101 protein-coding genes (2 of these 101 only partly in view) are annotated in these 113,875 nt (G+C 69.3%); 41 read left to right on the plus strand and 60 right to left on the minus strand.

Features of this window, described 5'->3' with window-relative positions; translation table 11 throughout:
* Nucleotides 1–379 carry the 3' end of a transglycosylase SLT domain-containing protein gene (locus KY661_RS07330; RefSeq protein WP_225409534.1) on the plus strand. It extends 1,754 nt beyond the left edge of the window, so the window shows 379 of its 2,133 coding nt (coding positions 1,755–2,133); its start codon lies off the left edge, out of view; the stop codon is at nt 377–379.
* 1 nt (nt 380) lies between these two features.
* Complete coding sequence (locus KY661_RS07335; RefSeq protein WP_225409535.1) at nt 381–917, plus strand: tetratricopeptide repeat protein; 537 nt, start codon at nt 381–383, stop codon at nt 915–917.
* 6 nt (nt 918–923) lie between these two features.
* Here the strand turns inward: KY661_RS07335 and cmk are convergent, their stop codons facing one another.
* On the minus strand, nt 924–1,616 hold the full coding sequence (gene cmk / locus KY661_RS07340) for a (d)CMP kinase (protein WP_225409536.1): 693 nt from the start codon (nt 1,614–1,616) through the stop codon (nt 924–926).
* A gap of 14 nt (nt 1,617–1,630) precedes the next feature.
* Nucleotides 1,631–2,599: an acetyl-CoA carboxylase carboxyltransferase subunit alpha gene (locus KY661_RS07345; protein ID WP_075005298.1), complete on the minus strand. Its 969-nt coding sequence runs from the start codon at nt 2,597–2,599 to the stop codon at nt 1,631–1,633.
* 113 nt (nt 2,600–2,712) lie between these two features.
* Between KY661_RS07345 and KY661_RS07350 the strand changes: the two genes are divergently transcribed.
* On the plus strand, nt 2,713–3,408 hold the full coding sequence (locus KY661_RS07350) for a tetratricopeptide repeat protein (RefSeq protein ID WP_225409537.1): 696 nt from the start codon (nt 2,713–2,715) through the stop codon (nt 3,406–3,408).
* On the opposite strand, the gene KY661_RS07355 is transcribed toward KY661_RS07350, so the two are convergent.
* The 7 genes from KY661_RS07355 to KY661_RS07385 all read right to left on the minus strand — a co-directional run bounded on the left by KY661_RS07355 (nt 3,405) and on the right by KY661_RS07385 (nt 12,081).
* Nucleotides 3,405–3,635, minus strand: coding sequence for a hypothetical protein (locus KY661_RS07355; RefSeq protein ID WP_225409538.1), 231 nt, complete (start codon nt 3,633–3,635; stop codon nt 3,405–3,407). The two genes, KY661_RS07350 and KY661_RS07355, sit on opposite strands and share 4 nt — an antisense overlap.
* 88 nt (nt 3,636–3,723) lie before the next feature.
* Nucleotides 3,724–5,676, minus strand: coding sequence for an ArsA family ATPase (locus KY661_RS07360; RefSeq protein WP_225409539.1), 1,953 nt, complete (start codon nt 5,674–5,676; stop codon nt 3,724–3,726).
* A 261-nt stretch (nt 5,677–5,937) separates the two neighbouring features.
* Entirely contained in the window at nt 5,938–7,374 is a 1,437-nt protein-coding gene (gene nla6 / locus KY661_RS07365) for an enhancer binding protein Nla6 (protein ID WP_225409540.1), read from the minus strand.
* A 74-nt stretch (nt 7,375–7,448) separates the two neighbouring features.
* A complete protein-coding gene (locus tag KY661_RS07370) occupies nt 7,449–8,126 on the minus strand; it encodes a histidine kinase dimerization/phospho-acceptor domain-containing protein (protein WP_225409541.1) in 678 nt (225 codons plus the stop codon).
* A gap of 183 nt (nt 8,127–8,309) precedes the next feature.
* The gene (locus KY661_RS07375) at nt 8,310–8,759 is read right to left on the minus strand and encodes a deoxycytidylate deaminase (RefSeq protein ID WP_075005293.1); all 450 of its coding nucleotides are present in this window, start codon (nt 8,757–8,759) and stop codon (nt 8,310–8,312) included.
* 71 nt (nt 8,760–8,830) lie between these two features.
* On the minus strand, nt 8,831–9,715 hold the full coding sequence (locus tag KY661_RS07380) for a S1 family peptidase (RefSeq protein ID WP_225409542.1): 885 nt from the start codon (nt 9,713–9,715) through the stop codon (nt 8,831–8,833).
* A 113-nt stretch (nt 9,716–9,828) separates the two neighbouring features.
* Nucleotides 9,829–12,081 carry a PrkA family serine protein kinase gene (locus KY661_RS07385; protein WP_075005291.1) on the minus strand — a complete coding sequence of 751 codons (2,253 nt, stop codon included), beginning with the start codon at nt 12,079–12,081 and terminating at the stop codon, nt 9,829–9,831.
* Nucleotides 12,082–12,268: 187 nt separating this feature from the next.
* On the opposite strand from KY661_RS07385, the gene KY661_RS07390 reads away from it, so the two are divergent.
* Nucleotides 12,269–13,792, plus strand: a complete 1,524-nt coding sequence (locus KY661_RS07390; protein ID WP_075005290.1) for an Hsp70 family protein — start codon at nt 12,269–12,271, stop codon at nt 13,790–13,792.
* A 75-nt stretch (nt 13,793–13,867) separates the two neighbouring features.
* Here KY661_RS07390 and clpX read toward each other — a convergent pair whose 3' ends face one another.
* The 3 genes from clpX to KY661_RS07405 all read right to left on the minus strand — a co-directional run bounded on the left by clpX (nt 13,868) and on the right by KY661_RS07405 (nt 16,938).
* On the minus strand, nt 13,868–15,148 hold the full coding sequence (gene clpX / locus KY661_RS07395) for an ATP-dependent Clp protease ATP-binding subunit ClpX (protein ID WP_225409543.1): 1,281 nt from the start codon (nt 15,146–15,148) through the stop codon (nt 13,868–13,870).
* A 197-nt stretch (nt 15,149–15,345) separates the two neighbouring features.
* Nucleotides 15,346–15,978: a hypothetical protein gene (locus KY661_RS07400; protein ID WP_075005288.1), complete on the minus strand. Its 633-nt coding sequence runs from the start codon at nt 15,976–15,978 to the stop codon at nt 15,346–15,348.
* A 45-nt stretch (nt 15,979–16,023) separates the two neighbouring features.
* Nucleotides 16,024–16,938 carry an AgmX/PglI C-terminal domain-containing protein gene (locus tag KY661_RS07405; protein ID WP_225409544.1) on the minus strand — a complete coding sequence of 305 codons (915 nt, stop codon included), beginning with the start codon at nt 16,936–16,938 and terminating at the stop codon, nt 16,024–16,026.
* A gap of 37 nt (nt 16,939–16,975) precedes the next feature.
* On the opposite strand from KY661_RS07405, the gene KY661_RS07410 reads away from it, so the two are divergent.
* Nucleotides 16,976–17,848, plus strand: coding sequence for a tRNA pseudouridine synthase A (locus tag KY661_RS07410; protein WP_225409792.1), 873 nt, complete (start codon nt 16,976–16,978; stop codon nt 17,846–17,848).
* A 7-nt stretch (nt 17,849–17,855) separates the two neighbouring features.
* On the opposite strand, the gene KY661_RS07415 is transcribed toward KY661_RS07410, so the two are convergent.
* The 6 genes from KY661_RS07415 to KY661_RS07440 all read right to left on the minus strand — a co-directional run bounded on the left by KY661_RS07415 (nt 17,856) and on the right by KY661_RS07440 (nt 21,219).
* Nucleotides 17,856–18,020, minus strand: coding sequence for a ribbon-helix-helix domain-containing protein (locus KY661_RS07415; RefSeq protein ID WP_075005285.1), 165 nt, complete (start codon nt 18,018–18,020; stop codon nt 17,856–17,858).
* Between the two features lie 61 nt (nt 18,021–18,081).
* On the minus strand, nt 18,082–18,570 hold the full coding sequence (locus KY661_RS07420; RefSeq protein ID WP_225409545.1) for a hypothetical protein: 489 nt from the start codon (nt 18,568–18,570) through the stop codon (nt 18,082–18,084).
* 23 nt (nt 18,571–18,593) lie between these two features.
* Nucleotides 18,594–19,475, minus strand: coding sequence for an ATP-dependent sacrificial sulfur transferase LarE (gene larE / locus KY661_RS07425; protein WP_075005284.1), 882 nt, complete (start codon nt 19,473–19,475; stop codon nt 18,594–18,596).
* Between the two features lie 102 nt (nt 19,476–19,577).
* Entirely contained in the window at nt 19,578–20,291 is a 714-nt protein-coding gene (gene cysC / locus KY661_RS07430; protein WP_075005283.1) for an adenylyl-sulfate kinase, read from the minus strand.
* A 180-nt stretch (nt 20,292–20,471) separates the two neighbouring features.
* The gene (locus KY661_RS07435) at nt 20,472–20,927 is read right to left on the minus strand and encodes a Mov34/MPN/PAD-1 family protein (protein WP_225409546.1); all 456 of its coding nucleotides are present in this window, start codon (nt 20,925–20,927) and stop codon (nt 20,472–20,474) included.
* Nucleotides 20,928–20,946: 19 nt separating this feature from the next.
* Nucleotides 20,947–21,219, minus strand: coding sequence for a MoaD/ThiS family protein (locus tag KY661_RS07440; protein ID WP_225409547.1), 273 nt, complete (start codon nt 21,217–21,219; stop codon nt 20,947–20,949).
* Between the two features lie 61 nt (nt 21,220–21,280).
* Between KY661_RS07440 and KY661_RS07445 the strand changes: the two genes are divergently transcribed.
* The 6 genes from KY661_RS07445 (at nt 21,281) to KY661_RS07470 (ending at nt 29,481) form a co-directional block, all read left to right on the plus strand.
* Nucleotides 21,281–21,679, plus strand: a complete 399-nt coding sequence (locus tag KY661_RS07445; RefSeq protein ID WP_225409548.1) for a hypothetical protein — start codon at nt 21,281–21,283, stop codon at nt 21,677–21,679.
* A gap of 80 nt (nt 21,680–21,759) precedes the next feature.
* Entirely contained in the window at nt 21,760–23,043 is a 1,284-nt protein-coding gene (locus tag KY661_RS07450; protein WP_075005279.1) for a sensor histidine kinase, read from the plus strand.
* A gap of 15 nt (nt 23,044–23,058) precedes the next feature.
* Nucleotides 23,059–23,793 (plus strand): response regulator, encoded by a 735-nt coding sequence (locus tag KY661_RS07455; RefSeq protein WP_225409549.1) that lies wholly within the window; start codon nt 23,059–23,061, stop codon nt 23,791–23,793.
* Nucleotides 23,794–23,882: 89 nt separating this feature from the next.
* On the plus strand, nt 23,883–26,738 hold the full coding sequence (gene ptsP, locus KY661_RS07460) for a phosphoenolpyruvate--protein phosphotransferase (RefSeq protein WP_225409550.1): 2,856 nt from the start codon (nt 23,883–23,885) through the stop codon (nt 26,736–26,738).
* A complete protein-coding gene (pfkB, locus tag KY661_RS07465) occupies nt 26,738–27,691 on the plus strand; it encodes a 1-phosphofructokinase (protein WP_225409551.1) in 954 nt (317 codons plus the stop codon). Before ptsP ends, pfkB begins: the two co-directional genes overlap by 1 nt.
* A complete protein-coding gene (locus tag KY661_RS07470; RefSeq protein ID WP_225409552.1) occupies nt 27,688–29,481 on the plus strand; it encodes a PTS fructose-like transporter subunit IIB in 1,794 nt (597 codons plus the stop codon). Before pfkB ends, KY661_RS07470 begins: the two co-directional genes overlap by 4 nt.
* Before the next feature lie 67 nt (nt 29,482–29,548).
* Here the strand turns inward: KY661_RS07470 and KY661_RS07475 are convergent, their stop codons facing one another.
* From KY661_RS07475 to KY661_RS07490, 4 genes are all read right to left on the minus strand, one after another.
* Entirely contained in the window at nt 29,549–31,171 is a 1,623-nt protein-coding gene (locus KY661_RS07475) for a golvesin C-terminal-like domain-containing protein (RefSeq protein WP_225409553.1), read from the minus strand.
* Nucleotides 31,172–31,516: 345 nt separating this feature from the next.
* Nucleotides 31,517–32,389: an acyl-CoA thioesterase gene (locus KY661_RS07480; RefSeq protein ID WP_075005273.1), complete on the minus strand. Its 873-nt coding sequence runs from the start codon at nt 32,387–32,389 to the stop codon at nt 31,517–31,519.
* A 14-nt stretch (nt 32,390–32,403) separates the two neighbouring features.
* Nucleotides 32,404–33,381 carry a carbohydrate binding domain-containing protein gene (locus KY661_RS07485; protein ID WP_225409554.1) on the minus strand — a complete coding sequence of 326 codons (978 nt, stop codon included), beginning with the start codon at nt 33,379–33,381 and terminating at the stop codon, nt 32,404–32,406.
* 29 nt (nt 33,382–33,410) lie between these two features.
* Entirely contained in the window at nt 33,411–33,770 is a 360-nt protein-coding gene (locus tag KY661_RS07490; RefSeq protein WP_225409555.1) for a hypothetical protein, read from the minus strand.
* 239 nt (nt 33,771–34,009) lie between these two features.
* On the opposite strand from KY661_RS07490, the gene KY661_RS07495 reads away from it, so the two are divergent.
* Genes KY661_RS07495 through KY661_RS07505 form a run of 3 tightly spaced genes read left to right on the plus strand, consistent with a single transcriptional unit; the run spans nt 34,010 to nt 37,297 of the window.
* Nucleotides 34,010–35,461, plus strand: coding sequence for a sensor histidine kinase (locus KY661_RS07495; protein ID WP_225409556.1), 1,452 nt, complete (start codon nt 34,010–34,012; stop codon nt 35,459–35,461).
* Nucleotides 35,461–36,831 (plus strand): sigma-54-dependent transcriptional regulator, encoded by a 1,371-nt coding sequence (locus KY661_RS07500; RefSeq protein WP_225409557.1) that lies wholly within the window; start codon nt 35,461–35,463, stop codon nt 36,829–36,831. Before KY661_RS07495 ends, KY661_RS07500 begins: the two co-directional genes overlap by 1 nt.
* Before the next feature lie 34 nt (nt 36,832–36,865).
* Nucleotides 36,866–37,297 carry a response regulator gene (locus KY661_RS07505; protein WP_225409558.1) on the plus strand — a complete coding sequence of 144 codons (432 nt, stop codon included), beginning with the start codon at nt 36,866–36,868 and terminating at the stop codon, nt 37,295–37,297.
* Here KY661_RS07505 and KY661_RS07510 read toward each other — a convergent pair.
* From KY661_RS07510 to KY661_RS07530, 5 genes are all read right to left on the minus strand, one after another.
* Nucleotides 37,294–37,857: a hypothetical protein gene (locus KY661_RS07510; RefSeq protein WP_225409559.1), complete on the minus strand. Its 564-nt coding sequence runs from the start codon at nt 37,855–37,857 to the stop codon at nt 37,294–37,296. The genes KY661_RS07505 and KY661_RS07510 overlap by 4 nt on opposite strands.
* Nucleotides 37,858–37,924: 67 nt before the next feature.
* On the minus strand, nt 37,925–38,953 hold the full coding sequence (locus KY661_RS07515; protein ID WP_225409560.1) for a proton-conducting transporter transmembrane domain-containing protein: 1,029 nt from the start codon (nt 38,951–38,953) through the stop codon (nt 37,925–37,927).
* A gap of 35 nt (nt 38,954–38,988) precedes the next feature.
* Entirely contained in the window at nt 38,989–40,287 is a 1,299-nt protein-coding gene (locus tag KY661_RS07520; protein WP_225409561.1) for a proton-conducting transporter transmembrane domain-containing protein, read from the minus strand.
* A complete protein-coding gene (locus tag KY661_RS07525; protein ID WP_225409562.1) occupies nt 40,284–42,812 on the minus strand; it encodes a DUF2309 domain-containing protein in 2,529 nt (842 codons plus the stop codon). Before KY661_RS07525 ends, KY661_RS07520 begins: the two co-directional genes overlap by 4 nt.
* Nucleotides 42,813–42,836: 24 nt before the next feature.
* Entirely contained in the window at nt 42,837–44,312 is a 1,476-nt protein-coding gene (locus KY661_RS07530; protein WP_225409563.1) for a SulP family inorganic anion transporter, read from the minus strand.
* A gap of 335 nt (nt 44,313–44,647) precedes the next feature.
* Between KY661_RS07530 and KY661_RS07535 the strand changes: the two genes are divergently transcribed.
* The 3 genes from KY661_RS07535 to KY661_RS07545 all read left to right on the plus strand — a co-directional run bounded on the left by KY661_RS07535 (nt 44,648) and on the right by KY661_RS07545 (nt 46,475).
* A complete protein-coding gene (locus KY661_RS07535) occupies nt 44,648–45,412 on the plus strand; it encodes a tetratricopeptide repeat protein (protein WP_317987230.1) in 765 nt (254 codons plus the stop codon).
* Between the two features lie 101 nt (nt 45,413–45,513).
* Nucleotides 45,514–45,744 (plus strand): hypothetical protein, encoded by a 231-nt coding sequence (locus tag KY661_RS07540; RefSeq protein ID WP_075005262.1) that lies wholly within the window; start codon nt 45,514–45,516, stop codon nt 45,742–45,744.
* Between the two features lie 71 nt (nt 45,745–45,815).
* Nucleotides 45,816–46,475, plus strand: coding sequence for a class I SAM-dependent methyltransferase (locus tag KY661_RS07545; protein WP_225409565.1), 660 nt, complete (start codon nt 45,816–45,818; stop codon nt 46,473–46,475).
* 3 nt (nt 46,476–46,478) lie between these two features.
* Here the strand turns inward: KY661_RS07545 and KY661_RS07550 are convergent, their stop codons facing one another.
* Nucleotides 46,479–47,639: a hypothetical protein gene (locus KY661_RS07550; protein WP_225409566.1), complete on the minus strand. Its 1,161-nt coding sequence runs from the start codon at nt 47,637–47,639 to the stop codon at nt 46,479–46,481.
* 254 nt (nt 47,640–47,893) lie between these two features.
* Between KY661_RS07550 and KY661_RS07555 the strand changes: the two genes are divergently transcribed.
* A complete protein-coding gene (locus KY661_RS07555; RefSeq protein WP_225409567.1) occupies nt 47,894–48,757 on the plus strand; it encodes a GspE/PulE/PilB domain-containing protein in 864 nt (287 codons plus the stop codon).
* A gap of 156 nt (nt 48,758–48,913) precedes the next feature.
* On the opposite strand, the gene KY661_RS37530 is transcribed toward KY661_RS07555, so the two are convergent.
* Nucleotides 48,914–49,042 carry a hypothetical protein gene (locus KY661_RS37530; protein WP_317987231.1) on the minus strand — a complete coding sequence of 43 codons (129 nt, stop codon included), beginning with the start codon at nt 49,040–49,042 and terminating at the stop codon, nt 48,914–48,916.
* Here KY661_RS37530 and KY661_RS07560 point away from each other — a divergent pair.
* Nucleotides 49,035–49,982, plus strand: a complete 948-nt coding sequence (locus KY661_RS07560; protein WP_225409568.1) for a GTP-binding protein — start codon at nt 49,035–49,037, stop codon at nt 49,980–49,982. The genes KY661_RS37530 and KY661_RS07560 overlap by 8 nt on opposite strands.
* A 9-nt stretch (nt 49,983–49,991) precedes the next feature.
* On the opposite strand, the gene KY661_RS07565 is transcribed toward KY661_RS07560, so the two are convergent.
* Nucleotides 49,992–51,320 carry a sensor histidine kinase gene (locus KY661_RS07565; protein WP_225409569.1) on the minus strand — a complete coding sequence of 443 codons (1,329 nt, stop codon included), beginning with the start codon at nt 51,318–51,320 and terminating at the stop codon, nt 49,992–49,994.
* 140 nt (nt 51,321–51,460) lie between these two features.
* Here KY661_RS07565 and KY661_RS07570 point away from each other — a divergent pair, with 140 nt between their 5' ends.
* Nucleotides 51,461–52,774, plus strand: coding sequence for a chitosanase (locus KY661_RS07570; protein WP_225409570.1), 1,314 nt, complete (start codon nt 51,461–51,463; stop codon nt 52,772–52,774).
* Nucleotides 52,775–52,833: 59 nt separating this feature from the next.
* Here the strand turns inward: KY661_RS07570 and KY661_RS07575 are convergent, their stop codons facing one another.
* A complete protein-coding gene (locus KY661_RS07575) occupies nt 52,834–54,498 on the minus strand; it encodes a hypothetical protein (RefSeq protein WP_225409571.1) in 1,665 nt (554 codons plus the stop codon).
* 34 nt (nt 54,499–54,532) lie between these two features.
* Entirely contained in the window at nt 54,533–55,609 is a 1,077-nt protein-coding gene (locus tag KY661_RS07580; RefSeq protein ID WP_225409572.1) for an AI-2E family transporter, read from the minus strand.
* Nucleotides 55,610–55,711: 102 nt separating this feature from the next.
* On the opposite strand from KY661_RS07580, the gene KY661_RS07585 reads away from it, so the two are divergent.
* Complete coding sequence (locus KY661_RS07585) at nt 55,712–56,167, plus strand: hypothetical protein (RefSeq protein WP_075005257.1); 456 nt, start codon at nt 55,712–55,714, stop codon at nt 56,165–56,167.
* A gap of 28 nt (nt 56,168–56,195) precedes the next feature.
* Here the strand turns inward: KY661_RS07585 and KY661_RS07590 are convergent, their stop codons facing one another.
* Together KY661_RS07590 and KY661_RS07595 are read right to left on the minus strand one after the other, a co-directional pair.
* Nucleotides 56,196–56,315, minus strand: coding sequence for an aminopeptidase (locus KY661_RS07590; RefSeq protein ID WP_225409573.1), 120 nt, complete (start codon nt 56,313–56,315; stop codon nt 56,196–56,198).
* 30 nt (nt 56,316–56,345) lie between these two features.
* Complete coding sequence (locus KY661_RS07595; protein ID WP_225409574.1) at nt 56,346–57,683, minus strand: DmpA family aminopeptidase; 1,338 nt, start codon at nt 57,681–57,683, stop codon at nt 56,346–56,348.
* A 393-nt stretch (nt 57,684–58,076) separates the two neighbouring features.
* Here KY661_RS07595 and KY661_RS07600 point away from each other — a divergent pair, with 393 nt between their 5' ends.
* The 6 genes from KY661_RS07600 to KY661_RS07625 all read left to right on the plus strand — a co-directional run bounded on the left by KY661_RS07600 (nt 58,077) and on the right by KY661_RS07625 (nt 71,392).
* Nucleotides 58,077–59,198, plus strand: a complete 1,122-nt coding sequence (locus KY661_RS07600) for an efflux RND transporter periplasmic adaptor subunit (protein ID WP_225409575.1) — start codon at nt 58,077–58,079, stop codon at nt 59,196–59,198.
* Nucleotides 59,199–59,236: 38 nt separating this feature from the next.
* Nucleotides 59,237–62,377: an efflux RND transporter permease subunit gene (locus KY661_RS07605; RefSeq protein WP_225409576.1), complete on the plus strand. Its 3,141-nt coding sequence runs from the start codon at nt 59,237–59,239 to the stop codon at nt 62,375–62,377.
* A complete protein-coding gene (locus KY661_RS07610; protein ID WP_075005253.1) occupies nt 62,374–62,919 on the plus strand; it encodes a MarR family winged helix-turn-helix transcriptional regulator in 546 nt (181 codons plus the stop codon). The genes KY661_RS07605 and KY661_RS07610 overlap by 4 nt, the downstream gene beginning before the upstream one ends.
* Before the next feature lie 102 nt (nt 62,920–63,021).
* Complete coding sequence (locus KY661_RS07615; protein WP_225409577.1) at nt 63,022–64,467, plus strand: TolC family protein; 1,446 nt, start codon at nt 63,022–63,024, stop codon at nt 64,465–64,467.
* Between the two features lie 48 nt (nt 64,468–64,515).
* Nucleotides 64,516–65,841, plus strand: a complete 1,326-nt coding sequence (locus KY661_RS07620; RefSeq protein ID WP_225409578.1) for a BamA/TamA family outer membrane protein — start codon at nt 64,516–64,518, stop codon at nt 65,839–65,841.
* Nucleotides 65,842–65,926: 85 nt separating this feature from the next.
* Complete coding sequence (locus KY661_RS07625) at nt 65,927–71,392, plus strand: trifunctional serine/threonine-protein kinase/ATP-binding protein/sensor histidine kinase (RefSeq protein ID WP_225409579.1); 5,466 nt, start codon at nt 65,927–65,929, stop codon at nt 71,390–71,392.
* Between the two features lie 14 nt (nt 71,393–71,406).
* Here KY661_RS07625 and KY661_RS07630 read toward each other — a convergent pair whose 3' ends face one another.
* The 5 genes from KY661_RS07630 to KY661_RS07650 form a co-directional block, all read right to left on the minus strand.
* A complete protein-coding gene (locus tag KY661_RS07630; protein WP_225409580.1) occupies nt 71,407–73,572 on the minus strand; it encodes an FAD-dependent oxidoreductase in 2,166 nt (721 codons plus the stop codon).
* Entirely contained in the window at nt 73,569–75,740 is a 2,172-nt protein-coding gene (locus tag KY661_RS07635; RefSeq protein WP_225409581.1) for an NAD(P)-binding protein, read from the minus strand. Before KY661_RS07635 ends, KY661_RS07630 begins: the two co-directional genes overlap by 4 nt.
* Nucleotides 75,737–76,747, minus strand: a complete 1,011-nt coding sequence (locus KY661_RS07640; RefSeq protein WP_225409582.1) for an acetoacetate decarboxylase family protein — start codon at nt 76,745–76,747, stop codon at nt 75,737–75,739. The genes KY661_RS07635 and KY661_RS07640 overlap by 4 nt, the downstream gene beginning before the upstream one ends.
* A complete protein-coding gene (locus KY661_RS07645) occupies nt 76,744–77,550 on the minus strand; it encodes an acetoacetate decarboxylase family protein (RefSeq protein WP_225409583.1) in 807 nt (268 codons plus the stop codon). The genes KY661_RS07640 and KY661_RS07645 overlap by 4 nt, the downstream gene beginning before the upstream one ends.
* Before the next feature lie 81 nt (nt 77,551–77,631).
* Complete coding sequence (locus tag KY661_RS07650; protein ID WP_225409584.1) at nt 77,632–79,587, minus strand: protein kinase domain-containing protein; 1,956 nt, start codon at nt 79,585–79,587, stop codon at nt 77,632–77,634.
* 179 nt (nt 79,588–79,766) lie between these two features.
* Here KY661_RS07650 and KY661_RS07655 point away from each other — a divergent pair, with 179 nt between their 5' ends.
* The gene (locus tag KY661_RS07655; RefSeq protein ID WP_225409585.1) at nt 79,767–80,831 is read left to right on the plus strand and encodes an MBL fold metallo-hydrolase; all 1,065 of its coding nucleotides are present in this window, start codon (nt 79,767–79,769) and stop codon (nt 80,829–80,831) included.
* Here KY661_RS07655 and KY661_RS07660 read toward each other — a convergent pair whose 3' ends face one another.
* The 5 genes from KY661_RS07660 to KY661_RS07680 form a co-directional block, all read right to left on the minus strand.
* Nucleotides 80,832–83,012 (minus strand): D-alanine--D-alanine ligase family protein, encoded by a 2,181-nt coding sequence (locus KY661_RS07660; RefSeq protein ID WP_225409586.1) that lies wholly within the window; start codon nt 83,010–83,012, stop codon nt 80,832–80,834.
* The gene (locus KY661_RS07665) at nt 82,997–83,614 is read right to left on the minus strand and encodes an RDD family protein (RefSeq protein WP_225409793.1); all 618 of its coding nucleotides are present in this window, start codon (nt 83,612–83,614) and stop codon (nt 82,997–82,999) included. The genes KY661_RS07660 and KY661_RS07665 overlap by 16 nt, the downstream gene beginning before the upstream one ends.
* Nucleotides 83,615–83,637: 23 nt before the next feature.
* Nucleotides 83,638–84,147 carry a hypothetical protein gene (locus KY661_RS07670; RefSeq protein WP_075005241.1) on the minus strand — a complete coding sequence of 170 codons (510 nt, stop codon included), beginning with the start codon at nt 84,145–84,147 and terminating at the stop codon, nt 83,638–83,640.
* Nucleotides 84,148–84,226: 79 nt separating this feature from the next.
* Nucleotides 84,227–85,195: a porphobilinogen synthase gene (gene hemB, locus KY661_RS07675; protein ID WP_225409587.1), complete on the minus strand. Its 969-nt coding sequence runs from the start codon at nt 85,193–85,195 to the stop codon at nt 84,227–84,229.
* Between the two features lie 89 nt (nt 85,196–85,284).
* Nucleotides 85,285–85,653, minus strand: coding sequence for a response regulator (locus tag KY661_RS07680; protein WP_225409588.1), 369 nt, complete (start codon nt 85,651–85,653; stop codon nt 85,285–85,287).
* Between the two features lie 162 nt (nt 85,654–85,815).
* On the opposite strand from KY661_RS07680, the gene KY661_RS07685 reads away from it, so the two are divergent.
* On the plus strand, nt 85,816–86,232 hold the full coding sequence (locus KY661_RS07685) for a response regulator (protein ID WP_225409589.1): 417 nt from the start codon (nt 85,816–85,818) through the stop codon (nt 86,230–86,232).
* 1 nt (nt 86,233) lies between these two features.
* Here the strand turns inward: KY661_RS07685 and KY661_RS07690 are convergent, their stop codons facing one another.
* The gene (locus KY661_RS07690; protein WP_075005238.1) at nt 86,234–86,425 is read right to left on the minus strand and encodes a hypothetical protein; all 192 of its coding nucleotides are present in this window, start codon (nt 86,423–86,425) and stop codon (nt 86,234–86,236) included.
* A 210-nt stretch (nt 86,426–86,635) separates the two neighbouring features.
* Here KY661_RS07690 and KY661_RS07695 point away from each other — a divergent pair, with 210 nt between their 5' ends.
* From KY661_RS07695 to KY661_RS07715, 5 genes are all read left to right on the plus strand, one after another.
* Nucleotides 86,636–87,544: an ABC transporter ATP-binding protein gene (locus tag KY661_RS07695; protein WP_225409590.1), complete on the plus strand. Its 909-nt coding sequence runs from the start codon at nt 86,636–86,638 to the stop codon at nt 87,542–87,544.
* Nucleotides 87,541–88,377 carry a hypothetical protein gene (locus KY661_RS07700; protein ID WP_225409591.1) on the plus strand — a complete coding sequence of 279 codons (837 nt, stop codon included), beginning with the start codon at nt 87,541–87,543 and terminating at the stop codon, nt 88,375–88,377. The genes KY661_RS07695 and KY661_RS07700 overlap by 4 nt, the downstream gene beginning before the upstream one ends.
* Nucleotides 88,377–89,495: a hypothetical protein gene (locus KY661_RS07705; protein WP_225409592.1), complete on the plus strand. Its 1,119-nt coding sequence runs from the start codon at nt 88,377–88,379 to the stop codon at nt 89,493–89,495. The genes KY661_RS07700 and KY661_RS07705 overlap by 1 nt, the downstream gene beginning before the upstream one ends.
* Nucleotides 89,492–89,977: a YkgJ family cysteine cluster protein gene (locus KY661_RS07710; RefSeq protein WP_225409593.1), complete on the plus strand. Its 486-nt coding sequence runs from the start codon at nt 89,492–89,494 to the stop codon at nt 89,975–89,977. Before KY661_RS07705 ends, KY661_RS07710 begins: the two co-directional genes overlap by 4 nt.
* A gap of 144 nt (nt 89,978–90,121) precedes the next feature.
* Nucleotides 90,122–91,036, plus strand: coding sequence for a YeiH family protein (locus KY661_RS07715; protein ID WP_225409594.1), 915 nt, complete (start codon nt 90,122–90,124; stop codon nt 91,034–91,036).
* Here the strand turns inward: KY661_RS07715 and KY661_RS07720 are convergent.
* Nucleotides 91,033–91,938 carry a LysR family transcriptional regulator gene (locus KY661_RS07720; RefSeq protein WP_225409794.1) on the minus strand — a complete coding sequence of 302 codons (906 nt, stop codon included), beginning with the start codon at nt 91,936–91,938 and terminating at the stop codon, nt 91,033–91,035. The genes KY661_RS07715 and KY661_RS07720 overlap by 4 nt on opposite strands.
* 85 nt (nt 91,939–92,023) lie before the next feature.
* Between KY661_RS07720 and KY661_RS07725 the strand changes: the two genes are divergently transcribed.
* Nucleotides 92,024–92,533: a hypothetical protein gene (locus KY661_RS07725; RefSeq protein WP_225409595.1), complete on the plus strand. Its 510-nt coding sequence runs from the start codon at nt 92,024–92,026 to the stop codon at nt 92,531–92,533.
* Here the strand turns inward: KY661_RS07725 and KY661_RS07730 are convergent.
* From KY661_RS07730 to KY661_RS07740, 3 genes are all read right to left on the minus strand, one after another.
* Nucleotides 92,502–93,254, minus strand: coding sequence for a tRNA1(Val) (adenine(37)-N6)-methyltransferase (locus tag KY661_RS07730; protein ID WP_225409596.1), 753 nt, complete (start codon nt 93,252–93,254; stop codon nt 92,502–92,504). The two genes, KY661_RS07725 and KY661_RS07730, sit on opposite strands and share 32 nt — an antisense overlap.
* 54 nt (nt 93,255–93,308) lie before the next feature.
* Nucleotides 93,309–94,448, minus strand: coding sequence for a DUF1015 family protein (locus KY661_RS07735; protein ID WP_225409597.1), 1,140 nt, complete (start codon nt 94,446–94,448; stop codon nt 93,309–93,311).
* Between the two features lie 67 nt (nt 94,449–94,515).
* Nucleotides 94,516–95,658 (minus strand): alanine and proline-rich secreted protein Apa, encoded by a 1,143-nt coding sequence (locus KY661_RS07740; protein WP_225409598.1) that lies wholly within the window; start codon nt 95,656–95,658, stop codon nt 94,516–94,518.
* A gap of 212 nt (nt 95,659–95,870) precedes the next feature.
* Between KY661_RS07740 and KY661_RS07745 the strand changes: the two genes are divergently transcribed.
* Nucleotides 95,871–96,191 (plus strand): polyhydroxyalkanoic acid system family protein, encoded by a 321-nt coding sequence (locus KY661_RS07745; RefSeq protein ID WP_075005230.1) that lies wholly within the window; start codon nt 95,871–95,873, stop codon nt 96,189–96,191.
* On the opposite strand, the gene KY661_RS07750 is transcribed toward KY661_RS07745, so the two are convergent.
* The 6 genes from KY661_RS07750 to KY661_RS07775 form a co-directional block, all read right to left on the minus strand.
* The gene (locus tag KY661_RS07750) at nt 96,188–97,867 is read right to left on the minus strand and encodes a CheR family methyltransferase (RefSeq protein ID WP_225409599.1); all 1,680 of its coding nucleotides are present in this window, start codon (nt 97,865–97,867) and stop codon (nt 96,188–96,190) included. The genes KY661_RS07745 and KY661_RS07750 overlap by 4 nt on opposite strands.
* Nucleotides 97,861–98,847, minus strand: a complete 987-nt coding sequence (locus tag KY661_RS07755) for a chemotaxis protein CheB (RefSeq protein WP_225409600.1) — start codon at nt 98,845–98,847, stop codon at nt 97,861–97,863. The genes KY661_RS07750 and KY661_RS07755 overlap by 7 nt, the downstream gene beginning before the upstream one ends.
* 40 nt (nt 98,848–98,887) lie before the next feature.
* A complete protein-coding gene (locus KY661_RS07760) occupies nt 98,888–101,191 on the minus strand; it encodes a hybrid sensor histidine kinase/response regulator (RefSeq protein WP_225409601.1) in 2,304 nt (767 codons plus the stop codon).
* Nucleotides 101,192–101,254: 63 nt separating this feature from the next.
* Complete coding sequence (locus KY661_RS07765) at nt 101,255–102,499, minus strand: methyl-accepting chemotaxis protein (protein ID WP_075005226.1); 1,245 nt, start codon at nt 102,497–102,499, stop codon at nt 101,255–101,257.
* 5 nt (nt 102,500–102,504) lie between these two features.
* Complete coding sequence (locus KY661_RS07770) at nt 102,505–102,885, minus strand: CheW domain-containing protein (RefSeq protein WP_225409602.1); 381 nt, start codon at nt 102,883–102,885, stop codon at nt 102,505–102,507.
* The gene (locus tag KY661_RS07775) at nt 102,882–103,364 is read right to left on the minus strand and encodes a chemotaxis protein CheW (protein WP_075005571.1); all 483 of its coding nucleotides are present in this window, start codon (nt 103,362–103,364) and stop codon (nt 102,882–102,884) included. The genes KY661_RS07770 and KY661_RS07775 overlap by 4 nt, the downstream gene beginning before the upstream one ends.
* A gap of 163 nt (nt 103,365–103,527) precedes the next feature.
* Between KY661_RS07775 and KY661_RS07780 the strand changes: the two genes are divergently transcribed.
* The gene (locus tag KY661_RS07780) at nt 103,528–104,421 is read left to right on the plus strand and encodes a response regulator (RefSeq protein WP_225409603.1); all 894 of its coding nucleotides are present in this window, start codon (nt 103,528–103,530) and stop codon (nt 104,419–104,421) included.
* Between the two features lie 17 nt (nt 104,422–104,438).
* On the opposite strand, the gene KY661_RS07785 is transcribed toward KY661_RS07780, so the two are convergent.
* The gene (locus tag KY661_RS07785) at nt 104,439–105,743 is read right to left on the minus strand and encodes a radical SAM protein (RefSeq protein ID WP_075005224.1); all 1,305 of its coding nucleotides are present in this window, start codon (nt 105,741–105,743) and stop codon (nt 104,439–104,441) included.
* A gap of 126 nt (nt 105,744–105,869) precedes the next feature.
* Between KY661_RS07785 and ald the strand changes: the two genes are divergently transcribed.
* The 4 genes from ald (at nt 105,870) to KY661_RS07805 (ending at nt 110,757) form a co-directional block, all read left to right on the plus strand.
* On the plus strand, nt 105,870–107,003 hold the full coding sequence (gene ald / locus KY661_RS07790; RefSeq protein WP_225409604.1) for an alanine dehydrogenase: 1,134 nt from the start codon (nt 105,870–105,872) through the stop codon (nt 107,001–107,003).
* Between the two features lie 222 nt (nt 107,004–107,225).
* On the plus strand, nt 107,226–107,867 hold the full coding sequence (locus tag KY661_RS07795) for a sigma-70 family RNA polymerase sigma factor (protein ID WP_075005222.1): 642 nt from the start codon (nt 107,226–107,228) through the stop codon (nt 107,865–107,867).
* Nucleotides 107,868–107,938: 71 nt separating this feature from the next.
* Nucleotides 107,939–108,766, plus strand: coding sequence for an anti-sigma factor family protein (locus KY661_RS07800; protein ID WP_225409605.1), 828 nt, complete (start codon nt 107,939–107,941; stop codon nt 108,764–108,766).
* Between the two features lie 197 nt (nt 108,767–108,963).
* Nucleotides 108,964–110,757 (plus strand): response regulator, encoded by a 1,794-nt coding sequence (locus KY661_RS07805; protein ID WP_225409606.1) that lies wholly within the window; start codon nt 108,964–108,966, stop codon nt 110,755–110,757.
* Nucleotides 110,758–110,784: 27 nt separating this feature from the next.
* Here KY661_RS07805 and coaA read toward each other — a convergent pair whose 3' ends face one another.
* The 4 genes in view from coaA to KY661_RS07825 are tightly spaced (at most 42 nt apart) and all read right to left on the minus strand, a layout consistent with a single transcriptional unit that may run on beyond the window.
* Nucleotides 110,785–111,735, minus strand: coding sequence for a type I pantothenate kinase (coaA, locus tag KY661_RS07810; RefSeq protein ID WP_225409607.1), 951 nt, complete (start codon nt 111,733–111,735; stop codon nt 110,785–110,787).
* A 4-nt stretch (nt 111,736–111,739) separates the two neighbouring features.
* A complete protein-coding gene (locus tag KY661_RS07815; protein WP_225409608.1) occupies nt 111,740–112,873 on the minus strand; it encodes a hypothetical protein in 1,134 nt (377 codons plus the stop codon).
* The gene (locus KY661_RS07820) at nt 112,870–113,640 is read right to left on the minus strand and encodes a type III pantothenate kinase (RefSeq protein ID WP_225409795.1); all 771 of its coding nucleotides are present in this window, start codon (nt 113,638–113,640) and stop codon (nt 112,870–112,872) included. The genes KY661_RS07815 and KY661_RS07820 overlap by 4 nt, the downstream gene beginning before the upstream one ends.
* Before the next feature lie 42 nt (nt 113,641–113,682).
* Nucleotides 113,683–113,875, minus strand: partial view of a biotin--[acetyl-CoA-carboxylase] ligase gene (locus KY661_RS07825; RefSeq protein ID WP_225409609.1) — the 3' portion only. Its footprint extends 818 nt past the window's final position; 193 of the gene's 1,011 nt are visible here — the last part of the coding sequence; its start codon lies off the right edge, out of view; it ends in the stop codon at nt 113,683–113,685.

The raw sequence follows: 113,875 nt of genomic DNA on the forward strand, positions 1-113,875 counted from the left end.
GCTCATTCCCCCCACCGGCACCGCCATCGCCCAGCACCTGTCCGAGCCCACGCCCAACCCGGCGGACCTCTTCGCCCCGGACCTCAACATCCGCTACGGCGCCTGGTACCTCGCGCAGCTCATGAAGCGCTTCTCCCACCCCGTGCTCGCCGCGGCGGCCTACAACGCGGGCCCCAAGGCGGCCATCAAATGGGCCCAGGAGAAGGGCAGCCTGCCCCTGGATCTCTTCATCGAGGAGATTCCCTTCCGGGAGACGCGGGGCTACGTGAAGCAGGTGCTGGCGGACCTGTACCTGTACCGCACGTTCTACGGACAGGGCGCGCTGCCGCCGCTGACGATGACGGTGCCCGCTCCGGCCGTGGAGGGCGTAGGCTTCTGACATGTCCTCTGCTTCCTCCCGGAACGCCGATGCGCTGCTGCGACAGGCCGATGAGACCGAGGAGGCAGGCGACATCAACGGGGCCGAAGCGCTCCTGACAGAGGCCCTCGCCCGGAAGCCCGACTTCGAGCGCGCGTGGTACCAGCGCGGCCTGTTGCGGCTGTTCGAGCGGGAGGCCCCCGCGGAGGCGCTCGCGGACCTCTGCGCCGCCGAGGAGCTGGGCGTGGCGCGCCAGGGCTCCATCCCCCCCTCGCGGCTCCACTATGCGATTGGCGAGTGCCTGTTTGGCCTGGGCCGGTTCGCCGAGGCCGATGCCCGGCTCCACCGGGGCCTCTCCGGCGAGACGGACGCGGTGATGCTGGCGGAGCTCCACTACCGCCGGGCCGAATGCGCCGACAAGCTCGGCCGGACCGACGCCCTGCGCGAGGCGCTCACCCGCTTCCTCTCGCACGAGGCGGCGTTCCTGGAGGCAGGCGGCGAAGCGGACCAGCTGGAGTGGGCCCGGACGCGGTTCGCCGGGCTCTCCCACGCGCGGTAAGCGGGCTCAGCCGCGCAGCGCGAGCCGCCGCTGGATTTCGTTCTCCAGCTGGTGCACCACCTCGGACAGCGGCAGGACGCTGGAGTCCACCCGCACGGCATCCTCGGCGGCCTTGAGCGGCGCCACGGCGCGGGTCGAGTCGTCCCGGTCCCGCTGGATCTGATCGGCCAGCACGTCTTCGAGGCTGCGCTCGACGCCCTTCTGGAACAGCTCCTCGTAGCGGCGGCGGGCGCGGATCTCCGACGAGGCCTCCAGGAAGAACTTGGCGTCCGCGTCCGGGAACACCACGGTGCCAATGTCCCGGCCCTCCAGGATGGCGCCCTTCTCCGCCTCCAGCGCCAACCGGCGCTGCAGCGCCAGCAGCCCCGTGCGGACCACCGGGCGGCTGGAGACCTGGGAGGCGTTCATGGAGACCTCGGGCGCGCGAATCTCCGAGGACACGTCCTGCCCGTCCAGGAAGACGTGGTTCTCCTCGCCCACCACCTGGAAGTGGATGTGGATGCGCCCCAGCAGGGCCTCCAGCTGGGCGTCGTCGTCGAAGGCGATGCCCTCGCGCTGGGCCATCAGCGCCACGCAGCGGTAGATGGCGCCCGTGTCCACCAGCGCGAAGCCGAGCCGGCGCGCCAGCAGCTTGGAGACCGTGGACTTGCCGGCCCCCGCCGGGCCGTCGATGGCGACGATGAAAGGCCGTGAGTTCACGCGCGTTGGCCCTCTCAACGGCCCGTGAAGGCGCCCAGGGCGCGGAACTTGTCGTACCGGTCCTTCACCAGCTCGTCCGGCGAGAGCTTCTCCAGCTCGGAGAGGTGCTTGCGCAGCACCTTGCCCAGCCCCTCGGCGGCCTTGACCGGATCGCGGTGCGCGCCGCCCGCGGGCTCGGGAATGACTTCGTCGATGATCTTCATGCCCAGGAGGTCCTTCGCGGTGAGCTTGAGCGCATCGGCGGCCTTGCTCGCCTGGGAGGCATCCCGGAAGAGAATGGAGGCGCAGCCCTCGGGGGTGATGACCGAGTAGACGCTGTTCTGCATCATCAGCACGCGGTTGCCCACGCCGATGGCCAGCGCGCCGCCCGAGCCCCCCTCGCCGATGACGGTGGAGAGGATGGGGACCCGGAGCCGGCTCATGACCTCCAGGTTGACGGCGATGGCCTCCGCCTGGCCGCGCTCCTCGGCGCCCATGCCCGGGTAGGCCCCCGGGGTGTCCACGAAGGTGAGGATGGGCTTCTCCAGCCGCTCGGCCAGCTCCATGAGCCGCAGCGCCTTGCGGTAGCCTTCCGGGCGCGGCATGCCGAAGTTGCGCGCCATGTTCTCCTTGGTGCTGCGCCCCTTCTGATGGCCAATCAACATGACGGGCTTGCCATCCAGCCGCGCGAAGCCGCCCACGATGGAGGGGTCCTCGCCGAAGCGGCGATCCCCGCACAGCTCGAAGAAGTCCGTGAAGAGGAACTGCACGTAGTCGAGGAAGTAGGGCCGCGCGCTGTGGCGCGACAGCTGCACCACCTGCCAGCGGGACAGATCGCTGAAGATCTCCGTCTGCAGCTTCTTGGCCTTCTTCTCCAGCCGGGAAATCTCCGAGGAGAAGTCCACGGAGCCACTCCCGGAGAGCACCTTCAGCTCTTCGATTTTCTTTTCCAGCTCAATGAGGGGGCGTTCGAAGTCGAGTGCGTAACCAGTACCGGTCGCCATGGCGCCGACCTAGCACCTGCCCCCATGGATTTTCAACGCGCAAGCCGCTACGCGCCCGGCGTTACGCGCTGCGTAGTAAATGTGCCAGCCCCGCCCCCGTCGAAGGAGAGATGATGCGCCCCACCCCGTTGCTGCTCCTCGTTCTGGTGGCCTCCACGGCCCTGGGCCAGCCCGCCAAGGCCCGGACGCTCAACACCGAGGGCTTCCGCCTCTACCAGGCAGGCCAGTTCCCCGAGGCCCTGGAGCGCTTCCAGGCCGCCGCCCAGGCCAACCCCCAGTATGCGCTGGCCCACTACAACGTGGCCGCCACGCTCGGGGTGCTGCGCAAGCAGCGGAAGGTGTGCGAGTACCAGGCCTTTCCGGAAACCATCCTCCAGCACCTCACCCGGGCCGTGGAGCTGGACCCCCGGCGCCTGAAGCGCGCCCAGGAGGACGCGGACCTGGAGCCGATCCGGAACACCGTGGGGTGGCACCGGCTGCTGGGGCGCTCTCCCGCCCGCGCCGCGGACGTGCCCGCCCTCCTCCAGGCCGTGGACTGGTACGGCCCCGGGGTGGGCGTCTACGGAACGCTGGTGCGCCTGGACTTCCAGGCGGGGGGAAAGGTGGTACTGAACCGGAAAGTCCCCCAGGACGAGGGTGCGCCCCGGGAGGAGGCCGTTACCGGGAGCTACCGGGTGAAGCGGAGCACGGTGACGGTGACGCTGCCAGGCCATGCCAAGCCCCTCACCGGCTCCCTCAGCCCCACGGGGCTCCTGAAGCTCCAGGAGCTGGGCGCCTTCACCGACGCCCCCTCCGAGTGTGAGGCCTAGGTGTCGTCCTCGGAGGGACCGCCCGCGGCCTCCGCTTCGAGGGCGAAGGAGTCCTCCGCCCCATCCTGCTGGCCAGTCCACGTGGTGTGCCCGCCCGCGAACCCCTCCAGGGGACGCGGACCGCGGTGCGTCTCCACGTCGTGATCCTTGAGCTCCTGCTCCCGCAGCCGTTGCCGCTCCTGCTCCCGCTGTTGCTGGTGCAGCCTCTCCATGGGCTCGATGGCCATCTGGCACCTCCCTTTGAAGAAGGTGCAGACGGCCGGCGCTCCTGTCATCCGCCCGTTGCCGCCTGCCTGCCAGGCGGCAAGGCGGACATCAGGCGGCTTTGATCTTCACCGGCGCCGACAGGGCGTACCACGCGGTGCGGAACGCCTTCAGCTCGCGCAGGCCCGCCGGGTGGCGGCCCAGCGCGGGCGCCATGGTGACGGGCAGGCCGATCTTCTTCTCGATGGCCTTGGCGGCGTTCAACTCCAGCTTGCGGCGGTTCTCGCACTTGGGACAGGTGGACTTGGGTCCCACGCGGTTGACGAGCACCCGCTCCACCTGAAGCTTGCGCTCCTTGAGGTACTCCACCAACCGCTCGGTGCGCGAGGCCGCCAGGTCCTCGCCCCGGGTGACGACCACGAAGCGCGACTCGTTGGGCGAGGCCAGCGCCTCCTCGAAGCGCTTCACGTGCTTGAGCAGCGCGGCCACGTCATCGGCCAGCTCGCCCAGCCCCTTGGCGCGGTGCTTGGACAGCACGCCGTGCAGCGTGCTCAGCCAGCCCTTCGCCGTGTCGGCCAGCTCCACCACGCGCATGGCGGTGACCATGGGCGCCGGGTCCACGACGATGCGCTTGAAGCGCTCCTGTACCAGCGCGTCCGTGAGGCAGCTGAGCGCCGCCAGCTCGTCGATGCCCGGGGGCGCGCAGTCCAGCAGGTTGCGCAGGGCGGCCAGGTCCGGCGGCACGTCGTTGCCCGTCTTGGGCGCGCCCTCGAAGGCTTTCTCCGCCTTCTCCTTGAGGCGCTTGCGCAGGGCGTTGAACCAGCCGGCCACGTCCAGCTCGCGCGCGTAGAGCCCCTTGGTGCCCTTCACCTGGGTCTCGGTGTCCGTGAGGCGGCTCTGGAGCACGTCCGACAGCGAGTGCGCCGGATCCGTGGAGATGAGGAGCACGGGCCCCTCCTTCTCGGTCAGCGTCACCGCGGCGGCGGCGGCACAGGAGCTCTTGCCCACCCCACCCTGCCCCACGAAGAAGATGAGGCGCGTGGGCGGCAGCGGGGGCGCGGCGATGGGGGGCATCGACGGGGCGCGCACCAGGGCCGGAGGCCCCTCGGCCGCGGAGAACTCCAGCGGCTTGGTCTCCTTGCCGCCCGTCCACTCCTTGGAGAACTCCTTGAGCCCGTCCAGCCCCCGGGGCGCCAGCTCGCGCTTGGCCACCAGGTTCACCGGCACGGTCTTGTCCAGCGCCTGGAACTTGCGCACGTGGGGGGCCTGCAGGCCCCGGCGGCCGTGGCACGCCGGACAGCCGTCCTTGGCCTCCACCTGGTTGACGAGGATTTCCGTCACCGGGATGCTCCGCTCCCGGAGCTGCGCGAACATCATGCGCGTCTGCGCCTCGGGCACCGGCTCGGCCAGCGCCACGAGGTGGAAGGCCGTCCGGACAGGATCCTTGATCAGCGCGAGCAGCCGCTCCGCGCGGGCCCCCGTCTCCTCCAGGAAGCCGCCTTCGGCCACCGGCTCCTTCTTGCTCTTGGAGCCCGAGGGCTTCTCCGCCCCGGTCTTCACGATGCCCAGGAACTTGCGCAGCCCCTGCGGCAGGTCGAACAGGCGCAGCGTGTGGCTGGTGGGCGAGGCATCCACGACGATCCGGTCGAACTCCTGCTCCTCCAGCAGCTCCTGGAGGTGGAACAGCCCCACGAGCTCCTCCAGCCCCGGCACCGCCTGGGCGAAGAGCTTGCCGAGATCCTCGTCGGACAGGTGCGTGCCCTTGCCGGAGGCCTTCTCCAGCGCGGGGACGTACTTGGCGGCGAACGGCTTGAGCAACGCCGCGGGCTCCAGCTCCGCCGCGTACAGCCCGCCCTCGCCCTTGCCCGCCACCAGCTTGGTGGGCTTGGCGGGCAGCTTCTTCTTCACCAGATCGGAGAGCGACCGCGTGGCGTCCAGGGAGACCAGCAGCACCTTCTCCTTGGGGGCATCCTCCGAGAGCATCAACGCATAGGACGCCGCGAGCGTGGTCTTTCCAACCCCGCCCTTACCGCCGAAGAAGTGGAGTACTCGCGCATCGCTCATTGCGTCGTGGCCTTCCTAAACGCCCCCTCGCCGGTCCCCAGATCGTTTATTCGTAGACAGCCGCGAAGAAGGCGGAGAAGTCCCCGGTCAGGTGCTGACCCTTACGGGAACTCCGTATGTTGGGAGACCCTAAGGATCGTCTGTTCAGAGGGTAAAAGTCAAGAAGTGACGCGGGGTTTGCCGGTCGGGTGCCCCCCTGGAAGCCCTCCGGTAAAGGGCTCCAAGGTCGCGAAATCCGGGCTGGAATTCCAACCCGGAGGGTCAGCGAATGGGCGCCACACCAGGCTCGAGATCCCCATCACCGGCGGGCTTGAGCAACCCCCCTGCCGGTGTCTGTCCTTGCTGCCGGGCCTCGGCTGCGTACCGGTTCAGCTTGTTATAGAGGGTCTTTTCCGACACCCCGAGGACTTCCGCTGTACGGGCCTTGTTGTTCCCGTTCCGCTGGAGGCTGCCGAGGATGTACTCGCGCTCCACGGCGTCCAGCGACAGCCCAAAGGGCAGCCGGAACGAGTGGCGCTCGGGGCTCTTGCCCGCCATGTCGGGGGGCAGGTGCTCGCGGGTGATGAGCTCCCCGTCGCAGAGGATCACCGCACGCTCCACGGCGTTGCGCAGCTCGCGGATGTTGCCCGGCCAGTCGTGGCCCTTGAGGACTTCCATGGCCTCCGGGTGCACGCCGGTGACGCGCTTGGCCGAGTCTCCGCGGAACTTCTCCACGAAGTGCTGCACCAGGATGGGGATGTCCTCCCGGCGCTCGCGCAGGGGCGGCAGGTGGATCTGGAAGACGTTGAGGCGGAAGTACAAGTCCTCGCGGAAGCGCTGGTTCTTGATCTCCTGCTTGAGGTCGCGGTTCGTGGCGCACAGCACGCGCACGTCCACTTCGATCTCCACCTTGCCGCCGAGCCGCCGCAGCCGCCCCTCTTCGAGCACGCGAAGCAGCTTGGCCTGCAGCTCGATGGGAATCTCACCGAGTTCGTCCAGGAACAGCGTGCCGCCGTGGGCCAGCTCGAACACGCCGGGCCGGCGCTGATCGGCGCCCGTGAAGGCACCGCGCTCGTGGCCGAAGATTTCGGACTCGATGAGCGTGGCGGGGATGGAGGCGCAGTTGATGGCGATGAAGGGCTTCTCGCGGCGCAGCGAGAGGTTGTGGATGGCGCGCGACACCACCTCCTTGCCCGTGCCGGACTCGCCCGAGATGGCCACGCTGGCCTTGGAGGGCGCCACCTTCTCGATGAGCTCCACCACCTTCCGCATGGACGCCGACTGGGCGATCATGTCGGACTGGCCGAGCTGCTTGAGGCGCCGGCGCAGCGTCTGCACCTCGCGCAGCGTCTCCTTCTTCTCGAGCGCCCGCTCGATGCAGACCTTCAGCCGGGCGACGTTCAGCGGCTTCTCGATGAAGTCATAGGCGCCTTCCTTGATGGCGCCCACCGCCGCATCGATGGTGCCCCGGCCGGTGAGGAACACCACCGGGCAGTCCGGCAGCTCCTCCCGGAGCTGGCGCAACAGCCAGAGCCCGTCCGTCTCGGGCATCGCCAAGTCGGACAGGACGACGTCCGGGCGGAACTCGCCCGCCTTCCGCAGGGCATCGTGCCCGTCGAACGCGACCTCGACCTTATGGCCCCAAGCGCCGAGCATTTCTGCCAGCGCCTCGCAGGTCGCTCGTTCGTCATCCACGGCCAGAATTCGTGCGCTGCCCACGTGAAAACCTCCCGACTGCTGCTCTGTACATCACGGAAAAAAAGAGAACGTCAGAATGCGTCCCGCACATCCGCTCAGGCGCGTTTGAATGCCAGGCAGCAGACACCCGCCCGGATCTGAAAGCCGATTCCCAACTGAGCACAGCGCAGCTCCAGGGCCGCCACGGTGTCGAGCGACTGCTCGGGCGCGTTGCCCGCCGAGTCCGTCACCTCCAGGAGCGCCTGCCCCTCCTCGGCCCGGATGGTGATGCTCACCTCGCCGCCCGCCTCGGAGCGGCCGAACGCGCGCAGCATCGTCTGGATCAGAAAGAAGCTCAGCTCCCCGGCATCCGGCAGCACCACGCGCAGATCGGGCTCGATGGCCGTCTGGATCTTGATGCGGCGCCGGCGGCTCTCATGGGCCAACACATCCAGGGAGCGCTTGGCCGTCTCGGACAGCGGGACTTCGCCGGCCGCCCCGCCCCGGAAGACGATGAAGTCGGAGAACTGGCGGAGGATGCCGTCCACGCGCTGGATCTGATCGCGCATGGCCTTGATGTTCTTCTCCTGGGACGCGGGCACCTGGCCCGTCTCCCCCTTGAGCTTCTCGGAGAGAACCTCCAGGTTGATGGACAGGGCGTTGAGCGGATTGCGCACGTCGTGCAGGAGGCTGTCCATCAGGGTGGGCACCACGCTGTAACGCGCGGCTCCAACCACCTGATCCGACCCTTCCTGGACTTCGGGCACACTGGTAACAGCCGTGGAGGTAACCACCGGTAACTCCTAAGAAATTGCAACCCACTCGCCGCCCCGCCTACAGGCCCGAGGATTTAGGGTCCGCCGATTCAATCGGCAACCCCAGGCCGGTAATTCTTGCCGGACCTCGCAAATTCCCCTGTCAAAACGATAGATTGCCCGGCCCCGGGAGTGTTCACGGGCCGACACGCACGGTAAGTCCTACCTGGGTTCGGGCGGGCGGGCCGCGTCCCCGAGCCCGGTCAACTCCAGCCCCAGCCGGGCTGCGTACTCGAAGATGCGAGGATCACGGTAGAACTCGCCGAAGACGATGCGCGCGCAGCCGCTGTTGGCGATCAGCTTGAAGCACGGCCAGCACGGGCTGGCGGTGGTGTAGATGGTCGCCCCGTCGATGCTCACGCCGTTCTTGGCCGCCTGGATGATGGCGTTGGCCTCGGCATGGACGGTGGCCACGCAATGGCCGTTCTCCATCAGGTGGCCCACGTCATCACAGTGCGGCAGGCCCCGGATGGAGCCGTTGTAGCCCGTCGACAGGATGGTGCGGTCCCTCACCAGCAGGGCCCCCACGTGCTTGCGGTCACACGTGGCGCGCGAGGCCACCTGCCTCGCGATGTCCATGAAGTACTGATCCCAGGAGCTGCGCTCGGCCATGGCCTGGGTGTAGCCCGGCGCGTCCACCCGTCCACTTCCTGGCCGGGCCCTGTCCGCCAGCGGACGGCCCCCTAGCGCTGCGCGGTCTGGCCGGAGAGTCCCTCGGCGGGGCGCGACAACAGGCGGCCAAAGCCCTTGGCCTCCAGGAAGCCGCGGACCTTCGAAGTCGGGGCGGCGAACGTCTCGCCCGGCATCGGCACATCGAAGCTGTAGTCCTTGTCGGCCACCGCGAAGCCCACCTTCGCCGTCCGGTAGCCCTCGACGATGGCCAGCAGCTTGCCCGTCTCCAGGCTGAAGATGCCGCCCCCGGAGGCCCCGTAGCCGATGGGCGCGTCCGTCTTCACCATCCGCGGCAGGCGGCTCTCGGGGTCCCACTCCACCTGCGACAGCATGCCGCCCGACAGGGACAGGGACTTGCCGTACGGGCACGCGGCCACCACCACGTCCTCGCCCAGCTCCAGCTCCGCGTCCTCCGCCAGCTGCGCCGAGGACAGCTCCACCCCCGGCACGCGCAGGAGCGCCAGGTCCATCTCCGGCACCTTTCCCGTGGCCACCACCTCGGCCGGGAACTCGGTGACCTCCGCCCGGTTCTCCAGGTGGACCACCATGCGCGGCGCCTTCAGCCCGCTCAAGTCCACCGCGTGCGCGTTGGTGATGACGTAGCTGACGTCGCCCTGCTCCGTCTGCTCGGTGCCGATCACCACGCCCGAGGCGCTCCGCCGGGTCTTCCCGTCCTCGCTCACCACCAGCCGGACGTTGTGCGGAAGGATCTGCCGCACCACCTGCTTGCGCGTGGGCCTCGCCTCCGGCGCCCTCCCCTCGGAGACCGCCACCACCCGCTGGAGCGCCGACGCGGCCGGTGCGAGGCGCACTTCGGCCGCGGGCTGCGAGGGTCCCGCGCTGGCGCAGGACAGGAGGGTGAAAAGGGCGGGCGCCCCGAGCAGAAGCCGGTTCATCAACACTCCTGGAAGGAGGGAGGGGACCACAACGTGTTTGTAGCCCCCATCTTCCTGTGCCTGTCCCGCCCGCGAAAGCAGCCGGCCAGACACCCCTCCCCTGCCCGCCTGCCTCAGCCGTAGCGCTTCTTCATCAGGAACAGGATGGCGTCCTTGGCGCAGTGCTCGCAGTAGCCGAAGCGGTCCGCCATGGTCTTGAGCGTGCTCTCCACCTGGGACTGCTCCCGGGGGGTGAGCGCGCCGCGCTCCTCGGAGAGGTACTTGAGGATGTTCTCCTTGTTCTTGCGCAGCACCCGCTTGCGCTCCTCGAAGTAGTGGTCCCTCAGGCGCTTGAACATGTCCGGGAAGATGCGCGGGTAGTCCATCTGCGCGTCCGGGTTGTCCAGCCGGTGCGCGCCGATGCTGGAGATGAGGCCCCGGCGGAACTCCCCCGGATCCTCGCCCTTGGGCATGATGATGCCCTCCATCTCCGCCATCCGGCCCTCGTCCGGCCGCTCCATCTCTCCGGTGACGCGGTTGCGCATCTTCTCGCCCCGCACCCAGTGGCTCACGTTCTGGAGGTAGCGCTCCACCAGGTCCCGGTACTGGTCCTCGGAGACCAGGCCCATGGAGTCCCGCACCTCCGAGTCCACCCGGTCGAGGTACTCGCCCTCCACGGCCCGCACGAACTCCGCGTGATCGTGGTAGCGGTCCACCACCTCCTGCTGGAGGAACTCGTACACGCTCTTGTCCCGGCAGATGGCGTCGAGCTCCTCGAGCACCGCCAGGGCGTTGAGGCACTTGTAGTCCGGGCTCTGCGCGGCGTTGAACAGCGCCGTCTTGATCTCCCGCGCGCTGGCGCCCGAGCGGCCCTCGTAGTTCGGATAGGTGTCCGACTCCTCGTAGAGCTCCGTGCGCAGCCGCTTCAGCTCCTTGTTGTTGGCCGAGGTCAGCCGCTGGGGCGCCCTGCCCTCCGTGTAGAGGTGCATCTTCTCCAGCGGGGTGATCTGGTCGACCAGCTCCTTCACGTCGGCCGCGTAGCGCTCGGGGATGGGCTTCTTGAGCCGGGTGAGCACCGCCCACATGGCGGCCACCTCGGTGGCGTGCGGCGCCACGTGCTTGCCCACCGAGGTGGAGGTGATCTGCGCGTCGTAGATCTCCTGCTCCTGCTTGTAGTGGCGCAGGTAGGGCACCCGCACCAGCTCGATGCGCCCCTTGAAGGACGCGAAGTCCGGCAGTTCCTTGAAGGCGCCCAGGTGCTTCTCGTTGGCGGAGGCGATCAGCACCTCGTCGAGCTGGAGCACGAACGGCTCCAGCGGCACCTGGGACGTCTCGCTGAAGCCCAGCAGGTACTTGAAGGCCTCCAGCGGGCGCTTGAGCAGGTCCGAGTACTCGATGAGGCCCCGGTTGGCGTGCACCAGCGGACCGTGCGGCTCGAAGAGCGCCACGCCGTGCAGCGCCGGGGGCAGGTTGAGCTGGGTGCGGTCCGCGGTGATCTGCTGGACGATGGCGTCCACGCTCATCTGCGGCTCCACGGTGACGGTGCCCTCCTGGTAGCGGCGCGAGACGTAGAAGCGCTCGATCTGCACGTGGCGCAGCACCTTGAGGTAGTCGCCCGCGTACGCGTTGAGCAGCGCGGTGAAGATGCGCCGGCACTTGTGGCACATCTCCCCGTCGCGGATGTAGTTGGAGAGGATGAAGTCCCCCGAGGCCCCATCCCCATTGCCCAGCCCCTTCTTCTTCAGCGCCGCCTCCAGCATCTTGCGGCGCTCGGCGGGGGGGACGATGAACAGGGGGTGGTCCCTCAGCTCGCACGGCATGCGGACGTCGATGGACTCCGCCTCCAGGTGCGCGAACGTCGTGGCCACGTCCGTCTCCGGGGTGGGCACCCGCTCGCCAAAGCCGATGGAGCCCTTGATGAGCTTCTCGGAGGGGAACACCCACGCCAGCCGGTACAGCGCGCCGAAGGGCTGGTTCGAGTAGTCCTCCATGCCCGCCTTGAGCGCGTTGACCAGGGTGGACTTGGCGCTGCCGTTGGGGCCGTGCAGGAGGATGAGCTTGTTGATGCGGCCGGTGCGCACGAAGTTGCCCAGCAGCCGGTAGATGGCGTTCTGCACCTCTTCCTGGCCCGCCACCCGCCCGTCCCGGTCCATGCCCGGAATGTCGAAGACCTTGAAGCGCCGGATGGTGCCCGTGGGGTGCGGTACCTGCTCGGAGCCATAGTGGTCCATCACGTCGCGCAGGTACTGGGCCGCGTTGCGCGCCTGGGACCGGGGATCGTTGAAGAAGAGCGAGACGTACTCCTCGAAGGACAGGATGGACCTGTTCTTGACGAAGTCGGCGGACACGTGGGCCCCGATGTCCTGCAGGTAGCGCTTGGCTTCCACGTCGGTTCTCCTCTGGGGTGAAGGGAGCTGAAGGAAAGCACCTTTCCTCCGGGGCCGGGGGAAGTCCAGGGCCCGGGAGTCCATCTGTTGGCCGGAAGGCCCCTGGTTCCCCTTCCTCCCCCTGCTCGCGGTCGGATATGAAGAGCGTCCGCGGCCGTTCCCGGCTCACCCTTGGAGTTCACGCACGATGCAAACGAAGGAGCCCATCATCGGCATCGACCTCGGCACGACGAACTCGTGTGCGGCGTATGTCGACGAGAGCGGGAACGTGAAGCTCATCCCCTACAAGGGCGGCGACTACACCATCCCCTCCATCTTCGCCATCGATGACAAGGGCAACGAGCTGATCGGCTTCGAGGCCAAGCGCCAGTGGCAGCTCAACCCGCGCAACACCATCTACGGCGCCAAGCGCCTGGTGGGCCGCGGGTACAAGAGCGACATCGTCGAGACGATGAAGAAGGTCGTCGCGTACTCGATGCGCCCCGGCAAGAAGAACGACGTCGTCCTGGACGTGGGCAAGAAGGAGTTCACCCTCCAGGAGGTCAGCGCGAAGATCCTCAACAAGATCCGCGACGTGGCCGCCAACCACCTGAAGGTCCCCGTGAAGCGCGCGGTGGTGACGGTGCCCGCGTACTTCAACGACCGGCAGCGCCAGTCGGTGAAGGATGCCGGCAAGCTCATCGACCTGGAGGTGGTGCGCATCATCAACGAGCCCACCGCCGCGGCGCTCGCCTACGGCGTGGGCAAGGGGCTGAAGGAGAAGGTCGTCGTCTACGACTTGGGCGGCGGCACCTTCGACGTGTCCATCATCGAGATCCGCGACCGCGTCTTCGAGGTGAAGGCCACCGGCGGCGACATCTTCCTGGGCGGCATCGACTTCGACAACGCCATCATCCACCACGTCCTGAAGGACTTCGCGTCGAAGACGGGCATCGACCTGGCCACGGACCCGGTGGCCATGCAGCGCATCAAGGACCTGGCCGAGCGCACGAAGATCGACTTGTCGGCGCGCGAGGAGGTGCCCTTCAACATCCCCTTCATCACGATGACCTCCCAGGGCCAGCCCCTGAACATCGAGATGAAGTTCACGCGCCGGATGCTGGAGCAGCTCACCAACCAGCACATCGACCGCTCGCTCCAGATCGTCGCCCGCGTGCTGGTGGACTCGGGGCTGTCCACCAAGGACATCGACCAGGTGCTGCTGGTGGGCGGGCAGACGCGCATGCCCATCGTGCAGGACCGGCTGACGAAGTTCTTCGGCAAGCCGCCCAGCAAGGGCGTGCACCCGGACGAGGCGGTGGCCATCGGGGCTGCGCTCTACGCGAACTCGCTGGAGGACAACAGCAACCTGCGCATCCAGCTGCTGGACGTGATTCCCATGGCCATCGGCCTGGAGAAGGCGGGCGGCGCGTTCCACACGGTGTTCCCGCGCAACGCGGCCATCCCCAACGCCAAGCAGCTCCTGGCCACCACGAGCATGGACAACCAGACGGAGCTGGCCATGCGCATCTTCCAGGGCGACCACGAGATGGTGGCCCAGAACGACATGCTCGGGGAGTTCACCTTCTCGGGCATCCGCGCCGACAAGGCGGGCCGCGTCCAGGTGGAGATCACCTTCGACGTGAGCGTGGAGGGCATCCTCACCATGCGCGCGAGGGATCCGGCCACCGGCCGCGAGATGCGGACCACCGTCCGCGTCAGCCAGTCCTGAGCCCAGAAACACGAAGACCCCGCTCCTGAGTGAGAGCGGGGTCCGTGGCACCACCGGAGGAGACGGGAAGCGGCCTTAGGCCGTCTTCTTCTCCATCTTCTCCATGATGATCTGCGGCGGCTCGTGCTTGGTGATGACGTTCTCGCCGATCTTGCACTCCTTGACGCCCTCGCGGAACGGGACGTCGTACATCACCTCGAGCATCGCATCCTCCATGATGGCGCGCAGGCCGCGCGCGCCGGCGTTGCGGCGCATCGCCTCGCGGGCGATGGCCCGCAGGGACTCCTTGGAGAACGTCAGCTTCACCTTCTCGATCTCGAAGAGCTTCTGGTACTGCTTCACCAGCGCGTTCTTCGGCTGGGTGAGGATGGTGACCAGGTCATCCTCCTTGAGATCGTTGAGCGTGGCGACCATGGGCAGACGGCCGATGAACTCGGGGATCATCCCGAACTTCATCAGGTCCTCCGGCTCCGCCATGGCGAGCAGCTCGCCCACGCTGCGCTCCTCGCGGTGGGTGATGCGGGCGCCGAAGCCCAGGCCCTTCTCGCCCACGCGGCGCTTGATGATGCCGTCGATGCCGTGGAAGGCGCCGCCGCAGATGAACAGGACGTTCGTCGTGTCGACCTGGACGTACTCCTGCTGGTTGTACTTCTTGCCCCCGCGCGGCGTGACGTTGGCCCGGGTGCCCTCGATGATCTTCAGGAGGGCCTGCTGCACGCCCTCGCCGCCCACGTCGCGGGTGGCGCTCGGCGTGTCACCCTTGCGGGCGATCTTGTCGATCTCGTCGATGTAGACGATGCCCCGGGCGGCCTTCTCCACGTCGTAGTCGGCGTTGTGGAGCAGGTTCTGGATGATGTTCTCCACGTCCTCACCCACGTAGCCGGCCTCGGTGAGGCTGGTGGCATCCGCGATGGTGAACGGGACGTTGAGGAAGCGCGCCAGGGACTGCGCCAGCAGCGTCTTGCCGCTGCCCGTGGGGCCGATGAGCAGGATGTTGCTCTTCTGGAGCTCCACATCCTCGCTGCCCTGGGCCTTCACCCCGGGACGCGGCCGCGCAGCCGGCTTCTTCTGGTAGATGCGCTTGTAGTGGTTGTACACCGCGACCGAGAGGACCTTCTTCGCCTGGTCCTGGCCGATGACGTAGTCGTCGAGGAACGCCTTGATCTCCGTGGGCGTCGGCAAGCTGACCTGCGGCTTGCCCTCCTCGCGCTCGTTCTCGTCCGCGATGATGTCGTTACACAGCTTGATGCATTCGTCGCAGATGTAGACCGTGGGGCCCGCGATGAGCTTGCGGACCTCGCGCTGCGACTTGCCGCAGAACGAACAGGACAGATTGACGTGGTGCTCCTTCTTCACTGCTGCCTCCGAGTTCGCCGGGCCCCGAAAGTTCGGAGCCTACATCACCGCCCACACCCACTCGACAGGCTGCCCACGTCTCGAACAACCAGTCTCGACAAAATATAGGCTCCCGCCCGACGCGCAGGAAGCCCGTCGAGGCCCCCCACCGTCATGCCTACATACTCCGGATGGGCTCAGCGTTCGATAACAGTCGCTCAGGCGTTCGTCACGCCCGCAGACAGCTCCTCCATGTCGTCCGCCAACGCGGAGGCCCGCTCTGCGATGGCGGAGGGTACCCGCCGGCAGCCCGACAGCTCACTGGCGAGCTTGCGCGTCATCTGCGCCAGCTTGCGCACCTGGAGGCTCTCGGGCGGCGGCTCGGGAGGGGGGCGCGGGAAGCGCTCGGTGAACTCGCGCTTCAGCTCGTTGGCCGGCTTCTCCTCGTTCCAGATGCTGTCGCGGAGTGAACGGTACTCGGAAGGCGACAGCTGCCCCCGGTCGGCGGCGTCCGCCAGCACTTCCACCACCTCGAAGGGAGGGGCCTTCTGGGGGAACTCCTGGGCCTCCAGCTCCTCGGGGGGCTCGTGCTTGGCCAGGAAGCTGAACGAGCGCGTCAGCTTCAGCGCCGTCTGCTTCTTGATGTGCAGCTCCTTGAGGCAGTACGCCTCGAAGGAGGGGTAGCCCCACTGCTCGAACTGCGCCTCGTCCCGGACCTGGACGAGCAGCTTGCCCAGCTCGGCCCAGGTGGATTTGAACCGCTTGGCCGCCAGCAGCACGGTGTGTCGGAAAGTACCCGGGGGGACGGACTGCGCCTTCTTCTGGATGTCGGATTCGGCGACGGAGAGCATGTAGCACGTATCGCTCAGGCTCCCGGACCGGGCAAAAAACCGGCCCTACCCCTTCTTGCCGACTGTGAACGACAAGCCAACGGAGGCCAGCGAGCCCTTGTACGGCCTGAAGGGCCAGCGCTGCAGCTCACCCAGGAGGCATTTGTGCAGTGCGCCATCCTTGAGCTGGGGGTGATCCACCCAGAGCTTGTTCACCCGGCCGTCGTTGCCGATGACGAACTCGATCGGGACCTTGGCGGCGAAGCCCGGGCGGCGCTCGGCCTCCTCCTTGAAGCACCGGAAGAGCGTGCGCTGGTTGGTGGCCACCACCTTGTTGATGGCCCCCTGATCAAAGGAGATGCCCATGTCGAGCCCGTCCGGCTCGCTGGACACGCTGCCCTGGCGGGGGGGCGCGGGCTTCTTGGCCGCCACCGCCGAGGCGGGCGTGGCCGAGGGCTTCGGGGCGCTCGGTCCGGGCGCCTTGTCCGGCGGGCGGCCCGGGCCGCCCTGGGTGGGATAGGCGATGAGATCCTCGTCCTCGCGCGGCGCCTGGGCCAGGGTGATGGTGGGCATCTCCACGGAGATGTCCGCGTACTCGTCCTCGGTCCCGCCCGGGCCGTGGACGGCGAACTGGCGCCCGGCCCACACGGCCAGGCCCACCAGCACGAGCGTCATCACCCCCAGCGTGCCGCCGAGGACGGCGCGCTTGCGGCGCTTGCGCTCGTTCACCCCGCGCATCTCCGCGTCCACGCGCATCTTCGCCGCGGCGCGCGCCACGTGGACCTGGAAGCCGTCGATGCTGTCGATGCGCTGGAAGTCCCGCACGCCGGGGGGCGCCACCAGGGTGGCCCCCGTCAGCTCCCCCGTGTAGAGCTTCTCCACGAGTTTCTGCCCAGACAGTGGCCCCAGGACGAGATCGCCCTGACGGAATAGCCACTGCTCTTCACTCAGTCCCGCCTCAAGCTCATGTCCGGCCGCCATGCAGCGCGCAGTATCCTTGTCCCTTCGCGCCGCCGCAATGCCGGCCCTGCCCCCCGGTGAAATCCCCGTGAAGCGAACTCCCACCACCCTGTGGCTCTGGTACCGGGGCGGAAGCTTCCATGGCTTCCAGCGCCAGCCTGGGACGGACACCGTGCAGTCCACCCTGGAGGCGGTGCTTCGCTCGACGGGCGTACCGGCGACGGTGATGCCCGCGGGGCGCACCGACCGGGGCGTGCATGCCCGGATGCAGGTGGTGAGCCTCCGGCTGGAGGCTGGGGACTCGCCCGAGGCCCTCGCGGCCCGGCTCCCCGCCCTGCTGCCGCCGGAGCTCGGGGTGTGTGCCGTCCGGCAACCCCACCCCTCCTTCCATGCGCAGTGGAGCGCCGAGGGAAAGACGTACTGCTACCGCGTCCAGCTGGGAGGCCGGGTGGCGGAGGCCTGGCGCCCCTATGTCCTGGAGGCCTTGGAGGAGCCCCGTCTGGCGCAGCGCGCCATCGCCCCCGAGCGGCTGGCGGAGCGGCTCCAGGCGGCGGTGGGCGCGAGGGACTTCTGGGCGTTCCATGAGAACTCCAGCCCCCGGAAGGTGCGGACGCTGGAGTCCGCCACGGTGCAGGAGCTGGGGGGAGGACTGTTCGAGGTGCGGCTGCGCGGGGACTCCTTCGCGCGCTACCAGGTGCGCTACCTCGTGGGCTCCGCGCTGCTCACCGCCGCGGGTCAGCTCCCGGAGGAGCAGTGGCGGGCCGCGCTGGAGCGGGCGGACCCCATCCCGGGACTCCGGGCCGCCGCCTCGGGGCTGATCCTCTGGGAGGTCCGCTATCCGAAGGGCGTGGATCCCTTCACGCCGGAGGAGCGCAGCACCCCGGCCGGACTGCCTCGCGCCCCACCCTTCGTGGATGCGTCCGGCGCATGAGGCCGCTTCAGTCGACGACGCGGTCCTCGTACTTCGACAGCAGGTCCGAGATCGCCTCCCGGAGGTACTCGCTCTGACGGATCCGCGTGGTGCGGGACAGGTCCTTCAACGTGTCCAGCTTCTCGCGGGAGAGACGGAAGACCACCGAGGTGAGGCGAGGCGTGTTGTCCATGTGTGCAACCTCCTACAGGTGCGCACAACTTCTCACAGGCGCTTCGGATCACAAGAAAACATCACCGCTTGCTGATCCGAAATTGCCACTGCAGCCCGGTGAATGCCTCGGCGTCCCAGCGCAGTCCTGATCCGAAGCCGAGCGACAGCCCGAACCCTCCATAGATGGAGAGCTGATCCGACAGAGTGCGGCGCGCGCCGAACCCTAGGCGAGGCCCCACGTACGTCCCAGAAAACAGCCTCACGGCGGCGCCGAGATCCACGAAGCTCTGCCACTCCTCGTCGCCGAAGAGGTTGCGGTAGCCGCCGTGCAGCACCGCCTCCCCGCCCGAAGGCCCGAGCACGCCGCGGGTCATCAGGAACACCTCGTCGAGATCATCGCCCACGGTGAGGCTGCCGCCGAACTCCAGGAATCCGCCCACGCCCGTGTCGCCCCGCTGCGAGCGGATCACGTCGCTGTAGCCCAGCCCCGTGCCCCCGAGCAGGCTCATCGATTGGCGGGATTCGTAGTACTGGGCCGAGGCCGGGGACGCCGCGATCAGCAGGCCCAAGCCCAGCCACCACACGGGGCGGATCAGCTCACCACGGGGAGCGGAAAGCCCTGCGCGGGCTTGCCCACCCCCGCGGCCTCGTTCATGCGGCCCGAGCGGAACGGCTCGAGATCCAACGCCACGAACTGGAAGCCCAGCGCCTTGAGCGCGCGGTTGATCTCCAGCCGCATGCTGGCCTCCAGGAACCGGCCGTACTCCTCCTCCGCCAGCTCCAGCCGCGCCACCTGCTCGTGGTAGCGGACGCGGAACTGGCGGAAGCCCAGCCGGCGCAGCTCGGACTCCGCGCGGGCAATCTGAAACAGGCGCTCGCGCGTCACCGAGGTGCCATACGGAATGCGCGAGGCGAGGCACGCCATCTGCGGCTTGTCCCAGGTGGGCAGCCCCAGGTGGTGGCTCCACGCGCGGATCTCATCCTTGGTCAGCCCCGCCTTCGCCAGGGGAGACTGCACGTGGTGCTCCTGGGCGGCCTTGTGCCCGGGGCGGTGATCCTTGAAGTCGTCCGCGTTGAAGCCGTCCAGCACCACCGCGTAGCCGAGCGCCTGGCGCCGGGCCTCGCACAAGTCGTACAGCTCCGTCTTGCAGAAGTAGCAGCGGTTGGTGGGGTTGGCGGCGTACTGGGGGTTGGCCAGCTCGTTGCTCGTCAGCACCTCGTGGCGGGCGCCGAACCGGGCGGCCAGCTCCCGGGCCTCCTGCTCCTCCTCAGGGGCCACCGAGGCGGACAGCGCCGTCACGGCCAGGGCCTGCTCGCCCAGCTGCTCTACGGCGATCTTCAGGACGAACGTGGAGTCCACCCCGCCGGAGAACGCCACCAGCGCCGTTCCGTGGGCGCGGATCGCCGCGCGCATGGCCTCCAGCTTGGGGCGGGAAGCGTCGCACAAGGCCTGGATCCGTTCGGGGCTCAGCATGGGCGATCTCCTATAAGGAAAGGGCCCTCGATTGCACGCGCAACCCGAGGGCCCCCCAATCTTCTGTCCTCCCCTGCTCCGGGGAAGACCTGTGCGCGAGGACTACTTGCGCTTCGCGCCCTTCTTGGTGCTCGTGGGCTTGGCCACGCGGGCCGCGCGGGTGGCCGGCCGGGCCTTGGTGCCCTTGCCCGGCTTGTCGGCCTTGGCGGGCTCGACGCGCCGCGCCTTCTTCGGCACGGGGTTGGCCTTCATCTTCTTGCCGGTGATGATCTTCAGCTCCTCGGACGTCATGTAGCCAAGGTCCAGCAGGGACTGGAAGATCTTCGCGGCGCCGTCCTCCACGCTCTCGGTGTCCGAGTGCACCGTCACCTCGGGGGAGGTGGGCGGTTCGTACGGCTCGGTGATGCCGATGAAGTTGGGGATCTCCCCGCTCAGGGCCTTCTTGTACTTGCCCGTGGTGTCGCGCTCGATCAGCGTCTCGGTGGGGCAGTCGACGTAGACCTCGACATAGCGGCCGATGGTCCGGCGGTTCTCCTCACGGACGCTCTTGTAGGGGCTCACGCACGGCACGAGCACCGCCACGTTGTTGCGCGCCAGCAGCTGGGCCACATAGCCCACGCGGCGCACGATGGTGGAGCGCTCTTCCTTGCTGTCCCCCAGGCCCTGCCAGAGCTCCTGGCCAATCTCACCCTCGTCGAGCGTCTCCACCTGGCGGCCCACCTGACGCAGCCGCGCGGCGATGTAGGCGGCGATCGTGGTCTTGCCGGTGCCATGCATGCCGGTCAGCCAAAGCGTGAAACCAGTAGTGCTGGGCATAGAATGTTCACTCCCTGCGCGCGAACCGGAGGCTCGCTCCATCAGTGCGCGGCGGATCAAAAAGACGCGCGCGTTATAGACGAAAACCCACCCCTTTGACAACCCGTGCCCACCTTTCCGCAGGTGGGGGAGGCAGCCAGCCAAGTGCTTGCCCCCATTGGGTTTTTCGCCCCAATCCTTCTACAGCGGAACCTTCCGATCCTGAAATTCTCCCCCGGCCCACCGGTATTCTCGGGCCTCGGTCGCCTGCCCGCACGCCACGTTGACTACAAGGTAGGATACGCCGGGGAGCAGGGGGATTCCCCCCGGGGCGGCCGCGTGGCGGTCCTCGGCGGACAGGCGCGCCACCCCCTCCACATGGGAGTGGAAGAGGCAGGCCACCTGCTCGTTCCGGGCATCCGCCTCGCGGTTCACCGCCAGCCATTCCTGGGGCTCGAAAAGGAACGCGGTGCGGGCCGAGCGGGGAAAACGCCCCGGATCCGCCGCGTGGTATCGATCATAGGCGTTGAAGAGAGGCCGGACGCGCCAGCCCCCGGCCTCCGTGCGCAGGAGCACCCCACAGCCCTCGAGCGGGTAGCAGGCTTCCAGGTGCCGGAGGACTTCGGACAGGTCCTTGGGCAGCGCGTCGCCGGGCATGCCGCGCTGCGCCACGGCACTACCCGCCGGCCATGGCGGTGAGGAGGGTGAGCCGGTCCGAGGCCTTCACGGGCGTCTCCAGCTCCTGGAGGCCCCGGATGTCCTCGTCATTGTGGAAGATGTTCACGTAGCGGCGGACCGCGCCCTGGGCGTCGAGCAACCGCGGGCCCAGGCCGGGAAAGCGCCGCTCCAAATCCTTCAGCACCTCGCCCACGGTGGCCCCCGAGGCTTGGACCTCGGCCTGGTTCCGGGTGAAGCCCCGAAGGGGCGTGGGAATGTGGACCTTCGCCATGCTCCACTCCTATTCTGCCGCGCCGCGACATCCCACCTCTGCTGCTCCCCTGACAGGACCTATGACAAAGCTGACCGGCGTGCTCGCCCTTTCGTTCTCCCTCCTCGTTGGTTGCCGCAGCTCGGGAGATTCCTCGGTCCGGCCCGATGCCTCCACCACCCCTACCACCGGTACGTCCCAGGACGCCCTCACGGGGGACGCGGGCGCGCCGGATGCGTCCACCCCCGCGGCCATGTCCGAGGCCGAGCGCCAGGCGAAGGAGTCCTGCGTGGACCAGTGGCTGAAGGAGAAGAAGCTCGACCCCTACGGCAGCCCCGAGGGCACCATGTACATGGGCGGCTCCCCGCTTTTCAATGAGGCCACGGGCGAGTCGACGGACCGGCTGGTGTTCGTCTTCCAGAAGCAGCCCGAGGCGAAGAAGGCCTGCCTCCAGGCAGGCGTGGACGCCCCCACGAAGTAGGCCCTCCGGTGGGGCGAGGGAGCGAACGCCCAGCCCGGGATTCCCGGAAGCCCGGCCGCTCCCTTAAGCTCCCGGACGTGATGGATACCGGCCTCGCCTCAGACGAGGAAAAACCCGCCAACGATCTGCGCGCCCGCGTGCGCGCGGTGCTGGAGCGGCGCAAGCTCACGGACAGCATCTCCGCCGAACAGGCCTCCGCCTCCTGGGAGCAGGACCGGTTCGTGGCCCGCGCCCGGGCGCTCTTCTACGCGCGGATGATGTTCCTGACCCTGGGCCTGCTCATCCTGGCGGTGCCCGAGTGGTCCGGGTACTTCGGGCTCACGGGCCCGCTGGCCTTTGGCGGCTACTTCACGATGCTGCTCTACAGCGTCGCGAACTTCCTCGTCATCGATCACCCCAAGGCGGGCCGGTGGGTGACGTACTTCACGCTCTGCTTCGACCTCACCATCATGGTCGTGCTGATCGTCAAACCGCAGGTGAACGGCGGCCTCCAGAGCCCGCTGCTGGCCACGCAGCTCTTGTTCACCACGCTGTTCGCCATCCTCTACCCCAAGCCGCTGGCCATCCTGCCGCCGCTCCTGGCGCTGCCCATCACCACCCGGCTGGACCTGCTGCTCAACCGCTCCGTCACCGCCATCGAGCTGCTGACGCTGCTCTGGTACTCGGCGCTCAACTTCATCATCGTCTACGTGGTGGTGTACCTGAACGAGCGCGAGGCCGCCGCCCACCGCGAGGTGGTGGAGCTCCAGGGAGACCTCAAGGAGCTGGCCATCGTGGAGGAGCGCAACCGGCTGGCGCGAGAGATCCACGACGGGCTGGGTGCCTCGCTCTCGTCGATGATCATCCAGTCCGAGTACATCCTGAGCCTGGAGAAGGACGGCTCGCTGCGCGCCGAGATCGGCGAGCTGAAGGCCACCGCCGAGGAGTCCATCGAGGAGCTGCGCCGCAACCTGCGGATGATGCGCGAGGACTTCGAGCTGGCACAGGGCCTGGAGGACTACATCAAGACGTTCCGCGATCGCACGCAGCTCGACATCCGCTTCGAGCGCACGGGGGTGGCGCGCAAGCTGTCCCCGGACGCGCAGCTCGCCCTGTTCCGCATCCTCCAGGAGGGCCTGTCCAACACCGCCAAGCATGCCCAGGCCCAGGTGGTCCACGTGAGGCTCGACTTCACCGAAGGCCGGGTCCACCTGACGGTGCGCGACGATGGCAAGGGCTTCGATCCGAAGAAGACTCCCCGCGGCCATTATGGTCTGCTGAACATGCGTGAACGCGCGATGAAGCTTGGCGGGGAGATCATCGTGGACTCGGCTCCTGGGGCCGGTGCACTCGTCTCCTTTTCCATTCCCTGCAATCCCCTGTAACCGCCCGGAGCCTCCGTGGACGCCCCCCCGATGCCGGCCGCAGCGCCCATCCGTGTCTTCGTCGTCGAGGACCAGACGAAGATCCTCAAGAACCAACTGCGCCTGCTGGAGGGCCACCCGGACATCGAGATCATCGGCACGGCGCTGTCCGGCGAGGCCGCGCTCGAGGAGGTCGCCAAGACCGTCCCGGACGTCATCCTCCTGGACCTGGGCCTGCCGCGCATGAGCGGCATCGACGTGACGCGCGCGGTGAAGGCCACCCACCCCAAGGTGGAGATCCTCATCTTCACCATCTTCGACGAGGAGGACAAAGTCCTGGAGGCCGTGAAGGCGGGCGCCTCGGGCTACCTGCTCAAGGGCGCGCCGGTGGACAAGATCATCGAGGCCATCAAGGAAGTGCGCGCCGGGGGCACGGTGATTCAGCCGAACCTCGCCCGCAGGCTGCTGCGCCACTTCCGCGTGGATCCAGACAGCGGTCTGGTGCCCACCAGCGCCGCGTCCCCGGAGCGCGCGCCCGCGCCGGAGGCCCCTGCCGCCCCGGATGCGCTGCTCCGGCCGCTGTCGGACCGGGAGCAGGAGATCCTCCAGCTCATCGCCAAGGGCATCTCCAACAGCGAGGCCGCCAAGATGCTCAACCTGAGCAAGGCCACCATCCGCACGCACCTGGAGCACATCTACCGCAAGCTCGAGGTGACCAACCGCGTGGAGGCCGTCACCGAGGGCATCCGCAAGGGCCTCATCTCCGTCTGATTTCGGAACTCTCCCGGCGAACCTTCCCGCGCCGGGTTCGCATTGGTGCACGCTGCCTCGGGTTTCACACTTGAGGGAGACCGCACCCCATGCTCACGCTGAATCGGGACGATGTCCGCTTGGGCTGCCGCGCCACGGACTGGCGCGAGGCCCTGGCGCAAGCCGCCCAGTCCCTGACCGAAGCGCACCGCGTGTCGGCGGAGTACCGCGAGGGGCTCCTGGCCCGCGAGGCCCAGTCCTCCACCTATCTCGGCAACGGCATCGCCATTCCGCACGGCACCCCGGAGAGCCGGCGCTACGTGCGCTCCACCGGGGTGCGGGTGCTCCAGTTTCCAGAGGGGCTCACCTGGCACGATGGCCACCGGGTCCACCTGCTGGTGACCATCGCCGCGCAGTCGGATGAGCACCTCGACATCCTGCGGCAGCTCACCCACGTGCTGGAACGGGAGGGGGTCTCCGAGGCGCTGGCCCGGGCCACGAACGCCGAGGAAGTCATCTCCCTGCTGTCGCGCGCGCCCGTCACGGCGAAGCTCGATGCGGAGACCCTGTGCCTCGGGCTGCCGGTGCGGGACCGTCTGGAGCTGGCGCTGTTCGCCGCCGCCCGGCTGCGCCATGCCGGATGTGTGGACGCGGGCTTCGTGGCCGCCATCGCCGGGCAGACGCCCGTGTCCCTGGGCCAGGGGCTCTGGCTCGTGTACGGCACCTCGGGCGTCACCGCCCCGGGCCTGGCGCTGGCCACCCCCGAGCGGCGGCTCCAGGATGACTCCGGGGACACCACCGGGGTTTTTTGTCTGGCGGCCCAGGGGGATGCCCACCGCTCGCTCCTGGAGCGCCTCGACGGAATGCTCGCGCGGGGGGATGGGGCGCAGCTCGCCAGTCTGCCCGCGGAGCAGATCCTCTCGCGCCTCGCGGGCGAGTCCGCCCAGGCCCAGACCGCCCGGGTACGCCTGCTCAACGCGCACGGCCTGCATGCGAGGCCCGCCAAGGAGCTGGTGCAGGTGGCCCGCACCCAGCCCATGCCCGTCCGGGTGCGCCTCCTGGAGGGCAGCGGCGAGGCGGTCTCCGCCGCCAGCCTGACCAAGGTCATTGGCTTGGGCGCGCGCCGGGGACAGACGCTCGTGTTCTCCGCGGAGGGCGAAGGGGCCGCGCAAGCCGTCTCGGCCCTGGCGGAGGCGGTGCGCGGCGGACTGGGAGAGCCCGTGACGCCGTTCCAGGAGACGCGGGAGGAGGCCCCTGCCCGCGCCGCCGTCCAGGAGCCCGTGGTCCCACCGGGCGCCGATGAGCCCCTGACGGCGATCCCCGCCTCGCCTGGAATCGCGATCGCGCCCGCCTACGTGATGCGGCTCCCCACGTTCCACTACCCGGAGCGGGCAGACAATGCCGCGAAGGAGCGCCAGCGGCTCGAGAAGGCCCTCCAGGAGGCCCACCTCCAGCTCGCGGCGCTGGTGAAGCGCACGGCTGGGGGCGAGGTCGCTCAGATCCTTTCGATCCACTCGGAGATGCTGGAGGACCCCGCGCTGAGGGAGTCCGCGCTCGAAGCCATCGGCGAAGGGCTGTCGGCGGAAGCGGGCTGGTGGCGGGCCATCGACACGGCGGCCCGGGCCCAGGAGGCCCTCACGGACCGGCTGCTCGCCGAGCGCGCGGCGGATCTCCGGGACGTGGGCCGCCGGGTGCTGGGCCTGCTCTGTGGCGTCGAGATGCCGGCGCCGCCGGACCAGCCCTACATCCTGGTGGCCGATGACGTGGGACCGTCCGATGTGGCCCGGCTCGACACTGCGAAGGTCCGGGGGCTCGTCACGGCCCGGGGCGGCGCCACCTCCCACAGCGCCATTCTCGCCCGTGCGCTCGGCATCGCGGCGGCGGTGGGCGCGGGCGAGCGCGTGCTCGCGTTGACCACGGGCGTCGAGCTGATCGTCGACGGGGAGCATGGACGCATCGTCGCCTCCCCTACCCCCGAGCGCCGCCAGCGCAGCGAGCGCCGCCTCCAGGAGCAGCAGGAACTTCAGCGGGCGGCCTATGGCCAGCGCCACGAGGAGGCCCGCACGCGCGATGGCCACCGCGTCGAGGTGGGCGCGAACCTCGGGGACACGGCGCACGCGGCGGACGCCGTCGAGCGAGGCGCCGAGGGCGTGGGCCTGCTGCGCACCGAGTTCGTGTTCATGGCCCACCCCCAGATGCCGGACCTGGCAACCCAGATCGCCGAGTACGGGGAGGCCTTCGATGCGCTGGCGGGCAGGCCCCTCGTCGCGCGCACCCTGGATGTCGGCGGGGACAAGCCGCTCGCGTACTGGCCCATGCCCAAGGAGGACAACCCCTTCCTCGGCGTGCGCGGCATCCGCCTCACGCTGACGCGGCCCGAGGTCTTCGAGATGCAGCTCCGCGCGCTGCTCACCGCCGCGAAGAGCCGCCCGGTGCGCATCATGTTCCCCATGGTGAAGGACATCGAGGAGTTCCGGGCGGGCAAAGCCCTCTTCGACCGTGTCCAGGCCGAGGTGAAGGCCCCCGACGTCCAGCTCGGGGTGATGATCGAAGTGCCGTCCTGCGCGCTGCTCGCCCCCACGCTCGCCAAGGAGGTCGACTTCTTCTCCATCGGCACGAACGATCTCACCCAGTACACGCTCGCCATCGACCGCGGCCACCCGATGCTGTCCGCGCAGTCCGATGCCCTCCACCCCTCGGTGCTCCAGCTCATCCGGATGACAGTGGAGGCGGCCCACGCCGAGGGCCGCTGGGTAGGCGTCTGCGGCGAGCTCGGCTCGGACCCGCTGGCCATCCCCGTGCTGGTGGGGCTGGGGGTGGACGAGCTGTCCGTCAGCAGCCGCAGCGTGCCCATGGTGAAGGCGCGGATCCGGGGGCTGACGCTGACGCAGGCCCGCGAGCTGGCCGCGCTCGCGCTGCGCCAGCCCACCGCCGCCGCCGTGCGCGAAGCCCTGGAGGCCGTCTGATGGCGCGCGTCCTGACCCTGACCTTGAATCCCGCCCTGGACCTCGCGATCCGCCTGGACACGCTCCAGCCCGGCGAGGTCAACCGCGCCGAGAGCACCCGGCTCGACGCGGGGGGCAAGGGCATCAACGTGGCGCGGGTCCTCACGGGCCTGGGGCACGACGTCACCGTCTCGGGCCTGCTCGGCGCGGACAACGAGGCGCCCTTCGTCAGGGCCTTCGCCGAGCTCGGCCTGCGGGACGCCTTCATCCGGGTGCCGGGAGAGACCCGCATCAACGCGAAGGTCTCCGAGGCCGGGGGGCGCGTCACGGACCTGAATGGGCCCGGCCTGCGCATCCCCGAGCACGCACTGGAGGCGCTGAAGGCGCGGCTGGGCACGCTCGCTCCTGGACAGGAGGCGGTGGTGATCGCCGGCAGCCTGCCGCCCAACGTTTCCCCGGCCCAGCTCGCGGGCCTCATCACGGCGCTCCGGGAGCACGGCCTTCCCGTCTGGCTCGACACCAGTGGCCCCGCGCTGACCTCGGGCCTCGCCGCGCGCCCCACCGGCATCAAACCCAATGAGACCGAGCTGGAGGGCTGGGCCGGGCGCCCCTTGGAGACCGCCGAAGCCCGGCTCCAGGCGGCCTTGCGGCTCAATGCCGAGGGCATCGAGGACGTGCTGGTCTCCGCGGGGGCCGGGAGCGTGCTCTGGGCCCAACGGGGCACGGCCCTGGAGGCCATCCCTCCCCGGGTCACCGTGCTCAGCACCGTCGGCGCGGGCGATACGCTGCTCGCGGGAGCCTTGCACGGCCTCCTGTCCGGCTGGCCCCGGGAGCGCACCTTGCGCTTCGCGACGGCCCTGGCCGCCGAATGCGTGCGCCACGTGGGCGTGGGCGATCCCAAGGCCGTGGATTTCGAAGCCCTTCAGCACCAAACCGTTGTCCGCAATCCAAGCACCGGGGAGACACTCGGATGAATGTCATCATCGTCACGGCCTGCCCCAGCGGCGTGGCCACGGTCTTCCTGGCGGCCCGGGCCCTGGAGCGTGCCGCCCGGAAGCGCGGCTGGACCCCCTCGGTGGAGATGCACAGCCAACTGGAGCCGCTTGTGCCGCTCGGCCCGGAGAAGGTGGGCGCCGCGGACCTGGTCATCGTGGCCACGGGCACGGAAGTGGATCTCTCGCGGTTCGTGGGCAAGCGCGTCTACCAGGCGCCCATCGCCCAGGCGCTCCCGGATCCCGACGGCTTCCTGAGCCGTGCCGAGAACGAGGCGAAGCCCCTGGCCGCGCTCCCCCCGAAGCGCCCCCTGGCGGCTCCCGCAGCCGCGGCCCCTTCCCGGGACAAGAAGATCGTGGCCGTGACGGCCTGTCCGACCGGCGTGGCCCACACCTTCATGGCAGCCGAGGCCCTCGCCCAGGCCGCCCGGGGGCTGGGCCACCCCATCCGGGTGGAGACGCAAGGCTCCGTGGGCGCGCAGAACAAGCTGACCCCGGAAGAGATTCAAGAGGCGGAGGTCGTGATCCTCGCCTGTGACATCGAGGTCGATCAGTCCCGGTTCGCCGGGAAGCGTGTCTGGCGGACCTCCACCGGCGCCGCGCTGAAGAAATCGAACCAGACGATCCAGGAGGCCTTGGACAAGGCCCAGCCCCTGGGGGGCGAGGCCCACCGTCCCACGGCGCAGCCCGGCGGCGGGGGCAAGGCCAGCGCCAGCGGCAAGCGCGGGCCCTACCGGCACCTGCTCACCGGCGTGTCCTTCATGCTGCCCATGGTCGTCGCGGGCGGCCTGCTCATCGCCCTGTCCTTCGTGTTCGGCATCGATGCCTTCAAGCAGGAGGGCACGCTCGCCGCGGCGCTCATGCGCATCGGCGGAGGAGCGGCCTTCAAGCTGATGGTGCCCTTGCTCGCGGGCTACATCGCGTACTCGATCGCCGACCGGCCCGGCATCGCGCCCGGGATGATCGGCGGCTATCTGGCCAGCGATCTGGGCGCGGGCTTCCTGGGCGGAATCGTCGCGGGCTTTCTCGCCGGTTACACGGCCCAGGCCATGAGCCGCTACCTCAAGCTCCCCCGCAGTGTGGAGGCGCTCAAGCCCATCCTGCTCATTCCCCTGGGGGCGGGACTCGTCACGGGCCTGGTGATGATCTACGTCATCGGCACGCCCGTGGCCGCCGTCATGTCGGCGATGACCACGTTCCTGACCCACATGGGCTCCGGCAACGCCGTGCTGCTGGGGCTGCTGCTGGGCGCGATGATGTGCTTCGACCTGGGCGGTCCGGTCAACAAGGCGGCCTACACCTTCGGGGTGGGCCTGCTCTCGGCGGGAGGCCCCGGCGCCTACGGCCCCATGGCGGCGATCATGGCCTCGGGCATGGTGCCCCCGCTCGGCATCGGGCTGTCGAGCCTCCTGGCCCGCTCCAAGTTCTCCGAGTCCGAGCGCGAGGCGGGACGGGCCTCGCTGGCGCTGGGCCTGTGCTTCATCTCCGAGGGGGCGATTCCCTTCATGGCGAAGGATCCCCTGCGCGTCATCCCGGTCTGCATGGTGGGCGGGGCCATCACCGGGGCGCTGTCCATGTTCTTCAGCGTGCAGCTCATGGCCCCCCACGGAGGCCTGTTCGTGCTGCTCATCCCCAACGCGGTCAACCACGTGCTGCTCTACCTGGTGGCGATCCTCGTGGGCTCCCTGGTGGTCTGCGCCGGCTACGCGCTGCTCAAGCCTGGCAAGACCGAGATGCCCGGGACGGAGTCCAGCGGGAGCGGGGCCGCGTAAACGCAAGCCCCCTCCCCTCCGGCGAGGAAGAAGCCCCGCGAGGGCGGGGCCTCTTCACCCGTGCCGGTTAGCGGACGCGGATGGCGTCCGCGACGACGACGAAGCCTTCCGGGGCCCAGCGGCTGAGCTTCACCGTGTTCCACCCCGCCGAGAAGTTCCAGGTGCCCAGGGCGTTGAACTTGCTGCCATTCACCTGCTGGTTCACGGCCACCCGGCCCAGCTCGGTGCCCGCTGCGTTGGAGATGATGAAGGGCGCGGCCGTGGAGCGGTTGGTGCCCGCGACCCAGTACGCATCAATGGTCCGCGCGCCTGCGGCCGACAGGTAGAACGAGAACGTCACCGTGTCGGAGATCGGCTGGGTGGCGGCGTAGGTGTAGTTCGAGCCGTAGTAACCCGGCGAGGCAGACGAGGTGGCCCAGCTGGCGGAGCCCGTGAACTTGGCCACCGCCGCGTTGTTGTTGGCGTTGTCGGAGTCCACGGTGATGGCGGTGGGCGACGGCGTCGTGCCCCCACCCTCGCCGCACTCGGCCTTCACCTTGTCGATGTAGCTGCCCCACGGCCAGTTGGGACCCGGGTCCGTGCGGTTGTTGGGCTGGAGCCGGCCGTGCGCCACGATGTGGTAGCTGTCCCGGACGACGCCCTGGCTCTTGGAGATGTCGCACGTGAGCTTGGCCGAAGCGGTGATCTGCCCCGCGGGGAAGCTCGACTGGCTGGCGTAGCCGCCGTGCTCGATGCCCACCGAGAAGTGGTTCGTCGACAAGCCGTTCAGACCGCAGTCCTTGCTGCCGTTGAGGCTGCAGCTATAGGAGGCCGCCACGTGCCAGGCGCGGTTGGCCTCGGTCACGAGCTGGGTGATCTCGCTGCCGCTCTCGTTCACCACGTAGTGGGCGGAGGCGCCCGCGGACGAGTTCGCCAGCCAGCTCCAGCAGCCCGAGTAGCCGCCCTCGCAGGTGTGGATGACGATCATCGAGATGTCAGTGCCCGCGGGGCGCGCGTTGAAGTTGGGGGACGCGCGCCAGATGGCAGGACCGTAGTCCGCGGACTGGGTGCGCAGCGCGGGCAGCGCGAACTTCGCCTGCACCTCGGTGGGCATGATGGAGGCAGTCACCGTGCCCTCCGCCTCGGCCACCACGCCCTGGCGCAGCGTGGCGAACACCTCGTTGTGTACGTACTCGGCCTGCGCGTCCGTGTGGGTAATTCCACTGAGGCGCACCACGGCCGGGGCCCAGTCGCCCAGGTCCGCCCGGTTCACCTTCAGCGCGTCGGCCTCGGCCGACAGCAGGGCCGCGCCCGCGCGGATGTTGGCCAGCACGTCCGTGCGCGCCGCTTCGGCGGACACGCCCGCCAGGGCCGCGCCGCGCTCCAGCCGCTCACCGCGCAGCGCCATCACGCCGAAGGCCGGGGCCATTCCTTCGAACTCCTCCTCGCCGCGCACCATCTGCCAGCGCGTCTCGGTGAAGGAGATGGACTTGAGCAGGTCCGCCGGGACGTTGAATTCGCGGGCAGCCTTCTCGAACAGCGGATCCAGCCCTTCCTGTGCGCCCTTCCCCGCGGCATCACGCGCCGCGTCGGCGACGGCGTTGCTGGCGGGAGACTGCGCGGGCTCCTGGCCCTCCGGGGTCTGGGGCCCACAGGCGCTCAGGGCCAGGGCCAGGGCGGCCGCCGCGAGCGGGTTGCGCAACGAATCCATGAATGCTCCTTCAAATGAGTGGATGGGGGACTTCCGCGGCTCCACCCTCGATCCCGAGGGAGCCGGCAGCCTCCATAGAGCACGCCCTGTGCCAAGCCCCCGCCCCTCGGGGCGCGCCGGCCGGGTGGTGCATGCATGCTCCACTCGCCTGGGCCCCCCTGAGCGTCCGGAGGCGCCCCGCCCATTTGCAACCCCTGAGAATTCAAGAAGGAAGCCCCACATCATCGAGGCCTGAGAGGGGGTGAGTCTTCCGGTGGAGGGCAGATGTCTCGGTTGTCCAATTTTTGGACAATTTCCGGGTTCGCCCTGCTCTCCGGATGAAGGGAAAGGTGCGAGGAAGAGGCCTCAGCCCGGGGTGGCCTCGCGCAGGCGCATCAACCCTTCCTGGGAGACGGAGGCCACCAACCGGCCCTCGCGGGTGAAGACGCGGCCCATGGCCAGGCCGCGCGCGTTGCCCGTCCAGGGGCTGTCCATGGCGTACAGCAGCCAGTCGCTCATGCTCAGGTCCCCATGGAACCACAGGGCATGGTCCAGGCTGGCCAGCTGGAGCCGGGGGTTCAGGATGCTCATGCCGTGGGCCTGCATCGCGGTGCCCAGCAGGTTGAAGTCCGAGGCGTAGGCCAGCAGGTACCGGTGGACCTGGGGATCCTCCGGCATCGGCCCGTTGGCGCGGAACCACACGGACCAGCGGGGCTCCCGGGGCTGGGGCGAGAAGGGATCCACATAGGGGACCGGCCGCATCTCGATGGGCTTGGGGCCGAGGAACTTGTCGCGCAGGCGCTCGGGGATGCGGTCCGCCTGGGCGCGCATCTGCTCCACGTCCGTGAGGCACTCCTCCGGTGCGGGCACCTGGGGCATCTGCACCTGGTGGGAGAAGCCGGGCTCCATGCCCTGGAAGGACGCCATCCCCGTGAAGATGGGCTGCCCCTTCTGGATGGCCACCACGCGCCGGGTGGTGAAGCTGCCACCATCCCGCACCCGGTCCACGGTGTAGACCACCGGCATGGAGGCATCCCCCGGGCGCAGGAAGTAGCCATGGAGCGAGTGCACCTGGCGCTCGGGGGGGACCGTCCGGCTGGCGGCCGACAGGGACTGGCCGAGCACCTGGCCACCGAACAGCTGCCGGAAGCCCAGGTCCTGGCTGGGCCCGCGAAACAGGTTCTCCTCAATGGGCTCCAGCTTGAGGAGCGCCAGCAAATCCTCCAGAACACGGCTCATCGGGACGTCTCACCTCAAGAGTTGACGCGAACCACTATCACGTCATCCACCTGGACGGTGCCCTCCCCGAACAGCGACAGCACGAGCCCCAGACGCTGATCATCAAGGGGCTCCTCGATGGTCACCTTCCCGGAGACGTGGACCCACTTGGACGCCGCAGTGAAGGGCAGACAGGGCCCATCCCACGGCTCCTCGTTGATTTGAAGGCAGAGCGACACCGTCTCGCCCCCCAGGGCCCCTCGCACGTGCGCCTCCACGCGATACACGTCTCCGGCCCGCACGGGCTCCGGAAGCGCTTGTTTCACGGAGGCACCGCCCCCCTCCCCGCCCAGGCTCAGCACGAGGCCCGCATAGCCCGAGTGGCGCGCATCGAACGAGGTGCTGCCCTGGCCATCCGAGCCGGACCAGAAGCTCCACATCCCCAGCCCACTCTCGAAGGAGCCGTTGTGCATCAGGTTGTCCCGGTGCTTGTCCGCCTCGCCCTGCGCCACCTGTGTGGGCGCGAAGGCCACGTCATCCACGTACACGGTGGAGTGGTCCGTGGTGTTGGCGATCATGGCGCTGAAGTCCTTGCTGTCCCCGGGCAGGTACACGAGCCGCTCCACGGTCCGCCACTGCTTCCCGGCCTCCACCTCGAAGCCCTGGCCGTGGAAGCTGATGCTGACGCGCTCGCCGCCCGCCTTGCCCCGGATGCGCGCGTGGACGTGATACGTCTGCCCCGCGGTATGAGGCGCGGTGTCCTGGCCAACGACGATTCCCCAGCCCCCGGCTCCCTTGGTGAGCGCCAGGCCCAGGGCCCCCGTGTCGGCGGCCTCCGGGAGCACCTCGACGGTGCCATCCTCGACATCCGCGTTGGACCACCAGCCGCTGAGCTTGAGCTCGAAGGAGCCGTTCGTCACCTGGTTGGTGCCAATCTGGGGCGCTTGCGGCTCCTCCCCACAGCCGGCGGCCAGGACCAGCGCCAGCCATGCCCCCCCATTGCGATGAAACACCACGGCTCCCTCCCGGTTTTCAACACCTCCTACTGACTATAGGTGACAGCGTTCGTCGCCGAGAACGGAACCGACTTCGCCGAGGGCTGAGAGAGAATGGCCGACGCGTTGGTCCACAGCCACGTGCCGCGCGCATACGGAACGCTGAGCACATACGTACACGTGCTGCTGTCAACACACGTCTTCGAGCCCGAGCGATCCTGGCGCGGGCCGTCCACGGACGCGTTGACGGTGATGGCGTTCACCACAGCATCGCACGTGGTGGTGAAATGGAAATACATCAACCCGGTGCCCAGCCCGAACGTGGGGCCCTCGGCGGTGGCCTGACACGTGGGAACAGCTGCGCCTGAAACATCCGCCGTGACGAGATGAAGTGAAGCCAAACCCATAAGCAACAATCCCGTCATGACCGCTCTCCCTCGTGGAGCAGAGGCGCGCACAGCGCTTCCGCGTCTAAAAAGATCATCCCGGATATTTTCGAGTTTCTGCTTTCACTTACGCGCCAAACTTCACGACGTGTTCTGATTGTTTATGAAATCAGTGAAACTCAGAGACCCCTGTTGTACGCCGCACACAGTGGTAGCACCCTTTTGCGCGGATACCGGATACATGGTTTGTCGAAGCCTCCGTGAAACTCGCGCGCAAAATCACCCTCGCCCTCACGCTGCTGGCCATCGCCGTCATGACGGTGCTGGAGACGCTGGAAGTCCGCCGGGAGCTGGACCGTTCCGCCATTGACATGCGGCACGACCACCGGCTGCTGGGCCACACCCTGGCGGGCTCCATCGCCCGGGCCTGGCAGGAGGAAGGCGAAGCCGAGGCGCTCACGCTGCTGGAGCAGGCCAACCGCTTCCAGGCCCAGGTGTACCTGCGCTGGGTGTGGCTGGATGGGGCCCAGGGCCACGTGCCCCCGGCCCTCCCCGCCCCGCTGCTGGGCACGCTCCGCGCCGGGCAGGATGGCTCGCGGGTGGACAACAGCGCGGGCGCCGGGATGCTGCGCTCCTACACCCCGGTCTTCATCAACACGCACCTGGGGGCCATTGAAATCTCCGAGTCCCTGGGCGAGGAGCACCAGCACGTGCGCAACACGGTGCAGAACGCGGCCATCGCCACCTGCGCCATCGCCGGGGCGTTCCTGCTGGTGGCCATGGCGATGGGCCGCCGCCTCGTCGGCAAGCCCGTCAATCAGCTCGTGCGGCTGGCGCACCGCATCGGCGAGGGCCACCTGCAGGAGCGCGTCTACCTGAGCCAGAACGACGAGCTGCGCACGCTCGCCGTGGCGATGAACCGCATGGCGGAGCTGCTCCTGGCGGCCCGGGAGAAGATCGCCCAGGAGACCACCGCGCACCTGTCCACGCTCGAGCGGCTGCGGCATGCGGACCGGCTCACCACCGTGGGCAAGCTGGCCTCGGGCGTGGCGCACGAGCTGGGCACCCCGCTCAACGTGGTGCTCGGCCGCGCGAAGATGATCTCCTCCGGCGAGGCGGTGGGCGAGGAGGTGGCCGAGTGCGCGCAGATCATCTCCCAGCAGGCCCAGCACATGACGCGCATCATCCGCCAGCTCCTGGACTTCGCCCGCCGCCGCGCGCCCCGCCGGGCCCCGGAGAACATCGCCCAGCTCGTCACGCACACCCTGGCGCTGCTGCGGCCCCTGGCCAGCAAGCGCAGCGTCACCCTGGTCTCCGAGGTGCCCGAGTCCCTGGTCCTGGAGGTGGACAACGGCCAGCTTCAGCAGGTGCTCACCAACCTGGTGATGAACGGCATCCATGCCATGAAGCGCCCCGGTACCCTGCGCGTGCGCGCCGGGCCTGCCCGCGCGGCCGTCCCCAGCGAGCCGGGCGCCCCGGAGACGGAGTGGATCCGCCTGGACGTGGAGGACGAGGGCGAGGGCATCCAGCCGGAGGACCTGCCCCACATCTTCGATCCGTTCTTCACCACCAAGGACGTGGGCGAGGGCACGGGCCTGGGGCTGTCCGTCTCCCATGGGCTCGTGCAGGACCATGGCGGCTGGATTGCCGTGCACAGCGAGCCCGGCCGTGGCAGTTGCTTCTCCGTGTATCTTCCCCCCGGAGGCCCCTGATGCCAGGCCGGATCCTGATCGTCGAGGACGAGCGCGAGATGCGCGCCCTGCTGGAAAAAGGGCTCACCCGCCGGGGCTTCACGCCCGTGGGGCTCGCGTCCGCGGACGAGGCCCTGGCGCTCTCCTCCCAGGAGGACTTCGACACGGTCCTCACGGACTTGCAGATGCCGGGGCTCAACGGCCTGGAGCTGTGCGAGCGCATCGCGCTCAACCGGCCGGACATTCCCGTGGTGGTGGTGACGGCCTTCGGCAGCCTGGAGACGGCGGTGGGCGCCATGCGCGCCGGGGCCTACGACTTCGTCACCAAACCGGTGGACCTGGACGCGTTGGTGTTCGTCCTGGAGCGGGCGGTACAGCACCGCGCGCTGCGCGAGGAGGTGCGGCGGCTGCGGCACGTGCTCGGCCAGGAGGCCGGGACGCGGGAGTTGCTGGGCAAGAGCCCGGTGATGGCCCAGGCCCAGGCGCTCATCGAGCGTGTGGCCGAGGTGGACACCACCGTGCTCATCACCGGCGAGAGCGGCACGGGCAAGGAAGTCACCGCCCGGGCCCTGCACACCCAGAGCCGCCGCCGGGACGGGCCCTTCGTGGCCATCAACTGCGCGGCCATGCCCGAGCACCTGCTGGAGAGCGAGCTGTTCGGCCACGCGAAGGGTGCCTTCACCGGAGCCCAGACGGCGCGCACGGGCCTGTTCCTCCAGGCCAACGGCGGCACGCTCTTGCTGGACGAGGTGGGCGAGATGCCCCTGGGGCTCCAGCCCAAGCTGCTGCGGGCGATCCAGGAGCGCAAGGTGCGCCCCCTGGGCAGCAACACGGAGGTGGAGTTCGACGCGCGCATCCTCGCGGCCACCAACCGGGACCTGGAGCTGGCGGTGCAGGAGAACCGCTTCCGCGAGGACCTGTACTACCGGCTCAACGTCATCAACATCGAGCTGCCCCCGCTGCGCGCCCGCGGCAATGACGTGCTGTTGCTGTCCCAGCGCTTCATCGAGCAGTACGCCACGCGCAACGCCAAGCGCGTGGTGGGGCTCTCCCCCGCCGCCGCCCAGCGGCTGCTGGCCTACGGCTGGCCCGGCAACGTGCGGGAGCTGCAGAACTGCATCGAGCGCGCCGTGGCGCTCACCACCTTCGAGCAGCTCACCGTGGAGGATCTGCCCGAGCGCATCCGCAACTACAGCGCCCCCCGGGTGCTCCCCGAGGTGACGGACGTGTCGGAGCTGGTGACGCTGGAGGAGGTGGAGCGCCGCTACATTCACCGCGTGGTGGAGGCCGTGGGCGGCAGCCGCACCCTGGCCGCGCGCATCCTCGGCGTGGACCGCAAGACGCTCTACCGCAAGCTGGAGCGCCGCGAGGAGCCTCCCGACAAGCCCTGAGGTGGCACGGGAAATGCTGGTTTGGAGCGGCAGGATGAAGCACTCGCCACCGCGTACCGAGGGAATGCCCGCCGATGCCACGCCCCGCCTGCTGCTGGCGGAGGATGACACGGAGCTGCGGTGCTTGCTGTCGCGGGCCTTGCGGCGTTCGGGGTTCGACGTCACCGAACTCCGGGATGGGCGGGAGACGCTGAGCCTGCTGGTGCACTGCGCGACGCAGGCCCCCGAGCAGCTGCCCCACCTGCTCATCAGCGATGTGCGGATGCCGGGCTGCACGGGGCTGGAGGTGCTGGCCCAGCTGCGGCGCGTGCACGCGGGGCTCCCGGTCATCCTCATCACCAGCTTCGGGGACGAGGAGACCCATGAGGAGGCCCGGCGGCTCGGCGCGGCCCAGGTCATCGACAAGCCGTTCGACGTGGACGAGCTGTGTGCCGCGGCCTGGACGCTGGTGCCCTCGCTGCCCTAATCCTGCTTCCGGATCGTATAGCCGCTGAGGGTGACGGGCTTGCCCTCCTTCTGGCGGGCCTCGCGCGTCTTCTGGGCCGCGGCCTGGACGAGATCCAGGTACTGGGAGTCGTTCTTCAGGCCGGTGAGCAGGTGCTTCGCGTTCTCACCGTTCACCATGGTCGACTTGGTGTTGCCGAGGATGCTCACCTGCGCCATCACCGGCAGCGAGCAGGCCCCGTTCTCCTTGAACACCGCCGGGTGCATCCGGATGAAGTCGTCGTAGACATGGTCCGCGCCCTGCTCCTTGAGCAGCTTGGTGGCCGCGCGGTGCAGCGTCTCGCGGTTGGACTCGCTGTAGGTCCGCGCTTCCGGGTGGCGGTACGAGGGCTCGGCGTCCTTGAACTGCTTCTGGACCTCCACCATCTCCTTCCACTTGCCGGCGTTGGCCGGATCGGCCTCGGCCATCTTCTTGTAGAAGTCGTCCTGGCCGATGGAGGCCTTCAGGTCCTTATAGGCCGGCTTGGAAGAGGGATAGGAAGGAGGGGTCTGGGGAGCAGATCCAAAGATTCGCTTGAACATGTTTGGCTCTCCTGTGTGTGTGTCTTGCCTAGATTGTCGGCAGGAGGCGCCAAACGTTGCGCCCCCGTTACACGAAGAGCGCGGGAACGAAACCTCCCAGGATGACGAGCCCCGTCACCGCCGTCAGCAGCGCCACGCGCCAGCGGCGGGAGGCCACGCGGGAGGGAAGGTCTCTCAGCTCGGGGCGCGTGGGCCCGCAGAAGAGGCTCGCGTAGACCCGGTAGAACACGATGCCGTTCAGCGCCGTGGCGGCCAGGAAACCGATCGTGGCCGTGAGGGAGTGCTCCAGGAGCGCGTGGAAGAGCAGGTCCTCCGCGAAGAAGGCCAGGCCTCCCGGGAGCCCGACGAAGAGCCACCCCATGGCGATGAAGAGCCGGTGCAAGTCCGGCGCCACCTCGGCCAGCCCGTTGTCCGGCGCCAGCCGTTCGATGCCATAGGTGTCCTTGATCAGGCCGGTGATGGTCATCAGCACGAAGCTGCCCGCCACGGTGGAGATGAGGAGCACCCGGGCCGACTCCCAGCCGATGTGTCCGGCGAAGGCGCCCGCCATCAGCAGCCAGGACTGCGAGAAGGTGATGGCCGAGAGCGCCCGCGTGGGCTCCTTGCGCACCAGCCCGAGGCCAGACTGCACGAGGGCGCTCGCCACGAAGAGGATCAGCACCACGGTGCCCCGCGAGCCGCTGAGCGCGGTGGGGTCCTCCCCCACGGCGCGGTGGAGCCAGGCCACCCCCGGCTGGCAAAGCAGGAGCAGGAGGAACTCCTGCCACTGGAGCCGCCGGCGCAGGTCCTCCACCCACAGGTGGAACGGCAGGAGCCCTCCGGCCACGGCGGCCCCCAGCGCGGCAAGCGGCTGCGCCGGCGTGGTCCAGATCGCCAGCACCGTGGTCACCAGCCCCGCCACCATCGGCAGGAGGGGGATGCGGCCGGAGCGCCCCGGGCCTCCCACGCTGGCCCGCACGCACAGCCACACGAAGAAGGCCGCCCACGCCACGGCGAACAGCGGACGCGTCGGGGCCAGCCAGATGCCCAGCGCGGCGGCACCGCCCACCCCCAAGGACCACCAGCCCGTGGCACGGGCGGGAATGGCTGCGGCCATCTGTCCTTCACCGAGATTCAAGGATGCTTCGGCCATCAGCTGTTCCGCTGGCGCGGGGAGCCCCCGAGCAGACGGTCCTCAAGGGTGGCAAGCCACGTAAAGAACCCCAGGAAGGGCTGCGCGATGAAGCGCCACTGGATGCTGTCCAGCCAGAACAGCCGCGAGGCCGCCAGGTACAGCGACTGGCGGGCCCCCACGGGCAGCAGCAGCTCCCAGCGGGCACGCCGCCGCAGGCGGACCTCCGTCCCCACGAGCGGGTTGTCCTGAAAGTCCTGGATGAGCGAGGAGGAGCGCAGGAACTGCCACGATCTCAGGCCGGCATGCGCGCACAGGTGGACGAGCGCGAGCGTGTGCAGCCCGAGGCTGATCTCCACGTACAGCAGCCCGAGCTGCGCCATCGTCGCATAGGCCAGCGACGTCTTCGCATCGGGGCGCGTGTGGCCCACGAGCGTGGCGAACACCGCCGTCAGCAGGCCCACCGCCGCCATGGCCACGCGCACCCCCGGGTGCGGCATCCACAGCGCGCTCGTGCGCAGGAGCAGCAAGGGCCCCAGGTGGACGGACAGCGCGCCATAGAAGATGGCGCTCGAGGACGCCGGACCCTCCATGGCGCGGTGGAGCCAGGGCGACATGGGAAACTGGGCGGACTTCGCCAGCGTGGCGAACAGCAGCACCAGGGCCACCCCCGCCGCCGTGGGCACCGAGGCGTTCTCCGCGAAGTGGGAGAAGTCCGCGGTGGGCAGCGCGTGGTGGATCCACATGGCCGCGCCGAGCAGCCCCAGATCGCACACGCGGTAGTAGACGAGCGCGCGCAGGCTGTTCTGGTAGCTGCGTGGGTTGCGCCGGAAGAAGGCGATCAGCATCACCGACGAGACGCCCACCAGCTCCCAGCCCAGGTAGAGCACGTCGATGTTGCCCGCGAGCGACACGGACGTGAGCGCGAAGGCCAGCAGCGTCACGAGGAACCAGTAGCGCTGGGAGCCCGGCTCCCGGTGGAACGATGGCCGGGAGAAGCGCACGATGACTGGGTAGATGAGCGCCACCAGGGCCATGTACGTGACGGAGAGCCGGTCGATGAGCAGCACCACCCGCCACTCGTAGCCGTGCGTCACGAGCAGGGGCGGCGTCGCCACCTCCACGAGGCGCTCGGGCGTCTGGACGAAGAGGACCCCCAGGACCAGGGCCGCGGCCAGCAACCCCGAGGCATGCGCCACGGCGAGCCGCTGGGTGAGCCGCTCCGGAAGCCGGAGGCCGCACAGCTGGGCGATCCCGAGCACGGCGGGAATGAGCGCCGCCCAGGCCACGGCCAGCAGGGAGAAGTTCTGGAGGTTCACGCGTACACCTCGGCGGACCGGTCGTGGCGAAGATCGAGGATGGCGGGCAAGGCGGGCGGCTTCACCTCACGGAACTCCGGCCACAGCGCACGCCAGGGCACGAAGTTCTGGCCCTCCCAGAGTTCGATGGCGCGGGTGGAGGGATCGATCCGCACCAGCCGCATCCACTCTCCCCGCACCATGCGGCGCATGCGCGGATGGGTGTCGATCAGGTGCCGCAGATCCTTCTCGGTGGCCTCCACGGCCACGAGGATGCGCATGGGCTCGTGCAGCTCCACCATCTGCTGGGCCAGGCCGATGCGCAGGTCGCTCTTGGAGCCGGTGAGCACACCCAGCAGGGACACGACGTTCAGCGGCAGCTTGGAGCCCGCGCCGAACCCCTCGTTGTCCACGCGCGAGAAGTAGTAGTCCATGGCGATGTTCACCGCCACGGGCACCGTGCCGAGGATGGCCGAGCGCATGTTCGCCCCACCCTGGTCCTGCGTCGGATCGTACGACACGAGGAAGGAGCGGCGATCGAGGAACGTCTGCGCCGTCAGCTCCCGCCGTCCGACAATGCAGGCCGCGACGCGGTTGTGGCCGTACTCGGGCCGGGGCTGGGAGAGATCATGGCCCCGGTCGAGCACGTGCTGCGCCGCCGCCTCCAAGCCCACCTTGGGCCCCTGGCTGAACCGCTGGCACCGCTCCAGGGCGTTCATCCGGCACGCCCGGCCCATGCGCGCCTCCAGCTCCGCCACCTCCGCCAGGCGCTCCGCCGGGAGCCGGTCCCGGTCGAGCACCTCCACGGTGTCCACGCTGGTGTCGTGGTAGCAGGCCACGAAGAGCGTGGTGGCCGGGATGTTCAGCCCCCGCGCGGCCAGACGCTCACGGATCTCGGGGCGGTTGGCCATCAGCGTGAAGGCCCGGGCGTTGGGCTCGCCCGGGTTGCCCGAGCACGCGCCGCAGCCGTACGCCTGCCGGAACGGGTTGTTCGTGTTCGTCGAGCCGTGGGCCACCACCGCCACCATCGGGGCGAACTGACGCGTCAGCCCGATGGTCTTCAGGGCGCCTTCAACGATGTTCGCCTGCTCATCCAGCGAGTACCCGCCCTGCGCATCCAGCGCCAGGGCCGTGCGCGGGTGCGGGAAGGCCTTGCGCTGCACGGCGCGGCGCAGCCGGGTCATCCGGCTGGGCATCAGCACCTTCAGCACCAGCGGCAGGAAGCTCAACAGCCCCAGCGCCAGCGAGACGAAGAAGCCGCGGATCAACGTCCGCGAGTGGTAGAAGCTGAAGAGCTGCGCCCTGCCCCCGGCCCGGCCCGCGCTGCGCGCCCGCGCCAGCCGCTCGGCCTCTCCGTCGAGGGGCACTTCCTTGATGGTGCGCGAGGGCTCGACGACGGGGGGACACTGGCGGGTGGCGCGGCTGGCGCCCACGGCCTCGAAGCGCATGTCCACGTTGAAGAAGCCCACGTAGCCCCAGGTCTCGATGCCGCACGCCTTCGACTCGAGCGCGCGCCGCATGGACTCTTCCCGGTCATCCATGCACATCAAGGCCTGGAAGCGCGGCGCGGCGCTCACCACCCCGGGCGTGTCCGGACGAAGCCCCTTCTCGATGTGGGCCAGGAAGTCGCCCGCGAAGGACCGCTCGTAGGCCTCCTGCCACAGGTGCAGCCGGCCCAGGGACACCGTCTCGGGGGCCACCGCGGGCCGGGCCAGCACTTCCGCCCGGCGGGTGCCGTGCCGTTCCATCAGCCACGCATCCAGCGCGTGCGTGGAGACGAGCATCACCGCCAGCCAGTCCTTGAGCGAGGCCTGCGGCGCCTCCACCGGGGCGAGCGCGGGCTCGGCCTCCAGGCGCATGACCATGCCCGACCAGCCCTTGAGCGCGAAGAGCGTCTCCAGGCAGTACGCGGCCTCCTGTCCCTCGGGGGCCGCCTCGCGCACCTCGGCTTCGATGATCTCGTCCACCGTGCGCCCTGCCCGTTCGTGGGCCTCCTGCCTCGCCTTGAGCGGGCCCGCCCAGTCGAACCCCCAGCCCGGCGCGGCGTGAACGCTCGCCTGGAAGTACCCCCAGAGCGCCCCCTCGTTGAAGGGGTTGGCCCAGGCCGCCATGCCCTGGTCGAGGAACGAAGCGATGAGCGGCACGACGAAGTCCTGCAGCATCCGGTCGTAGGAGGCGTGGTACGCGGCGTCCAGGCGCGGGGCGGCGCGCAGCAACGGCACCGGCGCCACGCTGTTGCCGAACGACGGCTCGGCCAGGAACCGCTCCACCCGGTCCGGCCCGCTGCCGGGCAGGGCCTGGGCGAGCACCGCGTCCAGGCTCTCCCGCCGGATGCGGCCCCGCTGGAGCTCCGAGCGGTAGAAGTCCTCGGTCTCGTAGGGCCGCGCCCGGTAGAGCGCCGCCGCCTCGCGGACCACCTCCCGGAACGGCCGGTCCTCCAGGTTGAGCAGGATGTTGTTGTGGATGAAAGCCCAAAGAGGGTTCTGGATCGGCAGCTTGGGGCGGCACTCGGAGAGCCAGCCGTCCACGCGAGAGGGGGTATCCATGGGCTTCACCTGTCCGGGTCTGCTTTAGGCGGCGGTGCTGAGCGAACGGGGTAGAAGCTCCCGCCAGAGCACGTCCAGCGGCTCCTTCACGACCTTGCCGCCGGCGTTCTGGTACCCCACGCGCCAGGCGCGGATGGCCTCGATGGCCGCGTGATCGATCTGGTCCACCTCGAACCGCATGTGCACCGTGCGGGCGGGCGGGATGGAGCGCAGCTGCGACGTCACCGCGGGCACCGACAGGAAGCTCAGGTGGCCCCGGAGCGTCACGTGGATCTCCTCGCCGCGCGTCTCCGTGGAGAGGTTCACCTTGGCCGTGCGGCGCAGCAGCAGCACCAGCGCCAGGGCGAAGCCGATGCCAATGCCCCAGAGCAGGTTGATGAAGACGACGCCCGTCAGGGTGACCGCGTAGACGATGACCTCGTTGAACTCGGCGATCTTGCGGATCTCCTTGATCTTCACCAGGTTCACGCCGACGTGCACGAGCAGCGCCGCGAGCGCCGCCATGGGCACGCGCGCCAGCACGCCGGAGAACATCAGCACGAACACCAGCATCCACACGCCGTGGAGGATGGCCGACAGGCGCGTCTTCGCGTCGGCGGCGATGTTCGTGGAGCTGCGCACGATGACGCCCGTGACGGGCAGGCCTCCCACGAGGCCCGAGAGCGTATTGCCCACGCCCTGGGCGAACAGCTCGCGGTTCAGGTTCGCCCGGGGCCCGGAGTGGAGCTGATCGGTGGCCACGGCGCACAGCAGCGACTCGGCGCTGGCCACCACGAAGAGCGCCAGGGCCGCCAGCACCAGGTCTCCAATGGGATGGCCGCCCAGGGTGGGCAGGTGAAACTCCTGGAAGACGCCAGCCCCAATGGACACGCGGGGGATTTCCCCCGGCACGAAGAACGACATGAGGGTGCCCACCACGACGGCGATCAGCGAGCCGGGGATGAGGCGCACGCGCTTGGCCACGAAGCGGTTCCACGCGAGGAGGACGAGCAGCGTCGAGCCGCCGACGATGAGCGCGCTGACGTTCACATGGGGCACGGAGTCCGCCAGCCCCAGGATGTTGTTGAGCGCCGAGCCCTTGGGCGTGTGGCCCAGCAACACGTGCATCTGGCCCAGCGCGATGAGGATGCCGATACCGGCCAGCATCGCCTGCAGCACCGCCGGGGAGATGGCGAGCGCGGCCTGCGCGATGCCCGCCGAGCCCGCGGCGATCTGAAGGATGCCGGCCATGGCGGCGACGACGCACGTGGTCTCGAAGCCGAACTTCTGCACGAAGCCATAGACCATGACGGACAGGCCCGCCGCGGGACCGCTCACCTGCAACGGCGCTCCGCCCAGCACGCCCACGACGATGCCCCCGACGATGGCGGCGATGAGGCCCGCCTGGACTGGGGCTCCCGACGCCACGGCGATGCCCAGCGACAGCGGCAGCGCGACCAGGAAGACCACCAAGGACGCGGGGACGTCCTTGATCAGCGAGGATGAAAGGCTCGAACTCATGAAGCTTTCCTTATGGGTACTGGGCGAAAACGGGAGCACGGACAGGGGACGAGCAAGCGCCCTCGGGTACTTACTGCCCTAAGCAAAGGGTGCGCCACGTCCCGGAGGGCCGCTGTCAGGAGGCGAAATGCCGCTGCGCGGCATGGGGCTGGGGCAGGCTGCCCCGCGGGATGAGGACATGGGGCACTCTGCCCCACGGCCCCCTCCCTCCGAGGGGGGCCCAGGGGGCGGCCAGACGACCTGCTGGGAAGGGTGGCCGGGAAGAATTCGGCTATGCTCCGGCGCACGCAACGCTTGAAAGGCTGTGCATGAACCGATTGGGAAGACTGGGGTGGATGCTCGGAGTGCTCACGCTGACGGCGGCCACCGGCTGTGAAGAGAAGCCGGAGCCCGCCAAGATCCACCGCGTGAAGGGCAGCGACCACCTCAGCAAGAAGGAATGGAAGGAAGCCGCCGCGGCGTACGAGCTGTCGCTCCAGGCGGACCCCAAGCAGGACAAGGTCTGGGAGAAGAAGGCCTACGCCCACATGCAGATGGGCGAGACGGACAAGGCCGTCGAGTCCTTGCTGAAGCTCATGGAGTTCAAGACCGAGCCCGCGCAGAAGGCGGAGCTGTACCGCGGCCTGGCGAGCCTCCACATGACGGGCGGCCAGAGCGACAAGGCCGAGCAGTACTTCAACGAGGCGCTGAAGCTCGAGCCCAAGGACGAGGCGTCCCTCGGGTGGCTGGCGGAGATCTACTCGCAGCGCGGCGGCGCGCGCTCCATGGCGGCCGCGCCGGTCGAGGCGGACCTGCAGAAGTCGCTCGAGTATTACGACAAGGTGATCGCGCTCAACCCGAACTCGGCCAACACGTACCTCAACAAGCGCATCGTGATGGCCAAGTACATGGAGTACGAGAAGCAGCAGAAGGACGTGGCGGAGCTGGAGGCGAAGGAGAACGCCAAGGACGCCGCCAAGGCCGCCGAGGCGCGGGCGCGGGCCGAGCAGCACCAGGCGCGCATGGAGGAGTTCAAGAAGCAGTTCGATGAGCTCAGCCAGAAGTTCTCCGCGGCCACGAAGGCCGCCAAGGCCGCTCAGGCGGGCGCCGCCACCAAGTAGTCCAGGCGGCAACACTCGCGAAGGCCTGGGACCGGTGCCGGTTCCAGGCCTTTTGCCTTTTGTGGTCCCCGCACGGGGACGGGTGCTAGGGTGGCCGCGCCATGGCCAAGTCCCCCTGCCCCGTGTCGCTGTCGCAGTTCCAAGAGAAGGCCGAGCCCCTCAAGGTGGTGATCAACGGCCAGGAGCACATCGCCGAGGTCAAGGCGTTCTCGACCGGCTCCTTCGGCTGGTACATCAACGGCAAGACGACCGTGACCATCGATGGCAAGCCGGTCTCGGTGCAGATCGGCATGAACCTGACCGTCGTCGGCTCGAAGGAAGCCGAGCGCTGAGCCAGGCGGCTCCGCCTCCCAAGGATGACCTGGAGGAGTTCGATCTTCCCCTCCTCCAGCGCTTCGTCCTCATGGTGTCGGTGCTGCTCATCGGCATCCTCACCCGCTTCACCGACCTGGTGTTGTTGCTCGTCCGTCCCCGGCTGTTGAGGCCCTATGGGAGCCTCTGGCGGGAGGAATTCCGTCATACGCCCTACCGGGCGCGGCGCACCTTCGAGGTGATTCGTGCCTTGAAGGCCAGCGGCCAGCGCTTCCGGGAGCTCATCTACGGCGAGACGCCGCTGCTCACGGCGATCCTGGCGTTCCGCCGGGCGGGCGTGGGCCGGGGCAGCCGGTTGGTGGATCTCGGCGCGGGCCGGGGCCGGGTGCTGCTGGCGGCACGGTGGCTGGGCGCCGAGGCCCGTGGCATCGAGCTGATCGCGGACCACGTGACGCGGGTGGAAGCACCGCTGGCGCGCGTGGGGGCCCGCCTGCAGGTGGGCGATGCCACCCAGGCGGACCTGGAGGACCCCACCCACGTCTTCACCAACTGGCTGGCGCTCGAACCCGAGACGAAGGCGCGGCTCATCGAGCGGTTCCGGACGTGCCGTCCCGGAACCCGCTTCATCACCGTGACGCGGCCCATCGAAGCCCCGGACTTCGTGCGGCACTCCCGGAGGTGGATGCTCTTCACGTGGGGCATCGAATCCGTGTGGATTCACGAATACCAACCCACGGAACCTCCTCCGTAGGCATCAGGCAAAGAAGTTGGCGATGTCCTTCACCACGTCGGGGGCGGCCTCGGTCTCGCCCAGCGCACCGGCGTAGGCGCCCAGCGCGAGGGTCGCAGGGTTGACCTTGCCCGTCGTCACGGCGCTCAGCACGCCCTCGGCGGCTCCCTTCCAGGTGTTGAGCACGCCCTCCGCGCCTCCCTTGAGGACGCCGCCCAGCCCACCCTCCGACTCACCGATCCCCGTCAGCACGTTGCTGAGCCCCGGGATGAACCACGTGTGCTTGCCCACCTCGCCGGCGAACCACTGGAAGTTGTCCTTGTTGCTCCCGTCCGCCTTGACGTGGGTGTCCGACGTGGTCGGCAGCTGGTGCTCCGCGCCCAGGGAGCTGTAGCCCTTCTCGGCGAAGTCCTTCACCATGCCGGCTTCCGTCCCGTGCCGGGCGTCGCCGTCCTTGGTGATGCCCTCGATGTTGCCGTCGCCCTGCCCGTCCTTCACCTTGTTCGACCGGTCACCGCCGGTGGAGCTCTTGGCGCTGTCGATGTGCTCCAGCACCTTGGCCAGCCGGTACACGGCGTCCGGGTTCTGCTTGGCATCCTTCAGGGAGAGCTTGGGGTCGACGCCGGTCTGCTTGCACAAGTCGTTGAACTTGATGTCCTTCTGGCGGCCCAGCTTGGCCAGGACGGGCGTGTCGTTGACGATGTCCTCCGCCGACCGGTTGTCCCCCTTCGGCCGCTTCTGCGTGGCGCTCAGGCCCTCGGACTCCGGGGCCTCCGGAGCCTCCGGGGCCTGCTGCGCGATGGGAGCCTCGAGCTCAATGGGCGCCTCGAACTCAATGGGCGCCTCGAACACATCCCGGGTCGGAAGATAGGCAGGGCTCATCCGGGACTCATGGGCGCCGAAGCCACCGGCCCCGAACGCATCCACCGGGACGCGGGGCTCCCGCGCCACCCCGCCCACGCGGAGCTGCGCCAGCGGGCTGTCCAGGTGCGGCGTGCGCGAGGGACCCGGCATGGCAGGCCGGGCCTCCAGGGCGCGGGGCTCCCGCACCACCCCGCCCACGCGGAGCTGTGCCAGCGGGCTGTCCAGGTGCGGCGTGCGCGAGCGCTCCGTGGGACCGGGCGTGGCAGTGCGGGGCTGCTGAGCAACGGAGGGAAACCGGTTCGACGAGTTGATCGTGTTCATGTGTTTTCACCGTTCAGGACCGCGAGGGAGCGTGCCTGGGCCTACTGCAGCGCACATGCCACATGTCGGGCGGTGGAAGTCCTTGATTTTACAGGGCATGTTTCCCACAGAGGCGGTGACTGGAGTCAGGGGTTGATGACTTCAGTCACCAGGGCGCGACACCATCCAGCCCGCCAGGCCCTCCCCCTCCTGCCCATCGTCTTTGGGGGCGCGGGTGGCCATGAACCACCTATATGGAACCAGGCACCCGACGCATGCTGGGCGAGATCCTTCTGGAGCAAGGCGTGGTCAACCGCGCGCAGCTCCGGCTGGGGCTGGTGCACCACCACGAGGTTCGCGTTCCGTTGGGCCGGGCCCTCGTGCGGGAAGGGATCTGCACCGAATCCCAGGTGCTTCAGGCCCTCTCGGACCAGCTCGGCATTGACGCCGTGGCCCTGGAAAAGGAGCGGCTCGAGCCCAAGCTCGCCCGGCTCATCCCCACCCGGATCGCCCAGCAATACCGCATCGTGCCCCTGCGGCTGGAGCAGCGCGATCGCGAGGTGCTGCACGTCGCCCTGCCTGCCCCTGCGTCCATCGAAGCTCTGGACGCTGTCCGCGCCATCTCGGGAAAGCCCCGGGTCGAGCCCCATCTGGCCTCCGACACCGCCCTCACCCGGGCGCTCGCGGTGCTGTATGGCATCCGGGAGCCCGCCCGGGAGCCTCTGGAGGCCGCCCCCTCGCCCTCCGACGAGGCAGCCCTGCTGCTCTATGGCTGGCCGCCCGTCACCTCGGTGCTGATGACCCGGGTGCTCGCGCGGCATGGCTATGAGACGCGCGTGGTGACGCCCCTGGAGGTCTTCCACGCGGGCCCCGCCGACATCGTCCTCGCGCCCATGCAGGCCATGGAGGGGCTCCTCATGGGCGAAGCCCGGCTCAACAGCGCGCTCATCATCCATGGGGACTCGGATGGTGAGGGCTTCGAGCGGGCCCAGGCCCTGGGCGCGCGGGGGTTCCTCGCCAACCCCCTGGACGAGGAGCTGTTGCTCCGGGCCATCCACCGGCTGCGGCCTCCCGCCTCACGGGACGTGCGGCCGGCGATTCCCCGCAGCGCCCCCGCCCCGGATCTCTTGCCCGGTTGAGACAGGGCAGACGAGGGGGCAGCCTCCCGCCGTCTCCTTCGTACCTCCCCTGCCGCCCATTCCGATCGCACCTTCTGGGGGTTCCACTGGCCCCTAAATGGAGTGAACGGTGATGAAACTTTCCGCACCGCCTCGGGTGGTTGCTGTCGTGGGTGTTCAGGGAGAGGGGAAGACGGCCTTCTGGGATTCACTGATGTGGCTGGCCCGCACGAGCGCCATGCCCTGCCCCCAGAGCCCCGGGGCCCCGGCGGGACGGAGCCCACCCCAGGAGCTCTCCGTGGCCACCGTCGATCTCCAGGGCAAGCGGTGGACCTTCATCGACTGTCCCAGTGCCCCCGAGGCCTTCCAGGAGACCCAGCACGCCCTGATGATCAGCGATGCGGCCCTGGTGGTGTGTGACGCGCGGGAGGACTGCGCGCGAGCCCTGGCCCCCGTGCTGCGCTTTCTCGACTCGCGCCGCATTCCGCACTTCTTCTTCCTCAATGCCCTCAACGAGAGCGGCGCCTCGGTGCGCGCGCTGCTGAGCTCCCTCCAGGTCGTCTCCGCCCACCCCCTGGTGCTCCGGGAGTTTCCCCTCCGGGAAGGCCAGCGCACGGTGGGCGTCGTGGACCTCGTGAGCGAACTCTCCTGGGGAGTGACCGCCGCGAGCGATGCCCCGCCGATGGTGGTCCCCGCCTCCCAGCGGCCCATCGAGCAGGCCGCCCGGCGCCAGATGCTGGAGCGGCTGGCGGATCAGGACGACGAGCTGCTCGAGGCACTCGTCGAGGACTCGGTGCCGCCGCCCGAGATGCTCCACGAGCAGATGGCCCGGGCCCTGAAGGACAACCGGCTCGTGCCCGTCTTCATCGGCTCGGCCGAGCAGGGCTGGGGCCTGGCCCAGCTGCTCGAAGGGCTGCGCCACGAGGCGCCCACGGTCGAGGAGACCCGCGTGCGCCTGCACCTCACCGCCGAGGGAGGCCCCCTGGCCCAGTGCTTCAAGACGTACCATCTGCCCCAGGAGGGCAAGCAGTGCCTGATGCGCCTGTGGCGGGGACAGGTGGAGGACGGGAGCACCCTGGGCGGCATGCGCATCGAGGGCGTGCTGCGCCCCCACGGCGCGGCGCGGCACTCCATCGGTACCGCGCTGATGGGCGAGGTCATGGCCATCCGGCGCCTGGATCAGGTCCACACGGGGGATCTGGTGGGCGCCGACGGCGTCAGCCGCCCCAACGACTGGCCCCAGTAGCGCGGCCGCTCAGGCCAGGGGGCGGGGGCGGGTGGGCACTTCTCCCAACGAGAGGATGAGGCGGGCGCCGCCCTCGGGGCGGTTCTCCGCGCAGAGCGTTCCCCCCACCCGGGCCACGTACTCGCGGCACAGCGCCAGCCCCAGCCCCGTGCCCTTGCCGGGCGGCTTCGTGGTGAAGAAGGGATCGAAGAGCCGGGGCATCACGTCCTGGGGAATGCCCGTCCCGTTGTCCTCCACCTCCAGCCGGACCCCCTCCCGCGTTCTCCGGGCCCGCATGAGGATGCGGGGGGGCCTGGGCGGCACCACCCCCTCCACCGAGTCCGCCGCGTTCAAGAGCAGGTTCAGCAGCACCTGCACCAGGTAGCGCTGCCCCAGCCGGACCGGGGGCAACTCCGGGGGCACCTCCAGCACCACCTCTCCCTGCCCGTGCAGGCGCATGGCCGCCATCCGCTGGGCCTCTTCCATGGCCTCCTGCGGGTGGCCCTGCTCCTCGGGCTCCAGCGTGGGGCGCGCGAAGCGCCGCAGATCCATGACGATCTGCTGGATGCGCAGCACCCCTTGCCGGGTCTCGTTCAGCAGCTCTCGCAGCTCCGTCTTCTCCGGCGACAGCGTGCCCGACAGCTCCCGGTCGAGGTAGTGCAGGTTGGACTTCACGAAGGCCAGCGGGTTGTTCACCTCGTGCGCCACGCCCGAGGCGAGCTGGCCCACGAGCACCAGCCGCTCCACCTCCGAGCGCTGGGCCTCGGCCTGCCGCCGGACGCGCTCACTCTCCGCCAGCTGCTCCAGCGCCTTCAGGCGCTCTTCCTGGGCCCGCCGCTCCGCCGCCGCCAGCTTCTGGTAGGTCCTTCCCCCGTACAGCCCGATGCTTCCAATGAGGAGATAGACCACGGCCTGCCGCAGGAACTCCTCCCACGGCACCCCCGCCCTCGCGTCGAGCACCCCCACCGCCCCCACCATCGCCCCCAGGCCCACCAGCGTGGACACCGAGGAGTCCGGGGTGAACATGGCCAGCAGGAGCGGCACGGAGATGAGCGTCACGAAATAGGGGCTCGCCGGCCCCCCGGTGTAGTCGATGATCACCGTCAGCGGGACGATGCACACCAGGCCGGACAGGGGGCTCGCCAGCGCGTGCGCCAGCCACCCCAGGCGCACGCCCAGCCCCAGCGCCATGAAGCTGCCGACCCAGAACAACTGGGCCCACAGCAGCGCGGCCGGTGGCACCCCGAAGAGCAGGCACTGAAGCCCCAGGCTCGCCAGCATCATGCCCGCCGAGACCACGAAGGTCCGTCCCTTCATCCGGCGCAGGGCATGGGGATCGGCGGTATGGGCGGCACTCATTACCCTGGAAGATTGCCTTTCCACGGGAAGCCGTCGTGGCCTCTTCAGCCCGGCATCCGCTTTAGAACAAGAAGCCTTCCAGCTCTTCCAAAAAGGCGTACTATACACGGATTTCCATTTAAACACACAAAGGAGGGCTGATGCACCAGCGTCATCACCGGACACGCGGCCAGCACTGGGTACTCATGGGAGCCGCCGCCACGCTCATCTCCTGTGGCGGAGCGGTAGGCGAAGCCGAGGCCGTTCCGGAGACGGTGGCGCAGGCCTTGGCGGCCTGTTCGCACACGGTCACCACCAACACCTACGTGGGCTCCGAGTGGTGGGGCACCCTGGTGTTCAAGAACACGGGCACGGGCACCATCACGAGCCCTCAGGTCATCTTCAATGTGCCCAGCGGCGTGACGTGTGATCACGACGAGCCCGGCTGGACGCACACCCAGAGCGGCGTGACGTGCACGTACTCCAGCTCCAGCGTGACGATCGGCGCGAACGCGTCGTACACCTTCTATTACTCCACCAACTCCAACAGCTCGTTCACCGCCACGAACGTGCAGCTCACCTCGGCCAGCTGCGGCACGGGCGGTGAGAACCCTGGCGGCACCGAGGGGATGACCGCCCACCAGAAGAAGGTGGCCGAGGGGCTCACCAGCATCTGGGAGAACGACACGCCGGTCATCGACTACGCGTACGCGGAGAACATCCACGACGGCCGCGGGTACACGAATGGGCGGGCGGGCTTCTGCACCGGCACGGGCGACGCCATCCTGGTCGTCCAGTGCTACAAGAACCTGCGCTCCGAGGCCAACGGCAACCGGCTGGCCAAGTACATGCCGGGGCTCACCACCATCAACAACCGCTTCCTGTCCACGGGCCAGTCCCAGGCCTCCACGGCGGAGCTCGACAGCGTGGGCAACTGGGTGTCCGACTGGGCCGCCAGCTACACCAACACCACCACCCGGGCGGACTTCAAGAGCTGCCAGGACAAGATCAGCGATCAGCTCTATTACACGCCCGCCATGAACGCGGCCAAGAAGTGGGGCCTCGTCAAGGCGCTGTCGAAGGCGGCGCTCTACGACGCGTTCATCAACCACGGCGAATGGGGCGCGCTGCAGCTCATCAAGGCCGCCAACACCGCGCTCGGCAACTCCGGCCAGGTGGCGCCCGCCGTGGGCTACAACGGCATCACCGAGACCGCCTTCCTGCAGAAGTTCCTGGAGAAGCGCCGGGACACGCTCGCCTCGGACTCGACCTGGGCCAGCGCCGTGGACCGGGTGGCTGCCTACGAGAAGGCGCGCCGGCGCAACAACATGGACCTGGCCACCGAGGTGCTGAACGACGTGCGCGCCCGCGACTGCTGGGGCTCGAGCTACCCGGCCAGCGGCTACACCGTCTACCGGCTCAGCCCGGATGGGAGCTGGAGCAAGGCCAGCGCCTACACGTACTCGTGTAACTGAGGCCCTGGGCCCTTCCCGGAAGCTTCTCGACGCAGTGGGGGCTTCCGGGGACGCCTCCTTTAGAAGGAGGCGGTGACGCCCCACTCGATGTCGATGTGCCGCTCGCGGGACACGCCGCCCTTGTCCCAGCCGAAGCGAGCCCCGCGGCCCGTGAAGGTGTCCTTCACCTGCGAGAACCGGCCGCGCACGCGGTACCCGACCGGGCCCCACACCTCCCCGGCCACGCCCAGCTCCGCGGACCAGCCCGAGCTGGACACCTCGGTGCCGAAATCCCTCACCTCCAGCTCGCGCTCGTCCTCGTCCGACAGGATGCCCTGGCCTGCCTTGGGGGAGATGAAGAACAGGCCCCCCGCCTCGGCGCGCAGCCACGGCTTGAGGGGAATGGAGACCTCCAGGCCCGCGGTGGGAAACAGCCGGTGCGAGCCCGTGAGCGGCACGCGCGCCTGCTCATCCACATCGAAGACGCGGCTCATCGCACCGCCGCGCACGCCCACGTAGGCCAGCTGCAACCAGGGATCCGCGAGCAGGCTGAAGGAGTAGCGGTACAGGAGCAGCGCGGAGAGCACCGTGTCCGTGGCCACCACGGTCCGCTCGGGGGTCTCTCCCGTGGAGGTGGTGATGGTCACCTGCGTCTCCGAGTAGCCCCGCGAGGCGCCCAGCTGGAGTCCCCAGCCGCGCACCCACGACGCCGAGCGCGCCAGGGGCATCAGCTCGAGCTGGCCCGACAGGCCCAGGTAGGGCGTCCCCGACTTGAAGTCGATGGTGTCGCCCACGCGCTGCGCCTCGGGCTTCGAATCGAACTCGCCGCAGGAGCCAACGCCCGGCCGCGCGCAGTAGTTGCGGAACGTCGAGATGCCCCCCAGGAAGACCCGCACCACCGGCAGGCGGCGCTCGGGCTTCGCGGCGGGCCCAGACGCGGGCGCGGCCCGGGGCCGTAGGGTGGGCTCCCGGTACACCACCCGGGTGGTGGTATGGGACTCGTCATCCTGGCGCGGCAGCTCCACCGCCACCACCGGCTCCTCGGGGGGCGCCGGGGGCTCGGCCGGAGCCGGTGCCGCGGGGGCCTGCGCCACGGGAGCCGGGGCCACGGGGGCCACCTCCTTCGCCCCCTCGGCCGGGGCCGGTTTCGCGGCCGGAGCCGCCTCGGGCGTCAGGGGCGCGGGCGCAACGGGCGCGGCTTCCGGCGGGGGCTCGGCAACGGGCGCCTGGGCCACGGCCCCCGGCGGGGGCGTGGTGGCCAGGGTGGCGATCCCGGCGGCCAACCTCCGGACCTCGCTGGCCGGCAACCGGCCCCGCGGGAGCTTCACCTGCTTGTTCCACAGCTCCAGGCCGCTGGCGCTCAGCACCCGCACGTCGAGGGACTTGGCCGCCGTGGCCGTCACTACCGCATCCAGCTTGAGGCCGGGGGCCAGGCGCGCCACCGCCTCGGGGGTGCGCGCATGGGCCCCGCGCAGCTTCGCCTGGGTGGCGGCGGCCGTGTACTGCTTGAGGGGGACGAGCTGGACCTGGCCGCCCTTGCGCAGCGCCGCCTCCACCTGCTTGCGCAGCGCGTCGCGCTTGTCGCCGTCGAAGTCGAGCACCACCACCCGCGGCTTCGCGGGGCGGTCGGCCTTCTTCTTCTGCGCCAGCGCCGCCGGCGAGACCAGCACCCAAACCAGGGCGAGCAGCGCGCTCCACCCACTCATCCAGCGTCGCGAGACCATCATCCGGAGGGTGAGGTTCACCCACCCTGCCAGCGATTGTCCACAACCACCCGCATCAGGTCTCCGCGGAGGATGCCTGGAGTGCGGGCGGGGCGACCCCGAGGAAGTCGCGCCGGTAGATGCGCACCATGGCCATGAAGATGGCGGCGATGAGCGGGCCCACCAAGAGCCCCATCATCCCGAACACCGCCATGCCGCCGAACATGGAGAGGAAGACGAGCAGCGGGTGCAGCGCCATGCGCGAGCCGCACAGCCGCGGGCGGATGACGTTGTCGATGGTGCTCACCACGCCGGCGCCCCAGGCCAGCACGAACGTGCCCTCTCCCACCTTGCCGGACAGGATGAGCAGCATGCCAATGGGCCCCCAGACGAGCGTGGTGCCCCCCACGGGGACCAGCGCGGCGATGACCATGGCGGCGCCCCACACTGGGGCGTGGGGAACGCCCACGATCAGCAGCCCCACGAGGCCCACGGCCCCCTGCACGAGCGCGGTGATGGTGTTGCCGTAGACGATGGCGTAGGCCACGTCGGAGAACTCGCGGGCGAAGGCCTGGATGTAGCGCTTGTCCAGGGGCACGAGCCGGGTGGCCTCGACGAAGAGCCGGCGCCCATCGAGGAAGAAGTAGTACATGGCCACCGTCATGAGGAACAGGTCGATGACCAGCTCCGAGCCCATGTTCAGCAGGTGCTGAATGACGGCGGCGCCCCCGGCGGCGGCCGACAGGAGCATGCGCTCCGCCTCCGAGCCCTCGGGGTCCATGCGCACGAAGCGGCCCAGGCCGTGCGGCAGGTTGGCGATGAGATCATTGCGCAGGTCCATGCGCTCCAGCAGCGCCGGCAAGTCTCCCATGAGCAGCAGCAGCTCGCGGCCCACCAGCCACCCCACCCCGGCCAGCGGCACGAGGATGAGCAGGAACACCGTCGCGGTGCAGAGCGCGGCGCACAGCGACTTTCGTCCCTTCAACTTCCGGCACAGGAAGTCCTGGACCGGCATGAACAGGACGACCAGAAAGCCGCCCAGCAGCACCGGCATCACGAAGGGAAGCAAGATTCGAGAGAAGAGGATGATCGCCAGGGCGAAGAGCCCGGCGAAGACCAGATTGGACCACCGCTTGGATTCCGCCGCCGACACGCCCCACCGCCCTGGCGCCCCCACAGCCCCTTGCGCCGAGATGAACGTAGGACTGCTCACCTTCACCAGGAAGCCCTGCCTCCCCCTCCAAGGAACCGACCAATGACTTCTGGACGTTTATGGCTCGCCGCGCTGTGTCTGCTGGCCACCGGTTGTGACGAGGAGGGGGCGCCCTGCACGGACTGCCCGGCCCTCGAGGGACGGTATGCCCTCGTCTTCGCCGAGGGGACCTTGCCCGCCGCCTGCGCCTCGGAGGGGGTGGGACTGCCCCGGGGGCCGCTGGACCTCCAGCGGTCGGGCTCGCAGCTCACCGGCAGCGTGGAGGGGGTCGCCCTGCAGGGCTCCGTCTACGCCAACAGCACGTTCCTGCTGCTGGGCAGCCAGGGACTGGATGGGGGCAGTGACAGCCTGAGCTTCAACGGCACCTACAGCGGGGGGAGCCCGGATGGCGGGACGGATGCCCAGCTCACCGGCTCCCTCACCCGGGGGTTTACACGGGCGGGAAGCGCCACCGCGCCGTGCTCCCTCGTCCGGTCCTTCACGGCTACCCGCCAGTAGAGGGAGCAGCCGTGCGGTACCGGGAGGCCTACTTCTTCTTGTTGGAGGCCTCGGACTTCGCGGCTTCCTTCTTGCGCTTGGCGCGGGCCTTCCACGCCTGACGGATCTTCATCTGGACTCGCTTGTGCTTGCTCTTGCTACGGGCCATGCGGTGACTCCTCGCTGAAAAGAAAGGGCGCTACGTATCAGAAGATCCCCCGGAAGCGGAACCCTCCGTATCGTCCGTGTCTTCGGGGGCGGGCCGGGTCGGGTACGGAATGCCCTCGGCGCCTCGCACTTCGGTCGGCAGGGCCGCGGCCACCCGCACATCCCCCTCTTTGTCCACATCCAGGGGCTTTTCCCGGGAGGCCGGGGCGCTGCTCTGCGCCAGGCGCTTCTTCACCGAGGCGAAGATGGGGCGGCAGGCGTCCACGAAGCGGCGGACCTCGTCCAGCGGCAGCGCCGGGCAGAAGTTATCGTTCACCCCCGTCATGGGCTCGGCCATGCACATGGCGTTGAGGATGGCCTCCTCCGTGGCCTCCATGACCGCCTCGTAGAGGGGGTCCAGGCGCTGATCCAGGAGGATCTTCATCTTGTAGACCATCTTCTGGGTGCGCCGGGGGATGATGTTGGCCGTGGAGAAGCCGACGACGATTTCTCCCGAGCCGTGCGCCGCGTAGCTGCCCACCCGGCCAATGCCCAGCCCCACGCGCTTGCACAGGCGGTTGATTTGATGGCTGAGCAGGGGCGCGTCCGTGGCCACCACCGCGATGATGGAGCCGTACGTCTGCCCGCGCCGGGGCACGTCCTTGAACTTCTCGGCCAGCACCTCCCCCACGGGCAGGCCGCCCACCCGCAGGTTGTGCATCTTCCCGAAGTTGGACATGACGAGCACGCCCAGGGTGTAGCCCCCCAGCGCCTCGGGCAGCTTGCGCGAGGAGGTGCCGATGCCGCCCTTGAAGTCGCACGTCACCATGCCGGTGCCGCCGCCCACGTTGCCCTCGGGCACCGGGCCCGTCTTCGCGTTCTGGATGGCCTGGAGCACGTGCTGGTTGCGCACGTGCCGGCCGGAGATGTCGTTGAGGTAGCTGTCGTCGCACTCGCCGACGATGGGGATGATGACGTCCAGCTCGTCCCCAATGCCCGGGTAGCGCTCCACCAGGTAGCGCGCCACCCCGTCCGACACCGCCCCCACCGCCATGGTGTTGGTGAGCAGGATGGGCGTCTCCACCAGCCCCCATTCCATGAGCTGGGTCATTCCGGACACCTCGCCCGCCCCGTTGAGCACGAAGCCGCCGCCGCTCATGCGCTCCATGAAGATGTTGCCGTTGTTGGGCAGGATGGCGGTGACGCCCGTGCGCACGGGGCCATGGCCGGGCCGCAGGGGGCCCTCGCCATGGATGAGCGTGCAGTGGCCGACCAGTACCCCCTCCACGTCGGTGATGGCGTTGTAGCGGCCCGGCTTGAAGCGGCCCAGGGGGAGACCCAGCTCCCGCGCGCGCACACGCGGTCCATTCATTTCGAGGGGAGCGGACATAGGGCAGGCAAGCTAGTCCAGCCTCACGAGGGGTCAACCGCCTTGCGCACCCCGGGCGAGTCCTGTCCGGGTGGACGCGCGCAGTCCTCACGAAAGGATGGCGCCCTTCCGGCGCGTCCCGTACTACAAGCGCGCCCTGATGCAGTGCGGCGTAGCCTCCCCCGGCCGCTCCGGCCACCCCCTCTCGGGTGCCCGTGGAGCAGGCAGCCCAGGTAGCCCTGGCTGTCATACCTGGCGTGGATTACCCACCACGCGGGATAGCCGCACACAAGATATTCTGTATTGCAGGATATCTAGATTGGGGTATATCCCCGTCCAAGATCTTTTGGCTGATGTATCGCCGGGGTTCCGGGAGAAATCTCCCGAGGCAAGACCGGCAGGAGCGGGACGACCGTGACGAAGCGCATCGGAGTGAAGGCAGTGATGGCGGCGGCGATGGTGGCGGTGGCGGCGGGTGGGTGCTCGGGCGGCGCAAGCGCCAAGGCGGCCCTGCCCGCTCCTGACGCCACCCAGACGTCCAACGCCCTGGGCGTGAAGGCCATTGCCCCGGCCACGAAGCTGGAGGCCAACGTGATGCAGGCGACGGGGCAGCTGCGCTCCAAGCAGGAGGCCACGCTGAGTGCCCGGGCCTCGGGGCCCCTCACCCGCGTGCTCGTCAAGGTGGGCGACAAGGTGAAGAAGGGCCAGGTCCTGGCCCAGCTGGACACCGACACCCTGCAGATCGCCGTGGAGCAGGCGGCCGCCGCCCGGTCCGCCGCCGCGGCGCTGCTGGATGGCGCCACCATCGACGTGGAGCGGGCCCGCAAGCTCGCCACCTCGGGCAGCCTGGCCCAGTCGGGGCTGGACAAGGCCGAGGTGGGCTTCCGCCAGGCCCAGGCCCAGGCCGCCCAGGCCTCGGCCGCCTACAAGAACGCCCAGCAGATGCTGAAGGACGCGAGCATCGTGGCCCCGTTCGACGGCGTCATCACCGCGCGCAACAAGAACGTGGGGGACATGGTCAACACCAGCACCAACATCTTCGGCATCGTGGACACCGAGGGCCTGGAGGTGCGCGTGCTGGTGCCCGAGGCCATCATCGACCGCATCCAGCAGGGCACCGTCGCCCAGGGCACGCTCAACCCGAGCGGCGCGCGCTTCGAGGTGAAGGTGGCCAACCTGGGCGCCGTCATCGATCCGCAGAGCCGCACCGTGGAGGTGCTCGCGGACGTGGTGCCCGGCAAGTCCGAGGCCACCCTGCGTCCCGGCGCGCTCGTGGAGCTGGACTTCTCGGCCGTCGCGGGTGAGGCCGCCGGGGACCAGGGCCTGTTCCTGCCCGCCCAGGCGGTGAGCAGCAAGGGCCAGCAGGGCTTCGTGTGGGTGGTGCAGGACGGCAAGGTGCAGCGGCGCGACGTGAAGGTCCAGCGCGTGCTGCCCGGCTATGTGCGCGTGGTGGAAGGGCTGTCCTCGCAGGAGCAAGTCGTTGCCGACGCGAGCCTTCCGATGAAGGACGGCACCGCCGTCCGCGTGGTGCAGTGAACCTTTAAAGCGAGTCGAGCGAAAGCCCGCCAACCACCATGAATCCTCTCAAGACATTCATCAAAAGGCCCATCTTCACCGCCATGCTGATGGCGGCGGTGGTCGTGTTCGGCCTCTTCTCCTATCCGCGCATCGGCGTGGACCAGTTCCCCGACGTGGAGTTCCCCGTCGTCACGATCACCACGGTGCTCCCGGGCGCCGACCCCGAGACGATCGAGAAGAACATCTCGGACCCCCTGGAGGAGGCGCTCAACACCCTCAACGGGGTGGACACCCTCAAGTCCGTCAACCTGGAGAGCGTCAGCCAGATCATCATCCAGTTCACGCTCGACACCAACCCGGACATCGCCGCCCAGGACGTGCGTGACCGCGTCCAGGCCACGCTCCAGCAGCTGCCCGAGGAGATCGACACGCCGGTGGTCGAGAAGTTCGACATCGGCGCGGCGCCCATCCTCACCCTCTCGCTCTCCGGCGCGCTGCCCATCGAGGAGATGACGCAGCTGGCGGAGGACGTCGTCAAGCCCGCGCTCCAGCGCCAGGGCGGCGTGGGAAGCATCACCGTGGTGGGTGGCCGCGAGCGGCAGATCCAGCTCGTGGTGGACCCGCAGCGGCTGCGCGGCTACGGGCTGGCCGTCAGCGACGTGAGCCAGGCCATCGCGGCCCAGAACCTGGACGTGCCGGGTGGCCGGGCCACCGACAGCGGCCGTGAGCGCGTGGTGCGCCTCACCTCGGAAGTGAAGAACGTGGAGGAGCTGCGCAACCTCATCATCGCCAGCCCCCAGGGCGCGCCCATCCGCATCCGCGACGTGGCGGACGTGGTGGACGGCCCCGAGGAGGCGCGTGGCGCGGCCAGCGACGCGGGCCGCACGGCCGTGGCCCTCACGGTCCGCAAGCAGTCGGGCACCAACACGGTGCAGGTGGCCGAGAGCGTGACGGCCTCGCTCGCCGAGCTCAACCGCACCCTGGAGGCCAAGGGCGTGTACGTGTCCACCATCTCGGACAACTCGCGCTTCATCCGCTCCTCCATCGCCAGCGTGCAGTTCGACATGGTGCTGGGTGGCGTGCTCGCCGTGGTCATCGTGCTCGTGTTCCTGCGCAACCTGCGCTCCACCATCGTGGCGGCCATCGCGCTGCCCGTGTCCGTGGTGGGCACCTTCGCCATCATGGCGGCGCTGGGCTTCACCTTCAACATGATCACCATGCTGGCGCTGACGCTCTCCATCGGTCTGCTCATCGATGACGCCATCGTGGTCATCGAGAACATCGTGCGTCACATGGAAGAGGGCAAATCGCCCGCGGAAGCCGCGCTCGAGGGCACCGGCCAGATCGCCGTGGCCGTGCTCGCGGTGACGCTCGCCATCGTGGCGGTGTTCATCCCGGTGGCCTTCATGGAAGGCATGATCGGCCAGTTCTTCTACCAGTTCGGCGTCACCGTGGCGGTGGCGGTGATGATCTCCTACTCCGTGTCGATGATCCTCACCCCCATGCTCTCCAGCCGCCTGCTCCAGGAGCACGGGGGCCCGGGCAACAAGGTCAGCGCCGCCATCGAGCGCATGCTGGTCGCCACGGAGCGCGGCTACCACAAGGTGCTGGAGAAGGTCCTCCACTGGCGCTTCGTCTCGCTGGGCGTGGCGGTGGCCATCCTCGTGCTCACCATCATGATGGCGGGCTTCCTCAAGTTCACCTTCATCCCCTCCTCGGACAACGGCAACATCAAGGTCGCGGTGGAGCTGCCCATCGGCTCCACGGTGGAGGACACCCAGGCGGTGGTGGCGTCGCTGGATCAGCAGATCCGGGCCCTGCCGGGCATCGCCTCGACCTTCATCACCATCGGTGGTGGCGTCCAGGAGCAGGTGAACAAGGGCGACATCCACGTGAACCTCGTGTCCATCAAGCAGCGCAACTTCGGCCAGGAGGACCTCAAGACCTACCTGCGCCAGAACCTGCCGCAGCGCCCGGGCGTCATCGTCTCCGTGCAGGACATCTCCGCGGTGGGCGGTGGCGGCAACACGCAGCAGGTGCAGTTCAACCTGCGCGGCGACAACTGGGAGGAGCTGATCGCCTCGGCCGAGAAGGTGCGCCAGTTCATGCTGAAGAACCCCGGCCTGGTGGACGTGGACTCCACCTACCGCTCCGGCAAGCCCCAGTACGACGTGCAGGTGGACCGCGAGCGCGCCGCGCAGCTGGGCATCGCCCCCGCCCAGCTCGGCTCCACGCTGCGTGCCTTCCTGGGCCAGGACAAGATCGCCGACTACCGCGAGGGCGGTGAGACCTACGACATCACCGTGCGCCTGCCCCCGGCGACCCTCGCCTCCGCCGAGGCCATGGGCCAGCTGCCCGTGCGCGCCCCCAACGGCACGCTCGTGGAGCTGCGCAACGTCGCCAAGATCGTCCCCTCCGAGGGCCCGGTGCAGATCGACCGCGAGAGTCAGAAGCGGCAGATCACCATGCTCGCCAACCTGGCGCCGGGCTACAGCCTGGGCGAGGCCATGAGCTCCCTCACCTCGTACGGCGCCCAGGAGCTGCCCAAGAGCGTCATCTACGACTTCGCGGGTAACGCCAAGGAAATGGGCAAGACGGTGTCCGCCTTCATCCAGGCGCTGCTGCTCGGCATCGTGCTGCTCTACATGATCCTCGCCGCCCAGTTCGAGAGCCTCATCCACCCCTTCACGATCATGATCTCCCTGCCCTTCTCCTTCATCGGCGCCATCGGCGCGCTGCTGGTGACCGGGCAGGCCATGTCGATGTTCGCCTTCATCGGCATCATCATGCTCATGGGCCTGGTGGTGAAGAACGGCATCCTCCTGGTGGACTTCACCCAGCAGCTGCGCGAGGAGGGCAAGAACGCCCACGACGCGCTGCTCCATGCGGCCCCCATCCGTCTGCGGCCCATCCTGATGACCACCATCGCGATGATCGCCGGCATGGTGCCGGTGGCCCTCGCCCGCGGTGACGGCGCCGAGACGCGCGTGCCCATGGCGCTCGTCATCATCGGTGGCCTCATCACCTCCACGGTGCTGACGCTCGTGGTGGTGCCGGTGGTGTACTCGCTGCTGGATTCGCTCTCCATGCGGTTCAAGCGCCGCAAGGGCCATGGCGCGCCCCACGTGGTGCCGCAGCATGCGGCCCACGAGGTGCCGGAGACGGCTCCCCGGAGCCGGGTGGGAGGGGTGTCATGATTGAAACCCCGCTGTCGCCAGAGCAGGCCCCGGCGCCGGAGCAGTCCTCCGCGCCGGAGCTGCCTGCCCACCTGCGCGACATGGGTTCCCGCCTCCACGAGATGCTGATGCGGGCTGGCCGCACCCGCTCGATGTTGAGGGATCCCATCTCGCTGCTGTGCGAGAACCTGCAGCTCAGCTCGCCCCAGTTCCACGTCATCATGTGGCTGGGGTATGAGGGGCCGCTGCACATCGGCGTGCTCGCGCGGCGCGCGGCCATCCACGACAAGAGCATCACCGGGGTCGTCGACCGGCTCGAGAAGATGGATTTCGTCGAGCGGACGCGCTCGCCAGAAGACCGGCGCAGCGTCTCCATCCAGCTCACCGCGGAGGGCCAGAAGCTCTACGCGCAGATCACCACCCTCATCGAGACGGGGCTCGGCAATCTTCTCGGCATGCTGGAGCCCCACTATCAGACCGCGCTCTTCGACATCGTCGAGCGTCTCATCCAGGGCATGAGCGCGAAACAGACCGGCTGCGCCCCGCAGCCTGTCGATACCTAGCCCCCGTTGGTCCAGCCCGGCGCTTGGAGCGGGTCCCTGCAAAGGGCCCGCAGCGCCCCCTGTGCATCCTCTTCCTTTCCTCGAAGCCGTCTCTCGACCTTTATGTTTATCCGCACCCTCCTGTCCGGCCTCTTGTTGACCCAGGCACCCAGCGCCTCCGACGCTCCCACCCGGGAGGCCCCGGAAGCAGCGGCACCCTCTTCTCCAGAGGCCGCCGCCGCCTCGCCCACGGCGCCCTCCTCCACCACGGCCCCCTCGCTGCCCGTGCTCTCCTTCGAGCAGGCCATCAACCTGGCGGAGAAGCAGAACCCGAGCCTGGAGGCCGCCCGTGCCCGGCTGCGCCAGGCCGATGAGCTCAGCAACAAGGCATGGTCGGGCTACCTGCCCAACATCGTCCTCAATGCCTCCTACACGCGGCAGCAGGAAGTGCTGATTCCGCTCCTCCCGGATCAGCCCCCCGTCGCCATCCAGCAGGCCAACCAGCTCGGCGCGCAGGGCACCCTGCGGCAGGCGCTGATCGTCCCGCAGCTGTGGCCCGCCATCCAGAGCGCCTACCTGGGCGAGCGCGTCGCGGCCCTGACCGTGGAGGATGCGCGCCGGCAGCTGCTCTTCGCCGTGGCGCAGGCCTATCTGGGGGCGGCGAGCCTCCGGGACTCGCTCGCCGTCCAGGAGCAGCTGCTCGAGGTGCGCCGCGGCTTCGAGCGCGATGCCCAGGTGCGCTTCGACGTCGGTGACGTGGAGCGCCTGGCCGTGCTGCGCGCGACGCTGGACCGCAAGCAGGCCGAGCAGGAGCTGGTCCGCAGCCGCAACTCCTATGCCTCTGCCCGCAGCTCGCTGGCGGCGCTGCTCGCGCGCCCCGTGGACTTCGACGTGGCCCCGCCCAGTGAACCCGAGGTCGCGGTGCCCGCCGAGGCGGCCAACCCGGAGACCGCGGAGCAGACGGCGCTCGACAAGCGCCAGGACGTGGGCGCCGCCCGCCTCAGCGTGGACATCGCCCGCCTCGGCCGCCGGCAGTACATCTTCCAGTACTTCCCCAACCTCTACGCCACCGGCGGCTTCACCGCGAGCAACGCCGCGGGCCTCACCGGGCAGACCACGGCCTGGACCGCGGGCCTGGCGCTCTCCTGGACGCTGTTCGACGGCGGCCTGCGCGAGGCCAACATCCGCGAGGGCTCGGCGAAGATCGCCGAGGCCAACGCCAACCTGCGTGGCGCCGAGCAGCGGGCGCGCGACGAGGTGCGCCGCGCGGCGCTGGAGCTGGGCACCGCCGAGGTCAACCTCAAAACGGCCGAAGACCGGGTGAAGATCGCCCGGGAGACGGCGCGTCTCACCAAGGAGAGCTTCGAGGCGGGCGCCGCCACCTACCTCCAGGTGACGGACATCAACGCGTCGCTGGCCGCCGCGGAGCTGTCGGCCGTGGCCGAGGAGCTCAACCTCCGGCTGTCGCGGCTGGCGCTGGCCCGGGCCATGGGGCTGTTCGATCCCACCGGCAACAGCCTGGCCGAGCCCTCCGACATGCCGGAGCCCGTGAAGTCCTCCGCGCGTTAACCTCCTTCGCGGTCCTCCGGCTTTATGGTGAAGACACATCCCCACCCGGTGTCTGTCCGTTGGCTGCGCACCCTCACCGCCACGGCTTCCGTGGCGGTGCTGGCCCCGATGACTTCGGGGGCGCAGGAGCCCGTGCCGGAGGTGCTCGAAGAGGCCCTGCCTCCCGCCGAGGCCGCCCCTTCCGTCCCGGAAGCGGCTTCGCGCGAGGAAGAGGACAGCCGCGTCGAGCGGATCGAAGTCAAAGGCAACACGCGCACCCAGGACTTCGTCATCCTGCGCGCGCTGCGCGTGGCCCCGGGCGATGCGGTGAAGCCCGACATGAAGGGCGAGCTGAAGCGGCGGCTGCTCAACCTCAAGCTCTTCAAGAGCGTGGAGGTGCTCACCCAGCCAGGCAGCACCGGCGTGGTGCTCCAGGTGGTGGTGGAGGAGCGCTGGACGCTCCTGCCCGTGCCCTTCTTCTCCAGCGGCAAGAACCGGTGGCAGGCCGGCATCTTCGCCCTGGAGTCCAACCTGCTCGGCCTCAACAAGGTGCTGGTGGGCGGCGGCATCATCTCCAACCGGGGCGGTAGTGCCTTTGCCCTCTATAAGGATCCCGGCATCCTCGGCAGCCGCTGGACAGGAGATCTCTCGTTCCTCTTCTCCCGGGCGGATCGCGAGCGCTACCAGGACGACGCCATCGCCGACAGCTACGAGGACCAGCGCCTCGATTTCGGAGGGGTGCTGGGCTACCAGCTGACGCCCGAGCTGAACGTGGGCGCGGGCTGGTTCAGCCTCACCAACCGCCCCTCCGTGCGGGAGGGCTACACGCTCTCGCCGCCCCGGAGCGATGTGCACGGGGTGACGGTGGCGGCGGAGTACCAGGGCCAGGACTTCCACTTCTATTTCAACGAGGGGCTCTCGGCCCGCGTGCGCTACCGCGAGGGACTGAACTTCCTCGGCTCCGCGCGAGATCTGCGTCAGGTGTCCCTGGGCGCCAGCTACACCCAGGCGGTGTTCAGTGACCACTCCCTCACCTTCAGCGGGGCCTACGAGCGCTCGAACGGCGACCCCACGCTGGACGCGGTGCTGTTGGGAGGCCGCACGGGCAGCCGCGGCTTCGTCAACGCGGGCCTGTGGGCCGAGGAGGCGGGCATGCTCACCGTCGAGTACCAGGCCCCCCTCTGGAGCCCGCGCTTCGCCACCTTCACCGCCCATGCCTTCGTGGATGTCGGTGCCACACGCTGGAACAGCCACCCTACCCGATATGTCGCCCCGGGGGTGGGTTTGCGCGCTTACCTGCGAAATCTGGCGATCCCCGCCGTGGGTTTCGAGTTGATCCGATCTCCGGACACGAAAAAGCTCGTCACCAACGTGGCCGTCGGCTTCGCCATGTAGTGGCCCCAGGGCATGGCTGCACGGGTCATACCGCTTCGCTAGGCTTGTCCGGGAGACCCCACCGGCAGGGGCTCCAGGGAGCCCCATGGCCAGTCGGGCGGGATACACCTTCCACGAGACGATTCACGAGAGCTCGCGCTCGATGCTCGTTCGCGCGACGCGGCTCAAGGATGAGTGCCCCGTCATCCTCAAGCTGCCCGGCAGCGACTACCTGGACCGGCGCCGCACCCTGGAGATCCAGCGCGAGTACGCCATCGCCCGCCGCGTGGAGGGCGATGGCATCATCCAGGTGTTCGGCGTGGAGGAGTTCACCGACCGGGCCGCGCTCGTGCTGGAGGACTTCGGCGGCCGTTCGCTCCACCACCTGCTGGAGGAACGCGGGGCGCTGGGGGTGGAGACGTTCCTCGACTACGCCATCCGCATCACCACGGCGCTGGGGCACATCCACCGGCATGGCGTCATCCACAAGGACATCAAGCCGCAGAACATCATCGTCAACCCCGACACGGGGCTGCTGAAGATCGCCGACTTCTCCATCTCGGTGGCCATCGCGGTGGAGGCCGTTACCCCCGACAACCCCACGGTGCTCACGGGAACCCTGGCCTACATGGCGCCCGAGCAGACGGGGCGGATGAACCGCGGCGTGGACTACCGCGCGGACTTCTATGCCCTGGGCGCCACCTTCTTCGAGCTGCTCACCCACCGCCACGTCTTCGAGTCCGAGACGCCGCTGGAGCTGCTCCATGCCCACGTGGCGCAGATGCCCCCCTCGCCCCGCGAGCTGGTGCCCGCCATCCCAGAGCCGATCTCCGCCATCGTCGTCAAGCTGCTCGCCAAGGATCCCGAGGCCCGGTACCAGACGGCCTTCGGCCTCATCGCGGACCTGGAGGAGTGCCGGCGCCGCCTGAAGGAATGGCAGCTCGTCTCGTCCTTTCCGCTGGGCACCTCGGACCGGACCCACCAGTTCCGCCTGCCCCAGGGCTTCTACGGGCGCGCCGCGGACGTCGATCAATTGAAGGAGGCCCACGAGCGCGCCGTGAAGGGCAGCAGCGAGCTGCTCTTCATCACCGGCTCGCCGGGCATTGGCAAGTCCTCCCTCGTCAACGAGCTGCACCGGGTGACGGCCGCCCACCAGGGCCTGTTCGCCACGGGCAAGTGCGATCCGCTCCAGCGCGGGGTGCCCTTCGACGCCGTCCATCAAGTCCTGAACCACCTCGTCCAGCAGATGAGCGAGGAGGGCGGCCCGGAGACGGCGCGCGTCCAGCGGCGCCTGAAGGACGCGCTGGGCGTGAACACGTCCGTGCTCGTCCAGGCCGTCCCGGAGGTGCGCGCGCTGCTGGGTGAGCAGCCCCCGCCCACCCCGCTTCCGTCCTCCGAGTCCCGCAACCGCCTCAACCGCGTGCTCGTGCAGGCGCTCCAGGCCTTCACGCGGCCCGAGCGCCCGCTCGTCATCTTCCTGGATGATCTCCAGTGGGCGGACGTCGCGACGCTCTCGTGGATGCAGTCGCTGGCGTGCGAGCCCGACAGCCACCACCTGCTGCTCCTCTGCGCCTACCGGAGCACGGAGCTCTCCCCTTCCCATCCCCTCGAGCAGGCCCTGGCCAGCCTGCGCTCCGCCGAGAGCCCCTTCCAGGAGATCCGCGTCTCCCCGCTCGGCATCGAGGAGGTGGTGCGGATGGTGCGCGAGGCGACCTCCGCCGAGCCCCTGAACGCGCTGGAGCTGGGCCAGCTCCTCCACGCCCGCACCGGCGGCAACCCCTTCGCCGTGCGCGAGTTCCTGCGCTTCTTGCACGACCAGCGGCTGCTGCGCTTCGACGCGAGCGCGGGCCGGTGGGATTGGGATCTCGCGCAGATCGACGCCCGGGAGATTCCCAACGACGTGGCGGACCTGATGGCGGCCGAGATCCGCCGCCTGCCGCCAGAGACCACGGAGGTGCTCCAGTACGCGGCCTGCCTGGGCAGCGTGTTCCACTTCAAGGACCTGACCGTGGTGCGCCAGGCCACCGCGGCGGAGACCGCGCGCACGCTGTGGAGCGCCATCGAGCAGGGGCTCGTGCTCCCCCTCAGCAAGGACTACCTGCTGCTGGATCCCCAGGGTGGCCTCGTCCTGCCGGCGGATCTGGAGCTGACCTTCCGCTTCCTCCACGAGCGCGTCCGCCAGGCGGCCTACCTGCAACTCCCCCAGGAGGAGCGCGCCGGGCGGCACACGCAGATCGGCCTGCGGCTGCTGGAGGATGCCCGGGCGGCAGGGGCCATCGAAGCGCGGGCCTTCAACATCCTGCCGCACGTGGCCTACGCCCCGGAGCAGGTGAGCACCGCGGCGCTGCGCCAGGAGCTGGCGGACCTGCACTTGAAGGCCGGGCGCCAGGCGAAGGCCTCGGGGGCCTACCGCACCGCTTGCAACCTGTTCCGCACCGGCATCGCGCTGCTTGACGTCACCGCCTGGCGGGACGAGTACGAGCGGATCCTCCCGCTCCAGCTCGAGCTGGCCGAGTCCAGCTACCTGGCGGGGGACTTCGCCGCGGCCTCCACGGGCTTCGCCACGCTGCTGGAGCAGGCGCGCTCCGTGGCGCAGAAGGCGGACGTGCTCGCGATGCGGGCCACCCTGGCCTCGCTCAACAGCCAGCACACGGAGGCCATCCAGCTGGGCCTGGAGGGCCTGCGGCTGCTGGGCGTGGACCTGCCCGCGGAGCCGGGCCAGGCGGAGCTGGGCCAGGAGCTGACCGCCGTGGCCGAGCGGCTTCAGGGCCGCCGGGCCGCGGCGCTGCTCGGGCTGCCGCCCATGAGCGATCCCAACCAGGAGCTCGCGCTCAACCTGCTGGCCAGCATCGCGGCCTCCGCGTACATGGTCCATCAGGGGCTGTTCGCGCTGCTGGCGCTGCGCATCGTCCGGATCTCCCTGGAGCATGGCCACAGCAGCCTGTCCGCCTTCGGCTACGTCATCTACGGCGTGCTGCTGTCCTCCGTCATCGATGATCCCGCCACGGGCAGCGAGTTCGGCCAGCTCGCCGTGGAGCTGTCCGCGCGCTTCCGGGCGCCCATGCTGCACGCCCGCGTCCGTTATCTGCGCGCGGGGCTCATCGATCACTGGACGCGCAACGCCCGCGAGGGCATCAGCGAGTTCACCGAGGCCTACAAGGGCTCGATGGAGAGCGGCGATTGGATCTACGCGGGACACTGCGTCATCGTCCGGCTGTGGCGCCGCCTCTCGGTGGGAGATCCGCTGAAGGAGCTCCAGGCGGAGAACGGCCGCTTCATCGAGTTCCTCCAGACGAAGCGGGATCCGGATGCGCTGGAGATGTTCCTGGCGGCCCACCGGACGGTGCTGGCGCTCACCGGCAGCGAGGAGCCCCTGCTCCAGAGCACGCCCCGGAGCGAGGGGAACACGGCCCGGGCCTACCAGGCGCTGGGCGAGCTGGAGCGGCTCTACCTGCTGAGCACCCCGCAGGAGGCGCTGGCGAAGGCCGAGGAGGCCGAGCCGCTGCTGCCCTTCGTGGCCGGCCTGTTCCAGGTGGCCACCTTCGCCTTCTACCACGCGCTGAGCGCGGTGGCCGTCTCCACGGGGGAGAGCGAGGAGCGCCGCGAGGAGCTGCTCCAGGTGGCCGAGCGGCACCGGGCCTTCCTGGAGAAGTGCGCCCGCCGGAACCCCGGGAGCTTCGCGCCCTACTTCCTGCTGGTCAGCGCGGAGAAGGCCCAGGCGAAGGGGCACGACGACGAGGCGCTCGTCACCTTCGAGCGGGCCATCGCCGCAGCGAGAGAGAGCGGATTCCTGGGTGTGGAGGCGCTGGCGTGCGAGCTGACCTTCCGCTTCCTCACCCTCCGGGAGCGCCGCATCATCGCCTCCGCCTACCTGCTGGAGGCCCTCTACGCCTACGAGCGCTGGGGCGCCACGGGCAAGACCCGGCTGCTGACGCAGGAGCAGTCCAACCTGCTCATGTCCCAGGGCTCCACGCTGCGCTACTGGAACCCCAAGGCCCGGGGCGGGACGACGGCCACGGAGCGCGGGGCCACCACCCACCCGAGCACCCAGCCGAGCACGCACCCCAACACGCACCCCACCTCCCCCACCTCGCCCACCAACTCCGAGTCGCTCGTCGAGTCCCTGGACATGGCCTCGGCGATGAAGGCCTCCCAGGCCATCTCCAGCGAGATCCTCTTCCCCCAGCTCGTCGACAACCTCATCCACGTCATCATGGAGAGCGCCGGGGCCCAGCGCGGGGTGCTGGCGCTCAAGCGCGGGGCGGACTACTTCGTCGAGGCCTCGGGCGAGGTGCGGCGCCGCGACATGGCCCCGGAGCCGCCCCACCTGCTCTCCCAGAGCAGCGCGCTGTGCCGCCCCGTGGTCGAGCAGGCCCTGCGCGCCGGGACGCCGGTCCTCCTGGACGATGCCTCCTCCACGGCCCCCTACCAGAATGACGAGTACGTCATCCGCAACGGGGTCCGCTCGGTGCTCTGCATGCCCATCCGTCACCGGGGGCAGACGCTCGGGCTGTTCTACCTGGAGAACAACCTGACGCCGGGGGCCTTCAACGCCAGCCGGCTCAAGGTGCTAGGCATGCTCACCGCCCAGGCCTCCATCTCCATCGAGAACGCGGAGCTGTACCGGCGGCTCGAGGACTACAGCCACACGCTGGAGGAGCGCGTCGCGGACCGGACGCAGGAGCTGCACAGCAAGAACGCGGAGCTGCACCGGGCGCTCGAGACGCTCAAGACCATGCATGCGCAGATCGTCACCCAGGAGAAGCTCGCCTCCCTGGGCTCGCTCACCGCCGGCATCGCCCACGAGCTGAAGAACCCGCTCAACTTCGTGACCAACTTCGCCCTGCTGTCCACCGACCGGGTGCGCGAGCTGCGCCAGGAGATGCGCCCGCTGCTCCAGCCCGGCCTCGACAAGCCGCAGATCGACCGGCAGCAGGAGGAGCTCAACACCCTGCTGGACGAGCTGGAGCTGAACACCCAGAAGATCCGCGAGCACGGCCAGCGCGCCAGCGGCATCATCGACGGGATGCTCCAGCACGCGCGCAGCAACCGGGGCGAGCGGCGGCGCACCAACGTGAACCAGCTCGTGGAGGAGGCCGTCCGGCTCGTTCACCACGGCCTGAACGCCAAGAGCTCCCGGCGCAACGTCGTCATCGAGACCTCCTACGACACCCAGGTGCCCGAGGTGGACCTGGTGTCCGACGACATCCGCCGGGTGGTGCTCAACCTGGTGGACAACGCCTGCTATGCGGCGAGCGACAAGGTCCGCCCCGCCGAGCCCGTCGAGGAGCCCCGGGTGAAGGTGTCCACCCGGTGGACGGGCAGCAACGTGGAGATCCGGGTCCGGGACAACGGCCAGGGCATTCCACAGGCGGCGCGCGAGAAGCTCTTCACCCCGTTCTTCACCACCAAGCCCACCGGGGAAGGCACCGGGCTGGGCCTGTCCATCAGCCACGACATCGTCGTGGTCTCCCTGGGGGGCAAGCTGGTGGTGGAGTCCGAGGAGGGCCAGTACGCGGAGTTCATCGTGGTGCTGCCCAGCGGCCCCCGCTCCCAGTCCCCCCGCGCCTGAGCGGGGGGCAGGGCTTAGAAGTCGCTCTCCCCGGAGATGTGCGCCGGGGTGCCGGAGATGGCCTGGGCGGCCTGGAGGCCGGACATCACCGCCGCCTCCACGCACCCGCAGTTGAGCCCCGTGAGCGTCCAGTCACCCGCCAGGTACAGCCCGTTGTACCCGGAGTCGTGCGAGCCGAGCCGGGCCTCGGTGGAGCCCGGCAGCGACAGCACATAGCGCTCGGACGGATCGATATTGGCCTTCCAGAACTGGCTGTCGAAGCGGTCCACGCCCCGGCGGGCGCCGTCCAGGTCCACGAGCAGCTCCCAGTTCAGGGCCGTGGGGTTGTAGCCCGTCGCATGGGGCCACAGCGCGCCCGTCCACTCCCGGAACCAGCGCAGGGCGATCTCCTTGAGCCGCGCGTGCTCCCGCCGGGGAAAGTCCGTGTCGGTGAAGGGCGGAATCTCCGGGGCGTCGGTGAGCGGCGCGGTGAAGTAGGCCAGGTTGCGCACGGTGCCCGCGGGCCACGGCTCCCGGGGAAGCAGTTGGGACATGTCCGCGTAGGTGTTCACCGGCTCGGCGTAGGTGGTGGACACCGTGGGCTCCTCCCGCCAGCCCAGCCCCTCCAGGCTGCGTGACAGCCACAACTGCACGCCCATCGTCTGGTTCGTCTGGAGCGCCTCTACCATGCGCTGCCAGCGCGGGCTGTGCTCCAGCAGCTCCCCGGCCACGTGGGGGAAGGCCCCCAGGGAGATGCCCATGACGAGCAAGTCGTAGTCCCGGCCCCGCTCCAGGGTGACGTACTGCTCGCTCTTCCCGCGGGGCGCCCAGGCGGACTCCAGGTTGATGCGGGAGTCCTGGAGCTGCTCGCCCTCGATGAGCTGCTCGTAGCGGGGCCGGTCGGGCCAGCACGGCAAGCCGAGCACGTCCACGAGCGGCTGGTACCCGGCCGCCGGGTCCTTCAGCGTCACCTGGCGCGTCATCTCCACCCGGTCGATGTTGCGCGTGAGCGAGTTGACCCGGAGCTGGTCCACCTTGTGGAAGAAGTGGAACTCCACCCCGCGCCGCTTCAGCACCTCGTAGAGGGGCGCGAACACCACGTCCCCCATGCCCGCGCGCATCTTGTAGAAGATGGCGCCCTTGTACGTGAGCCCCATGCGCAGCAGGAAGCGCGTGGCCACGCCCGCGGCCAGCGACTGGTGGGCCGGGTCGCCCTTCACGTAGGCGAACAGCAGGGCGTACATGCCCGGGACGAGGGGGGCCCGGTACAGCGTGAAGTCGCTGGCGCCATGGCGCGCGAGCCAGGCCCGGAAGTCCTCGCCATCGATGCCGTTGAAGCCGGTCTCCAGCACCCGGTCCCGCAGGATGCCCCGGGCGATGACGAGCCCCAGCTCCAGCAGGGACCAGAGCTTGCGCACGGCGCTGTCCTCCCAGTGGCGGACGACGCGCGCCGACAGGCGGCCCCAGGCCTCCTCGATGAGCCAGAGGATCGCCTGGAGGTGGTTCGAGTCCTGCGCCCCCTGCCCTCGCGGCAGCCGGGCGGCGAGCTGCTGCGCGAGCTGGAGCGTGCGGCCGATTCCCGGCGCCCCGAGCCTCGGCAGGAGCGGCAGCCCCAGGGAGCGCATCACCCCCTCGACCTGGGCGGGCAACGACTCGGGCGGAGGGGTCGCCGCCGCGAGGCCCGCCCCCGGCGCGCCGCGCAGCTGGTCCACCAGCAGCTGAAGCCCCCGGTCCAGGGCATCGGCCAGCGAATGCGGCTCCATGCCCTCCCCCTGCCCGGGCTCCTTCGTGTTGGTGGGGAAGTGGAAGTTCCAGTCCACCCAGCCCTGGGGGGTGCGCTCGAACAGGGTGATGAGCGACTGCTTCTTGAAGGCCTCCTCCAGCGTGGCCAGCGGCGCGCCCCGGCGGCGGCCCAGCTCCGCGTAGACCTGCCGCATCATCCGGAAGGCATTCTCGTAGTGGCCCATCCACACATGGAGGCCATGCTCCTCGATGCGCTGGGCCACGTCCGCGTTGCGGCCGCTGGCGCCCTTGCCGCCCAGCCGCCAGCCCAGGGTGTAGAGGACGACCTCGTACTGGTCCTTCCACCCGGGGGCGCTCGTCAGCCCGTACGCCGCCGTCATGGCGCCCACGCCACCGCCCAGGATGACGATCCTGCGCTTGCGGCCCTGGCGCCCCGTCTGTCCCACCCTGTCACTCATCGGTACCAGAACGCCTCACCGGAGATGGGCAGCGGCTGCCCGGTCACTGCGCGGAAGGCGAGCATGCCGGAGATGACGGCCCCCTCCGCCGCGCCAATGTAGAAGCCGTTGTCCACCCAGTCCCCGCAGATGGACAGGTTGGCGAAGCCCGTCCGGTCCGGACGGATCCGCGCCTTGAACGTGCCGGGCAGGGCCAGCGTGTAGCGCTCGCTCGGATCCACGTTGGCGCGCCAGTACTGGGTCTCGAAGCGCGCCTCCCCTTCCCCGCCATTCGAGGGCACCAGCAGCGTCCAGTCGAACGCGCCTGGCGCCCGGGGCTGGGTGGCACGCGGCCAGAGCACGCCGATGTGGTGGTTCAGGAAGTGGACTGCGTCCTGCCGGGCCCGCTCCGTCTCCTGCGTGGGAAAGGCGTGCGCGTCCGGGGGGGGCGGCTGGCGCGGGCCCGGCTGGGGGCCACAGAAGTAGGCCACGGTGCGGGGCGCATTGGGCTGGGCCCAGCCCTCCCGGGGCAGCAGGTTCGTCATGTCCGCCCACGTGTCGATGGGCTCGACGTAGCCGGTGAGCATGGGGCTGCCCACCGTCCACCCCATGGCGCTCAGGTCCTTGGATGTCCAGATCTGGAAGGACTGCGTCTGGATGGTGGCCACCTGCTCCACCATCCGCCGCCACGCGGCGTTCTTCTCCACGAGGCTCGGACAGAGAAAGGGCACCGAGGCCACGGGGATGCCGAAGACGACATGGTCGAAGTCCCGGCCCGCCTCCAGGACGCGCTCCTCCACACTCCGCCACGGCGTGTAGAAGGACTCCAGGTTGATGCCCTCCCGGAGGAGGTTGTCGCCCTCCAGGAGCTGATCCCACAGCGGCTGGCTGGGCCAGCACGGCAGGTTCTTCACATAGATGAGGGGCTCGTACTCCCGCGAGGGATCCTTCAGCGTCACCTGGCGCCCGATGCGGATGCGCCGGATCTGCGGCAGGCCCGTCACGTCGTCCGCGACCAACTCCTCCACCCGGTGGAAGAACTGGAAGCGCACCCCGTTCTTCCGGCACGCCTCGTAGAGCGGCACGAAGATGACGTCACCCATGGAGGCGGCGAACTCGTAGGCGATGTGCCCCTGGTACGTGAGCCCGATGCGCAGCAGCGCCCGGAGCGCGCTGCCCGCGCCGATGGCCTGGCGGTCGGGATCCCCATCCACCATGGACATGGCCGCGTCGTAGATGGTGCGCGCCAGCGCCGACTTCAGCGTCAGCTCGTGGGCCCCGTGCTTCGCCAGCCACGCGCGGTAGTCCATCTCCTCGATGGCGTTGAAGCCCCGGACGAACACCTGATCCGAGAGGATGCCGACGAGGTTGGCCACCAGGAAGTCCAGCCCCACGCACATCTGGAAGAGCAGGAAGTTCGACTCCAGCAGGGGCGTGAACCGGGCCCACAGCCAGCGCAGGAAGCCGCGCAGCGTGTCGAGCAGCGCCGCGTCCAGCATCCCACGCACTTCCACCTCGCCCCGGAGCACCGCGAGCACGCGCACATGGGCCTGCTCCAGCAGCCGCTGCCCCTCCTGCACGAGCAGGCGCACGGACAGGAGCAGGTCGGCCCCCCGCCCCATGTTCTCCGCCAGTACCTCGCGGAGCCTGCCAAGAAAGTCCTGAGCGGTGCCCTCCGCCGCCGTGCCCACCAGCAGCCCCTGGGTCCGGTCGAAGAGGCCCAGGATGGTCTGGAACAGGACCCCCAGAATCTCCTGGGAGGAGTCGATGCAGTCGGACATCCCTGGCGAGCGGGAGTTCGAGGGGAACGGAATGACCCAGCGCTGCCACGTGCCGTGGACGAGCTCCTGCAGGGCCAGCAAGTCCCTCGGCAGGAAGGCCTGCTCGAAGGTGGCCAGGGGCATCGTCGCAGGCCGGTTCATCTCCCGGTAACACGCGCGCATCAACTGGAAGGCGTTCTCGTAGAAGCCCCAGAAGATGTGCAGCCCATGCTCCTCGATGCGCCCGTGGGGCCCTCGCCCGCTGGCGCCCTTGCCCCCCAGCCGCCAGCCCACCTGGTAGACCGTGACTTCGTACCGGGCGCGCAGCTCGGGCGTGCTCGACAGGTAATAGGCCGTCGTCAGCGCCCCGGCACCGCCCCCCAGCACCACGACCTTCTTCCGAGGTGCCGCCGCACCGCCCTCCGTCATGAACCGCTCCAGATGAGGTGTCCTTCGTTGAGCCGGAAATCGAACTGGATTTGCAGTCCCCCGGCGATGGACAGCTGGCCCCGGGAGTTGAGCTCCAGCCCGAGATCCTCCGCCAGTGGCTGCGTGGCCAGCGAATCGATCGTCAGCCGGAAGCGCCGGGGCAGCAGCCGCAGCCCGCGGAGCTTGAGCTGGTCGGCCTCCGCGCCCACGATGGCCTGGTAGCACGCGTCCGTGCGGGTCCCCACCCCGCGGAACTGCTTGAGGAAGACCATGGGCAAGGTGGGCCGGAACAGGAAGTCGAGGATGCGCGAGCCCACCTCGAAGTTGAAGTCGAGCAGCGAGCCCAGCTCGTCCCGGAGCACGCCCACCTGCTGAAGCAGGTTCTCCGCCCGGAAGCCCTCGGCGCCGTCCGTGTCCGAGGACATGCCCAGGTCCAGGTCCATGGACTGGCCATCCGCCCGCTCCAGCAGCAGCAGGCGGGCCACCTCGGCCCGCGTGCCTGGGCTGAGCGTGCGGTATGCCAGGGTCCGCACCTCGAAGGCCCCCGCGCCCTGCCCCGTGCCGGGCATGCGGATGTCGGCGGCCTGCTTCGGAAAGCCGTAGATCTCCCGCCCCCCGGCCACTGCCCACGGGTTGTCCGTGTAGATGTACGGGACGAAGAGCTCCACGCGCTGGCACAGCTCATCCGGCCCGTGCCGCCGGGTGTCGCTGGCGGCGATCCAGAATGTCACCTCGCGCTCGGAGGTGAAGCCCCAGTCCCGGAAGCCTTCGGCCTCCGAGGACAGCCGGCCCACGTGCTGGAACGTCAGCATCACGAAGGGCAACCGTGGGCGATAGTGGACCGCGCCCCCCGAGGGCTCGTTGAGGAACCGGTCACAGAGCGCCTGGAGCCGGTCCTGCCGCCCCTTGAGGAAGAAGACGGACAGGTTGACGTCCTGGCACAGGCTCGGCGGGGGGTAGACCTGGAGCGACGGATGGTCGACGTACTTGCGGCCTGAAGGGCTCATCGGCCCTCCGGCCCGTGCCAGTTGAGGGGCTTGGGCATCACGAAGCGGACCCGGGGCAGGTACTGCACCACCTGGGGCGTGTAGTTCAGCGGCACGAGCGTGCGGCCCAGCGGGCTCTCGCCGGAGAGCGAGAACGCATCCCCCTCGCCGAACAGCCGCAGGCGCGACTCCATCTCGAAGTGCATGATGTTGCGCGTCTGGAACACTTCCTTGGGGGTGACGAAGCCCACGGAGAGCCGCTGGAACCCGGCCGGCTCCGCCGGGTAGCGGACGCGACCCTGAACGAGCGGCTTGCCGTCACAGGCGATGTCGAACTGGCACCACGGGGCGCCGAAGGCGATGTTCACGGGCTGGGGCGCCGGGTGCTTGGCGTGGCCGTGAACCTCCCGGCCAAAGTCGATGGGCACTTGCTGATCCAGCACCAGCTTGTAACAAAACGTGGTGACCTCGGGATGGCCCAGTGGCTGGAGCATCTCCATCGGCGCGTGGACCGCCACCTCCACCGGCTTCAGCGACACCATGAAGGCGACGATGAACTCCTTGTAAGGCCCGCACGTGGTGTCGTGGTAGTCCGCCACCCAGAGCGACATGGCGCACTGGCCGCCCCCGAGGGACACCGGCTGGTAGCGCTGCCCCGCGAGCAGGCCCCGGACGGCCTCAAGGTCCGCCGGTCCGTGGAGCACCAGCATGTCCGCGGAGCGGCAGACGTAGGGCACCGCGCAGACGGCGCCCGAGGACAGCTCGTACTTCTCGGTGCAGGGATAGGCATCGAACAGCGAAGACTCGGTCTTCGTCATCTGCATGAGAGGGGACCTCCATCGGCCGCGCGGCATGCGCGGACAGCTGCTGGGTGTCACTGCCCCCGCCCCTCCCTCGGAAGCGCTTCACTGCGTGTTCGGATTGGTCGCGGAGTCGTCGGGCAGTGCCGGCATATTGTACGGCCCAAGAACCTCGTAGAGATTCACGGGCTCACCGCTCCCCGGGAGCATCCGCGCCCCCAGGTGCTGGCACCGGAAGCGCTCCGCCAACCGCTCGATGAGCCGCTCGGTCACCAGGATCTGATCCCGCCCCGCCAGCGAGGACAGGGCCGCGGAGGTGGTCACCACGTCCCCCAGCACGGCGTAGTCCAGCCGTCCGAGATCATGACTCCCCAGCCCACCGGCGACCACCTTTCCCGAGTCCAGCCCGATGCTGACCCCATGCGCGTACGGGGAGGCGTCGCCCGAGCGGAAGGCGCGCGTCTGGAGCTCCTGGCGGATGGAGATGCAGGCTGCCATCGCCCGGTAGAGGTGCTCGTGGCCCCGGAACACGGCCATCACCGTGTCGCCCATGAACCGGTCCACCACGCCCTGCCGCGACGTCAGCTCGGGGACGATGATGTGGAGGCTGTCGTTGAGCTTCTGGACGATGCCCACGGGCGCCTCGTGGCGCGTGGCGGCGGTGAGGCCCTTGAGGCCAATGAACACCACGGTGGAGTCCACGCGCTCGCCGGCCAGCGCCTCGCGCCCCTGCGTGAGCGTGCGCAGCAGCGACAGGACCGTGCTCTGGACGAACAGCGCCAGCAGCTCGTTCTCCTTGATGGAGCGCGCCATCTGCCGCAGCTCCCGCACGTGCCGGAGCGTCTTGTTGAGCGTCGTCTCCAGATCCTGGAAGTCCAGCGGCTTGACCAGGAAGTCGTAGGCCCCCCGGTTCATCGCCGTGCGGATGTTGGTCATGTCGCTGTAGGCCGAGACGATGATGACCTTGGCGAGCGGATAGGCCTCGCTGACGCGGCTGAGCAGGGCCAGCCCGTCCATGCGCGGCATGTTGATGTCCGTGACGACCACCTCGATGTCGGGCGACTGGCGCAGCTTCTCCAGCGCGTTCTCGCCATCGGAGGCGAAGAGGAACTGGTAGACGTTGTCGCGGATCTGCCGGCGGAAGGCCTGCTTGAGCAGCATCTCCACGTCCGCCTCGTCATCCACCACGAGGATCTTGCACGCCTGGGGCCGCTCCGCCGTCTTCACGAGGGTGGCGAAAGAGGACACCATCTCGTGCGAGGAGCCGAAGCGCAGGGCGGGGTCCGGGTGCAGCGCGCGCTTGAAGAACCCGTCCAGCTCCGCGCTCAACCCCAGGTTCATCGTGGAGGGGGCCGTCTCGGGCGGGTGGAACGTGCCCGACAGCAGCGGGCCGACGAGCTCGAGCGTGAAGGGAAACTGCCCGGTGAGCGCCCGGAAAGTCACGACCGCGATGGACCACAAATCACTGCGGTGATCGAGCGCGCGGTCGCCCCGGATCTGCTCGGGGCTCATGTAGCGCAGCGTGCCGATCATCCCATCCGCGGGCGTGTCGAAGGAGACCTCCTCCGAGCGCTTCACCAGCCGCGCCAGGCCGAAGTCGAGGATCTTCACCACCTCTTCGCCATCGACACGGGCCAGGAAGATGTTCGCGGGCTTGAGATCGCGGTGGACGATCCCCGCCGTGTGCGCGGCCGTTAGCGCCTTGCCCACCTGGAGCAGGATGGAGGCCACGGCGCCCGGGGGAAGCTGTGGCTGCCGCCGCAACCGGGCCTCGAGGTCCTCCCCGTCGAGCAGCTCCATGACGATGTACGGGTCCTCGCCCTTGTCCAGGCCGAAGTCGTAGATCTGCACCACGTTCGGGTGGCGGAAATGGGCGATCGCGCGCGCCTCCTGCTCGAACTGGCGCCGGGCCGAGTCCGAGGAGATGCGCAGCGAGGTCGTCAGCTTGAGCGCGACCTTGCGATCCAACTGGGGATCATGCGCCAGCCAGATGGCACCCATGCCACCGCCGGCGATCTTCTTTTCCAGGATGTACCTGCCGCCCACCTGGCGTCCCGACATGGACCGTCACCCGAGTGCTTGGTTGCTCGGCCTCCATCTCACCACAACTTTCGTCGCTGACGTAGAGGGCGGCTCGTCCGGGGCCTGCGGTCCTTCCCAGGTTTCGGATTTCCAGGGCCCCCCGTGCCCTTTTCCTGGGCTAAAACAGGTGACTTCCCGCTTTTCCCCGGAGCCTCTCCATGACCATGACCCGGCGGCGCCGCACCTGGCTCACCGTGCTCGGATTGTCCGGCCTGCTCGGGGCCACGGCGATGGGGGTGGGCTGCCACGCCTTCTCCGCCCCCATGTACCAGGGGCCCAAGTCAGATCACTTCGACGGGGAGCGGTTTCACAACCAGGATCCGCGCAAGGCCCAGATGGGCTTCTGGGACTGGCAGCTCAACAAGCAGCAAGGCCCCTGGCAGGACTGGACGGAGGCTCCTCCGGGCCCGCCTCCGCCCCGGCGTGTGCCCCGGGGGGCACTGCGGGTGACATTCATCAACCACGCCACCACGCTCCTCCAGCTCGATGGGCTGAACGTGCTGACGGACCCCATCTGGTCGGATCGCTGCAGCCCCGTGTCCTTCGCGGGCCCCCACCGCGTGCGCCCGCCGGGCGTGCGCTTCGAGGACCTGCCCCCCATCGACGCGGTCATCCTCAGCCACAACCATTACGATCACATGGACGTGCCGACGCTGAAGCGCCTGGCGGCGCAGTTCCCGAACGTGCGCTTCTTCGCGGGGCTGGGGAACCGGGCGTTCCTCGAGTCCAAGGGGCTGCGCAACACGGTGGAGCTGGACTGGTGGCAGGAGGTGCAACTCAGCCCGGAGGTGAAGCTGGTGAGCACCCCGGCGCACCACTTCTCCAACCGGGGGCTGAGCGACAAGGACGGCACGCTGTGGACGAGCTACGTGCTCCAGGGCCCCTCGGGGGTGACGTACTTCGCGGGAGACACCGGCTACGGCAAACACTTCCGCCAGGTGCGCGAGCGCTTCGGCCCGCCCCGGCTCGCCGTGCTCCCCATCGGCGCCTTCCGGCCCGAGGCCTTCATGGAGGTGGTGCACGTCTCGCCCGAGCAGGCGGTGCAGGCCCACCAGGACCTGGCGGCCCAGGTCACCGTGCCCATGCACTTTGGTACCTTCCGGCTGGCGGATGACGGGCAGGAGGAGCCCGTCACCCGGCTGCGCGCGGCCCTGGAGGCGCAACCGGAGCCGAAGCCGGCCTTCTGGGTGCTCGACTTCGGCGAGGGCCGCGACATCCCCTGATCAGGAGGGCTTGGGCTCCGTCCGGGGATCCCCGCTCACCGGGGCGGGCGTGCCGTGGTGGCCGTTGCCGGACTTCTCCTCCCCGGCGGCCTTCTCCTGGGCGCTCTTCTCCAGGATGACCTTGGCGGGGGGCTGCTCGTCTGCGGCGCGGCGGGCCTCCCGCTCCTTGTAGCGGCGGATGGCCGGGGCCATGATCTCCCCGATGAGCCCGCGGTAGTCCATGCCGGCGCCCTGGGCGATGAGCACCAGATCGCTCCAGCCTGGCGTCAGGCCCGGCAGCGGGTTGCACTCGATGAAGTAGATGCGCCCCTTGTCATCCATGCGGAAGTCGATGCGAGCCACGTCCCGGCACCCGAGCGCCATGAACGAGCCGCGCGCCGCGGTGCGCAGCCGCTCCAGGAGCGCGGGCTCGATCTTCGCGGGCGCGTCGTAGCGGATGCGATCGGTCCAATCCAGCTTGTGCTGGAAGCTGTAGACGGGGTTCTTCTCTTCCTTGTCCAGGAAGACGATCTCCATCGGGGGCAGCACGCGCGGCCGGCGCTCGCCCAGCAGGCCCACGGTGAACTCGCGGCCCCGGATGTACTCCTCGATGAGGGCCGGCTGCTGGTACTTGCTGGCGATCTCCTTGACCACTTCGCGCAGCTCCGCCTCGCTGTGGCAGACGCTCTTGCTCACCACGCCCTTGGAGGAGCCCTCCGCCACCGGCTTCACGATGAGCGGGAAGGTGGTGAAGTCCTTGTTGAGCCGCTCCTTGCCGGTGATCATCAACTGGAAGTTTGGCGTGTGGATGCCCGCCTGGCGGACGATCTTCTTCGCCAGCGCCTTGTCGAGCGCGATGGAGAGCGTGGCCGGATCGCTTCCCGTGTAGGGGATGTCCAGCAGCTCCAGCATCGCGGGCACCTGGCTCTCGCGGTTGCGGCCCTTGAAGCCCTCGGCGATGTTGAACACCACGTCCAGGGGCGTGCTGGCCAGCACGCTGGGCAGCTCCGGGCTGGCCTCCAGGTCCACCACCTCGTGGCCCCACGAGGCGATGGCCTCGCGGATGGCCTGGAGCGTGGCCGGCGAGTCGTACTCGGCCTCGCTGTCCTCCGAGGCATCCACCGTGGGCTTCACGCGCTTGACGTTGTAGGTGAACCCCACGCGCAGCGGACCCGTCTTGCGCGCGGGCTTGCCCTGGCGCCGGGCCGAGTCCTTGATCTTGTAGCGCTTGGCGGCGCTCTGGATGATGGAGTTGATGACCCCATCCAGGTGCAGCCCGTCCAGCTCCGCGGCGGCGTAGATGCCGGCGCCCGGCTCCAGGCTGGGCAGCGCGTTGATCTCCAGGAAGTACGGCACCCCTGCGTCGCTGAGCCGGAAGTCGATGCGGCCCAGGTCCCGGCAGTCGAGCACCTGGAAGATGGTCCGCGCCATCTTGCGCACGTCCTCCGCGGTCTTCGCGGAGATGCTCGCGGGGGCGCGCACGCGCACGGCGGTGTTGTGCTTCGTCTTCAGCTCGTAGTCATAGATCTGGTACTTGCGGCCCTCGGTGGTGGCCGGATCCATGACGTACTCCACGGGTGAGAGGACCCCGTCGTAGTCGTTGTCCACCGCGGCCAGGAAGGGCACCGTCAAGTCCCTGCCACTGATATACTCCTCGACCAGCACGCCGGCCGGGTACTTGGCGAGCGCCTGCGTCACCTTCTCGTGCACCTCCTCCAGCGTCTCCGCGATGGAGTCCTGGGTGATGCCCTTGGAGGAGCCTTCGAAGTTGGGCTTGACGATGACGGGGAAGTGCAGGTTCTCCGCCGTCAGCTCGCTGAGCTTCTCCACGTACTGCCAGCCCGGCGTGCGGATGCCGTGCTTGGCGAGGATGAGCTTGGTGAGCTGCTTGTCCAGGGTGATGGCCAGCGCGTACGCATCGCTGCCGGTGTACGGGAAGCCCAGCTCGTCGAAGAGCGCCGGATAGAAGGCCTCGCGGAAGCGGCCGCGCCGGCCCTCGGCGGTGTTGAAGATGAGATCCGGGCTGTAGGCCTCCAACCGGGCCACGGTGCGCGAGGCGGGACCGCTGACCTCGAAGCGCTCCAGCCGGTGGCCGAGCCGCTCGATGGCGCCCGCCAGGGCATTGACCGTCTCCTGGGTGTCGAACTCCGCCTCTTCTTCCAGATCGGACAGCCTGAGGTTGTGCGTCAACGCGATGCGCACGGCTTTCCCTTTCTTACCTTCTTCAGCACACGGCCGCGGCGCACCTTGGCCGCGGAGAGCAACCGTCCCGGGGCGCGCTCATGCGCCACCGGCGTGCGGGGAGCCACCGTCGCCCCCGCCACCACTTTCCCGTCCACCACCTGCGTCTGGGCCCACCTGTCGCCCAGCCGCCAGCCGAGCGGATCCCTCAGGACCCGCCACGCCTCCAGCCCCCCGATGACCACCAGGCCCGCCCCCGCGGCCACCTGGCCCAGCGGCAGGGGCATCATTCCCAGGAGCACGATGAGCGCCAGCGGCGCATTGCGCAGGGTGCTGTCGCGGTGGCGCGCCGCAGACCGGGTGGGCAGGTGCATCACCTTCACCCCGAAGATGCGCTTGCCCACGCTCTGGCCCTGAATCATCCCATCGGCCAGGAGCAGGAAGAGCAGCGCCACCACGGAGCCCGCCGCGCCGCACACGGCCGCCAGCCCCCAGGCCACGGCCACGTCCACCAGGCGCGCGCCCACGCGCAGCCACAGCGAGGCCTTGGGATAGGGCGAGCCCATGACGGGATCGTCCTCCTGGACGATGCGCAGCACGCGCGTGCCGCGCTGGGCCGCCATGAGGACACGGTGAGGGGCGGGGCTCACTCCTCGGGCTCCAGGATGAGGCCGCGCTCGGGCGGCTCCGCCTCATCCAGCCCCGCGAGCTGGGCCAGCCGCTCGTGCGCGCTGATGGGCAGCCCCCGGCCCTGCGTGCGCTTGGCGTGCACCCGGGCATGGTCCGCGGCCAGCTCCGCCGTGAGCGAGCCCGTCTCGGACAGCCGCATCAGCCGCTCGCGGGCCTCCTCCGCGTCGTGCGCGGCGGCGTCCCCCTCGCGGGTGAGGAAGACGAAGGCCATGGCGGGCCGCTTGGAGGACTCGCGCATGGCGAACTGCACGCCATCGAGGTTCCAGCCCTGCCTCACCCACTGGTTGACGGTGCGCTCCAGGGAGCCCTCGTCCACCGTGGACAGCTCGACGACCTTGTACTGGAGGGGACCCGGCGCCCGGAGCACGGGGCCCGCGCCCACCTTGGGCGAGGGCCGGGCCCGGCGAGGGCGTTCAGGCGGGGGTTTTGCCTGCTTGCGTTTCGGCCGCTTCTTCTGAGTGGGCATCGATTGTCCGCCGATCACTTTGCGCGCAGTCCGGGGCGCGATCAAGCAGGTGCACAGGCCTGCCTCCCCCGGGTGTCGCCTACAGGAGCTTGGCGGCCTCCAGGGCGTGGTAGGTCAGGATGAGGTCCGCCCCGGCGCGCTTGATGGAGGTGAGAATCTCCATCATCACCCGATCGCCATCCACCCACCCGTTCTGGGCGGCGGCCTTGAGCATGGCGTACTCGCCGGAGACGTTGTAGGCGGCCACGGGCACATCACAGCGCTCCTTCACCCGGTGGATGATGTCCAGGTAGGACAGCGCGGGCTTGACCATGACCATGTCGGCGCCCTCGGCGAGATCCTGCGCCAGCTCGTGCAGGGCCTCGCGCGCGTTGCCCGGGTCCATCTGGTAGCCGCGGCGGTCGCCGAACTGGGGCGCGCTCTGGGCCGCCTCCCGGAAGGGACCGTAAAAGCCGGAGGCATATTTGACCGCATACGACAGGATGGGCGTGTCCACCTGCCCCACCTCGTCCATCGCCTTGCGCAGGGCGAGCACGCGCCCGTCCATCATGTCCGAGGGGGCGATGATGTCCGCGCCGGCCTGGGCGCAGGTGACGGCCATTTGCGCCAGCAGGGGCAGCGTCGCGTCGTTGGCCACGTGGCCCCCGTCAATCACGCCGCAGTGGCCATGGTCCGTGTACTCGCAGAGGCACACGTCCGCGATGACCTGCATCTCGGGAACGGCCTCCTTCACGGCGCGGATGGCGCGCTGGACGATGCCGTCCCGGGCGTAGGCCTGCGTGGCGCGCGCATCCTTCTGGTCCGGAATGCCGAACAGGATGATGGAGGGAACCCCCAGCGCCTGGGCCTGCTTCGCCTCGGCGACGGCGTGCTCCACCGAGAGGTTGAAGATGCCAGGCATGGAGGAGATGGGACGGCGCACGTCCCGGCCCTCCACGACGAAGAGCGGGTAGATGAAGTCCGAGGGGGCCAGCGACGTCTCACGCACCATGTCCCGGAGGACGGCGGAGCGGCGCAGGCGGCGGGGGCGATGGATGGGGAAAGCCATGGGGTGCACGGTATAAACCGAGACCGGGTGCCCGCCACGTCTTCACCGCTGGAGGCCGCCTCCCCGGCAGGCGGCAAGCCCACGGCCCCTCAGGCGGCCCGGTTGACCTTGAGGCAGTGCTTCTCCACCGTCTTCACCAACTGGGAAATCCCGAAAGGCTTGCGCAGGCACTCCACCACGCCCGACGGGGGCGCGCTGTCGCTGGCGGTCATCAGCACGACGGGCAGGGAGGACTTCTCGGGCTCGGCCTGAAGCTGCGCGAGAAACTCACGCCCGGACAGGATGGGCATCCACAGGTCCAGGACGATGAGACAGGGTGTGGTGTCCTGAGCGAGCACCTGAAGGCCCTCGCGGCCGTTCGCGGCCGTGGCCACGCGAAACCCGGCGTCCTCCAGTACGCCTGCCACCGCATCCCGGACATCCACATCATCTTCCAACAGCAACACTGTTCCGCGCATGGAACCCTCGCCCGTGAACGCTCATCAGCGCGGTCCCTCCCCCCCTTCAGATCAGAGTGCGCTTGGAATCTTGTTCAGAGCATGCCAGAGCCATTGCCCTGTGGCACTTGCCGGCGAAGCCCGCGATGTCGACCCTGGCCTCCCAACGCGAGGAACTCAACAATGAGCACTGTGGGCGCGTCTCTCGAGGTCAGTCAGAGCGTGAGCGGCACTCCTCTGACGCGGCGCGGTCCGCTGCTCATCATCGAGGATGATCCCGGCATCCGGGACGCGTTGTCCGGACTGCTGGAGGAGGCGGGCTTCCACGTGGCGGCGGCGGCCAACGGCAAGGAGGCGCTCCAGGTGCTGGCCTGCCTCGGACTTCCGTGCCTCGTCCTGGTGGACTTGTGGATGCCGTTGATGTCGGGAGACGAGTTCATCTCCCGGCTGAAGGAACACCCCAGCCGGTGCCGCCTGCCGGTGGTGGCGATGACGGCCAGCGAGAGTCCGGCGCCCGTGGGCGTGGAGGCCTGCCTGCGCAAGCCCTTCGCCCCCTCGGCCCTGCTGGAGCTGGTCCGGGCGCACTGCACCCGGAAGTGACTCAGATCGTCTGGCCCCAGCGGGGATCCCGCCCCGCCAGCGATGCGCGGCCCAGGGCCCGCTCCGCCTCGTGGAGCGCCCGGGCATAGCGGGTGCGCGCCGCCTCCGTGCCCGCCCGCAGTCCCTCCTGGGCGGCCTTCAGTTCGCGCTGCGCCTGCGCCAGCTCCTGCTTCACCAGTTCTACCCAGTTCATGCGTGTTTCTCCGGTGTTCCGGGATTCACTGTTGCACGGAACGGACCAACGGGGCCCCGGGCCGAAAGGCGCGAAAACTGGACAGGCGGCGGATTTTCCCGCGTGGCTTCTGCGTATCCTCCTCTCCAGAACCGCGTAGGGCCTGACGCGCTTGACGCGGTCGCGGGCGCCGCAATCGCCTGCCGCCTGCGCCGTCTCCAGAGGGTGTCCGTGCCAGCCATCGAAGTCGTTGGTCTTCATAAGGTTTACCGGCGGGCCTTTGGCCGCCGGGGCCAGGAAGCACTGCGGGGGGTGAACCTCACGGTCCCCGAGGGCTGTGCCTTCGGCCTGATTGGCCCCAACGGCGCGGGGAAGACGACGTTCATCAAGTCCATCCTCGGCATCGTCCAGCCCACGGCGGGCGCGGTGCGGGTGCTGGGTGGCTCGCCGGAGGATCCCCGCATCCGCGCGCGGATTGGCTACCTGCCCGAGCGCCTGCACCTGCCCGGCGCGTGGACGGCGCCCGCGTTCCTGCGCACGGTGGCGCAGCTCAAGGGCCTCGCGCCCGACGCGGCGCAGCACCGGCGGCTGCTGGAGCGCGTGGGGCTGGAGGCCGCCCAGGGGCGGCGCATTGGGGGGTACTCCAAGGGCATGCGGCAGCGGCTCGGGCTGGCGGCGGCGCTGCTCGGCGCCCCGGCCCTGCTGGTGCTGGACGAGCCCACCGACGGGATTGATCCCCTGGGCCGGGTGGAGGTGCGTGGGATTCTCCAGGAAGAGGTGCGGCGCGGCACCACGCTGTTCCTCAACTCGCACCTGCTGGCGGAGACGGAGCGGGTGTGTGACCGGGTGGCCATCCTCGCGAGTGGACGGGTGATGCGCGAGGGACGGCTCGACGAGCTGGCGCGGCCCCGGCCTCGGTGGATGGTGCGCTTCGCCCCGGGCCCGGAGGAAGCCGTGCTGGCCTCGGGCTTCCAGCGAAGCGGCACCGAGGGCGTGTACCAGCTCGAAGCGGAGGATCCGGTGGTGCTGAACACCGCGCTGGACCGGGCGCGCGCGGCCGGGGCACTGCTGCTGGAACTCAAGCGCGATGGGCAGGATCTCGAGTCCGTGCTGGCCTCCACCCTGGGAGAAGCGGCATGAGTCCCATCCTCGGAATCGCCGGTTACGTGCTGCGGGAGGCCGCCTCACGCAAGTTCATCCTGGCCTTCGTCATCGGCATCACCCTGCTGCTGCTCGTCCTGTCGCTGAGCCTGCGGCTGGAGGTGCTGGATGGGGCCCTGGCCGCGACGCGCCTCTTTGGCCAGGACATCGGCACCAGCATCCGCGCGGTGGATGTGGCGCTGCGGCCGCTGTTCCAGGTCTGCGCCTATACCGTCTTCTATGGAGGCATGCTCTTCGGCATCGTCGCCTGCTCGGACTTCGCGCCCAGCCTGATGTCCCCGGGCCGCATCGAGCACCTGCTCGCCCTGCCCCTCCAGCGCTGGCACATCCTCGCGGGCACCTTCCTCGGGGTGCTGACGATGATGCTGTGCGGGGCGCTCTATGGCTCGGGAGGATTGGTGCTCATCCTCGGGGTGAAGACGGGCTACTGGACGGCGGGGCCGTTGATCGCGGCGCTGCTGGCGTGCGTGAGCTTCGCGGCGGTGTACGCGGTGATGTTGACCACGGCCACGGTGGTGCGCAGCGCCGCGTTGTGCGCGGCCACGGGGGGCCTGGCGCTGGTGAGCGGCATCATCGCGGGGTTCCGCACTTCCATCGCCCCGGTGTTCGAAGAGGGGGCGAGCCGGGAGATCTTCCAGGCGGTGACGCTGGCGCTGCCCCGGCTGTCGTCCCTGGCCAATGCCTCCGCGGACCTGGCTACCTCGCAACCCCTGGAGGTGAAGTCCCTGGGGATGCTGCTCGTGGGTGTCTTCGTGTTCGGGCTGGGCATCCTGACGGTGGGCTTCTGGCACTTCGAAGGAAAGGACTACTGATGAACCGGCGGCGTGGCATATGGCTGGCCCTGGCCTTGGTGCTGCTGGCGCTGGGCGCGGGACTGATGTTCACGGGCTCGGGCGACGAAATCCCCCAGGCCGAGGCCCCCCAGGTCACCTTCCCGCGCCGCATGCGGCGCGAGGACTGGCAGCGCGCCGAGAAGCGCCGGACGCAAGCGGCCCCCGTGGTGGTGGCGGGAACGGAGCCGGCAAGGCCCGAGCGGCCCCGGGATCCGCTGCTCGCCGCCCTTCCCCGGGGCAAGGGCCGCTCCGCGGTGGTCATCGAGACCAACGCCCTGCGCCACTCTCCCATCGGGGAGCTGCTGCTGGCCTGCCTGATGCGCGATGGGGGCAAGGACCTGGAGCAGTTCAAGCAGTTCAGCGGCATCGATCCCCTGAAAGACCTGGATCGGCTGGTCATCACGGATGACGGCATCATGCTGTCGGGGGACTTTTCGAAGGCGCGCTTCAAGGACGTGCTCCAGGAGAACGTCTCCATGGACTACGGCGCCGATGCCCGGGTCTACGAGCCGGGCACGTGGGTCATGCCCCAGGAGGACGGCGGGGTGGCGCGGGGACGGTTCTCCCGGTCCCTGGCCACCTGGAACAACCAGCTCCTCATGGTGGGCAGCTCGCCGGATGTCCTGAAGGGCCTCATCGACCAGGTCGAAGGGCGAGGCCCGGACGAGCCCTCCATCATCTCCGAGGAGAACACCTACGGAGAGATGTATGGGGTGCTCGCGGTGGAGCAAATCGCCCGGCTGCTGCCCCCGGATCAGCAGGAGCTGGCCGGACGGCTGAAGGAGCTGGCCGACACGGTGGAACTCCACCTGGATGCCCGCTCGGACGTGGCGATGGTGGCGAACATCCGGGGCGCCGATGAGGCGAAGGTGAAAGACCTGGGCAAGTCCCTGGGAGGCATGCTGTCGATGGCACGGATCAAGGCCCAGGCCGAAGGTGAGGAGGACCTGGCCCGGCTGCTGGACTTCGCTCGGGTGCAACCTGACGGCTCCGAGTTCAAGCTGGAGGTGGCGCTGCCGCTGCAGGTCCTCGAAGAGCGGCTCGCGGCGTGCCGGGAAGACAAGCCCGTGGAGCAGGACGCGGGCCCGCGGCCGTGACGGACCTGTCGGCCCTCTGCCTGCACTGTGGCCTGTGCTGCGACGGGAACCTCTTTGACCACGTTCCCTTGCAAGGTCCCGAGGCGGACACGATGCGCCGGCTGTCGCTGACGGTGGTGGCCCGGAAGGACGGCTCTCCGGCGCTCGCCCAGCACTGCGACGCGCTCCAGGGGCGCGTGTGCAGCATCTATGGGGACCGGCCCGAGGGCTGCCGCCGTTACCACTGCACCCTCTTCGGCGCCCTTGCCGAGGGCGAGGTGTCCCTGAAGGAAGCCCTTCCGGTAATTGACGAGGCGCACGCGCGCATCCAGGCGGTGGAGGCCCTGTTGCCCGCGCCCACACCAGAGGCCCCCCGGGCCGTGCTGCAACGGGCCCGGCAGCAGGAGCTTGCCGGGTCACTCTCCCCCGAGGCCCGGGAGGCCTGGACGCGGGCGGAGGACTGGCTCGACCGGCACTTCCGGGGACGGCAGCGGCGCCGCTGACGCACGGGCGAGCCATCCAAAAAACGGATGGCTCATCGGTTCTTCCGTCTGGTCCGTGGATAGGTCCTGGCACATCTTGGGAGGGTGAATCCTTCCGCCCCCTCCCCTTCTGCGGAGACCCAGAGACGCTGGAGCCTGGGGCATGTGCTGGTGCCGCTGGGCGCGGCCCTCAGCCTCCTGCCCTTCGCCTCCACGGGCCTCGCGCTGGTGGGCGGAGGCGCGGTGGCGCTCACGGTAGGCAACCCCTACGCGAAGCACACCCGGCGGGCCATGCCCGTGCTGCTGTCGCTCGCCGTCGTGGGACTGGGGGCGGGAATGGACCTGCGGGCGGTGGTCCACGCAGGGGCCCAGGGCCTCGTCACCACGCTGGTGAGCATCAGCGTGTGCCTGCTCCTGGGGGCGGTGCTGGCCCGGATGTTCCGGGTGTCCCGGAGCGTAGGCCTGCTCATCAGCATCGGCACGGCCATCTGTGGGGGCAGCGCGATCGCCGCCGTGGTTCCCGTGCTTCGTCCGAAGGAGCAGGAAGTGTCCGTGGCGCTGGGCACGGTGTTCCTGCTCAACGCGGTGGCGCTCTTCGTCTTCCCCGCCGTGGGGCACGCGGTGGGACTGGACGCGATCCAGTTTGGGCGCTGGTGCGCGCTGGCCATCCACGACACCAGCTCCGTGGTGGGCGCGGCCCTGCAATACGGCGCCGAGGCGCTGGAGGTGGCCACGACGGTGAAGCTGGCCCGCGCCTTGTGGATCGCCCCGCTGGCGCTGGCGCTCGAAGCCTGGCAACGCAAGACCCAGGGACAGGAGAACCCGGGCAAGGCGCGCAAGCCCTGGTTCATCCTCGGCTTCGTCCTGGCCTCGGCCCTGGTGACGTGGATTCCCCCGCTCCAGCCGGTGGGCCACACGGTGGCCCTGGTGTCCAAACAGGTACTGGTCCTGACGCTGTTTCTCCTGGGCGCGAACCTCACCTCAGGGACGCTGCGCGCTGTGGGGCTGAGGCCCCTGGCCATGGGCGTGGGGCTCTGGGTGTGCATGGCCGGGTTGAGCTTGGGCGTTGTCCAAGGCTAGCGCTGTGGGGGCACGGCCCGGGCATGGCGCAGGAAGTGGCCCGCGAGCCCTGACGGCGCCTCCACCGGCAAGACCCAGGAAAAAGCACGGGCCACGGTCAGTCCCGGCACGGCCAGGCGCTGGAGCCGGCCAGACGCCAGTTCCTCCTGAATGCTCCACCGCGACAAGAACCCCACCCCGAGCCCCAGGGCCACCGCACCCTTGATGGCCTCGGTGCTGCCCATCTGGAGATCGCCTGCCTGAAGTCCCCGGCGCACCCCTGCTTTCCGCAGGGCGCGCTCCAGCACGGCGCGGGTGCCTGAGCCCGGCTCCCGCCAGATGAGGGGAACCCGTTGGAGTGCCTCCACGGTTCGTATCCGGAGCAACTCCGCCGGGGCGCGTGAGGACACCACGGGCACGAGTTCATCGTCCAAGTAGCGCTCAAGCCGGATGTGAGCCGCCCGCGCGTGGCCTTCCACCAAACCTAGAGGCACTTGGCCTTCGGCCACCCAGCCGAGCACCTGCGCGGTGTTGCCCACCTCCAATCGCACCTGCAAGCCCCGATGTCCCCGGACGAAGGAGGCCAGCAGTTCCGGAACGACATAGCTGGCGATGGTGGTGCTCGCCGCCAGCACCAGCTCCCCTTGCAGCGCCTCTTCTCCCGCGACCGCCAGCGAAGCCTCCTCCAGGAGCTGGTGGAGCCGCTGGGCATATTCGAGCAAGGCCCGCCCCGCGTCATTGACCTGAACCCCCCGGGCGGTGCGGATCAGCAAGGGCTGGCCACACTCTCGCTCGAGCTGACGCACCTGCGCGGTAACGGCAGGCTGCGACAGATGCAGCAACCGCGAGGCCGCAGACACCTGCCCGGTGAGGGCCACGACCCGGAAGGTTTCCAGACGGCGCGGATCAAGACGGGGAGACAGGAGACCTCCTGGGAAGCGAACCCATGAGCTTATAGATACCCAGGAACGTGAACCCAACCGGCTTTGCGTGCCCAAGAGGCTGACCATGCGAACCAGACGCGAGGATTGGTGGCGTTCCGTCCGGGACAGGCGGGATTGCCTCATCCTCCAACTGCTCAAGGCGAAAGTGCCGCTCAAGGAGTTCGCGAGGGAGATTCTCTCGCAGGAGAGGAAGCTGCTGCGCGAGGCACCGACTCCTGCGGCTCGCCGGGAAATTCAGCAGATCAACGCCAAAACCCTCCTGACCGAGGCTTATACCCCTGGCGTCACCTGGGCGGAGTTTGGCCCGCTTCTGCGGCGCTGTCAGCGCCTTGGCTTCGCGGACATCACGCACGAAGTCCATGTAGCCTGCCTCTTCGTGCAGTCGTTGCCGTACTTCCCGAAGAAGGCCCGGGAGGCATTCTCGATGCTGGACGAGGTCGAGCGGAAGTTGCGCCATCTGCCCAAACGCCACTCACTTCGCAAGGAGGGCACACAGGCCGTCACGCATGTCCGAGCCATCGCGGAAGCGGCTGGAATTCTCCCTACCCCACCATGGCGCTCACCTCTTCGGTGAACGCATGCTCGTCCTCGGCGTGGAGCACCAAGGGGGGCAGCACCCTCAGGTCCGCGCGTCCCCCCTTCACCGCGTGCAGGAGCACGAGCTTCGCGGGGCGCTCGGCGCGCGGGTGCACCATGCGCACCGTCTTCGGCTCCAGCCGGTGCTCGCGCAGCACCGTCACCAGCTCCGCGAACCGCGCCGACGGGTACACCAGCGACAAGCCTCCCCGGGGCGTCAGCAGGTGCCAGGCCGCCCCCGCCACATCCTGCAGCGAGCACGCCACCTCGTGCCGCGCGAGGGCCTTCTCCAGCGTCATGCTGCTGCGCCCCGTGGTGCAGGCCCGGTACGGCGGATTGCACAGCACGTGGCCGAAGCTCCCCGCAGCGAAGAACTGGGACACCTGCCGCAGGTCCCCCTGCACCAGCGTCACCTGCTGCTCACAGCGGTTCAGGTACACGTTGCGCTCGGCCAGCGCGTACAGCCGCGGCTGCAGCTCCAGCCCCGTCACGTCGCGCAGCCCCAGGCGCTTGGCCAGGACGAGCGGAATGATGCCGCTGCCCGTCCCCAAGTCGATCAACCGCCCCCGGTGCGCCCCCGCCTCGAAGACCGCGAAGTGCGCCAGCAGGATGGGATCCAGCGAGAAGCGGTAGCCCGCGCGCCGCTGGAGCACCTGCACCTCGCCACCGCAGATCGCATCCAGCGTCTCTCCGGGCATGGGCTTCAGGGCAAGCCGCACGCTCTGGGGAAACTCCAGCAGCTGTTGTGGCGACGGAAGCCTCACCAGAAAAGTCTAGGCTTCGGGATCCAGGAACAGGAGGCCCGCGGGCGGCTGGGGTTCAACGCGCAACGTGCGAGGCGGCAGCGTGGCGGCCGCCTCCATGACCGCCCTCACCTCCCACACCGGGGGCGGATTGAGCGCGAAGCCCGCCTGGAAGAGCCCGGACTCCACCCCTTGCACCAGCTCCCCGAGCTCACGGATGGGGAACACCTGCGGGTGGCCCGCCTCCTCCGGCTCCCGGATGCCCAATACCGTGCGCAGCACCAGCGAGTTGAGCAGCGCCAGGTCCAGGCTGCGCAGCGTGGGGTTGCGCGGGGCACCCTTCAGGTGTGCCAAATCCAACCCTTGCCGGAACCGGAGAATCTTCCCCCGCCCCTCCGGAAGCACCAGCAGCACCGCGTGGTGGCCGGTGATGAGCGTGCCCAGCCGCTCGCGCGCCGTGGCCAGCCCTCGCGGCGACGTCAACGGCTCGTCCAGGTCATAGATGCGGGCGTAGGCCGCCACCAGGGTGAGGAATGTCTCCTCCTTGAAGGTCTCCACGCCCTTGAGGGCACGGTGGATGGGCTCCAGCTGGAGCCCCGGCTCGGACAGCGGCACCACGGCGGCCAGGGTCGGGCGCTGCTCGTCCAGCGCCGCCAGCGGGCGGATGGGCGCCTCGTCGAGCACGGCCTGGATGCGCTTGGACACCGGCGAGGGCTCGATGCGCCGCAGCACCACGTGTGAGCGGTCCAGGGCCCCCTCCCACACCAGGCTGCCATGCGCGGCGGCCTCGGCCAGCAGACCCCTCAGGAGGCCATGGTCATCCGCCGCCAGGGTGACGGTGGGCTCAGCACACCAGGAGCGAGGGCGGTAGGGCTCGTGCTCCAGCGGGGGCGCCGCGTCCGGCGTCAGCGAGCACAGCAGGAAGCGGACCGGAGGCCCCTCCAGGACGCCCGCAGGCCCCTGAATTTCAACGACATAGAGCGCGGGACGAGGGTCCTTGAGGACGGCCCCCGACATGCGCCAGCGGCCCAACTCGGCATCCGGGTTGGGCGCTTCCAGCAACGGCCGGACGTGCGTGGGACGGGGAACACCCCGGGAGTGGGGCCCATCCGTTTCCAGATGGGAACCCAGCGTCGACAGGAGAGCGGGAAACGGAAGGACTCGCGCCATACGAGGTGAAGGTGGGGCCGACTGCTCCCTCCTGCCAGCCCGTCTGGCCGTCCGCTCCCCGGGGGGACTACCACCAGACGTTTTTGTACGGCCGCTTCCGGGACGACGAGGAGATGGCGGTCCGGTCCACGCTCTCCTCCCACAGGAGGCTCACGGTGGTGATGGCGCCCACGGAGCCCAGGAAGGACAGGACGTAGGGCGTGGGCTGGTCGAAGCCCCCGAGCACGAGCCCGGACAGCAGCAGCACCACGGCGCCCACGCCGCCTCCGAACAGGTCCGCGCGGAGGATCTGCCCAGGCGTCGGGTTGTACTGCAGCGTCGCCAGCGCCAGCGCCCCAGCCCCGATGCCCGGGGCAATGAGCAGGGTGTTCGTCCAGGTGTCCCCCTTCACGTCCGAGCCGGAGAAGTGAACGATGGCCAAGAGCAGCGCGCTGTACGCCAGGCCCCAGCCCGCGCCGGAGGTCACCATCAGGCCATGGTTGAGGGGCATCTGCCCGCCGCCCACGGTGGCGGTAAGCCACGCGCCCAGCTCCGCGCCCACGAAGGTGGACCAGGCCAGCACGTCCTTGTCATCCGAGAGCAGGTGCATGAACCCGCCCAGGAACGCCCCACCCACCACCGAGTGGGGAACCCCGAAGTAGGCCGTGGGGTAGTCCACCCAGTTGTTGAACTGCCACCAGGCGGCCGCGCCAAAGCCCAGGCCCGCGCCGATGAGCGTGCCCGCGAGCATGGCCTCGCGCGAGCCCCGGTCGAAGTCGAAGTCGTTGGCGAAGCCCTGGGTGAAGAGCCCGCCCGCCGCGCCCAGCAAGGAGTGGTGCAGCAGGAAGGTCAGGCTGCCCGGCCCGGACAGGAAGGGGCCTTGACGCGGCCGGCCATCCAGCAAGGGCCCCCGGGTCTCCGGGGGCGGAGGGGGCCGCAGGGCGGAGGCCTGGGCCCCGGTTCCGTCCTCCGTCAGGGGCGGCTGGGGAACGGTGCGCAGGGCACTGGAGTCCGGCGGCTGCGCCAGGGGCGCGTCCTGCGGCTCCGCGGGAGGCGGGGGCAGGTACGCCGGGTCCTCGGAGGGCGAGGTCTGCACGCCCGTGTCCTCGGGGGCAAAGCCCGTGTCCGGGGGGGGCGGAGGCAAGGCCTCCAGCTGGGCGCGGGCGGCTCCCGGCAGCAGCAGGACGGCGATGGCGAAGGCGAGACAACTCCAGGTTCTCAGGTGTGGCACGCAAACTCCTTCCTGCGTTCACCCTAGTCCACTCCCTTGCCCGTCAAGGCCGAATTGTCGCGTCCAGGGCCTCATGCGTTCAGCGCCCCCCACTCCCCGTGGGGGAAACCGGGGGCTGTTGACTTCCCACGTCCTGCTGCAAACGGCGGTTCCCTTCTGGCCGCATCGTCATTAAACCGGCAAGACGAGCCATAGATCAGGAGCCATACGCAATGGGCACGATGAAGTTCGAGGTTCCCCACTCCCTGCCGAAGGACGAAGTGAAGAAGCGCGTCGAGCAGCTCCTGCAGTACTGGGGCAGCAAGTACGGCGTGAAGGCGGACTGGGCCGGTGACGGCGCCAAGCTCATGGGCAAGGTGATGGGCATCAACCTGGATGCCAGCTTCACCATCACCGACAAGGCCGTGCAGGGCGAGGGCACCGACCCGGGCATGCTCCTGCGCAGCCAGGCGAAGAGCTACCTGCAGAAGAAGTTCGGGGCCGTGCTGGATCCGGGCAAGAGCCTGACGGACCTGAAGAGCACCTTGGACTAGTGTCCCCCCTCCTCCTCCAGCGCCGCGAGCGCGTAGCGGGCCACCCGGGCAATGGCATCGGCTGAGTCCGGGATGTCCGGGTAGTGGCCCGCGAGCGGACGCTGGGGGAAGCGCAGCTGGGCAATGGCGTTGCGGTAGCTGCGCCGGGCCCCCTCGCGATCCTGGGTCCGCTCCTGTACCTGGGCGAGCAGGTAGTGGCCCAACGCCAGCGTGGGCTCCAGGAACAGGGCCTTGCCCAGCTCGGAGCGCGCCTCCACCAGGTTGCCGGCCTGGAGCGCGGCCACGCCGCCGAAGATCCGCGCCTCCACGCACAGCGGCTCGCGCACCAGCGCCTGGGCAAAGGCCTCGCGCGCCTCGGAGATGCGGCCCGTGAGCGAGTAGAGGTTGCCCAGCGTCAAGAGCGCATCCAGGTGGCCCGGCTCGTCGATGAGCAGCTTCTCCACGTCGTGGATGGCGGCCGTGAAGTCGCTCTGCATCATCTTGCGCACCGCCTGCTTCAGCCGCTCGGTGGGCGGAAACGCCTTGGCCCCCCCGGGCACCTCGGTGGTGCGCACCCCGCGGGGATTCGTGGGGGTCCCCTCCAGCGTGAGCCGCGCCGGGCGCACCGGCTCGGTGGTGCCGCGGCTCGCCAGGCTGGCGGCGGGCTCCTGCACCGAGGCCCGGGGCGAAGGGCTCATCGGCATGGGCGCATCCGGCGGACGCAGGCGGCTCAAGGAGGGCGCGGGCCGCGGCAGGGAGCCTCCCGCCGGGGTCACGACGGTGGCGGGAATGCCGGGTGAGGAGACGCTCATCGGCACCGGCGTGGTGAGCGGCGCGGGCGTCGCCGCCGCGGCGGCACGGGCCACGCCCAGCAGGGGCCGCCGGTAGACGAACGCCCCATCCACCTCGATCATCTCGAAGCGGTCATAGACCTTGAAGAGGCTCTCCGAGTACCCCAGGAAGAGCAGCCCTCCGGGCCGCAGCGCCACCAGGAAGCGGTCCATCAGGCTGCGGATGGTGGGCAGGTCGAAGTAGATGATGACGTTGCGGCAGAGGATGAGATCCAGCGAGCCCGGCGTCACCGCGTCGAACGAGGGCGCGGCGAGGTTCTGCCCCTCGAAGCGCACGTACTCGCGCAGCGTGGACTGCACTTCCATCCCGTCCTCCACGGGGTGGAAGAAGCGCTCCAGGCGCTCGGAGGAGATGCCCGAGGAGCGCCGCACCGAGAAGCGCCCCAGCCGGGCGGACTCCACCGCGGCCAGGTTGAGATCCGTGGCCCACAGGTCCACCTCGACCGCCAGCGCCCCCAGCTCCGCCATGACCATGGCGACACTGTACGGCTCCTCGCCCGTGGCGCACCCGGCGGACCAGATGCACACCCGGCGCATCTCCCGCCGCGCCTTGGCCAGCAGCTGCGGCAAGATGAAGCGCTCCAGCGCCCGGAACTGCTTGGGGTCCCGGAAGAACTCCGTGTGGCCCACGGTGACCAGCGGCACCAGCGAGCGCAGCTCCTGCTCTCCTCCGACGTCCCGGAGCCGCTGCACATACACTTCGGGATCACTGATGCCCGCCACGGGCATGCGCGTGGCCAGCGCCAGCCGGAGGCTGTGGTAACCGTCCGGGGTAATTTTCAGACCGGCCCGCTCCAGCAGGAGGGCGGCGAGCTGCTGCAAAGCCTTTTGGCTCACGTTCAGCACGTCTCCACCCACTCCAGGAGTGTTGGCCCGATCCGATCCAGCGGAAGGATCTCTTCCGCGGCGCCCAGCTGCACCGCCTCACGCGGCATTCCGTAAACAACACATGTTTCCGCGTTCTGGGCGATGGTTCTTCCACCCCGCTCACGGATTTCCTTCAGCCCGCGCGCCCCGTCCTTGCCCATGCCCGTGAGAATGACGCCGATACACCGGCGCCCAAACGACTCCGCGGCCGAGGATAGCAGGAGATCACACGAAGGCCGGAAGCCTCGTACCGGGGGGCGAGGATCCAAGAGGAGCCGCCCGTCCGGCCGCACCACCAGGTGGGCGCCCGAGGGGGCAATGTAGGCCGTGCCCGGCACCATCTTCTCCTCGTTGGGCGCCTCCATCACCCGCAGGCCCGTCTCCGAGGCCAGCCAGTGCGCCAGGCCCTCCGTGAAGCCCACGCTGATGTGCTGACAGATGCAGACCGCCGCCGGGAAGTCCTTGGGGATGCTGCGCAGCAGGATGGACAGCGCCCGGGGCCCGCCCAGCGACGAGGCGATGGCCACCAGGGGGAACGGGGGCTCGGCCCCATCGACGGGCGGCGGCGGCCGACGGCGCACCTTGCCCTGAACGTGCCGCACCACGCGCACCTGCGAGAGCATCACCAGCTGGCGCGCGATGCCATGCCAGAACTCCGCGCCGGGCACGGGCGTGCGCTCCACCACGTCGAGCGCTCCGAGCGCCAGGGCCTTGAAGGCCTGGTCGCGCGTCAGCACCCCCGAGCTCATGGCGAGAATGGGGGTGGGCCGCTCCGCCATCACCTGCGCGATGGACTCCAGGGCATCCATCGACGTCAGGTCGACGAGCAGGACATCCGGGGTCTGGTCCTCTACGGTGTCCAGGGCGTCGGCGAAGTTGCTCTCGCCGGCGGAGACGAGCAGGTCGCCTTGAAAGAGGTGACGTGCCAGGAGGCGCAGTCCGCTTCCCACCAGCAACACCCGGCACGGACTCCCTGGAGCAATGCGCACGCCGCCCTCGTCATGTCAGCCGCTCGATGGTCTGAGCCAAACTCTCCACGCCCAGCTCACCTTTGACAAGGTATCCGTCCGCGCCGGCTTCCAGTCCCCGCCGCTTGTCCTCGGGCGAGGCCAGCGAGGACAGGATGATGACCGGGATGCGGGCCACCGCCGGCGTGGTCTTCAACCGCCGCGTGAACGAGAAGCCATCCAGCCGGGGCATCTGCACGTCGGTGAGGATGAGATCATACGTGTTGTGCTGAACCTTCGCGTACGCCTCCTCGCCATCCTGGGCCTCTTCCACGGTGTGGCCGAGCGCCTTGACCAGGGCCCCCTCGGTGGCCCGGGCGATGGGTGAGTCGTCCACCAGCAGCACGCGCAGGCGCTTGGCCTGGGGCTGCTGGGTGACGGGGCGGGCCATGCGGCGCACCTCGGCCATGATGTCCGGCACGTGGCACAGCACCGCGATGCGCCCATCCTCCAGCGCCGCGGTGCCCGCGATGAAGGCGGCGCCCTTGAGGAACTCTCCGCCGCAAGGCTTCACGGCCACCTCGCGCTCGTCCACGAAGCCATCCACCACCAGGGCGGCGTGATCATCCCCGTGACGCACCACCACGGCGGGCGGCTTGTCGAAGCGGTTGCCGCCGTTGACGCCCAGCAGCGGGCCGAGCGCCACCAGCGCGGTGGGCTTGTTGCGGTGCTTCACCGCCAGCGTGCCGAAGACCTCCATGCGGTCCTCCGGCTTGACGCGCGTGACGGCCACCACGTCCGCCGCGGGGATGCCGTAGACGTCGTCCCCCAGGCGCACCAGGAGGACCTTCATCAACGCCAGCGACTGCGGCAGGCGCAGGCTGATGGTGGTGCCCCGGCCCTGGCGGCTGACGACGCCCACCGAGCCACCCAGGGACTCCACCTTGCGCTTCACCACGTCCATGCCCACGCCGCGGCCGGAGATTTCACTGACCTGGTCGCGCGTGGAGAAGCCGGGCCGGAAGATGAGATCGATCGTCTCGCGCTCTCCGAGCGCGGCGGCCTGGGTCTGGGTGATGAGCCGCTTGTTGAGGGCCACCTGCTTCAGCCGCTCGGGATCGATGCCCCGGCCGTCATCCTCCACGTCGATCTGGAGCATGTCCCCATCGATGCGGACGCGGATGCGCAGCCGGCCCATGGCGGGCTTGCCGAGCTGCTGGCGGGCCTCGGGCACCTCCAGGCCGTGATCCACCGAGTTGCGCAGCAGGTGGACCAGCGCGTCGCGCACGTCGGCGAGCATGGAGCGGTCCACGCCGACATCCGCGTTCTCGATGATGAGGTCCACATCCTTGCCCTGGTCGCGCGACAGCTCGCGCACCGCCCGGGGGAAGGCGTCGAACACGGTGGACAGCGGCACCAGGCGCGCCTCCGCCACGGAGTCGGCCATCTTGGCCAGGTTGCCGTGGAGGGTGTTGATGCCGTCCTCGTTGCGCCGGATGAAGCGGAACGCATCGTCGCGCAGCCGGTGCAGGTCGCTCTCGATGCCCTCCAGCTCCGCGCGCATCTCATTGACCAGGTGCAGCCGCTCGCCCAGGTGCAGGAAGCGGTCGCCCAGGCGCGAGAAACGCTCGAACAGCGTGGCCGTCTCCGAGCCCCGCAGCCGTCCCCGGGCGCTCTCCACGAGCAGGTCGCCCGCGAGCAGCCCGAGCGAGTCGAGGATCTCCACGTTCACGCGGATGCTGCGATCGGCAATGGATGGCTTGGCGGCGGCGGCGGCGGCGGCGGGTGCCTCCTCCTCGGGCTTGGCGGCCCCGGGCGCCGGAGCCACTGCCGCCGCGGCGGGGGCCGGCGGAGGCTGCACCACGGGGGCGGGCGGTGCCACGGGCGGGGGCGGCGCGGCGGCACGGGCCGGGGGCAGCGGGGCGGGGGCCGGCCGGGGCTGGGGTGGCTTGTTGCCCAGCGGCGGCAGGGGATGGCCGGAGGCGCTCGCGAGCGTCTTGCACATCTCCTCGCTGGCCTCCGTGCCCGTGTGGGCGCCGGCCAGGTCGTCGGTGAGATCCGACAGGACGTCGCACGCGCGCAGGAGCAGATCGGTGGCCACCTCGGTGGCCGTCTTTCCGTCCCGCTCCGCGCGCAGCATGTCCTCGGCGGCGTGCGCCAACTGCCCGATGGCGGCGAGCCCCAGCATGCGGGCCTCGCCCTTCATCGTGTGCAGCTCGCGCGCGACGTCGTCCGCGGCCTGGTCCGCGTTGTCCTTCTCGAGGTCGAGCACCCCGAGTTGGATCTTCTGGAGCCGGTCTGCGGTGACCTCCTGAAACTTCTTCAGGAGGGACTTCTTGAGGGCCTCGGTATCCATGGCCGGGGTTGTCTCCGGGCGGATGAGGCCGCACGGACTTGCCCCTCTCCTCCCGGGTTGGGCTTAGTCGGCCTTGAAGCGCTTGATGAGTTCGGCCAGGCGGCTGGCCAGCTGCGTCAGCTCGGCGGAGGCACCCGTGGCCTGCTTGGAGGCCTGCGTCGTCTGGCGCGTCACGTCCTCGATTTCGGCCATGGAGGCCACCACCTGCTCGGTGGCGGTACGCTGCTGCTGGGTGGCCAGGTTGATGACGCGTGCCGCGTCGCTGGTCTCCTGGACGCCCGCGAGGATGCCCTCCACGGCGGTGGCCGCCACGGAGCCCAGCTTCTCACCGGACTCGGTGGCCACCTTGGAGGCATCCGCCGCGCCGCCCGCGGCGGCGGTGGCCTCGCGGATCTCGGTGATGAGGCTCTTGATCTCCTTGGTGGAGTCCAGGACGTTCTCCGCCAGGCGCCGCATCTCCGCGGCGACGATGGAGAAGCCCTTACCGGCCTCACCGGCGCGGCTGCCCTCGAGCGCCGCGTTGAGCGCCAGGAGGTCCGAGCGGTCGGCGATCTCGTCGATCACCTCCACCACGGTGCCGATGCGCTCCACGCGCTTGGACAGCTTGGTGATGGCGTCGGCCACGGCGATCCCATCGCTGCGGATCTGCTGCATGGCCTGGATGAACTCGGCGATGGCGCCCCGGCCCGCGCGCGCGGCCCCGAGCGTCTCCTCGGCCACACGGGCCACCGCGCCCGCGTTCTCGGCGATCTGCGCGGAGGCGTGCTTGAGCTCCTCCATGGTCGCGGTCGTCTCGTGGATGGCCGCGGCCTGCTCGGTGGAGGACGTCTCGTGCTGCGTGGAGGCGGCGAGCACCTGGTTGGCGGAGGAGGACAGCCGCAGGGCCGCCTCGTTGATCTCCCGCACGAAGGTGCGCAGCGTCTCGATGACCTTGCCGAAGCCCTCCAGCAGCGGCGCGAGCTGCGGATCCTCGGTGGTGGTCGTCCAGCGCGACAGGTCTCCCTCGCGCACCAGGGCGATGAGCGAGTCGAGCGCCTGATCGATCTCCTGGGCGGCGACCTGCTTGCGGTGCTCGGAGTCGGAGAAGCGCTCCAGCACCTGGTTGAGCAGGAGGGCCACGTCGGCCAGCTCCCCGCTGACGATCTCCGGGGTGATGCGCGCCTGGAGATTGCCGGCCAGCACCGACCGGAGCGTGTCCGTCAGGGGCTTGAGGGCCGGGGTGTTGGACTTGGCCGGGGGTTTGGCCACCGCGGCCTTCTTCGGAGCGCGGGGCTTCACGGACTTCTCGTTCGGGGTGTCCAGGGACATTGCGGTCAGTGCCTTCCTTGAGTCTTTGCGGTTTCGACCAAATCGATGAGCAGAATGGGGTGGGCCTCTTCTTCCAGGCACACCCCGATGGCGAAGGAGGACGCGGTGACGGCGGCGGGCAGCCGCCGCAGGTCCGCGACGTTGATGGGGCGCACCCCTCGCACGACATCCACCTTGAGGTGCGCCTCGCCCTCGGGGGTGTCGAAGACGAGGGCCCGGCGGCCCTGGTGGAGCGACCCCAGCTCGGGCCGGACGAGATCTCCCGGCAGGGCCCGCTCGATGCGCTGCACCTGCGAGGCATCCACGCCATAGACGTGCACGCCCACCTCGAAGAAGAGGACGTCCACTTCCTCCTCGGTGCGGACCAGACCGTCCACGTCGATCATCGAGCCACCGCCCGCTGACGCGCCGTCTGGAGGAGCTTGGCGAAGTTGAGCAGGTTCACGGTCTCCTCGGCCGTGGGCCCCTGCACCACCCCCAGGAGATGCTCGGTGGCGGCATCGGCGCCCACCGGGGGCGGAAGGATGTCGGAGACGAGGATGCGGCGCAGCCCCAGCACGGTGTCGGCCACCACGCCGGCGACGTAGTTGCCGCTGACGCCCACGAAAATGCGGGTCCGGGGCATGATGCGCGCCTCGCCCTTGGCCAGGAAACGCAGCAGATCCAGCACCGGGAGCACCTCGCCCCGGTGCCCCGTCACCCCCAGCAGGAACGAGGGGGAGCGTGGAAGGGGCGTCATCAGCCCCGCCCGGAGCACTTCCAGGACGTTCTCGCTGGGCACGCCCAAGCGGAGCCCGCCTACACGGAAGCAGAAGAACTCTTGCTCGGGACGGGCCTGAACGGCGAGAGCCCGGTCCGGAGCAATCCGCAGCGCACGTTGAAGAGGAGTCGAAGTCAAGGCGCCAAAGTATCCGGAGGCGTTCAAAACGGGTCAAGGGGAGGACTGCGAACGCCCGGCCGGCCACCGTTTCGATGGTCCCGGACCGGGTAACCAGTGTAGGGTAGCTTTAGGATTCTTGGGGAGGCAGATGTCCCGCGTACTGGTCATTGACGATAGCCCGATGCTGGTGGAACTCACCGTCCGGGCGCTTACCGCGGCCGGCTACCAGGCAAGCGGCGCAATGGACCTGGCGAGTCTGGAGCAGAAGCTCGCGGAGGGGCCGTTCGCGCTCATCCTCATGGACGTGAACATGCCGGAGATGTTCGGCGACGACGTCGTCGAGTACCTCCGCAGCCAGAAGAAGGTCACCTCCAAGCTGGTGCTCTACTCGGACATCTCCGAGGCGGAGCTGGCCACCAAGGCCCGGGCCTCGGGTGCCGACGGCTACATCCTCAAGGGTGGCGGCCTGGAGGCGGTGCTCGACGGGGTGACGAAGCTCATCGGCCTGCCTGCCCCCGACGTCATCGCCGCGCAAGAGGCCCTGGCAGCCGCCGCGGCTGCGGCGCCCGCTCCCACCGCCGCCCCCCCTGCCCCCCCCACCGCCGCGCCCGCTCCCAGCGTGGGGGGGCTGCCCTCCGCCAAGGTGACGGGGGGGCGCAAGCCGCGCATCCTGATCGTCGATGACAGCGAGATGACGGCCCGCATCATCGAGGCGGACCTGGTCACCAAGGGCTTCGAGGTCCACGTCGCGGACACGGCGGACAAGGCGACGAAGATCATCCTCAAGAAGCAGACGCGGCCGGACCTGGTGCTGCTGGACGTGCGGATGCCCAACGTGAACGGCGAGCAGTTCTGCCGCTTCATCAAGAGCAACAGCCTCTTCAAGGGCATCAAGGTCCTGCTGTGCTCAGGGGAGAACGTCGAGGAGCTGCAGCGCATCTGCCGCGAGGCCGGGGCCGACGGGTACGTGCCCAAGGACGCGGTGATGAGCAGCCTGGTGGCGCGCGAGCTGAGCCCCTCCCCCGCCGCGCCCCAGGAGTAGTCCCCCCGAAGGCCGCCCTACTTGCGGCCCGCTGGCACCGCCCGCTCCTCCAGCCCCCGGGCGAAGTTGCCGATGACGAGCCCAGGCCGGGCCGCCTTCAGCCGCTGCAGGAGCTCGCGGATGCCCACCGGCTCGCCCCCGGCGCCCCGGTCCCGGGCAACCTCCAGGTACTGGAGCGGATCGATGCACAGCGAGCGCGTCTGCACCTGGTTCACCTGGTACTTGCTCACCAGGCGCTCCAGGGCCTGGACTTCGCCCTCGCGGTCGGTGACGCCCGGGAACAGCAGCAGGTTGAGCGCCAGGTAGGCCCCCCGCTCGCGGGCGAGCGCGATCGAGGCCTCCACGTCCTCCCAGGAGTACTTCACCGGCTTGTAGTAGGCCTCGTAGAGGTCCTTCACCGCCGAGTTGAGCGAGACGCGGATCGCATCCAGCCCCGCGTCGAACAGCGCCACCAGCCCGTGCGTCAGGCTCGCGTTGGTGTTGATGTTGATGGAGCCCCTGTCCGTGCGCGCCCGCATGTAGCGGATGGCCTCGGCGATGGCCTTGTGGCGCGTGAGCGGCTCGCCCTCGCACCCCTGGCCGAAGCTGATCATCGTCCGGCCCGGCGCGTTCTCCAGGTGGTAGACGCCAATGGCGCCCATCTCCTCGCCCGAAGGGCCATCCTCCATGCGCTCGTGGGAGGCCGGGGGGCCGTCGGCGGGCTGATCCGAGATGCACCCCACACAGCGCGCGTTGCACATGACCGAGGCGGGGATGGCCCCCTCGTCGCGCACGTAGAAGACGTTCTGCGAGGTGAAGCAGCGGTAGAGCAGCGCGCACGTCTTGAGCTGCTTGAGGACGCGGTTGTCCGGGAAGCGCCGCAGGTGCTCGTCCACGAGCTTGCGCATCTCCGGCGTCGAGTAGTTCTCCGGATCCCAGTGCGAGCGCTTGTCGGTGTGGATGGCCCAGGCCACCGGCCCGTCCTTGCCCCAGGCTGCGGCGGTGTACGCCCACTGCGGCAGGATGGGCCCGTCTCCCTTCACCTCGCCGGGGAGAAACGTCCGGGTGTAGCCCGGCGGCAGCAGCGCGCCCACGGCGTTGGGCACGAACGTCTTGCCCCCCACCTTCATCTCGCGCACCAGCTCCAGCTCGCCCGTCTCGGGGTCCAACCCCACGGGCAGGCGCCCAGGCAGATGGACGAGCCTCCCGGTGGCCGGCAGGGGAATGGGACGGTCCTGCGGGGGCACGAGCTCCTCCCCACTGCGCAGGGTGGCGATCAGGTAGGGGTGTTCCATCACCCGCCCCTGGGGATCCGCGAACAGCAGCTTGGGCGCCGGCTTCATATCCCTCTCCCTATCACGCCGCGCCGCGCCACGCTCGGGGCACGCGGAGGGGCCCTCTGGGGCGCCTTGATTCCCGAAAGTCCACTGGTATGGTCCGCCCCGCTTGTCTTGCCCTGGAGGCACGTCGTGATCGTCGGAGTTCCCAAAGAGATCAAAACCCGTGAGTACCGTGTCGGCATGGTTCCCGCGGGAGCGCGCGCCCTGACGGCCGCGGGCCACACGGTGTTGATCGAGACGAACGCGGGGGCGGGCTCCGGCATCCCGGATTCCGAGTACCAGCGCGTCGGTGCGCAGATCATCAAGAGCGCGGACGAGGTGTGGTCGCGCGCGGAGATGATCGTCAAGGTGAAGGAGCCCATCGCGCCCGAGTACGAGCGCATCCAGAACGGGCAGATCATCTACACCTATTTCCACCTGGCCGGCGTGGACCCGGAGCTGACCCGCACGCTCGTGAAGAAGAAGGCGGCGGCGGTGGCCTACGAGACGCTGCAGACGGACGATGGCGGCCTGCCCCTGCTCAAGCCCATGAGCGAGGTGGCCGGGAAGATGGCCATCCAGGTGGGTGCCACCTGCCTGGAGAAGGCGCACGGCGGCAAGGGCATCCTCCTGAGCGGCGTGCCCGGCGTGCGCCGGGGCCGCGTGGCCGTCATCGGCGGCGGCGTGGTGGGCACCTGCGCGGCCAAGGTCGCCGTGGGCATGGGCGCCGAGGTGACGCTGCTCGACGTGAACCTGGACCGGCTCACCTACCTGGATGACGTGTTCCTGGGCCGCGTGGCCACCCTCAACTCGGACAGCGAGACCATCGCCCGCGCCGTGCGCGAGGCGGACCTCGTCATCGGCGCGGTGCTCATCCCCGGCGGCAAGGCCCCCAAGCTCGTCCCCGAGGCCCTGCTCAAGGAGATGGAGCCTGGCTCCGTCGTGGTGGACGTGGCCGTGGACCAGGGCGGCTGCATCGAGACGTGCCGCCCCACCACCCACGACAACCCCACCTACACGGTGCACGGCGTCGTCCACTACTGCGTGGCCAACATGCCCGGCGCGGTGCCCCAGACGTCCACCTACGCGCTGACGAACACCACCCGCCCCTACGCCCGGAAGATCGCCGAGATGGGGCTCGTGGAGGCCATCAAGTCGGACCGTGCCCTGGCGCGCGCCCTGAACACCTACGATGGCAAGGTCACCTACGAGGCCGTCGCCAAGGACCTGGGCTACGACTACGTGCCCATCCACGACGCGCTCGGCGGCAAATCCGCCCGCTAGCCCACCCTGTCCTACCCCCGGAGGCCGGTTGCCTGCCCTCCTGCCTACCTCTGGGGACGCGGTGGAATAAACATTGTCCCAAAGTGTCCCTCGTCCTTAAGAGCAACCGTGCGTACGGCGCGAAGTGGCACAGTGTTGTTGACCAATCTGTTCCCGTGCATACATTAATCAACAGATAACAACACTTTCGCCTGTAATCTCGGGCCTTTAGGAAGGCGGGACATGTTGGACTTCAGGCAACCGAATCGGACGAAACAGGAATTCGAAGAGCTGGCCCTGGCCCATCTCGACCCGCTCTACTCGGCCGCCCTGCGGCTGACCAAGAACGAGCGCGATGCGGAAGACCTGGTGCAGGACACCTGCATGCGGGCCTACCGCTTCTTCGACAAGTTCGAGCGTGGCACCAACATCAAGGCTTGGCTCTTCAAGATCCTCACCAACACCTTCATCAACCGCTACCGGCGCAAGGTGAAGGAGCGCACCGTGGTGGAGGGGGTGGAGCGCGAGGCGGTCCACGAGCGCTTCGTCAGCCGGGACGCGACGGACTTCGCCGCCAACCCCGAGCAATACTTCTTCGACCGGCTGCTGTCGGATGATGTGCTCCGGGCCATCGACTCGCTGCCCATCGACTTCCGGCTGGTGGTCATCCTCGCGGATTTGCAGGAGTTCTCCTACAAGGAGATCGCCGAGATCCTCGAGTGCCCCGTGGGCACGGTGATGAGCCGCCTGTTCCGGGGCCGCAAGCTCCTGCAGAAGACGCTGCGCGAGTACGCCGAGGGCCAGGGCGTCTTCCGTCATGACGGAGAGCCCGTGAAGGCCCCCGCGGATCTCGAAGAGTACCGTCACAGGAAGAAGACGGGGTAGTAAGAGGTTGACGGGCCCAAAGGCATTTTTGCCCAGGGCCCGTCACCCGGTGGCCCTCTCCCAGAGCGCTCATGACCTGCCAGGAACTCGATCGGTTGCTCTACCCGTACCTCGACGGCGAGTTTCAGCCCGAGGAGCGGATTGAAGTCGAGACCCACCTCGCCGAGTGTGAGGCCTGCACCGGGCGGGTCGAAGAGGAGACCGCCATCCGGCAGGCCCTCCGGCGCGCGGCGAACCTCTCCGTCCGGTCACAGCGGGCCCCTGAGTCCCTCCGCGCTGGAATTCAGCTGGGAATGAAACAGGAGCACCGCCGCGCCCAACAAGTCCAGTGGCTGCGCATGGGGGCGGCGGCCCTGGTGGTGGCGGCGGTCGGCGGCGCCTGGGTGACGACCCGCCCCGAGGAGCGCCAGCGGTTCGTGGAAGACGCGGTCCGGCGCCACTCCAAGCAGCTGCCCTTCGAGATCGCCAACGTGGCCCCCGAGCACGTGGAGGCCTGGTTCGACGGGAAGTTGGATCACCCGGTCCCCGTGCCCCGCCTGCGCAACGTGAGCCTCTCCGGCGCGCGCATCTCCAACATCAAGGACCGGCCGGCCGCCTACATCAGCTACGAGACGCAGCCCGCCAAGGAAGGCGAAGAGGGCCGCCGCATCGGCGTCTTCGTCTTCGACGATGCGCGGCAGGACCTGGATGCCGAGGCGTTGCCCGCCGTGCAGGTGGACTCGAGCAACGGCTACAACGTGGCCGTGTGGCGCGAGGGCGAGATCGTCTACGAGCTGGTGTCCGATCTGGACGAGGCGGACATCCGCAAGATGCTGCAGGAGAAGGAGCTGCGCCTGGGCAACGTGCCGCACCCCCAGACGCCGTCCGTGCCCATCCTCCCCGCGTCCCACGTGCCGTAGCCCCTCGGACGCGGGTGTCTGGCTGCCCTCCAGGCGACGGCTTGTGACAGGCCTGTTGCGGAGGCGCCCGGACGCCGGGCCCGATCATTGACGGTCCCCACGCTGGCCGATAGCCTCGTTGAAGATTTTTCCCGTCGCCCGCCATCGCCTGTGCGAGGCCTTCCGCGTGCGCCGCTTCCAGGTCGGGCCGTCCGTCCATGTCCAAGAGAATTCTGATTGTCGAAAGCGACACCACCCTTTCCGCGGCCTTGCGCGAGGCCCTGGACTCCCGGGGCTTTGGGGTGGACGAGACGGCCGACGGCAAGAGCAGCGTGGAGCAGATCCGCCGGGACCGCCCGGACCTGGTGGTGCTGGCGGTGGATCTGTCCGGCGGCCAGAACGGCTACCTCATCTGCGGCAAGCTGAAGAAGGACGACGATCTCAAGAACGTCCCCATCGTCATCATCGGCAACCCGGACGGCTTCGCCGCCCACCGCAAGCTCAAGGCCCACGCGGACGAGTACGTGGCCAAGCCCGTGGACACGGAGCTGCTCGTGGAGCGCGTGGGCGCGCTCATCGGCTTTCCGGACACGGTGATGGGCGAGGTGGTGGAGAACGAGGGCCTCACGCTCGATGGCCTGGCCGATGAGCCCATGTCCGAGGACGAGCCCATCGTCAGCGAGGAAGGCGCCGAGGAGATCGCCGTCGAGGAGTCCGCCAGCTCCTCCGGCGAGGACCTGGACATGCTCGATGAGGCGTTCAACGACATGTCCGATGGGGGCCTCTCCGCCTCCGAGGAGCCCGTCGTGGCGCCCGCGGACACCGAGGGCGAGGAGGATCTCTCGTCCCTCGACAGCCTCGGCATGGACACCGAGTCCGCCCTCGACTCCCTGGGGGACGACGAGCAGGACGAGAAGACCCAGATCGGCTTCCTCTCGCCCGTGGAGCCCGAGCCCGAGCGGCCCGCGCCCAGGGCCCCTCCCCCGGCCCCGCCCCCTCGCGCCGCCACCCCCGTGGCACCGCCCCCGGCCCGCGCCGCCCCCACGGCCCCCGTGACGTCCGCGGCGGATGCCGCCGAGCTGCGCACCCTGCGCGCCCGCGTCGCGGAGCTCCAGAGTGCCCTCTCCGATGCCCAGTCCCAGGCCTCCTCGGCGGAGGGCCGGGTGCAGGAGCTGGAGTCCCAGCTGGAGACGCAGTCGACGGAGCTGGAGACGGCCCGCGCCTCCGCCGGCAAGAACGACAAGGACACCTTCGCGCTGCGCGATGCGGTCAACAAGAAGGACAAGGAGATCCTCCGGCTCAAGAGCGAGCTGAACCTCCGCGAGCAGGAGAAGGACCGGGAGATCTCGCGCCTCAAGGCCGAGCTGTCCCAGAAGGAGCACGACTTCGTCGAGCTGCAGGACAAGCAGCTCGAGCTGGAGCGGCAGTCCACCGACTCCGCCGCGGAGCTGGCGCGCCGGGACGCGCAGATCAAGACGCTGACCACCAAGGCCGATCAGCTCACCGCCGACCGCAGGAAGGTGGACCAGCAGCTGCTTGCCGCCAAGGAGGAGGCGCGCGGCGCCACCTCGAAGCTCACCGCCCTGCAGGCCGAGGTGGATGCGCACCAGGAGCAGCAGAGCGCCACCCAGGCGGAGCTGGAGGAGCTGCGCGGCCGGTCCGATCAGCTCGAAGCCGCGCACCAGGCGGCCCAGGGCGAGGCCGACGAGCTGCGCGGCCAGCTGGAGGCGGCTCAGCAGGAGACGAACGAGGTGCGCGCCCAGCTCGAGCAGGCCCAGGCGGAGCTCTCCAGCCAGGCGGCCCAGGCGGCCGACGAGGCCGAGGGCCTGCGCAAGCGCATCACCGAGCTGGAGGAGGCCGCGGTGCGCAGCGAGGATCGCGTCACGAAACTCTACTCGCGCATCAAGAACGACGAGAAGCTGCGCGAGCGCGCCAAGAAGGCGCTGGGCATCGCGCAGCAGCTCCTGGAGGAGCCTGCCTCCTCGCTGGACGCGGACGAAGCTGCGGCCTGAGCGGGCGGCCCTCGCAGGCCGCGTCCTTCAGAGTTTGCGCATCCGGATGCGGCTCACCTTGTGGTCGGGCCCCTTGGCCAGGATGAGGCGTGCCCGGGAACGGGTGGGCGCGATGTTCTGCGCCAGGTTCGGTCCGTTGATCTCCTCCCACAGCGTCTCGGCCCGGGCGATGGCCTCCTCCCGCGTCAGCTTCGTGAACGAGCGGAAGAAGGACTTCTCGTCGTGGAAGGCCGTGTCCCACAGCCGCAGGAAGCGGTTGACGTACCAGCGGCGGATGTCCTGCTCGTTGGCGTCCACGTAGATGGAGAAGTCGAAGAAGTCGGACAGGAAGATGCGCGGCATGGCATCGGCATCCGTGGGCCCCGTCTGCAGCACGTTGAGCCCCTCCAGGATGAGGATGTCCGGCTGGCGGATCGTCTTCACCTCATCCGGAATGATGTCGTAGATGTGGTGCGAGTAGATGGAGGTGGTGACCTCGGGCCGCCCGGACTTCAGCTCGGCCAGGAAGCGCACCAGGGCGCGCCGGTCGTAGCTCTCGGGGAAGCCCTTGCGCTTCATCAGGCCGCGCTTGGTCAGCACGCTGTTGGGAAACAGGAACCCGTCGGTGGTGACCAGCTCCACGCGCGGGTGGTCCGGCCAGCGGGCCAGCAGCGCCTGGAGGATGCGCGCCGTGGTGCTCTTGCCCACCGCCACGCTGCCCGCGATGCCAATGACGAAGGGGACCTTCTGGGCGAACCCGCCCAGGAAGGACTGCTGGGCGGCCCACAGGTTCTGCGTGCCGGCGACGTAGAGGTTGAGCAGGCGCGAGAGCGGCAGGTACACATCGACGACCTCGTTGAGGTCGAGCTGCTCTCCCAGGCCCCGCAGCCCCTCGATTTCCTCCTCCGAGAGCGGCAGCGGCGTGGCGGCGCGAAGGGCCCGCCACTCCTCCCGTCCAAAATCGACGAACAAGGACGGGCTCGAGCTCGAGGTGAACATCCGCTCAGCCCCCCTCCTTCTTGGGTGCCGTCTTCTTCTCCAGCAGCTTCTTGGCGAAGCTCTGCACGCCCTGGGGGACGTTGCGGTCGCGCGACAAGTCCTTCAGCTCCGTGTCCCGCAGCGAGTTGAGGAACTTCATCACCACCGTGAGCGGCACCTTGGGGTTCTTCACCAGGGCCAGCTTGATCTTCAGGTTCTTCGTCCACTCCCGGTTGCCATAGATGATGCGCAGCACCTCGTCGTTCGCGGCCTTGTTCCCGGCGGACAGCAGCACCTCACCATCGGTGATGCGGGGGCTGCGGATGACCGCCGTGCACACCAGCTTGTTCGAGTCCCGGATCAGCGCCGAGCGGGCTTCCTTGTTCCCCAGCGTCGCCAGTTTGATCTTCTCCGAGATGCTCATCTTCAGGATGCGCTGGGAGAGCGTCAGGCGCTTGCCCTCCTCCAGGGGCGCCTCACCCTCCGCCTTGTCCTCCTCCTTGAACTCCTGCATCACCTCCTCGGCCGTGGGGCCGGGGTCCGGCGGGGCCGCCACCGCCTGGGGGCCAAAGAGGCGCACCCGGGCCGCCTGCATCTGCGGAACGTCCGCCAGCATCAACCCGCTGCGGACCGCGAAGTCACACACCGAGTCGATGAGCGCCCCACCCACCTGGGCATTGACGCAGAGGTTGCGGATGATGTTCTCGTGGCGCAGGAGCCGCAGCTGGTTCTGGCCGATGATCTCCGCCACCTTGGGGCTGCAATCCCGCGCCACGTCGGCCACCGCCTCGTCGGGCGTGGTGGGGTTGAGCACCAGCATCTCCGCGTAGACGTCCTTGCCGCGCAGCAGCCCCAGGAACCAGCCCAGCACCGGCGCCTGCACGCCCTCGTCCCGGAGCCCGGAGCCCAGAATCCGGTCCGGCAGCCCGGCGGCCGTCTTGGGCGCCGTGTCGCGCACCGCCTGCTCCGTGTCGAACGTGAGCATGTACAGCACGCCCAGCATGTCCGAGGGGTTGAGCGGCACGAGCCCCTTGGCCGCCATCATCCGCAGGGGCACCGGCGCGGCCAGATCCACGTGCTTGCGCATGTTGGGCGGAAGGAACTCCGCATTGAAGGGACAGCCCGGAGGGGCCTCGGGAACAGGGGCAGCAGTGGTCATGTCGCGTAGTTCCTTCCGTAAATGATGCGCAGCCCCTCGAGCATGAGGAGCTCGTCCACGTCCTGGATGACCTTCGACTCGCCCGCCACCAGGGGAGCCATCTCCCCGGTGGCGATGATCTTCGCGGGGAAGCCCAGCTCCTGCCGCATGCGCTCGCACATGCCGTCGGCCATGCTCACGAAGCCGTAGACGAGGCCCGACTGCATGGCGTGCACCGTGTTGCGGCCCACCACGTGCGGGGGCCGGGCGAACTCCACCCGGGGCAGCTTGGAGGCATTCTGGAAGAGCGCCTCCATGGAGATGGAGATGCCGGGGCAGATGGCGCCCCCCAGGTACTCGCCCTTGGGCGACACCGCGTCGAAGGTGGTCGCCGTGCCAAAGTCCACGACGATGAGCCCGGCGTGGTGCTTCTCGAAGGCCGCCACCGCGTTGACGATGCGGTCGGCGCCCACCTGGCGCGGGTTGTCATAGAGGATGGGCATGCCCGTCTTCACGCCCGGCCCGACGAACACCGGGGCCGTCTTGAAGTAGGTCTCGCTCATCTTCTCCAGGGTGGACTGGAGCGGCGGCACCACGCTGGAGACGATCACCGCGGACACATGGCCCGCGTCGATGCCGCTGCCAGCGAACAGCTGGCGCACGAGGGCGCCGGACTCGTCGGCGGTGCGGCGGGCACGGGTCTCCAGGTACCAGTGCGCCAGGAGCTTGCGCCCCTCGAACACGCCCAGGACGGTGTTCGTGTTCCCGACGTCGATGGCGAGCAGCATCACGCCACTACTCTAGCGCGAAGGCCGGCCGCGGGGGCGGCTTCAGGCGCCCGCCTTGCGCCGGGGCCGCAGCTGCTCCACATCCCCCGCCAGGACCCGCTCGAGCACGCCGCCGGCCGTGCGCACCAGCAGGGCCCCCGACGCATCCACATCCTCCGCCCTTCCCTGGAACTCCAGGCGGGCGGTGCGCACCAGCACGTCCTGGCCCAGCGTGCAGGACAGCTCCTTCCAGCGC

Source organism: Allostigmatella hybrida (assembly GCF_020103775.1).
GTDB lineage: Bacteria > Myxococcota > Myxococcia > Myxococcales > Myxococcaceae > Hyalangium > Hyalangium aurantiaca.

What these genes read in the sequence shown, in the direction of transcription:
- KY661_RS07345 (WP_075005298.1), bottom strand. Translation starts at nt 2,599, where the DNA reads ATGGCGACCGGTACTGGTTACGCACTCGACTTCGAACGCCCCCTCATT.
- KY661_RS07655 (WP_225409585.1), top strand. Translation starts at nt 79,767, where the DNA reads ATGACCATGACCCGGCGGCGCCGCACCTGGCTCACCGTGCTCGGATTG.
- KY661_RS07545 (WP_225409565.1), top strand. Translation starts at nt 45,816, where the DNA reads ATGGTGTCGGTGCTGCTCATCGGCATCCTCACCCGCTTCACCGACCTG.
- KY661_RS07590 (WP_225409573.1), bottom strand. Translation starts at nt 56,315, where the DNA reads ATGGCCCGTAGCAAGAGCAAGCACAAGCGAGTCCAGATGAAGATCCGT.
- KY661_RS07785 (WP_075005224.1), bottom strand. Translation starts at nt 105,743, where the DNA reads ATGAAGCCGGCGCCCAAGCTGCTGTTCGCGGATCCCCAGGGGCGGGTG.
- KY661_RS07815 (WP_225409608.1), bottom strand. Translation starts at nt 112,873, where the DNA reads ATGACCACTGCTGCCCCTGTTCCCGAGGCCCCTCCGGGCTGTCCCTTC.
- KY661_RS07680 (WP_225409588.1), bottom strand. Translation starts at nt 85,653, where the DNA reads ATGCGCGGAACAGTGTTGCTGTTGGAAGATGATGTGGATGTCCGGGAT.
- KY661_RS07375 (WP_075005293.1), bottom strand. Translation starts at nt 8,759, where the DNA reads ATGGCCGAGCGCAGCTCCTGGGATCAGTACTTCATGGACATCGCGAGG.
- KY661_RS07555 (WP_225409567.1), top strand. Translation starts at nt 47,894, where the DNA reads ATGCTGGGCGAGATCCTTCTGGAGCAAGGCGTGGTCAACCGCGCGCAG.
- KY661_RS07670 (WP_075005241.1), bottom strand. Translation starts at nt 84,147, where the DNA reads ATGCCCACTCAGAAGAAGCGGCCGAAACGCAAGCAGGCAAAACCCCCG.
- KY661_RS07820 (WP_225409795.1), bottom strand. Translation starts at nt 113,640, where the DNA reads ATGCTGCTCGCCATCGACGTCGGGAACACGAACACCGTCCTGGGCGTG.
- KY661_RS07505 (WP_225409558.1), top strand. Translation starts at nt 36,866, where the DNA reads ATGAAGCACTCGCCACCGCGTACCGAGGGAATGCCCGCCGATGCCACG.
- KY661_RS07645 (WP_225409583.1), bottom strand. Translation starts at nt 77,550, where the DNA reads ATGCAGATGACGAAGACCGAGTCTTCGCTGTTCGATGCCTATCCCTGC.
- KY661_RS07510 (WP_225409559.1), bottom strand. Translation starts at nt 37,857, where the DNA reads ATGTTCAAGCGAATCTTTGGATCTGCTCCCCAGACCCCTCCTTCCTAT.
- KY661_RS07570 (WP_225409570.1), top strand. Translation starts at nt 51,461, where the DNA reads ATGCACCAGCGTCATCACCGGACACGCGGCCAGCACTGGGTACTCATG.
- KY661_RS07535 (WP_317987230.1), top strand. Translation starts at nt 44,648, where the DNA reads ATGCTCGGAGTGCTCACGCTGACGGCGGCCACCGGCTGTGAAGAGAAG.
- KY661_RS07625 (WP_225409579.1), top strand. Translation starts at nt 65,927, where the DNA reads ATGGCCAGTCGGGCGGGATACACCTTCCACGAGACGATTCACGAGAGC.
- KY661_RS07440 (WP_225409547.1), bottom strand. Translation starts at nt 21,219, where the DNA reads ATGGCGAAGGTCCACATTCCCACGCCCCTTCGGGGCTTCACCCGGAAC.
- KY661_RS07380 (WP_225409542.1), bottom strand. Translation starts at nt 9,715, where the DNA reads ATGAACCGGCTTCTGCTCGGGGCGCCCGCCCTTTTCACCCTCCTGTCC.
- KY661_RS07400 (WP_075005288.1), bottom strand. Translation starts at nt 15,978, where the DNA reads ATGCTCTCCGTCGCCGAATCCGACATCCAGAAGAAGGCGCAGTCCGTC.
- KY661_RS07490 (WP_225409555.1), bottom strand. Translation starts at nt 33,770, where the DNA reads ATGGGTTTGGCTTCACTTCATCTCGTCACGGCGGATGTTTCAGGCGCA.
- KY661_RS07700 (WP_225409591.1), top strand. Translation starts at nt 87,541, where the DNA reads ATGAGTCCCATCCTCGGAATCGCCGGTTACGTGCTGCGGGAGGCCGCC.
- KY661_RS07705 (WP_225409592.1), top strand. Translation starts at nt 88,377, where the DNA reads ATGAACCGGCGGCGTGGCATATGGCTGGCCCTGGCCTTGGTGCTGCTG.
- KY661_RS07665 (WP_225409793.1), bottom strand. Translation starts at nt 83,614, where the DNA reads ATGGCGGCCCAGCGCGGCACGCGCGTGCTGCGCATCGTCCAGGAGGAC.
- KY661_RS07725 (WP_225409595.1), top strand. Translation starts at nt 92,024, where the DNA reads ATGCGAACCAGACGCGAGGATTGGTGGCGTTCCGTCCGGGACAGGCGG.
- larE (WP_075005284.1), bottom strand. Translation starts at nt 19,475, where the DNA reads ATGCTGAGCCCCGAACGGATCCAGGCCTTGTGCGACGCTTCCCGCCCC.
- KY661_RS07685 (WP_225409589.1), top strand. Translation starts at nt 85,816, where the DNA reads ATGAGCACTGTGGGCGCGTCTCTCGAGGTCAGTCAGAGCGTGAGCGGC.
- KY661_RS07530 (WP_225409563.1), bottom strand. Translation starts at nt 44,312, where the DNA reads ATGAGTTCGAGCCTTTCATCCTCGCTGATCAAGGACGTCCCCGCGTCC.
- KY661_RS07405 (WP_225409544.1), bottom strand. Translation starts at nt 16,938, where the DNA reads ATGGCGGCCGGACATGAGCTTGAGGCGGGACTGAGTGAAGAGCAGTGG.
- KY661_RS07805 (WP_225409606.1), top strand. Translation starts at nt 108,964, where the DNA reads ATGTCCAAGAGAATTCTGATTGTCGAAAGCGACACCACCCTTTCCGCG.
- KY661_RS07435 (WP_225409546.1), bottom strand. Translation starts at nt 20,927, where the DNA reads ATGCCCGGCGACGCGCTGCCCAAGGACCTGTCCGAAGTCCTCCGGCAC.
- KY661_RS07565 (WP_225409569.1), bottom strand. Translation starts at nt 51,320, where the DNA reads ATGAGTGCCGCCCATACCGCCGATCCCCATGCCCTGCGCCGGATGAAG.
- KY661_RS07585 (WP_075005257.1), top strand. Translation starts at nt 55,712, where the DNA reads ATGACTTCTGGACGTTTATGGCTCGCCGCGCTGTGTCTGCTGGCCACC.
- KY661_RS07800 (WP_225409605.1), top strand. Translation starts at nt 107,939, where the DNA reads ATGACCTGCCAGGAACTCGATCGGTTGCTCTACCCGTACCTCGACGGC.
- KY661_RS07605 (WP_225409576.1), top strand. Translation starts at nt 59,237, where the DNA reads ATGAATCCTCTCAAGACATTCATCAAAAGGCCCATCTTCACCGCCATG.
- ptsP (WP_225409550.1), top strand. Translation starts at nt 23,883, where the DNA reads ATGCTCACGCTGAATCGGGACGATGTCCGCTTGGGCTGCCGCGCCACG.
- KY661_RS07390 (WP_075005290.1), top strand. Translation starts at nt 12,269, where the DNA reads ATGCAAACGAAGGAGCCCATCATCGGCATCGACCTCGGCACGACGAAC.
- KY661_RS07615 (WP_225409577.1), top strand. Translation starts at nt 63,022, where the DNA reads ATGTTTATCCGCACCCTCCTGTCCGGCCTCTTGTTGACCCAGGCACCC.
- KY661_RS07610 (WP_075005253.1), top strand. Translation starts at nt 62,374, where the DNA reads ATGATTGAAACCCCGCTGTCGCCAGAGCAGGCCCCGGCGCCGGAGCAG.
- KY661_RS07450 (WP_075005279.1), top strand. Translation starts at nt 21,760, where the DNA reads ATGGATACCGGCCTCGCCTCAGACGAGGAAAAACCCGCCAACGATCTG.
- KY661_RS07765 (WP_075005226.1), bottom strand. Translation starts at nt 102,499, where the DNA reads ATGTCCCTGGACACCCCGAACGAGAAGTCCGTGAAGCCCCGCGCTCCG.
- KY661_RS07770 (WP_225409602.1), bottom strand. Translation starts at nt 102,885, where the DNA reads ATGATCGACGTGGACGGTCTGGTCCGCACCGAGGAGGAAGTGGACGTC.
- KY661_RS07630 (WP_225409580.1), bottom strand. Translation starts at nt 73,572, where the DNA reads ATGAGTGACAGGGTGGGACAGACGGGGCGCCAGGGCCGCAAGCGCAGG.
- KY661_RS07540 (WP_075005262.1), top strand. Translation starts at nt 45,514, where the DNA reads ATGGCCAAGTCCCCCTGCCCCGTGTCGCTGTCGCAGTTCCAAGAGAAG.
- hemB (WP_225409587.1), bottom strand. Translation starts at nt 85,195, where the DNA reads ATGGCTTTCCCCATCCATCGCCCCCGCCGCCTGCGCCGCTCCGCCGTC.
- KY661_RS07735 (WP_225409597.1), bottom strand. Translation starts at nt 94,448, where the DNA reads ATGGCGCGAGTCCTTCCGTTTCCCGCTCTCCTGTCGACGCTGGGTTCC.
- coaA (WP_225409607.1), bottom strand. Translation starts at nt 111,735, where the DNA reads ATGTTCACCTCGAGCTCGAGCCCGTCCTTGTTCGTCGATTTTGGACGG.
- cysC (WP_075005283.1), bottom strand. Translation starts at nt 20,291, where the DNA reads ATGCCCAGCACTACTGGTTTCACGCTTTGGCTGACCGGCATGCATGGC.
- KY661_RS07445 (WP_225409548.1), top strand. Translation starts at nt 21,281, where the DNA reads ATGACAAAGCTGACCGGCGTGCTCGCCCTTTCGTTCTCCCTCCTCGTT.
- KY661_RS07550 (WP_225409566.1), bottom strand. Translation starts at nt 47,639, where the DNA reads ATGAACACGATCAACTCGTCGAACCGGTTTCCCTCCGTTGCTCAGCAG.
- KY661_RS07355 (WP_225409538.1), bottom strand. Translation starts at nt 3,635, where the DNA reads ATGGCCATCGAGCCCATGGAGAGGCTGCACCAGCAACAGCGGGAGCAG.
- KY661_RS07640 (WP_225409582.1), bottom strand. Translation starts at nt 76,747, where the DNA reads ATGAGCCCTTCAGGCCGCAAGTACGTCGACCATCCGTCGCTCCAGGTC.
- KY661_RS07780 (WP_225409603.1), top strand. Translation starts at nt 103,528, where the DNA reads ATGTCCCGCGTACTGGTCATTGACGATAGCCCGATGCTGGTGGAACTC.
- KY661_RS07350 (WP_225409537.1), top strand. Translation starts at nt 2,713, where the DNA reads ATGCGCCCCACCCCGTTGCTGCTCCTCGTTCTGGTGGCCTCCACGGCC.
- KY661_RS07595 (WP_225409574.1), bottom strand. Translation starts at nt 57,683, where the DNA reads ATGTCCGCTCCCCTCGAAATGAATGGACCGCGTGTGCGCGCGCGGGAG.
- KY661_RS07745 (WP_075005230.1), top strand. Translation starts at nt 95,871, where the DNA reads ATGGGCACGATGAAGTTCGAGGTTCCCCACTCCCTGCCGAAGGACGAA.
- KY661_RS07795 (WP_075005222.1), top strand. Translation starts at nt 107,226, where the DNA reads ATGTTGGACTTCAGGCAACCGAATCGGACGAAACAGGAATTCGAAGAG.
- KY661_RS07760 (WP_225409601.1), bottom strand. Translation starts at nt 101,191, where the DNA reads ATGGATACCGAGGCCCTCAAGAAGTCCCTCCTGAAGAAGTTTCAGGAG.
- KY661_RS07500 (WP_225409557.1), top strand. Translation starts at nt 35,461, where the DNA reads ATGCCAGGCCGGATCCTGATCGTCGAGGACGAGCGCGAGATGCGCGCC.
- KY661_RS07525 (WP_225409562.1), bottom strand. Translation starts at nt 42,812, where the DNA reads ATGGATACCCCCTCTCGCGTGGACGGCTGGCTCTCCGAGTGCCGCCCC.
- KY661_RS07410 (WP_225409792.1), top strand. Translation starts at nt 16,976, where the DNA reads ATGCCGGCCCTGCCCCCCGGTGAAATCCCCGTGAAGCGAACTCCCACC.
- KY661_RS07335 (WP_225409535.1), top strand. Translation starts at nt 381, where the DNA reads ATGTCCTCTGCTTCCTCCCGGAACGCCGATGCGCTGCTGCGACAGGCC.
- KY661_RS07690 (WP_075005238.1), bottom strand. Translation starts at nt 86,425, where the DNA reads ATGAACTGGGTAGAACTGGTGAAGCAGGAGCTGGCGCAGGCGCAGCGC.
- KY661_RS07475 (WP_225409553.1), bottom strand. Translation starts at nt 31,171, where the DNA reads ATGGATTCGTTGCGCAACCCGCTCGCGGCGGCCGCCCTGGCCCTGGCC.
- KY661_RS07650 (WP_225409584.1), bottom strand. Translation starts at nt 79,587, where the DNA reads ATGTCGGGACGCCAGGTGGGCGGCAGGTACATCCTGGAAAAGAAGATC.
- KY661_RS07480 (WP_075005273.1), bottom strand. Translation starts at nt 32,389, where the DNA reads ATGAGCCGTGTTCTGGAGGATTTGCTGGCGCTCCTCAAGCTGGAGCCC.
- KY661_RS07635 (WP_225409581.1), bottom strand. Translation starts at nt 75,740, where the DNA reads ATGACGGAGGGCGGTGCGGCGGCACCTCGGAAGAAGGTCGTGGTGCTG.
- pfkB (WP_225409551.1), top strand. Translation starts at nt 26,738, where the DNA reads ATGGCGCGCGTCCTGACCCTGACCTTGAATCCCGCCCTGGACCTCGCG.
- KY661_RS07415 (WP_075005285.1), bottom strand. Translation starts at nt 18,020, where the DNA reads ATGGACAACACGCCTCGCCTCACCTCGGTGGTCTTCCGTCTCTCCCGC.
- KY661_RS07470 (WP_225409552.1), top strand. Translation starts at nt 27,688, where the DNA reads ATGAATGTCATCATCGTCACGGCCTGCCCCAGCGGCGTGGCCACGGTC.
- KY661_RS07360 (WP_225409539.1), bottom strand. Translation starts at nt 5,676, where the DNA reads ATGAGCGATGCGCGAGTACTCCACTTCTTCGGCGGTAAGGGCGGGGTT.
- KY661_RS07515 (WP_225409560.1), bottom strand. Translation starts at nt 38,953, where the DNA reads ATGGCCGCAGCCATTCCCGCCCGTGCCACGGGCTGGTGGTCCTTGGGG.